Annotated in this window: 109 protein-coding genes, 2 tRNA genes and 1 pseudogene (2 of these 112 only partly in view); 55 read left to right on the plus strand and 57 right to left on the minus strand. The window is 66.2% G+C overall.

Going from position 1 to position 109,162, the window contains the following annotated elements; genetic code table 11:
• The 6 genes and pseudogenes from OMP44_RS24985 to OMP44_RS11570 form a co-directional block, all read right to left on the minus strand.
• Window positions 1-168 carry the 5' end (the start) of a methyl-accepting chemotaxis protein gene (locus OMP44_RS24985; RefSeq protein ID WP_372241648.1) on the minus strand. The gene continues 378 nt to the left of window position 1, outside the view, so only the first 168 of its 546 coding nucleotides appear in the window; its start codon is at window positions 166-168; the stop codon falls past the left edge of the window.
• A gap of 153 nt (window positions 169-321) precedes the next feature.
• Window positions 322-1,584 (minus strand): annotated as a pseudogene (locus tag OMP44_RS24990) (HAMP domain-containing methyl-accepting chemotaxis protein); the annotation flags it as partial.
• Between the two features lie 100 nt (window positions 1,585-1,684).
• Window positions 1,685-2,014, minus strand: coding sequence for an Arc family DNA-binding protein (locus OMP44_RS11555; RefSeq protein ID WP_158893856.1), 330 nt, complete (start codon window positions 2,012-2,014; stop codon window positions 1,685-1,687).
• Between the two features lie 29 nt (window positions 2,015-2,043).
• On the minus strand, window positions 2,044-2,685 hold the full coding sequence (locus tag OMP44_RS11560; RefSeq protein ID WP_158893854.1) for a LysE family translocator: 642 nt from the start codon (window positions 2,683-2,685) through the stop codon (window positions 2,044-2,046).
• A gap of 1 nt (window position 2,686) precedes the next feature.
• Complete coding sequence (locus OMP44_RS11565) at window positions 2,687-3,457, minus strand: 2OG-Fe(II) oxygenase (RefSeq protein WP_280308245.1); 771 nt, start codon at window positions 3,455-3,457, stop codon at window positions 2,687-2,689.
• A gap of 35 nt (window positions 3,458-3,492) precedes the next feature.
• Window positions 3,493-4,131, minus strand: a complete 639-nt coding sequence (locus OMP44_RS11570; protein ID WP_187980563.1) for an alanyl-tRNA editing protein — start codon at window positions 4,129-4,131, stop codon at window positions 3,493-3,495.
• Between the two features lie 92 nt (window positions 4,132-4,223).
• Between OMP44_RS11570 and OMP44_RS11575 the strand changes: the two genes are divergently transcribed.
• From OMP44_RS11575 to OMP44_RS11585, 3 genes are all read left to right on the plus strand, one after another.
• The gene (locus OMP44_RS11575; RefSeq protein WP_187980562.1) at window positions 4,224-5,207 is read left to right on the plus strand and encodes a LysR family transcriptional regulator; all 984 of its coding nucleotides are present in this window, start codon (window positions 4,224-4,226) and stop codon (window positions 5,205-5,207) included.
• Window positions 5,208-5,409: 202 nt separating this feature from the next.
• The gene (locus OMP44_RS11580) at window positions 5,410-6,810 is read left to right on the plus strand and encodes a sugar porter family MFS transporter (RefSeq protein ID WP_133862027.1); all 1,401 of its coding nucleotides are present in this window, start codon (window positions 5,410-5,412) and stop codon (window positions 6,808-6,810) included.
• A 78-nt stretch (window positions 6,811-6,888) separates the two neighbouring features.
• Complete coding sequence (locus tag OMP44_RS11585) at window positions 6,889-7,377, plus strand: UPF0158 family protein (protein WP_208693544.1); 489 nt, start codon at window positions 6,889-6,891, stop codon at window positions 7,375-7,377.
• Window positions 7,378-7,408: 31 nt separating this feature from the next.
• On the opposite strand, the gene OMP44_RS11590 is transcribed toward OMP44_RS11585, so the two are convergent.
• The 6 genes from OMP44_RS11590 to OMP44_RS11615 form a co-directional block, all read right to left on the minus strand.
• Window positions 7,409-8,566: an ATP-binding protein gene (locus tag OMP44_RS11590; RefSeq protein WP_280308251.1), complete on the minus strand. Its 1,158-nt coding sequence runs from the start codon at window positions 8,564-8,566 to the stop codon at window positions 7,409-7,411.
• A gap of 80 nt (window positions 8,567-8,646) precedes the next feature.
• Entirely contained in the window at window positions 8,647-9,177 is a 531-nt protein-coding gene (locus OMP44_RS11595; protein WP_187980559.1) for a glycine cleavage system transcriptional repressor, read from the minus strand.
• A 59-nt stretch (window positions 9,178-9,236) separates the two neighbouring features.
• Window positions 9,237-10,295: an HAD family hydrolase gene (locus OMP44_RS11600; RefSeq protein ID WP_273862415.1), complete on the minus strand. Its 1,059-nt coding sequence runs from the start codon at window positions 10,293-10,295 to the stop codon at window positions 9,237-9,239.
• A 136-nt stretch (window positions 10,296-10,431) separates the two neighbouring features.
• Window positions 10,432-11,712 carry an MFS transporter gene (locus tag OMP44_RS11605; protein WP_133862022.1) on the minus strand — a complete coding sequence of 427 codons (1,281 nt, stop codon included), beginning with the start codon at window positions 11,710-11,712 and terminating at the stop codon, window positions 10,432-10,434.
• Between the two features lie 220 nt (window positions 11,713-11,932).
• A complete protein-coding gene (locus OMP44_RS11610) occupies window positions 11,933-13,666 on the minus strand; it encodes an OPT/YSL family transporter (protein WP_280308255.1) in 1,734 nt (577 codons plus the stop codon).
• 70 nt (window positions 13,667-13,736) lie between these two features.
• Complete coding sequence (locus tag OMP44_RS11615; RefSeq protein ID WP_273862413.1) at window positions 13,737-14,651, minus strand: LysR family transcriptional regulator; 915 nt, start codon at window positions 14,649-14,651, stop codon at window positions 13,737-13,739.
• Window positions 14,652-14,939: 288 nt separating this feature from the next.
• On the opposite strand from OMP44_RS11615, the gene OMP44_RS11620 reads away from it, so the two are divergent.
• Together OMP44_RS11620 and OMP44_RS11625 are read left to right on the plus strand one after the other, a co-directional pair.
• Window positions 14,940-15,920: an aldo/keto reductase gene (locus OMP44_RS11620; protein ID WP_273862412.1), complete on the plus strand. Its 981-nt coding sequence runs from the start codon at window positions 14,940-14,942 to the stop codon at window positions 15,918-15,920.
• Between the two features lie 69 nt (window positions 15,921-15,989).
• Complete coding sequence (locus tag OMP44_RS11625) at window positions 15,990-16,142, plus strand: hypothetical protein (protein WP_017639863.1); 153 nt, start codon at window positions 15,990-15,992, stop codon at window positions 16,140-16,142.
• A 94-nt stretch (window positions 16,143-16,236) separates the two neighbouring features.
• Here OMP44_RS11625 and OMP44_RS11630 read toward each other — a convergent pair whose 3' ends face one another.
• The 3 genes from OMP44_RS11630 to OMP44_RS11640 are packed head-to-tail and all read right to left on the minus strand — an operon-like array spanning window position 16,237 to window position 18,331.
• Window positions 16,237-17,211 (minus strand): DUF3618 domain-containing protein, encoded by a 975-nt coding sequence (locus OMP44_RS11630; protein ID WP_273862411.1) that lies wholly within the window; start codon window positions 17,209-17,211, stop codon window positions 16,237-16,239.
• Complete coding sequence (locus OMP44_RS11635) at window positions 17,208-17,621, minus strand: phage holin family protein (protein ID WP_133862017.1); 414 nt, start codon at window positions 17,619-17,621, stop codon at window positions 17,208-17,210. Before OMP44_RS11635 ends, OMP44_RS11630 begins: the two co-directional genes overlap by 4 nt.
• Window positions 17,618-18,331 (minus strand): hypothetical protein, encoded by a 714-nt coding sequence (locus OMP44_RS11640; protein WP_280308263.1) that lies wholly within the window; start codon window positions 18,329-18,331, stop codon window positions 17,618-17,620. The genes OMP44_RS11635 and OMP44_RS11640 overlap by 4 nt, the downstream gene beginning before the upstream one ends.
• Before the next feature lie 373 nt (window positions 18,332-18,704).
• On the opposite strand from OMP44_RS11640, the gene OMP44_RS11645 reads away from it, so the two are divergent.
• Window positions 18,705-19,235, plus strand: a complete 531-nt coding sequence (locus tag OMP44_RS11645) for a Dps family protein (protein WP_059228999.1) — start codon at window positions 18,705-18,707, stop codon at window positions 19,233-19,235.
• Here OMP44_RS11645 and OMP44_RS11650 read toward each other — a convergent pair.
• Window positions 19,217-20,470, minus strand: a complete 1,254-nt coding sequence (locus tag OMP44_RS11650) for a XylR family transcriptional regulator (RefSeq protein WP_187980553.1) — start codon at window positions 20,468-20,470, stop codon at window positions 19,217-19,219. The genes OMP44_RS11645 and OMP44_RS11650 overlap by 19 nt on opposite strands.
• Window positions 20,471-20,654: 184 nt before the next feature.
• On the opposite strand from OMP44_RS11650, the gene xylA reads away from it, so the two are divergent.
• From xylA to OMP44_RS11670, 4 genes are all read left to right on the plus strand, one after another.
• Complete coding sequence (xylA, locus tag OMP44_RS11655; protein ID WP_187980552.1) at window positions 20,655-21,971, plus strand: xylose isomerase; 1,317 nt, start codon at window positions 20,655-20,657, stop codon at window positions 21,969-21,971.
• A 115-nt stretch (window positions 21,972-22,086) separates the two neighbouring features.
• Window positions 22,087-23,088 carry a D-xylose ABC transporter substrate-binding protein gene (gene xylF / locus OMP44_RS11660; RefSeq protein WP_059229005.1) on the plus strand — a complete coding sequence of 334 codons (1,002 nt, stop codon included), beginning with the start codon at window positions 22,087-22,089 and terminating at the stop codon, window positions 23,086-23,088.
• A 63-nt stretch (window positions 23,089-23,151) separates the two neighbouring features.
• A complete protein-coding gene (gene xylG / locus OMP44_RS11665) occupies window positions 23,152-24,708 on the plus strand; it encodes a D-xylose ABC transporter ATP-binding protein (RefSeq protein ID WP_133862014.1) in 1,557 nt (518 codons plus the stop codon).
• A complete protein-coding gene (locus OMP44_RS11670) occupies window positions 24,708-25,844 on the plus strand; it encodes a sugar ABC transporter permease (protein ID WP_059313241.1) in 1,137 nt (378 codons plus the stop codon). Before xylG ends, OMP44_RS11670 begins: the two co-directional genes overlap by 1 nt.
• A 515-nt stretch (window positions 25,845-26,359) precedes the next feature.
• Here OMP44_RS11670 and OMP44_RS11675 read toward each other — a convergent pair.
• On the minus strand, window positions 26,360-26,644 hold the full coding sequence (locus OMP44_RS11675) for a hypothetical protein (protein ID WP_133862013.1): 285 nt from the start codon (window positions 26,642-26,644) through the stop codon (window positions 26,360-26,362).
• A 301-nt stretch (window positions 26,645-26,945) separates the two neighbouring features.
• Between OMP44_RS11675 and OMP44_RS11680 the strand changes: the two genes are divergently transcribed.
• The 4 genes from OMP44_RS11680 (at window position 26,946) to OMP44_RS11695 (ending at window position 30,718) form a co-directional block, all read left to right on the plus strand.
• Window positions 26,946-28,265, plus strand: a complete 1,320-nt coding sequence (locus tag OMP44_RS11680) for a Na+/H+ antiporter family protein (RefSeq protein WP_187981269.1) — start codon at window positions 26,946-26,948, stop codon at window positions 28,263-28,265.
• 70 nt (window positions 28,266-28,335) lie between these two features.
• Entirely contained in the window at window positions 28,336-29,277 is a 942-nt protein-coding gene (locus tag OMP44_RS11685; RefSeq protein ID WP_187980550.1) for a GNAT family N-acetyltransferase, read from the plus strand.
• 128 nt (window positions 29,278-29,405) lie between these two features.
• Window positions 29,406-29,528 (plus strand): hypothetical protein, encoded by a 123-nt coding sequence (locus OMP44_RS11690; protein WP_273862407.1) that lies wholly within the window; start codon window positions 29,406-29,408, stop codon window positions 29,526-29,528.
• A 92-nt stretch (window positions 29,529-29,620) separates the two neighbouring features.
• Window positions 29,621-30,718 (plus strand): methyl-accepting chemotaxis protein, encoded by a 1,098-nt coding sequence (locus tag OMP44_RS11695; RefSeq protein WP_431312639.1) that lies wholly within the window; start codon window positions 29,621-29,623, stop codon window positions 30,716-30,718.
• A gap of 12 nt (window positions 30,719-30,730) precedes the next feature.
• Here OMP44_RS11695 and OMP44_RS11700 read toward each other — a convergent pair whose 3' ends face one another.
• The 5 genes from OMP44_RS11700 to OMP44_RS11720 form a co-directional block, all read right to left on the minus strand.
• Complete coding sequence (locus tag OMP44_RS11700; protein WP_007159825.1) at window positions 30,731-30,955, minus strand: DUF2934 domain-containing protein; 225 nt, start codon at window positions 30,953-30,955, stop codon at window positions 30,731-30,733.
• Window positions 30,956-31,129: 174 nt separating this feature from the next.
• Window positions 31,130-31,957: an AraC family transcriptional regulator gene (locus OMP44_RS11705; RefSeq protein ID WP_133862010.1), complete on the minus strand. Its 828-nt coding sequence runs from the start codon at window positions 31,955-31,957 to the stop codon at window positions 31,130-31,132.
• Window positions 31,958-31,993: 36 nt separating this feature from the next.
• A complete protein-coding gene (locus OMP44_RS11710; protein ID WP_133862009.1) occupies window positions 31,994-32,305 on the minus strand; it encodes an AzlD domain-containing protein in 312 nt (103 codons plus the stop codon).
• Window positions 32,302-32,994 (minus strand): AzlC family ABC transporter permease, encoded by a 693-nt coding sequence (locus tag OMP44_RS11715; protein ID WP_273862405.1) that lies wholly within the window; start codon window positions 32,992-32,994, stop codon window positions 32,302-32,304. Before OMP44_RS11715 ends, OMP44_RS11710 begins: the two co-directional genes overlap by 4 nt.
• 83 nt (window positions 32,995-33,077) lie before the next feature.
• A complete protein-coding gene (locus tag OMP44_RS11720) occupies window positions 33,078-33,836 on the minus strand; it encodes a ParA family protein (protein WP_187981268.1) in 759 nt (252 codons plus the stop codon).
• A gap of 231 nt (window positions 33,837-34,067) precedes the next feature.
• On the opposite strand from OMP44_RS11720, the gene OMP44_RS11725 reads away from it, so the two are divergent.
• On the plus strand, window positions 34,068-34,862 hold the full coding sequence (locus tag OMP44_RS11725; RefSeq protein ID WP_187980546.1) for an OBAP family protein: 795 nt from the start codon (window positions 34,068-34,070) through the stop codon (window positions 34,860-34,862).
• Window positions 34,863-34,871: 9 nt separating this feature from the next.
• On the opposite strand, the gene OMP44_RS11730 is transcribed toward OMP44_RS11725, so the two are convergent.
• Window positions 34,872-35,933, minus strand: coding sequence for a serine endopeptidase (locus tag OMP44_RS11730; RefSeq protein ID WP_187980545.1), 1,062 nt, complete (start codon window positions 35,931-35,933; stop codon window positions 34,872-34,874).
• 54 nt (window positions 35,934-35,987) lie between these two features.
• Window positions 35,988-36,833 (minus strand): EamA family transporter, encoded by an 846-nt coding sequence (locus OMP44_RS11735; protein WP_273862401.1) that lies wholly within the window; start codon window positions 36,831-36,833, stop codon window positions 35,988-35,990.
• 127 nt (window positions 36,834-36,960) lie between these two features.
• On the opposite strand from OMP44_RS11735, the gene OMP44_RS11740 reads away from it, so the two are divergent.
• Both OMP44_RS11740 and OMP44_RS11745 read left to right on the plus strand, forming a co-directional pair.
• Entirely contained in the window at window positions 36,961-37,638 is a 678-nt protein-coding gene (locus OMP44_RS11740; protein ID WP_187980543.1) for a YoaK family protein, read from the plus strand.
• Window positions 37,635-39,266, plus strand: a complete 1,632-nt coding sequence (locus OMP44_RS11745; RefSeq protein WP_280308280.1) for an ATP-binding response regulator — start codon at window positions 37,635-37,637, stop codon at window positions 39,264-39,266. The genes OMP44_RS11740 and OMP44_RS11745 overlap by 4 nt, the downstream gene beginning before the upstream one ends.
• Here OMP44_RS11745 and OMP44_RS11750 read toward each other — a convergent pair.
• Window positions 39,259-39,900, minus strand: a complete 642-nt coding sequence (locus OMP44_RS11750; protein WP_187980541.1) for a LuxR C-terminal-related transcriptional regulator — start codon at window positions 39,898-39,900, stop codon at window positions 39,259-39,261. The two genes, OMP44_RS11745 and OMP44_RS11750, sit on opposite strands and share 8 nt — an antisense overlap.
• A 118-nt stretch (window positions 39,901-40,018) precedes the next feature.
• Window positions 40,019-41,422, minus strand: coding sequence for a NorM family multidrug efflux MATE transporter (locus OMP44_RS11755; protein WP_187980540.1), 1,404 nt, complete (start codon window positions 41,420-41,422; stop codon window positions 40,019-40,021).
• A gap of 108 nt (window positions 41,423-41,530) precedes the next feature.
• Between OMP44_RS11755 and OMP44_RS11760 the strand changes: the two genes are divergently transcribed.
• The 3 genes from OMP44_RS11760 (at window position 41,531) to OMP44_RS11770 (ending at window position 44,910) form a co-directional block, all read left to right on the plus strand.
• Complete coding sequence (locus tag OMP44_RS11760) at window positions 41,531-42,460, plus strand: LysR substrate-binding domain-containing protein (RefSeq protein WP_280308286.1); 930 nt, start codon at window positions 41,531-41,533, stop codon at window positions 42,458-42,460.
• A gap of 160 nt (window positions 42,461-42,620) precedes the next feature.
• Window positions 42,621-44,591 (plus strand): methyl-accepting chemotaxis protein, encoded by a 1,971-nt coding sequence (locus OMP44_RS11765; RefSeq protein WP_187980539.1) that lies wholly within the window; start codon window positions 42,621-42,623, stop codon window positions 44,589-44,591.
• Window positions 44,592-44,718: 127 nt separating this feature from the next.
• Window positions 44,719-44,910: a hypothetical protein gene (locus tag OMP44_RS11770; protein ID WP_027597468.1), complete on the plus strand. Its 192-nt coding sequence runs from the start codon at window positions 44,719-44,721 to the stop codon at window positions 44,908-44,910.
• Here the strand turns inward: OMP44_RS11770 and OMP44_RS11775 are convergent.
• Entirely contained in the window at window positions 44,907-46,397 is a 1,491-nt protein-coding gene (locus OMP44_RS11775) for a YifB family Mg chelatase-like AAA ATPase (protein WP_273862396.1), read from the minus strand. The two genes, OMP44_RS11770 and OMP44_RS11775, sit on opposite strands and share 4 nt — an antisense overlap.
• 63 nt (window positions 46,398-46,460) lie before the next feature.
• Window positions 46,461-46,760: an accessory factor UbiK family protein gene (locus OMP44_RS11780; protein ID WP_187980537.1), complete on the minus strand. Its 300-nt coding sequence runs from the start codon at window positions 46,758-46,760 to the stop codon at window positions 46,461-46,463.
• Between the two features lie 393 nt (window positions 46,761-47,153).
• On the opposite strand from OMP44_RS11780, the gene glnK reads away from it, so the two are divergent.
• From glnK to sutA, 4 genes are all read left to right on the plus strand, one after another.
• Window positions 47,154-47,492, plus strand: a complete 339-nt coding sequence (glnK, locus tag OMP44_RS11785) for a P-II family nitrogen regulator (protein WP_003096476.1) — start codon at window positions 47,154-47,156, stop codon at window positions 47,490-47,492.
• A gap of 48 nt (window positions 47,493-47,540) precedes the next feature.
• Window positions 47,541-48,881, plus strand: coding sequence for an ammonium transporter (locus tag OMP44_RS11790; protein WP_133861998.1), 1,341 nt, complete (start codon window positions 47,541-47,543; stop codon window positions 48,879-48,881).
• Between the two features lie 172 nt (window positions 48,882-49,053).
• Window positions 49,054-49,473 (plus strand): secondary thiamine-phosphate synthase enzyme YjbQ, encoded by a 420-nt coding sequence (locus OMP44_RS11795; protein WP_007159806.1) that lies wholly within the window; start codon window positions 49,054-49,056, stop codon window positions 49,471-49,473.
• A gap of 71 nt (window positions 49,474-49,544) precedes the next feature.
• A complete protein-coding gene (sutA, locus tag OMP44_RS11800) occupies window positions 49,545-49,877 on the plus strand; it encodes a transcriptional regulator SutA (protein ID WP_133861997.1) in 333 nt (110 codons plus the stop codon).
• A 263-nt stretch (window positions 49,878-50,140) separates the two neighbouring features.
• Here sutA and OMP44_RS11805 read toward each other — a convergent pair whose 3' ends face one another.
• On the minus strand, window positions 50,141-50,476 hold the full coding sequence (locus OMP44_RS11805; protein ID WP_273862394.1) for a hypothetical protein: 336 nt from the start codon (window positions 50,474-50,476) through the stop codon (window positions 50,141-50,143).
• 211 nt (window positions 50,477-50,687) lie between these two features.
• Entirely contained in the window at window positions 50,688-50,900 is a 213-nt protein-coding gene (locus tag OMP44_RS11810; RefSeq protein WP_133861995.1) for a hypothetical protein, read from the minus strand.
• A gap of 307 nt (window positions 50,901-51,207) precedes the next feature.
• Between OMP44_RS11810 and OMP44_RS11815 the strand changes: the two genes are divergently transcribed.
• Window positions 51,208-51,546, plus strand: a complete 339-nt coding sequence (locus OMP44_RS11815; protein WP_280308298.1) for a cupin domain-containing protein — start codon at window positions 51,208-51,210, stop codon at window positions 51,544-51,546.
• 183 nt (window positions 51,547-51,729) lie between these two features.
• On the opposite strand, the gene OMP44_RS11820 is transcribed toward OMP44_RS11815, so the two are convergent.
• From OMP44_RS11820 to OMP44_RS11835, 4 genes are all read right to left on the minus strand, one after another.
• Window positions 51,730-51,805 (minus strand) — tRNA-Phe (locus OMP44_RS11820).
• 87 nt (window positions 51,806-51,892) lie between these two features.
• Window positions 51,893-52,165: an oxidative damage protection protein gene (locus OMP44_RS11825; RefSeq protein ID WP_017639567.1), complete on the minus strand. Its 273-nt coding sequence runs from the start codon at window positions 52,163-52,165 to the stop codon at window positions 51,893-51,895.
• Complete coding sequence (mutY, locus tag OMP44_RS11830; RefSeq protein WP_280308302.1) at window positions 52,162-53,226, minus strand: A/G-specific adenine glycosylase; 1,065 nt, start codon at window positions 53,224-53,226, stop codon at window positions 52,162-52,164. The genes OMP44_RS11825 and mutY overlap by 4 nt, the downstream gene beginning before the upstream one ends.
• Window positions 53,223-55,442, minus strand: coding sequence for an AsmA family protein (locus tag OMP44_RS11835; RefSeq protein ID WP_280308304.1), 2,220 nt, complete (start codon window positions 55,440-55,442; stop codon window positions 53,223-53,225). Before OMP44_RS11835 ends, mutY begins: the two co-directional genes overlap by 4 nt.
• Window positions 55,443-55,737: 295 nt before the next feature.
• On the opposite strand from OMP44_RS11835, the gene OMP44_RS11840 reads away from it, so the two are divergent.
• From OMP44_RS11840 to OMP44_RS11880, 9 genes are all read left to right on the plus strand, one after another.
• On the plus strand, window positions 55,738-57,402 hold the full coding sequence (locus OMP44_RS11840; RefSeq protein ID WP_133861991.1) for an OFA family MFS transporter: 1,665 nt from the start codon (window positions 55,738-55,740) through the stop codon (window positions 57,400-57,402).
• Between the two features lie 144 nt (window positions 57,403-57,546).
• The gene (gene hisB, locus OMP44_RS11845; protein ID WP_058768514.1) at window positions 57,547-58,140 is read left to right on the plus strand and encodes an imidazoleglycerol-phosphate dehydratase HisB; all 594 of its coding nucleotides are present in this window, start codon (window positions 57,547-57,549) and stop codon (window positions 58,138-58,140) included.
• Entirely contained in the window at window positions 58,140-58,778 is a 639-nt protein-coding gene (gene hisH, locus OMP44_RS11850) for an imidazole glycerol phosphate synthase subunit HisH (RefSeq protein WP_183632598.1), read from the plus strand. Before hisB ends, hisH begins: the two co-directional genes overlap by 1 nt.
• On the plus strand, window positions 58,778-59,035 hold the full coding sequence (locus OMP44_RS11855) for a DUF2164 domain-containing protein (protein ID WP_007159788.1): 258 nt from the start codon (window positions 58,778-58,780) through the stop codon (window positions 59,033-59,035). The genes hisH and OMP44_RS11855 overlap by 1 nt, the downstream gene beginning before the upstream one ends.
• Window positions 59,036-59,066: 31 nt before the next feature.
• Window positions 59,067-59,804, plus strand: a complete 738-nt coding sequence (gene hisA / locus OMP44_RS11860) for a 1-(5-phosphoribosyl)-5-[(5-phosphoribosylamino)methylideneamino]imidazole-4-carboxamide isomerase (protein ID WP_007159787.1) — start codon at window positions 59,067-59,069, stop codon at window positions 59,802-59,804.
• 10 nt (window positions 59,805-59,814) lie between these two features.
• Window positions 59,815-60,597, plus strand: coding sequence for an imidazole glycerol phosphate synthase subunit HisF (gene hisF, locus OMP44_RS11865; protein WP_280308318.1), 783 nt, complete (start codon window positions 59,815-59,817; stop codon window positions 60,595-60,597).
• Between the two features lie 29 nt (window positions 60,598-60,626).
• Entirely contained in the window at window positions 60,627-61,385 is a 759-nt protein-coding gene (locus OMP44_RS11870) for a substrate-binding periplasmic protein (protein ID WP_280308320.1), read from the plus strand.
• 49 nt (window positions 61,386-61,434) lie between these two features.
• Window positions 61,435-62,196, plus strand: coding sequence for a substrate-binding periplasmic protein (locus OMP44_RS11875; RefSeq protein ID WP_064306835.1), 762 nt, complete (start codon window positions 61,435-61,437; stop codon window positions 62,194-62,196).
• Window positions 62,197-62,421: 225 nt separating this feature from the next.
• Window positions 62,422-63,183: a substrate-binding periplasmic protein gene (locus tag OMP44_RS11880; RefSeq protein WP_133861985.1), complete on the plus strand. Its 762-nt coding sequence runs from the start codon at window positions 62,422-62,424 to the stop codon at window positions 63,181-63,183.
• Between the two features lie 24 nt (window positions 63,184-63,207).
• Here the strand turns inward: OMP44_RS11880 and OMP44_RS11885 are convergent, their stop codons facing one another.
• The 4 genes from OMP44_RS11885 to OMP44_RS11900 form a co-directional block, all read right to left on the minus strand.
• Window positions 63,208-63,969 (minus strand): divergent polysaccharide deacetylase family protein, encoded by a 762-nt coding sequence (locus OMP44_RS11885; protein ID WP_133861984.1) that lies wholly within the window; start codon window positions 63,967-63,969, stop codon window positions 63,208-63,210.
• Window positions 63,966-65,309 (minus strand): S41 family peptidase, encoded by a 1,344-nt coding sequence (locus OMP44_RS11890; protein WP_007159780.1) that lies wholly within the window; start codon window positions 65,307-65,309, stop codon window positions 63,966-63,968. The genes OMP44_RS11885 and OMP44_RS11890 overlap by 4 nt, the downstream gene beginning before the upstream one ends.
• Before the next feature lie 29 nt (window positions 65,310-65,338).
• Window positions 65,339-66,622 carry a murein hydrolase activator EnvC family protein gene (locus OMP44_RS11895; RefSeq protein WP_133861982.1) on the minus strand — a complete coding sequence of 428 codons (1,284 nt, stop codon included), beginning with the start codon at window positions 66,620-66,622 and terminating at the stop codon, window positions 65,339-65,341.
• Between the two features lie 133 nt (window positions 66,623-66,755).
• Window positions 66,756-67,367 carry an NAD(P)-dependent oxidoreductase gene (locus tag OMP44_RS11900; protein WP_280308327.1) on the minus strand — a complete coding sequence of 204 codons (612 nt, stop codon included), beginning with the start codon at window positions 67,365-67,367 and terminating at the stop codon, window positions 66,756-66,758.
• Between the two features lie 182 nt (window positions 67,368-67,549).
• Between OMP44_RS11900 and OMP44_RS11905 the strand changes: the two genes are divergently transcribed.
• The 3 genes from OMP44_RS11905 to secB are packed head-to-tail and all read left to right on the plus strand — an operon-like array spanning window position 67,550 to window position 68,757.
• On the plus strand, window positions 67,550-67,969 hold the full coding sequence (locus OMP44_RS11905; RefSeq protein WP_133861980.1) for a rhodanese-like domain-containing protein: 420 nt from the start codon (window positions 67,550-67,552) through the stop codon (window positions 67,967-67,969).
• Window positions 67,970-68,010: 41 nt separating this feature from the next.
• Window positions 68,011-68,265 (plus strand): glutaredoxin 3, encoded by a 255-nt coding sequence (gene grxC / locus OMP44_RS11910; protein WP_133861979.1) that lies wholly within the window; start codon window positions 68,011-68,013, stop codon window positions 68,263-68,265.
• Window positions 68,266-68,292: 27 nt separating this feature from the next.
• Entirely contained in the window at window positions 68,293-68,757 is a 465-nt protein-coding gene (gene secB, locus OMP44_RS11915) for a protein-export chaperone SecB (protein WP_007159775.1), read from the plus strand.
• Window positions 68,758-68,833: 76 nt separating this feature from the next.
• On the opposite strand, the gene rarD is transcribed toward secB, so the two are convergent.
• The 5 genes from rarD to OMP44_RS11940 all read right to left on the minus strand — a co-directional run bounded on the left by rarD (window position 68,834) and on the right by OMP44_RS11940 (window position 74,287).
• Window positions 68,834-69,754 carry an EamA family transporter RarD gene (rarD, locus tag OMP44_RS11920; protein WP_187980531.1) on the minus strand — a complete coding sequence of 307 codons (921 nt, stop codon included), beginning with the start codon at window positions 69,752-69,754 and terminating at the stop codon, window positions 68,834-68,836.
• A gap of 399 nt (window positions 69,755-70,153) precedes the next feature.
• Window positions 70,154-71,128 (minus strand): serine/threonine protein kinase, encoded by a 975-nt coding sequence (locus OMP44_RS11925; protein WP_133861977.1) that lies wholly within the window; start codon window positions 71,126-71,128, stop codon window positions 70,154-70,156.
• Between the two features lie 110 nt (window positions 71,129-71,238).
• A complete protein-coding gene (locus OMP44_RS11930; RefSeq protein WP_280308334.1) occupies window positions 71,239-73,128 on the minus strand; it encodes a PhoX family protein in 1,890 nt (629 codons plus the stop codon).
• A 66-nt stretch (window positions 73,129-73,194) separates the two neighbouring features.
• Window positions 73,195-73,932 (minus strand): ComFC family protein, encoded by a 738-nt coding sequence (locus OMP44_RS11935; RefSeq protein WP_280308337.1) that lies wholly within the window; start codon window positions 73,930-73,932, stop codon window positions 73,195-73,197.
• A 58-nt stretch (window positions 73,933-73,990) separates the two neighbouring features.
• Window positions 73,991-74,287, minus strand: coding sequence for a hypothetical protein (locus OMP44_RS11940; RefSeq protein ID WP_133861974.1), 297 nt, complete (start codon window positions 74,285-74,287; stop codon window positions 73,991-73,993).
• Window positions 74,288-74,399: 112 nt separating this feature from the next.
• Here OMP44_RS11940 and OMP44_RS11945 point away from each other — a divergent pair, with 112 nt between their 5' ends.
• Both OMP44_RS11945 and OMP44_RS11950 read left to right on the plus strand, forming a co-directional pair.
• Window positions 74,400-75,101, plus strand: a complete 702-nt coding sequence (locus tag OMP44_RS11945) for an alpha/beta fold hydrolase (protein ID WP_187980528.1) — start codon at window positions 74,400-74,402, stop codon at window positions 75,099-75,101.
• Between the two features lie 69 nt (window positions 75,102-75,170).
• Window positions 75,171-75,758 carry a cupin domain-containing protein gene (locus OMP44_RS11950; protein WP_280308341.1) on the plus strand — a complete coding sequence of 196 codons (588 nt, stop codon included), beginning with the start codon at window positions 75,171-75,173 and terminating at the stop codon, window positions 75,756-75,758.
• Here OMP44_RS11950 and OMP44_RS11955 read toward each other — a convergent pair.
• Both OMP44_RS11955 and OMP44_RS11960 read right to left on the minus strand, forming a co-directional pair.
• The gene (locus OMP44_RS11955) at window positions 75,755-76,177 is read right to left on the minus strand and encodes a DUF1810 domain-containing protein (RefSeq protein ID WP_280308343.1); all 423 of its coding nucleotides are present in this window, start codon (window positions 76,175-76,177) and stop codon (window positions 75,755-75,757) included. The genes OMP44_RS11950 and OMP44_RS11955 overlap by 4 nt on opposite strands.
• Window positions 76,178-76,248: 71 nt before the next feature.
• The gene (locus OMP44_RS11960; RefSeq protein WP_280308346.1) at window positions 76,249-77,583 is read right to left on the minus strand and encodes an MFS transporter; all 1,335 of its coding nucleotides are present in this window, start codon (window positions 77,581-77,583) and stop codon (window positions 76,249-76,251) included.
• A 170-nt stretch (window positions 77,584-77,753) separates the two neighbouring features.
• Between OMP44_RS11960 and OMP44_RS11965 the strand changes: the two genes are divergently transcribed.
• The 13 genes from OMP44_RS11965 to OMP44_RS12025 all read left to right on the plus strand — a co-directional run bounded on the left by OMP44_RS11965 (window position 77,754) and on the right by OMP44_RS12025 (window position 94,026).
• Complete coding sequence (locus OMP44_RS11965; RefSeq protein ID WP_280308505.1) at window positions 77,754-78,077, plus strand: thioredoxin family protein; 324 nt, start codon at window positions 77,754-77,756, stop codon at window positions 78,075-78,077.
• A 145-nt stretch (window positions 78,078-78,222) separates the two neighbouring features.
• The gene (locus tag OMP44_RS11970) at window positions 78,223-80,028 is read left to right on the plus strand and encodes a phenylacyl-CoA dehydrogenase (RefSeq protein WP_280308348.1); all 1,806 of its coding nucleotides are present in this window, start codon (window positions 78,223-78,225) and stop codon (window positions 80,026-80,028) included.
• A 186-nt stretch (window positions 80,029-80,214) separates the two neighbouring features.
• Complete coding sequence (locus OMP44_RS11975; RefSeq protein ID WP_280308350.1) at window positions 80,215-81,984, plus strand: acyl-CoA dehydrogenase C-terminal domain-containing protein; 1,770 nt, start codon at window positions 80,215-80,217, stop codon at window positions 81,982-81,984.
• Between the two features lie 359 nt (window positions 81,985-82,343).
• The gene (locus tag OMP44_RS11980; protein ID WP_007159763.1) at window positions 82,344-82,502 is read left to right on the plus strand and encodes a YqaE/Pmp3 family membrane protein; all 159 of its coding nucleotides are present in this window, start codon (window positions 82,344-82,346) and stop codon (window positions 82,500-82,502) included.
• Between the two features lie 263 nt (window positions 82,503-82,765).
• Window positions 82,766-86,302, plus strand: a complete 3,537-nt coding sequence (locus OMP44_RS11985; RefSeq protein WP_280308362.1) for a response regulator — start codon at window positions 82,766-82,768, stop codon at window positions 86,300-86,302.
• A gap of 3 nt (window positions 86,303-86,305) precedes the next feature.
• Complete coding sequence (locus OMP44_RS11990; RefSeq protein ID WP_133861965.1) at window positions 86,306-87,124, plus strand: CheR family methyltransferase; 819 nt, start codon at window positions 86,306-86,308, stop codon at window positions 87,122-87,124.
• 1 nt (window position 87,125) lies between these two features.
• The gene (locus OMP44_RS11995; protein ID WP_187980521.1) at window positions 87,126-87,713 is read left to right on the plus strand and encodes a chemotaxis protein CheB; all 588 of its coding nucleotides are present in this window, start codon (window positions 87,126-87,128) and stop codon (window positions 87,711-87,713) included.
• Window positions 87,706-88,902 carry a hybrid sensor histidine kinase/response regulator gene (locus OMP44_RS12000; RefSeq protein ID WP_133861963.1) on the plus strand — a complete coding sequence of 399 codons (1,197 nt, stop codon included), beginning with the start codon at window positions 87,706-87,708 and terminating at the stop codon, window positions 88,900-88,902. Before OMP44_RS11995 ends, OMP44_RS12000 begins: the two co-directional genes overlap by 8 nt.
• 96 nt (window positions 88,903-88,998) lie before the next feature.
• On the plus strand, window positions 88,999-89,817 hold the full coding sequence (locus OMP44_RS12005) for an NAD-dependent epimerase/dehydratase family protein (RefSeq protein WP_273862380.1): 819 nt from the start codon (window positions 88,999-89,001) through the stop codon (window positions 89,815-89,817).
• Window positions 89,818-89,828: 11 nt separating this feature from the next.
• Entirely contained in the window at window positions 89,829-90,707 is an 879-nt protein-coding gene (locus OMP44_RS12010; protein WP_280308368.1) for an SMP-30/gluconolactonase/LRE family protein, read from the plus strand.
• Between the two features lie 161 nt (window positions 90,708-90,868).
• Window positions 90,869-92,128: an acyltransferase family protein gene (locus OMP44_RS12015; protein ID WP_280308370.1), complete on the plus strand. Its 1,260-nt coding sequence runs from the start codon at window positions 90,869-90,871 to the stop codon at window positions 92,126-92,128.
• 209 nt (window positions 92,129-92,337) lie between these two features.
• Entirely contained in the window at window positions 92,338-93,378 is a 1,041-nt protein-coding gene (locus tag OMP44_RS12020; protein WP_280308372.1) for a Fic family protein, read from the plus strand.
• A gap of 66 nt (window positions 93,379-93,444) precedes the next feature.
• Window positions 93,445-94,026 (plus strand): DUF4337 domain-containing protein, encoded by a 582-nt coding sequence (locus OMP44_RS12025; RefSeq protein ID WP_187980516.1) that lies wholly within the window; start codon window positions 93,445-93,447, stop codon window positions 94,024-94,026.
• A gap of 66 nt (window positions 94,027-94,092) precedes the next feature.
• Here the strand turns inward: OMP44_RS12025 and OMP44_RS12030 are convergent.
• The 4 genes from OMP44_RS12030 to rpsU form a co-directional block, all read right to left on the minus strand.
• A tRNA-Ile gene (locus OMP44_RS12030) sits at window positions 94,093-94,169 on the minus strand.
• 105 nt (window positions 94,170-94,274) lie between these two features.
• A complete protein-coding gene (gene rpoD, locus OMP44_RS12035; protein ID WP_187980515.1) occupies window positions 94,275-96,128 on the minus strand; it encodes an RNA polymerase sigma factor RpoD in 1,854 nt (617 codons plus the stop codon).
• 76 nt (window positions 96,129-96,204) lie between these two features.
• Window positions 96,205-98,112: a DNA primase gene (gene dnaG / locus OMP44_RS12040; protein WP_187980514.1), complete on the minus strand. Its 1,908-nt coding sequence runs from the start codon at window positions 98,110-98,112 to the stop codon at window positions 96,205-96,207.
• Window positions 98,113-98,425: 313 nt separating this feature from the next.
• On the minus strand, window positions 98,426-98,641 hold the full coding sequence (gene rpsU / locus OMP44_RS12045) for a 30S ribosomal protein S21 (RefSeq protein ID WP_007159750.1): 216 nt from the start codon (window positions 98,639-98,641) through the stop codon (window positions 98,426-98,428).
• A gap of 205 nt (window positions 98,642-98,846) precedes the next feature.
• Between rpsU and tsaD the strand changes: the two genes are divergently transcribed.
• Window positions 98,847-99,872, plus strand: coding sequence for a tRNA (adenosine(37)-N6)-threonylcarbamoyltransferase complex transferase subunit TsaD (gene tsaD / locus OMP44_RS12050; protein ID WP_187980513.1), 1,026 nt, complete (start codon window positions 98,847-98,849; stop codon window positions 99,870-99,872).
• 45 nt (window positions 99,873-99,917) lie between these two features.
• Here the strand turns inward: tsaD and plsY are convergent, their stop codons facing one another.
• Window positions 99,918-100,487, minus strand: a complete 570-nt coding sequence (gene plsY, locus OMP44_RS12055) for a glycerol-3-phosphate 1-O-acyltransferase PlsY (protein WP_187980512.1) — start codon at window positions 100,485-100,487, stop codon at window positions 99,918-99,920.
• A gap of 110 nt (window positions 100,488-100,597) precedes the next feature.
• On the opposite strand from plsY, the gene folB reads away from it, so the two are divergent.
• Both folB and folK read left to right on the plus strand, forming a co-directional pair.
• Complete coding sequence (gene folB, locus OMP44_RS12060; protein WP_187980511.1) at window positions 100,598-100,951, plus strand: dihydroneopterin aldolase; 354 nt, start codon at window positions 100,598-100,600, stop codon at window positions 100,949-100,951.
• Window positions 100,948-101,481, plus strand: a complete 534-nt coding sequence (gene folK / locus OMP44_RS12065) for a 2-amino-4-hydroxy-6-hydroxymethyldihydropteridine diphosphokinase (RefSeq protein WP_187980510.1) — start codon at window positions 100,948-100,950, stop codon at window positions 101,479-101,481. The genes folB and folK overlap by 4 nt, the downstream gene beginning before the upstream one ends.
• Before the next feature lie 136 nt (window positions 101,482-101,617).
• On the opposite strand, the gene OMP44_RS12070 is transcribed toward folK, so the two are convergent.
• The 7 genes from OMP44_RS12070 to apaG all read right to left on the minus strand — a co-directional run.
• Window positions 101,618-102,745, minus strand: a complete 1,128-nt coding sequence (locus OMP44_RS12070; protein WP_280308385.1) for a multifunctional CCA addition/repair protein — start codon at window positions 102,743-102,745, stop codon at window positions 101,618-101,620.
• 52 nt (window positions 102,746-102,797) lie between these two features.
• Entirely contained in the window at window positions 102,798-104,339 is a 1,542-nt protein-coding gene (locus tag OMP44_RS12075; RefSeq protein WP_133861952.1) for a SpoVR family protein, read from the minus strand.
• Window positions 104,336-105,607 carry a YeaH/YhbH family protein gene (locus OMP44_RS12080; protein ID WP_273862371.1) on the minus strand — a complete coding sequence of 424 codons (1,272 nt, stop codon included), beginning with the start codon at window positions 105,605-105,607 and terminating at the stop codon, window positions 104,336-104,338. The genes OMP44_RS12075 and OMP44_RS12080 overlap by 4 nt, the downstream gene beginning before the upstream one ends.
• Before the next feature lie 76 nt (window positions 105,608-105,683).
• Window positions 105,684-107,606, minus strand: a complete 1,923-nt coding sequence (locus tag OMP44_RS12085) for a PrkA family serine protein kinase (protein WP_133861950.1) — start codon at window positions 107,604-107,606, stop codon at window positions 105,684-105,686.
• Window positions 107,607-107,966: 360 nt separating this feature from the next.
• Window positions 107,967-108,296 (minus strand): thiosulfate sulfurtransferase GlpE, encoded by a 330-nt coding sequence (gene glpE / locus OMP44_RS12090; protein WP_133861949.1) that lies wholly within the window; start codon window positions 108,294-108,296, stop codon window positions 107,967-107,969.
• Window positions 108,293-109,114, minus strand: a complete 822-nt coding sequence (locus tag OMP44_RS12095) for a symmetrical bis(5'-nucleosyl)-tetraphosphatase (RefSeq protein WP_280308393.1) — start codon at window positions 109,112-109,114, stop codon at window positions 108,293-108,295. Before OMP44_RS12095 ends, glpE begins: the two co-directional genes overlap by 4 nt.
• Window positions 109,115-109,122: 8 nt before the next feature.
• On the minus strand, window positions 109,123-109,162 hold the final stretch of the coding sequence (gene apaG / locus OMP44_RS12100; protein WP_280308395.1) for a Co2+/Mg2+ efflux protein ApaG. It continues 347 nt past the right edge of the window; only the last 40 of its 387 coding nucleotides appear in the window; its start codon lies beyond the right edge, outside the window; its stop codon occupies window positions 109,123-109,125.

The raw sequence follows: 109,162 nt of genomic DNA on the forward strand, positions 1-109,162 counted from the left end.
CAGGGAGCGGACCTCGTCGGCCACCACGGCGAAGCCGCGGCCCTGTTCGCCGGCGCGGGCGGCTTCGATGGCGGCGTTGAGCGCCAGCAGGTTGGTCTGCTCGGCGATCGCCTTGATCACGTCGATGACGCTGCCGATGCGACCGCTGGCGGCGTCCAGGCGCTCCATGGCATCGCCCAGACCCTGCACCTCCTCGGCGGCCAGGGTGATTTCCTGGGCCGCGCGCTTGACCGTGCGACTGCCTTCGCGGGCCATGCCGTCGGCGTTCTGCGCGGCGCTGGAGGCGTTGGCGGTGTTTTGCGCGACATTGTGCACCGTGGCCGCCATCTCGTTCATGGCGGTGGCCACCTGATGCATCTCGTCGCGCTGCTGGGTGGCGCCGCGGCTGGTCTGGACGCCAAAGGCCGAGAGTTCGTCGGCCGCGCTGCTGAGTTGCCCCACGCCACTGGCGATGCCACCGACCAACTGACGCAGGTCATCGGCCATGGCCTGGGTGGTGCGTTGCAGTTCGCCCAGCTCGTCGCGGCGGCTCACCTCGCTGCGCTGGGTGAGATCGCCGGCGGCGACGCGCTTGAGCATGGCCATGGCGGTCGCCAGCGGCTGGGTGATCTGGCGGGTGATCAGCCAGGCGGCGGCGATGCCGATCAGCAGGGCGATCAGGCTGCTCAGCAGCAGCTTGAGCAGGGCGGCCTGGCGCTCGGCCGCGGCGGACTTCAGCTGGCCTTCGCCCAGCTGATCCAGCAACTGCACCAGCTTGTTGCCCTGCTCCTGCAGACTGGCAACGGCGGCCTGGGCCTGGCGATTCTGGGCGACGATGGATTCGAAAAAGGCGCGATAGCGGGTCACGTCCTGGGTGGCGCTGTAGAGGCGTGCGGCGGTATCGCCATCGATCTGCTTCTGGGCGCTGGCCAGGGTCTTGAGCAACTCGTCAATGACCTTGAGGGTCGCCTGGGATTTGCTGTCATCGGGAGTGCCGAGGAAGCGACGGATGGCCAGGCGCACACCGACCATCTGCGCCTTCATCTCGGCCAGGGCCTTGAGGTCGGCGGTGCTGTAGCTGCCACCTGGAGCAAAGACCAGTTCGAACAGCTGGTCGAGGGTCTCGGTAACGGTGTCGGAGACCCGGGTCAGTTCCTTCTGCGCCTCGGCGCTGGTCTGGTTGGCCTGCTGCAGGGCAGCGAAGCGCTCCTGGTAGGTCTTCATCTCCTGCTGGATGCTGCCCAGGATGGCGACGTTGGCCGGGTTGGTCAGCAGGGTGAGGCCCTGGCCGATGTCTTCCGTCACCCTGGCCAGAGTGGCCTGTTGCCGGGTGGCACTGGCCGCGCTGGGATCGAGCAGGTAGGCCTTTTCGTCGATCCTGACGTTGAGCACGTCGGCCTTGAGCTGACCGCTGTAGCGCGTCTTGGTGATGCGGTCGAGCAGGGTGTTGGCGGTGAGGTAACCGAACAGCGCCACCACCGTCACCATGACCAGCAGGGCACCGAAACCCAGCGCCAGCTTCTTGGAAATGCCGAGATTGCTCAGCCAGGAGGCTTTGGATACAGACATGGGAATTCCGGAAGAGAGAACGAAGACCCCCTTCATCGGCCGTCCCGATCGATACTTGAAAGCCGCACGTCAGGGCCGCCTGGTGGGCGGCCCTGCTGCCGACGGCCGGTTCCGTCCGCGGCGGTGCCGGCCGGACTCAGGCGGTTTCGCGGCTGTGCACGGGAACGGGCAACTCCAGCTCCAGCACCGAGATCAGCGCATTCTGCTGACGCTCGTTGAGCTGGCGAAAGCGCTGCAGCAGCAGTTGCTCGCTGGCATTGAGCAGCTCGTCGTCCGCTTCGACCTGCGGCTGCTCCAGCACCCCGTCCTGTACCAGGCTACGCTCCAGCCAGGCGACGATCTCGGTGTTCATGCTGTGCCGATGGGAGCGGGCCACGGCGGCGATGCGTTCACGCATCCCGTCGGGCAGGCGGACGACGAACTTTTCCGTGGGAATACCAGCGGGAGCGCGGTGGACGTAGGGCATGGAGGACCTCCAATACGAATGGACTGACGTCAAAGCGCCGACAACAGCAGTCGACCGGCGAAGAAAACCAGCACCAGGCCCATGGTTCGCTCGAACCAGTGGCCCAGGCGCAGAAAGGTCTGGCGAACGCGCGGACTGGAAAACAGCAGGCTGACCAGGGCGAACCAGCCGGCGTTGACCGCGCACATCCACAGGCCATAGAGGCCCTGGACGGTCAGCGGCGTACTGCCGCTGACCACGGTGGTGAAGATGGCCAGGAAGAACAGGGTGGCCTTGGGGTTGGTGGCGTTGGTCAGGAAGCCGGTGAGGAAGGCCTTGCCGGGCGACTGCCGCTGCAGGTCGGCCTGCTGCCACTGGCTGTCGTCCAGCGGCGCGGCGGTGGGCTTGCTGCGGATCAGGTTGAAGCCCAGCCAGAGGATGTAGGCGCCGCCGACGACCTTGGCGACCCCCAGCAGCCAGGGCGTGGCGTGCATCAGGGCGCCGATGCCGAGCAGGGTGTAGAGCACGTGGACCGAGATCCCGGCGCCGATGCCCAGGGCGGTGCACAGGCCGATCAGCCGCCCGTATCTCACGCTCTGCCGCACGGTCACGGCGAAATCCGGGCCGGGCGCGAGCACGGCGAGGAAGTGGATGGTCGCCAGGGCGAGGAATTCGCTCAGGTAGGGGGACATGTCAGCTCCAGTACGTGAGGGGTTCGGCCGCCCCGCGATAGCCCACGAAGCACGACAGCGACAGCCGTGGCTGGTCGTTGCCTGGCGTCACGGCGTGCATGCGGCGGGAATTGAAGAGAATCAGGTCGCCCGGTTCCGGGCGGATGGTCAGGCAGGGCGGACCGAGCCGGTCGGGCTCGATGCCGTAGCTGTCGCCGCGCAGGGCGTCGAAGTCCTCCGGCGCCAGCTCGCGTGACCAGAGCTGCAGTTCGCCGCCCCGGCTGGGCATGGTCAGGTAGACGTTGCAGGCCAGCTGGGTGACCAGGCTTTCGGCTTCCTCGCTGCCCGGCGCGTCCTTGGCGAAGATGTCGTGGTGGGCGAGAAAGCGCACCCCGGGCTTCACCACCCGCGACAGGCCGACGTACATCTTGCGACCCCAGAGGGTCTGCAGGCGGGCGCCGGCGGGCCAGACCTCGTCGAGGGTGCAGCGCACCAGGTCGATGGGATTGAGATAGGGGCGGCAGCGCCGGCGCAATTCTTCCAGGTTGCTGGCGACGCTGGCGAAATAGTCGTCCATCTGCGCGCGCTGGTGTTCCGCCTCGTAGAAGGCCATGCCGATGCGGCCGATGCTGGGGGCATTGGTGTAGGTGGCGAAGCCGTTGCCGAGGATCTGCTGGCCGAGGTCGTCGGCCAGCGGGCGCGGCACGAAGCGGCGCACCCGCACCGCCAGCAGGCGTTCTTCGGTGAGACGGAGCAGGCTCTCGGTGTCGAGAGCGTCGAGTTCGAGCAGCATGGCGCTTCCTTTCTGCGGGTGAGGTGAGCGGTTGATCAGGCGCCAGCCATGTCGTAGCTCACCAGCAGGCGTCCCTTCTTTTCCTTGACGCCCAGGGCGCTCAGGGCGCCGACCGCGCGCAGGGAGCGCACGTGGGTCCCGCCGCAGGCATAGCGCGCCACGTCCTCGCCAAAGCGCACCTGGCGCTGGCCACCGGCCTGCACCTCGACGTGCAGCGGCAGGTCTTCTTCCACCAGGGCGTCGAAGAAGCCCTGCCAGGATTCAACGTCCAAGGCTACGGTATCCTCGCCGGGGACGAATTCGATGCGGCCTTCGCCCGGCCAGTGATGGGCCTTGACCGGTATCCAGCCATGGATCTCGCCGATGTGGCCGAGCAGATGCCCGGCCGAATGCAGCCGCGAATGCAGCTGGCGCCGATCTTCGTCGACCCGGGCCAGCACGCGACCGGGCGCCAGGGGGCGGGTGGTGTGGTGCAGGATGCGGTCGCCGTCCTGGACCACCCGGGTCACCTCGGCGGTACCGATCCAGCCGGTGTCGCTGGGCTGCCCACCGCCCTGGGGATGGAAGGGCGTGGCCAGCAGTTCGACGATATAACCGTCCTCGGCGGCGCTACAGGCGTGGACCTCGACCTCGGCGATCAGGCTGTCGCTCAGAAAATACAGGCGCTCGGTCATACGTCTACTACCTAGAAAACGAGAAACATCCTCATTCTAAAGATCGCACGCAAGGGTGATAATCCACCCTCTCTCCAAAGGAATTTTGCGCTGTGAGCATAAATCTTCCCCTGCCGCTGCTCAGCGAGATGGCCATTTTCGTGCGGGTGGTGGAGAGCGGCAGCTTCTCTGCGGCGGCCCGTCAGCTCGGTCTGACCCCGTCTTCCACCAGTCGCAGCGTGGCACGCCTGGAGAAGGCCCTGGGCACACGCTTGCTCAATCGCAGTACGCGCAAGCTGCGGCTGTCGGAGGCGGGGGAGGAGGTCTTTCGGCGCTGCAGCGACATGGTCGGCGCCGCGCGGGCGGTGCTGGAGGTCAGTGGCCAGTTCAACCAGGCGCCGGCCGGCATCGTCCGGCTGTCGGTGCCCAAGGCGGTAGGCAGCACGGTGATCCATCCGCACATGGCCGATTTCCTGCGGCGCTACCCGGCGGTGGACGTGCAGTTGCTGCTGGAGGACCGCTATGTCGATCTGATCGACGAGAACGTCGACCTGGCCATCCGCATCACCGATCGGCCACCGCCCGGACTGGTGGGCCGCCAGTTGCTGACCATCGAGCACCTGCTCTGCGCCACGCCGCAGTACCTGGCCGCGCACGGTCAGCCCGCCCATCCCCGCGATCTGGCCGGGCACAGCTGCATCTACCTGGCGGAAGAGCCGGCCGATTCGCGCTGGAAATTCCGCCAGGGCGCCAAGGTGGTCCACGTCAACGTGCGCGGGCGCTATGCCGCCAACCACACCGGGGTGCGGCTGGACGCGGTGCTCAACCACATCGGCATCGGCAGCCTGCCACTGTTCACCGCCCAGGCGGCCCTGGCCCGCGGCGAGATCGTCCAGGTGCTGCCGGAGTGGTCCTTTCTGCCGCATTACCACGGCGGCGCCTGGCTGCTCTATCCGGCGACGCGCCACCTGCCACCCAAGCTCAAGGTGTTCATCGACTTTCTGGTCGAGCGCCTGGGCGACCAGGCGCTGCGTCCCGGCCAGGGTGCCGCCGCGCTGCCCGAGCAGCGCTTCCAGGAACTGACCATTGGCAGCTAGGCCACTGCCAATGCGTCTTTCGTGATGCTTTTCACAAGTCCTGTTACAACTGGCAGCATTAGGTGAAACGATTCACCTAACGTTTCTCTGCCTGCCGCATCACGCTTTTCTCTGGGCCATGCTCCCCCACGGCCCGCCTGCGCGGGTGGATCGGGTTGCCACCGCGATCCTTGCCCTGGCAAAACAAGAAAGGATTTCCCCCATGCTCGCTTCTTCACCCTCGCTCGCCGCACCCGTGGCGGCCACCCCGCGCAAGGGGCTGGTCGTGCTCATCGCCGTGATCGCCGCCCTCGGTGGCCTGCTGTTCGGCTACGACACCGGCATCATCGGCGTCGCCCTGCTCGGCCTCGGCCGCGAATTCGCCATGGACGACACCGTCAAGCAGCTGGTGACCGGCGCCATCATCTTTGGTGCTCTGTTCGGCTGCCTCGGTACCGGCCCGATCTCCGACCGCCTCGGCCGGCGCAAGACCATCATCGGCGTGGCCCTGGTGTTCGCCCTGGGCTCGGTGCTTTCGGCACTGTCGCCCAACGTCACCCTGCTGATCCTGTCGCGTTTCCTGCTCGGCCTGTCGGCCGGCAGCTCCACCCAGATCATTCCGGTGTACATCGCCGAGGTGGCGCCGCCGGAGCACCGCGGCAAGCTGGTGGTGCTGTTCCAGTTCATGGTGGTGTTCGGCATCACAGTGGCCTACTTCACCGGCTTCGCCCTGGACGAGCACTGGCGCTGGATGTTCGGCCTCGGCCTGGTGCCGGCGCTGATCCTGCTGGCCGGCATGACGGTGCTGCCGGAAAGCCCGCGCTGGCTGCTGGTCAAGGGCCGCGAGGCTGACGCCCTGGCGGTGCTGGAGCGGGTCCGCGGCGGCAAGGCCGCGGCCGAGGCCGAACTGGCCGAGATCAAGACCGTGAGCAACGCGCCGGAAGGCAACTGGAGTGACCTGTTCTCGCCGTGGGTCCGACCGGCCCTGCTGGTGGGCGCCGGCATCGCCATGTTCTCGCAGATCACCGGCAACAACGCGCTGATCTACTATGCGCCGACCATCCTCACCCAGGCCGGCTTCTCCGATCAGACCGCGGTGCTGGCCACCGGCTGCAGCACCATCCTGGTGGTGATCATGACCGTGGTCGGCAGCTTCCTGGTGGATCGCATCGGTCGCCGCCGCTATCTGCTGACGCTGATTCCCGGCTCCATCGTCGCCCTGGCGATCATGGGCTACCTGTTCCAGGGCGCCGGTCCCCAGACCGATGTCGAGCGCTGGACGGTGGTGGCCTGCCTGGCCGCCTACCTGATGCTCAACTGCGGCGGCTTCGGCGTCTGCATCTGGCTGATCAACGCCGAGGTCTATCCGCTGTTCGTGCGCGGCAAGGGCGCCAGCGTCGGTGCCTTCAGCCACTGGGGCTTCGACCTGCTGGTGACCCTCACCACCCTGAGCCTGGTGACCAAGCTGGGCGCCGCCCACACCTTCTGGCTCTATGCCGGGATTTCCCTGGTGGCGCTGCTGTTCATCTGGCGCCTGGTGCCGGAGACCAAGGGCAAGAGCCTGGAGCAGATCGAGCACGACCTGCGCGAGCGGCGCTTCTTTCCCTATCAGCGGAAGGGCTGAACGCGAGCTCCGGTGCCAGGGTCGCAACAGGAGCGGAGATAGAACTCCGCTCCTGTTCGCCTGTGCCGGAGTCCTGCCATGCGCCCCCTCACCCTCGACCTCGATCTGCTGGCTGCCGCCCTCGACAGCCGGGAGCGAGGCACCCACTTCCTCGACCTTGCCAGCGGCGCCCTGCGCCTGCTCGATCCGGACGACCTCAGTCTGGAAGAGCGCGAGGAACTGGAAGATCCCGAACGCTACCTGCCACTGCCGCGCCTGACCCAGGACGATCGCCTGGAACTGCGCGAAGCCTTTCTGCACCAGTTGCGCCACCCCCACGCCCAGCCGCTCTTGCGGGCCGCTCTGGAGAGCCGGCGGCCGATCCGGACCTTCGACTATGAACTGGACCTCTTCCCCTCGGTACGCGAGGCCTGGCAGGCCTTTGCCCTGAGTCGTCTCAAGGAGGAAGTGCTGGTGCTGCTGGACGAAGCCGGCCTGGAAGCCCTGCCGGCGGATGGGCGTATGCCGCTGCCGGACGATGTCCCCGAGGGCATCCGACGGCGGCTGGAGAAAGGGCGGGAGCGATAGGGCGCGCCACCCCGATGGTCAACTGAGCACCTTAGTTTGCCGAAGCGTCCGGGAGCATGCCGGCGTTACGCATGAGGTCCGGCAGTCCTTGTTCCTCGATGGCATAGACGCCGCGCTCAGCTTTCCAGATCAATGCCTTCTCCTGCAAGGCAGCCAATGCCTGCTGTACATTTTGCGCATAGGCGGCCTCTTGGGCCTGGGCCTCATTCATGCCGGCGAGCCGCAGCATGTCTGCATACTTGCCGAGGGTGGCCAGCTCGAAAGGCGCATAGTCCTTGCCCTGGACCGCCATCACCTTCAGTACGGCCGCTTGAATCGGTGTGAGGCTGCGAATCACGGCGAGCGCGCTCTCGGACATCTCTCGCACATGCTCGTCGACGGCGTCAGCGAAAGCGGCATTGCCCACTGCAGAATCAACGATCATCGAGTATTCGAGTACCTCACGGGCTGCTTGCATCGCCTCGGGGCGATAGCCCGCTTCGACGAATTTGCTCCAGACCACTTCTGGATCGAGGGCGAAATCGAGCCTGGACTGCGCGCAGAACCAGTCCACATAGCCTCTGTCGAGATGAGGAAAGTTTACCAGCGGCGCATTGAAGAAGGCTTGATCGCGGCTGTTTCTGAGCATCGCCAGCTTGTCCCGGCTGGAACCGGTGCAGATAAGTCTCAAACCATGATGGTGTGAGCCGTTCAATTCGTCGCGAGCCGCCTTGAGGGCGAAGAGCGTATTGCTGCCAGCCGTGGTGGTCACGGCATGCTGAGCTTCGTCGATAATGAGCGCTATCGGCTTGCCGAGACTATCCGACAGCGCGGCTAGCGCAGCGGCCAGGGTTATGCCCTTGGCTTTGCCGATGCTGCCGGTATCTATCTCGACCCCACCCACCTTGAGTTTCACCACACCACTTTGCTTGGTCAGCTTGGCGATCAGACCAAGATTGCGCTCGATGGACACCTGTACCGCCTGGTTGATTAACTCGGCCGGATCAGTCTGTCGATTCGACCAGAGATCGACGTAGATCACCTCAGCGCCCGCGAGTTGGAGGGCAGGCGCCAAGTCTTCACGCATGAAGGTGGTCTTGCCGGTTCGCCGGGGCGCTGCCAAAAACAGACCGGGATGCAGCGGGTCTGCCATGATCTTGGCGGCATAGGTAGTAGCCATGGCATGGCGGTGATAGAAGCGCTCAGGCATCGACAATTCCCTGTTTAAAGGCGATTAAAGTCGATTATAGATCTTTATAGACCTTTATAGATCGTCGCTCTGAAGTCTACTTAGTGCTGGTCATGCCCGTGCCGATAGAGCTTGAGCTCCACCATCAGGTCGTCGGTGAGGGTTTCCAGGTGGGCTTGCAGGGCTTCGAGTTCGAGGTCTGCCGGAAGCGCCAGCAGGGCGGTGGCGTGGAACAGCGCCTCGCTGCTCATGGGTGCCGGGCGGGTCTCGGTGGACAGGCGCTCGACGTTGACGCCCACCTGATGCAGCGCTCGGGTGATGTCGCGGACGATGCCGACGCGGTCGTTGCCCAGCAGGTCGAGCTGCACCAGCGGCGCACCCACCGCAGCCGGCTGGCCGGGTTCGCCGACCAGGATGCGCAGGCCGGGAATGGCCAGCTGCTGCAACGTCTCCACCAGGCCGTTGCGCAATTCCGGCTCCACTTCCACCGAGAGGATGCCGGCGAACTGGCCGGCCAGGTGGGCCATGCGGCTCTCCAGCCAGTTGCCGCCCTGGGCGGCCACGCAGTCGGCCAGGGCTTCCACCAGACCGGGGCGATCGGGGGCGATGACGGTCAGGACCAGGTGTTCCATGGCGGGCTCCAGGGCGGGCAGAAGGAGTCTCCAGTCTAGCCCGCCCGATCGCCGCCGGCCTACTGGATGTCTTCGGGTTTGACGATCACCCAGTGCTGGTCCGCGTTCACCGCCACGCCGGCCTTGGCCTGGCCCTCGGCGTTGCTCTTCATCATCGCCTCGATCTGGGTGCGGTACTTGGACTTGCGGTCGATCCACAGATGGATGCCGTTCTTGGCGGCGTCCACGCCCTGGAACAGCATGGGGCCGTCGCTGACCGGGGTGTCGCCGCCGACCAGGATGGGTTTCTTCCAGGGATCTATGTAGGTGAGGATGGCCGCGTACTTGCCGGCGAACCAGGTGGCCGGAGTCCAGAGATAGGGCGTGACCTGCAGCTTCAGGTTGGCCTGGGGATCGTACTTGCCTTCGGCGATCTGCTTGCGGGCGGTGGTCAGGGCGCCGGTGGCCGGGTCCTTGAGCAGGGTGGTGACGCCGATGACGTTTTCCGGTTTCACGCCATAGCCATAGCGCGGGTCGGCGGCCACCATGCGCACCAGCTCCTCGTGGGCGGCGCTGATCACATAGACCTCGATGCCGTTCTCCATCAGCTTGTGATAGAGCTCCTGCTGGCCGGTGAAGGGCTTGGGCGGGTTGATCTCCACCGTCTCGATCTTGTCGTCCTTGCCGTAGTAGGTGGCGGGGATCGGCTTGCCGTAGGCCATCAGCTCGTCGACGTAGCCCTTGAGCTGCTGCAGGGTGAAGCCGGAGAACACCTGGGCGACCCAGGGGTAGCAGACCAGGTCGTCGACCTCGCACAGCCGGTAGTAGTAGCTGTTGAGGCTCTCCTTGTGGCCACCGACGTCCTTGAAGGGGATCAGCTTGAGCGAGGGATCCAGGGTGTCGCGGGTCAGCACGCCCTTCATCTCCAGGAAGGGCAGCAGGGCCTCTTCCAGGTCGTAGCGATAGCTGGTGTTGTCCATGTCGAACACCGCATAGTTGCCCTTATTGGCATTGGCGGCGATCAGGGCGTCGAGCTGGCGGGCGGCATCGGCCGGCCAGTGGGTCAGCTCGGTGGCGGCAGCGGTGAGGCTGAGCAGACCGCCGGCCAGGCCGGCGAGAAGGCGGGGGAGGGTGGGCATCGGCGGGCTCCGGCACGGCGACCGCGGTATGCGGTCGTCTGGTCTAGACCATAGCAAAAGGTCATGACAGTTCGATGCGCGGAGCGACCTGGGTGGGCGCGAGAGCGGCAGGGCCTGCCGCTCTGCGACAGCCCTGTCAGGCGGTTACGGTCTTGAAGCGCGGCTGGGCGTTGCCCTTGAACAGGGTCAGGGTCGCGACCAGGCCGAGCACGGCGGCCAGGGTCAGCCACATGCCGGGGGCGGCCTTGTTGCCGGTCTCCTGGATCAGCCAAGTGCAGACCATCGGCGTGAAACCGCCGAAGGTCGCGGTGGCCAGGCTGTAGGCCAGGGAGAAGCCGGTGGTGCGCACATGGGCCGGCATCACCTCGGTCAGGGCCACCACCATGCCACCGTTGTAGGTGCCATAGAGGAAGGACAGCCACAGCTCGACCATCAGCAGGCGCGAGAAGCCCGGGGCATGGGTCAGCCAGATCATCGCCGGGTAGGCGGTGAGGATGGCCAGCACGGTGGCGAAGATCAGCAGCGGACGACGGCCGACGCGATCGCTCAGGGCGCCCATCACCGGCAGCCAGATGAAGTTGGAGATGCCCACGCAGGCCGTGACGATCAGGCTGTCCAGATCGGTCAGGTGCAGCTCGTGACGGCCGAAGGTCGGGGTGTAGGCAGTGATCAGGTAGAAGGAGGCGGTGGTCATGGAGACCATGGCCACGCCCGCCAGCACCACGCCGAAGTTCTGGCCGATGGAGGTCATGGTCTCGCCGAAGGTCGGCCGATGCTTGCGCGCCTCGAACTCGGGGCTTTCTTCCAGGGAACGACGGATGATGAACAGGAAGGGCACGATCAGGCAGCCGATCAGGAAGGGAATGCGCCAGCCCCACTCACCCATTTCGGCGGGCGACAGCCAATGGTTCAGCAGAGCGCCCAGCACGCCGGCGAAGACCACCGCGACCTGCTGACTGGCGGACTGCCAGGAAACGAAGAAACCCTTGCGCCCGGGGGTGGCGATTTCCGACAGGTAGACGGACACGCCGCCCAGTTCGACGCCGGCGGAGAAGCCCTGCAGCAGGCGGCCGAGCAGCACCAGCAGCGGCGCGGCGACGCCCAGGGTGGCGTAGCCCGGCACCACGGCGATCAGCAGGGTACCCAGGGCCATCAGCGCCAGGGTGACGATCAGGCCGTGGCGACGGCCGTGGCGATCGATGTAGGCGCCGAGGAAGATGGCTCCCAGGGGGCGCATCAGGAAGCCGGCGCCGAAGGTGGCCAGCGACAGCATCAGGGAGGCGAGTTCGTTGTCGCCGGGGAAGAACGTCTTGGCGATGGCCGTGGCATAGAAGCCATAGACCATGAAGTCGTACATTTCGAGGAAGTTTCCGCTGACGACGCGGAAGACGGATTTGGCTTTCGAGGTGGTGGCCATGACTGCTAGCTCGGATTGAGTTTGTTATAGGAGACAGCTCGCGCAGGGCGCCCAGACCTCTCGCGGGTGGGTCGCGCTATTTGTAACCTTATGTGTTGCAAAAGCGCGCTGGCAAGCTGAATCGGACCGGAACCCCCGAATTTCATGGGTTTGAAAGGTTATTGAAAGGTTCGCGACATTACGTCTGGAAATTATTGTCCAGTTGACACGTTGTCGCAGTTCAGGTGGCAAGCATTTGCCAGAACGCCGCCCCGACGCCTGCCAGACTTTCCCCGGCGATGAGGCCGGCCGCGGCGGCCAGGGCGAAGCGCTCGGCCAGGCCCGGCGCTCGCCAGCGCACCAGGGCGGTGAGCAGGGCGCCCAGGGTCATCATCAGCGCCACCGAGGCCGGCAGGATGAAGGCCAGCCCCAGGGCCGCCGAGCTGGGCAGCCAGTGCGCGCGGCGGTCGGGCAGCAGGGTCTCGGCCAAGCCCAGCAGCAAGCCGACCAGGGCGCCCAGGACGATACCCAGGCGCATGGCGCCATCGAGGGCACCCAGGCCCTGGGTCAGGGTCTCCGCGACCGCCTTCCACTGCGCCACCGCCGGTGCCGGCCAGGCGGCGCTGAGCAGCAGTGCCTGGGGATCGGGAATCAGCAGGCGGTAGGTGAGCACCCCGGTCACCGCGCCTAGGGCGATGCCCAGGCACTGGGCGACCACCTGCTTGGCCGGGGTGGCGCCGATGGCCTGGCCGACCTTGAAGTCGTTCATCAGGTCGGTGCTCTGACCCGCCGCGCCGCCGGCGGTGTTGGCACCCATGAGGTTGATGTTGACCTGCCCGGGAGCGGCCAGGCCGAAGGTCAGCTGCGACAGCTGACCGATGGCGCCGATGGGCGGGATGCCGGTGGCGCCGACCACCCGCGCGGCCATGGCGGCGAGAAACAGCGCCAGGGGCAGGGCCAGCAGCGCCAGCCAGGGATCGATGCCGAACAGCCGCACCTGGAGCACCACCACCAGCAGAGCCGCCACCAGCAGCAGCGCCAGCGGCCAGACGCGGGGCCGCCGCCAGCCCTGGCGACGGCGTTCGGCGCGGGGCAGGGTGATCAGCCGCACGGCCAGCGCAGCCAGGGTGGCGCTGACCATCAGGCTTACCCCGGGCCAGAGCAGCCATTGCACCAGAAAGGCGTATTGCGGACCGCTGGCGCCGGCCGGCAAGGCGGCGATACCGCTGGCCAGCAGCCAGGGCGCCACCGCGCCCCAGGCCAGCAGGGTGCCGAGCAGCAGCGACAGTCCGACCCTCAGGCCGATGATGCCGCCGAAGCCGAGCAGCAGCAGCGAGGGATCGAAGCTGAAGGTCAGGCGTTCCAGGGCCGGCGAGGGCGCGACCCGTGGCAGCGTCCAGGCGAAGCTGTCCACCAGCTTGACCGCCGCCGACAGCGCCAGGGCGCCCAGCAGCACCCGCAGGCGGCTCAGGGCTTCGGCACCGCTGGCATAGACCTGGCGCAGCGCTTCCAGGGTGGCCAGGCCCTCGGGGAATTTCAGGCTGGCATCGGCCAGCAGCAGGGGCCGCAGATACCAGGCCACCCAGATGCCGAGAAAGCTCACCGCGAACACCCAGCCCATCAGCGGCAGGGTTGGCAATTGCTGGCCGGTCAGCAGGGTGTAGGCCGGGATGGGCGCGACCAGACCGCCGGAGACGATGCTGGCCGCCGCCGAGGCCACGGTCTGGTTGATGTTGCTCTCGTGCAGCGTCCAGCCCGGTTGCTGCAGGCGGCGACCCAGGCGATGCCAGAGGCCGTAGCTCACCAGCAGGGCGATGATCGACATGTTGAACGACCAGCCGATCTTGAGGCCGGCATAGACATTGGCCGGGGTCAGCAGGATGCCCAGCAACGCCCCGGTGAGCAGCGCCCGGGGGCTGAGTTCGCGCTCCACGGGCAGCGGCAGGTCGATTGCGGCGGCGTTGGCAGTGGGCAAAAGGGCCTCCTCGGTCAGGCGATCATGGCGTGGTCAGGGGACCCCCGGGCTTGGCGGTTGGTTCGCGTCCTCAGGGGTGGCGCCCGGTCCAGGTCTGGCGCAGGGCCTCGATCAACTGGCGCAGGCCGGGTGGCGGCTGGCGCCGACTCGGGTAGTAGATGCACAGCGGCGCGCCGGGCGAGGTCCAGTCGGGCAGCACCTGCTCCAGGCGACCGTCGCGCAATTCGTCGGCCACTCGCCACTCCAGGCAATAGGCCAGGGCCAGGCCGTCGAGGGCGACCTGGATCGAGGTCTCGGTCTCGTTGACCGTGAGCGGGCCGGGCACGTCGATCGTCCGCGTGGTGGCGCCGCTGCCCAGCTCCCAGCGATAGAGGGCGCCGTTGCCCAGCCGCAGCCGCACGCAGCGATGCTCGGCAAGCTCCTCCGGCTGCTGCGGTCGGCCGTGACGGTCGAGGTAGGCGGGGGCGCCCACCACGATCCAGCGCAACTCGTCGGTGAGCGGCAGGGCGACCATGTCCTGGGGCACGGTGTCGCCATAGCGGATGCCGGCGTCGAGGCCGTCGGCGACGATGTCCACCGGCCGGTCTTCGACGCTGATGTCCAGTTGCAACTGCGGATAGGCCGCCAGCAGCCGGGGCAGGGTCGGGGTCAGCAGCAGCCGCGCCGCATCGCGCGGCACACTCAGGCGCAGGCGCCCGACGGGGGCGTCGCGGTGCTGGTCCAGCTCGCCCAGGGCCTCGCCGATGAGGGCGAAACCCTGTTCGAGCTTTTCCGCCAGCGCCGCGCCGGCCAGGGTCGGCACCACCGAGCGGCTGGTGCGATTGAGCAGCTTGACCCCCAGCCGGGTCTCCAGTTGGCGCAGGGCATGGCTCAGCGCCGAGGTGGTGACGCCCAGTTCGATGGCGGCCTGGCGAAAGCTGCGCCGCCGGACCAGGGCGACGAAGACATTGAGATCGGCCAGTTCGCCGCGATTCAGGGTAGGCATGCACAATCCTCGCGCGATAAGAGCCTGTTCAAAGTCTGCTGCGCGTCGGCCAAACAGCGTTGAAAATGCCCTGGAAGGCCAGCCCTGTCGGAATGCTCATTTACCATTCGTAAACTCGAACGCGAGTCCGATCCGCTTCCTCAGGCATTTTCGCCTTGTTTGTCTCTAGCTCGCGAGCCTTCGAACAGGCTCTAAGGGTCAAGCGTTCGTTGAGCCCTATTCAACGCCTTTTGAATTAGCCTCACAAGGTTGATCCTTTCGACTTGGCGTTCCCGCCTGGAGCTTTCCATGACTGAAACCCTACGCATCCCGGGTATCGATACCCCCGTTTCCCGCATCGCCCTCGGCACCTGGGCCATCGGTGGCTGGATGTGGGGCGGTACCGACGAAGCCCGCTCCATCGAGACCATCCGTGGCGCCGTGCAGGGCGGCATCAACCTAATCGACACCGCGCCGGTGTACGGCTTTGGCCGTTCCGAGGAAATCGTCGGCAAGGCCCTGGAGGGCATCCGTGACCAGGCGGTGATCGCCACCAAGGTGGCCCTGGAGTGGCCCAACGAAGAGGTGCGCCGCAATGCCAGCGCTGCGCGCATTCGCCAGGAGGTGGAAGACTCCCTGCGGCGTCTGCGTACCGATCGCATCGACCTCTATCAGGTGCACTGGCCCGATCCCCAGGTTCCCCACGAGGAAACCGCGCACGAACTGGAGCGTCTGCGGCAGGCGGGCAAGATCCTCGCCATCGGTGTGAGCAATTATTCGCCCGAGCAACTGGAGGCCTTCCGCCAGTTCGCCAACCCCTCCACGGTGCAGCCGCCCTACAACCTCTTCGAACGCGCCATCGAGGCCGACGTGCTGCCCTACGCCCAGCGCCATGGCCTGGTGGTGCTGGCCTATGGCGCGCTGTGCCGCGGCCTGCTGTCCGGGCGCATGAATGCCCAGACGCAATTCGATGGCGACGACCTGCGCCAGGGCGATCCCAAGTTCCAGGCCCCGCGCTTCGCCCAGTATCTGGCCGCGGTGGAGGCCCTGACCGCCTTTGCTCGCGAGCGCCATGGCAAGTCTATGCTGGCCCTGGCGGTGCGCTGGATCCTCGACCAGGGGCCGACCATCGCCCTCTGGGGCGCGCGCAAGCCTGAGCAACTGCAGGGCCTTGACGAAGCCTTCGGTTGGCAGCTGTCCGCCGAGGACCTGACCGCCATCGACGCCATCCTCGCCGAGCACGTCAAGGACCCGGTGGGTCCGGAGTTCATGGCGCCCCCCTTACGTTGATCTGCCGGGAGCGGGGCACCCTGGCCCCGCCTCGTTGCCCAATGTACTCAGCCACAAGAGGTGAGCATCATGGCCAAGCGCGACGATCTCGACCACAAGCCGGAAAACGCCGGCAAGGTCGGCGAGACCCACAAGGAACTCAATCAGGGCGGTGAAGAACAGCGCCCGCAGAACGACAAGCGCCCCGAGCAGCCCAAGGAAAACCCGGATCCGGGTTACTGACAGGGGCACAAAAAGCAAAGGCGCCCGGGTGCAGACCCGGGCGCCTTTGCTGTCTATGGCCGGGGTCATCGGATGACCCCGGCAGTCTTGCCGGTCAGAAGCTGCGTGGTGGGGTGGCCATGCCGCTCTCATCACCTACCGCTCCAGGGGTGCTGCCTGTGGCCGCGGTACGGCCGACATTCATGCCCGCGGTCGCCTGGGTGGCCCCGAGAGTGCTGCCGGTGCCTGCCCTTGGCGAGCCCGCCATGGACTCGACCCCGGCGTCGGAATCATTGCCTAGGTTGCTGGACGAAACCCCTGCACCGCCTTGCTGGCGCCTGTCAGGACTGGCCTGGCGCGCTTCCTTCGCCACGTCCTGTCCCGCCGCCTTGACCTGCTCGTAGCCACTGCTGGCCGCCTGCTTGGCCTTGGTGGTGAGCTTGTCGCTGTGCTTGCCCAGGGCGCGATCCTCGGTCTCAGTACGCGGCAGCGAGGCCCCCAGCAGGGCGCCAAGGGCGATGCCCAGCGCACCGACCACCAGTGGCTGTTCGCGTAGCAGGGTCTCGAAGGTACCCTTGAGCTGTTGCGCCTGGTCGGCCAGGGCGTCCTTGGCGTGAGCCGCGCTATCGCTCAGCCGCTCCCCGGTCTCGGACGCCTTGACCGATACGCTCTCGCCCAGCCCGGTGACCTTGTCGCGCACGTCGTGACTGCCACGGTTCAGGGAATCACGGGTATGGCCTGCGCTGTCGGCGACCGAGTCCAGCGCACCGGACAACCTGTCCTTGAGCGGGGTGCCCGTGGTGGCTGGCGCCGGCGTGCGATTCTGCCCCAGCGCCAGCCACAGCAGACCCACCGAGGTCAGTACGGCCGGCACCGGATTGGCCTTGAGGGTGTTGCCCAGGTTATGGGCGAATTCACCGCCATGGCCCTTGGTGTAGGACAGCGCCTGGTCGAACAGCTGGCCTGGGGACAGGCGGCTTTCCAACGCGCCCACCAGGTCCTCGATGTGCCCGCGCTTCTGGTCGATTTCGCGCTCGAGTTCCTCGGGATTCTTTCTTGATTCCTGATCGATCTGGTCGGTGATGCTCATTGTGCGGCCCTCCGTACGGCGTCCTTGTCCTTCTGCAGGCTGTTGACGGTGCGATCAGGGGTGAAGTGGGACGGCTCGAACTGCTTCTTGCCCGACTGCAGCATGATGAAACCGATCACCATGACCACGGCGCCCACCAGCAGGGCAGCGGCCCAGGGCGTGAGGTACTGGGAGAGAAAGTAGACGATGCCCATGAGCAGCACGATGAAGCCGGCCAGCAGCACGATGGCGCCGGCCGCGACCCCGGCCACACCGGCCTTGGTGGTGCGCAGCGACTCGCCCAGCTCGGCCTTGGCCAGTGCCAGTTCCTTGGTGAACAGCGCCGGTACCTCGTGGACCAGCTGCTTGACCAGGCCGACGACCGAGGTATCGCCTTCGGTGGAACGCGGAGTGGGATTCTCGTTGATCATGGCTGCTTGTCTCCGCTCAGGGTGGGACGATCCAGGTGGCTGGATGAGGTGCCGCTGTTCAGGCTGCTACCGGTACGCGCCGGATTGATCGCCGCACTGCCAAGGGGGTCGCCGCTGCCGGTGGTGGTCGGCGCATGGAGGTCGGGACCCTTGGGAATGTTGTTGGTGTGGATGACATCGGCACCGGCCGCTGGCTCCACCAGTTCGTTTTCTGCGGCGACCGCGGGCGTGGTCAGCGAGGGCACCTCGTCCGGCCCGCTGACGCGCGAACTGCTGCCGGTGTCCCGCTGGCTGGAGGCCTTGAGAAAACGCGACAGGCCGAAGCCGATGGCGATGCTGCTGGTCAGGAACAGTGCCGGATTGTCGCGCGCCAGGGTTCCGGCCTGGTGCAGCAACTGCTCGGCGCTCTTGCCACGCAGATCCTCGGCCAGGCCGGTCAGGCTCTGCGCCATGTCGCTGACATAGTGCGCCAGGCCCAGGGTGTCCTTGTCTTCAAGTTCGTCAGCGGCCGCCTGGGCGCTTTGTGCAAGGGCACCGAGCTGGTCGGCAGCGGTGTCCCGATAGTGTTCGTACTGGGCAGCACCTTCCTGTTTGGCATCCTGCACCGTGTCTCGGGCGACCTCTTTGAGGTCGTGCAGATGGGCCTCTGCCGTAGCACCGTCCTTGGTCTGCGAGGGTTGTCCCTGAGCGGGATTGAGGGGCGTCGTCATGCGCGGGTACCTGTGTGCAGAACCTTGTCGTGGCCGGCAGAGAGTTCTCGGCGACCGTTCGTGTGCCTTGCCTTTTAGGTGACCGGGCGCAATGAGCAGCAGTTCTCACGCGGCGTCGGTTTGGCGGCAAAGTAGACAAACGGTTTTACCTACAGGAGTAGCTACAAGCGCAGCGGCCGCGGCAGGAGAAGGCCTCTGGGGCGGGCAATGAAACGCAGTCGCAACAGGGGCAACCATTCGTCATGCCCAGGGTGGCGATATGCAAATTCGATGAACGATTTTTCGTCTGCTGCGGTCGATTTCTGCAGACGTTGATGTTCGCGCCAACCAGGCGAACCCCTTTTTCTCTTCACGTCCTGACAGGAGATCTCTCATGGCCGTTGCCAATGCCAAGCAAGAACTCAAGACCGTTTCCAGCGTCAAGCAGAAGGCCCATCAGGGCGAAGACGCCACCCTGCAGAACCAGCAGGCCGTAGGTGAAGCCCTGGCCGTGCTGCTGTCCGATGTCTTCGCGCTGTACATCAAGACCAAGAACTACCACTGGCACATGAAGGGCTCGCACTTCCGCGACTACCACCTGCTGCTGGACGAGCAGGCTACCCAGCTGTACGGCATCACCGACCTGATCGCCGAGCGCGCTCGCAAGATCGGCCAGCCCACCGTGCGCTCCCTGGAGCAGATGGTGCAACTCAAGCGCCTGGCCAGCAGCGATGCCACCGATCTGTCGGCGGACCAGATGCTGACCGAGCTGCACGACGACAACCAGTCGCTGGCCGCCTACATGCGTACCACCCACACCCTGACCGACGACGCCAATGACGTCTCCACCACCAGCCTGCTGGAAGAGTGGATCGACCAGGCCGAAGAACGCGCCTGGTTCCTGGGTCAGACCGTCGGCAAATAAGCCGCGGCAGCTACCTGAAAGCCCGTCTCCGGACGGGCTTTTTCATGGGCGCTCGCCAGGGGTTTGGGATTCGACTGGTACTGCCGCGGGGTACAGCCGAACTCCCGGCGAAACACCGCGTGCAGGTACTGCGCCGAGGTGAAACCGCAACGCCGGGCGACCTCGGCCAGACTCGGGGCCTCTTCCTGCAGCGCCACGGCCGCAGCGGCCAGCTTGAAGCCGAGAATCTCGTCGTGGACGCTGCGTCCCAGTTCGCGGCGAAAGGACGTCTCCAGGGCCGAGCGGGAGATGCCAACATAGCTGGCCACCTGCTCGGTCTTGATGCCCTGGCAGGCGTACTGGCGGATGAAGTGCAGGGCGCGCATCACCTGGGGATGCCGCACCGGCTGGTGGCGACTGGAGGCCTGGACGTTGATGCCCTCCGGCGGGATCAGCACCCTTGGCGCCCCCAGTTCGACGCCGTGCAGGCGCTGGTGCAGGAGTCGCGCCGCTTCCCGGCCGATGGCCTCGGTCCCCTGGATCACCGAGGTCAGGGGCACGCGGGTCAGGGTGCGCGCCAGCGGATCGTTGTCGATGCCCACCAGCGCCACCTGTTCCGGCACCGGGATGCCGGCCGTGAAACAGGCCTGCAGGAGTTGCCGCGCCCGGGCGTCGGTGACGGCGAGGATGCCCACCGGCTTGGGCAGGGCTTCCAGCCAAGCGATCAGCTGTTCCACCGCCGTATCCCACAGCGGGGCGCTGGTCTCCAGGCCCCGATAGATCTCCACCGGCAGGCCGTCGCGGCGGAGCAGGGCGGCAAAGGCTGCCTCGCGCTCGCCGGCCCAGCGATTGGTGTCGGCGGCGGGCAGGCTGAAGCAGGCGAAGCGGGTCAGCCCGGATTCGATCAGGTGGTCATAGGCCAGGCGCACCAGGGCGGCATTGTCGGTGGCCACGTAGGGGATGCCGGGCGGGTAGTCGGTCGGGGCCGCGTAGGAGCCGCCGACGGCCACCACCGGCAGCGCGCTGTGGGCCAGGGCGGCGCTCACCGCCGGGTCGTCGAAGTCGGCGATGATGCCGTCGCCCTGCCAGCGCTCGATGCCCTTGAGCCGGCAGAGGAAGTCCTCTTCGAGGAACAGATCCCAGCGCGCCCGGGTGCCGCTCAGGTAGTTGCCGATGCCGGTGAGGATGCCTCTGTCGTAGATCTTGCTGCCGTTGAACAGCAGGGCGACGCGGTGGACGGGCGGCTGGCTGGGCATGGCGGGGTTCCGGCAGGAGGCGCGGGCGGGGCTCCAGACTACGACCGGCGAGCCCACCTCTCAAGCGGCAAAATCGCACCTGGCTCTGGTGATTTTCACAATAGGCAGCCCGGGTGGCGGCGCTACCATCGACGCAAACCGGTACGCCGTATCGGGTGCGACAGATAAGAACAAGGACAACGCCATGGCTTATTTCCCCAATGTCGAGAAAGTCCGCTACGCCGGGCCCGACAGCGATTCTCCGCTTGCCTTCCGCCACTACGAAGCCGACCGCCTGGTCATGGGCAAGCCCATGCGCGAGCACCTGCGCATGGCGGTCTGCTACTGGCACACCTTTGTCTGGCCGGGTAGCGATGTCTTCGGTCAGGGCACCTTCCAGCGGCCCTGGCAGGCAGCAGGTTCGCCCCTGGAGCAGGCCCGCGCCAAGGCCACCGCCGCCTTCGAATTCTTCAGCAAGCTGGGCGTGGACTACTACTGCTTCCACGACACCGACGTCGCCCCCGAAGGCGCCAATTTCACCGAGTACCGCGAGAACTTCGCCCGCCTGGTGGACGATTTGGAGCGCCACCAGAGCGAGTCCGGCCTCAAGCTGCTGTGGGGCACCGCCAACTGCTTCAGCCACCCGCGCTATGCCGCCGGCGCCGCCAGCAACCCCGATCCGGAAGTCTTCGCCTGCGCCGCCACCCAGGTCTGCACGGCGATGAACGCCACCCACCGCCTGGGCGGCGAGAACTATGTGCTGTGGGGCGGCCGCGAAGGCTACGAGACCCTGCTCAACACCGACCTTAAGCGCGAGCGCGAGCAACTCGGCCGCTTCATGCGCATGGTGGTGGAGCACAAGCACCGCATCGGCTTCCAGGGCGATCTGCTGATCGAGCCCAAGCCCCAGGAGCCCACCAAGCACCAGTACGACTATGACGTGGCCACCGTCTTCGGCTTCCTGCAGCAGTTCGGGCTGGAGAAGGAGATCAAGGTCAACATCGAGGCCAACCACGCGACCCTCGCCGGGCACAGCTTCCAGCACGAGATCGCCAGCGCCGTGGCCCTCGGCGTGTTCGGCAGCATCGACGCCAACCGCGGCGATCCGCAGAACGGCTGGGACACCGACCAGTTCCCCAACAGCGTCGAGGAAATGACCCTGGCGATCTACGAGATCCTCAAGGGCGGCGGCTTCACCCGCGGCGGCTTCAACTTCGACGCCAAGGTGCGGCGCCAGAGCCTGGACGACGTCGACCTGTTCCATGGCCACGTGGCGGCCATGGACACCCTGGCGCTGTCGCTGGAGCGCGCCGCGGCGCTCCTGCAGGACGATCCCCTGGGCAAGTTCAAGGCCGAGCGTTATGCCGGCTGGGATCAGACCCTCGGTCAGCGCATCCTCGGTGGCCAGCTGAGCCTGGAACAACTGGCCGAGCACACCTTCAGCCAGGGCCTCGCGCCCCAGCCGGTGAGCGGTCGCCAGGAGCTGCTCGAAGGCGTGGTCAACCGTTACCTGTACCGCTAGCGATCGCGAGCGGGTCGGCAGAAAAGCCTGCCTGACCCGCTTGTGCAAGTGCGCTGAATCGTTACACTCAAATCCGTTCTCTCGCTCCACAACAACAATAACCAAGGACGCCACCATGAATTTCAAGACGACCCTGCTCGCTGGTCTGCTCGCGCTGTGCACCACCGGTTTCGCCCAGGCCGACGCCCAGCATCCCAAGATCGGTTTCTCCATCGACGACCTGCGCCTGGAGCGCTGGGCCCGTGACCGCGACTACTTTGTCGCCGCCGCCGAGCAACTCGGCGCCAAGGTCTATGTGCAATCCGCCGACGCCAACGAGCAGCGCCAGCTGTCGCAGATCGAGAACCTGATCTCCCGCGGCGTGGATGCCATCGTCATCGTGCCGTTCAACGCCACGGTGCTGAACAACGTGGTGGCCGAGGCCAAGAAGGCCGGGGTCAAGGTGATCTCCTATGATCGTCTGATCCTCAACGCCGACATCGACGCCTACATCTCCTTCGATAACGAGAAGGTCGGCGAGATGCAGGCCGGTGGCGTGCTCAAGGCCCAGCCCAAGGGCAACTTCTTCCTGCTCGGCGGCGCGCCCACCGACAACAACGCCAAGATCCTCCGCCAGGGCCAGATGAAGGTCCTGCAGCCGGCCATCGACAAGGGCGACGTCAAGATCGTCGGCCAGCAGTGGGTCAAGGAGTGGAACCCGACCGAGGCCCTGGCCATCGTCGAGAACGCCCTGACCGCCAACGACAACAAGATCGACGGCATCGTCGCCTCCAACGACGCCACCGCCGGCGGTGCCATCCAGGCCCTGGCCGCGCAGAAGCTGGCCGGCAAGGTCGCCGTGTCCGGTCAGGACGCCGACCTCGCCGCCATCAAGCGGGTGATCGCCGGGACCCAGACCATGACCGTCTACAAGCCGCTCAAGCTGATCGCCTCCGAGGCGGCCAAGCTGTCGGTGCAACTGGTGCGCAACGAGAAGCCGGCCTTCAACTCCAGCTACGACAACGGCACCAAGAAGGTCGACACCCTGCTGCTCACCCCCACCGAGCTGACCAAGGCCAACGTCGACCTGCTGGTCAAGGACGGCTTCTACACCCAGGCCCAGATCGACGGCAAATAACCACTGGCCACCGGCTGGCCGTCTGACGCCTGGCGTCGGACGGCCCCTGGGCAAGGAGCGGCCATGGCCGACTATCTGCTGGAAATGCACGGCATCGCCAAGAGCTTTGGCGGGGTGCGGGCGCTGGACGGCATCGATCTCAAGGTGCGTCCGGGCGAATGCGTAGGGCTGTGCGGCGAGAACGGCGCCGGCAAGTCCACCCTGATGAAGGTCCTGTCGGCGGTCTATCCCCACGGCACCTGGGAAGGCGAGATCCGCTGGGACGGGCGTCCGCTGGAAGCCCAGTCCATCGCCGAATCCGAGGCGGCCGGCATCGTCATCATCCACCAGGAACTGACCCTGGTACCCGATCTGTCCGTGGCCGAGAACATCTTCATGGGCCACGAGCCGCGTCGCTTCGGCGGGCGGCTGGACTACCCGACCATGCTGCAGCGCTCGGCCGAGCTGATGCGCCGGCTCAAGGTGCCGGACATGAACGTGGCCCTGCCGGTGTCCCAGTACGGCGGCGGTCTGCAGCAACTGGTGGAGATCGCCAAGGCGCTGAACAAGAACGCCCGGCTGTTGATCCTCGACGAGCCGACCTCGGCGCTCACCACCTCCGAGATCGCCGTGCTGCTGGACATCATCCGCGACCTCAAGGCCCAGGGCGTGGCCTGCGTCTACATCTCGCACAAGCTCGACGAGGTGGCGGCCATCTGCGACACCATCACGGTGATCCGCGACGGCAAGCACATCGCCACCACGCCCATGGCCGAGATGGACATCGACCGCATCATCACCCAGATGGTCGGCCGCGCCATGACCAACCTCTATCCACAGATCCCCCACCAGATCGGCGAGGTGATCTTCGAGGCGCGTCACTTCACCTGCCTGGACGTCGACAATCCCCAGCGCAAGCGCGTCGACGACGTCTCCTTCGCCGTGCGCGCCGGCGAGATCCTCGGCATCGCCGGGCTGGTGGGCGCCGGGCGCACCGAACTGGTCTCGGCCATCTTCGGTGCCTACGACGGCCGTTACGAAGGCGAGGTCTGGCTCAATGGCCAGCGCATCGATACCCGCACCCCGCTGAAATCCATCCGCGCCGGCCTCTGCCTGGTACCGGAGGATCGCAAGCGCCAGGGCATCATTCCCGACCTGGGCGTGGGCTCGAACATCACCCTCACGGTGCTGGACAGATTCGCCCACCTGAGTCGCATCGACAGCGAGGCGGAACTGTCCTGCATCGACACCGAGATCGCCCGGCTACAGCTAAAGACCAGCAGCCCCTTCCTGCCCATCACCGGCCTCTCCGGCGGCAACCAGCAGAAGGCGGTGCTCGCCAAGATGCTGCTGGCGCGGCCCAAGGTGCTGATCCTCGACGAGCCCACCCGCGGCGTCGACGTCGGCGCCAAGTTCGAGATCTACCGGCTGATCGGCCTGCTCGCGGCGGAGGGCGTGGCCATCGTCATGGTCTCCTCGGAGTTGGCCGAGGTGCTCGGCGTCTCCGACCGGGTACTGGTGCTCGGCGAAGGCCGGCTGCGCGGCGATTTCCCCAATGAGAATCTGACCCAGGAGCGGGTACTGGCCGCGGCCCTGGGTACCACCGAACGGGCGGTCGCCCAAGCCCGGGAGCACTTCTGATGCACGCCGTGAAACAGCTGTTCACCCGTTACAAGATGCTCGCCCTGCTGATCGCCGTGGCCCTGATCTGGCTGTTCTTCAGCTGGCAGACCGAAGGCGGCTTCGTTACCCCGCGCAACCTCTCCAACCTGCTGCGGCAGATGTCCATCACCGGCATCCTCGCCTGCGGCATGGTGCTGGTGATCATCGCCGGCGAGATCGACCTGTCGGTGGGCTCGCAACTCGGCCTGCTCGGCGGGGTGGCGGCGATACTCGACGTCACCTACCACGTGCCCCTGCCGATCACCCTGCTGGCGGTGGCCGCCGGCGGTCTGCTGATCGGCCTGATCAACGGCTACCTGAGCGCCTATCGGGGGATACCGTCGTTCATCGTCGGCCTCGGCGGCATGCTGGCCTTTCGCGGGGTGCTGCTCGGTCTCACCGGCGGCGTCACCGTCGCCCCGGTGTCGCCGGAACTGGTCTACCTCGGCCAGGGCTATCTGCCGCCGGTGGTGGGCAGCGTCCTGGGCGTGCTGCTGTTCGCGGTGGCCGTGGTGCTGACCTGGCGCCAGCGCAGCAAGCGCAAGACCCTCGGCCTCGCCCTCGCGCCGCTGTGGCGCGACGTGCTGCGGGTGGTGGTGATCGGCGTGGTGCTGGTGGCCTTCATCCAGACCCTCAACCGCTATGACGGCATCCCGGTGCCGGTGCTGATCCTGCTGGTGCTGCTCGGGGTGTTCAGCTACATCACCAGCCAGACGGTATTTGGCCGGCGCATCTATGCGGTGGGCAGCAACCTGGAAGCCACGCGGCTGTCGGGCATCAACGTCCAGGCGATCAAGCTCGGCATCTTCGGCCTGATGGGCGTGATGTGCGCCCTGGCCGGTCTGGTCAACACCGCCCGCCTGGCTGCCGGCTCGCCCTCGGCCGGTACCATGGGCGAACTGGACGCCATCGCCGCCTGCTTCATCGGCGGCACCTCCATGCGCGGCGGCTCGGGCACCGTCTACGGCGCCCTGCTCGGCGCCCTGGTGATCGCCAGTCTGGACAATGGTATGTCCATGCTCGATGTGGACAGCTACTGGCAGATGATCGTCAAGGGCAGCATCCTGGTCCTGGCGGTCTGGGTCGACGTCAGCACCCGCACCAGCCGGCGCTGAGCGGCATGGCCAGGGGTGGATGAGGCTGCGCCGTCATCCACCCTACGGCAGTGCTACCCCTTCACTCCAGGTGACCCCCTCTCCCTCAGGGAGAGGGCCGGGGTGAGGGCACGCAGCCAACACTCACGCTTTCCGGCAAGCTCCGTCCGTAGCGTGGAAAACCGCGAAGCCTTTTCCACTGGCTGGCTCGGGATCTGCGGTGGATGAGGCTGCGCCGTCATCCACCCTACGGTAGAGCTACCTCTCACGCCGTAGCGCCCCCTCTCCCTCAGGGAGAGGGCTGGGGTGAGGGTATGCAGCCGACACTCACGCTCTCCGGCAAGCTCCGTCCGTAGCGTGGAAAACCGCAAAGCCTTTTCCACTGGCTGGCTCTCGGGATCTGCGGTGGATGAGGCTGCGCCGTCATCCACCCTACGGTAGAGCTACCTCTCACGCCGTAGCGCCCCCTCCCCCTCAGGGAGAGGGCTGGGGTGAGGGCGACTCAGCCAACGCTCAATCCCCCCGGCCAACTCCTCTCAGCTCTCGAACCGCTGCACCCGCGGACCACGCTGGCGCAGGTCGGCGAGGCTTGCCGGGCTCAGGGTGCCGAGCGCCCGGTCGAGATCGCGCTGCAGATCCTTGATCACCGTGGCCAGGGTGGCCGTGCATTCCAGGCTGCACAGGGGAATCGCCTTGGTGACCGTGACCGCGCGGGCCGTGTCGGTGACGGTGAACAGCAGGGTGCGATCGGCGCGCCGCGGGACGGCCAGGCAGGAGTGCGGACTGAAGGCGGTGATCAACATGTCGATGGCGTCTTGCATGGGCCGTTCATCCTTGGCGTGACCGGGGAAGCGTCCGCGTCAGACGCCCCCAGGCGCTGAAAGGTTCATTCCAGAGCGCTGGCGTGGGTAGGAAGCTTTCCTGCGCGCAGGATCGCTCGGCGGCGGAACGCCTGCCGGCTGTCCTTCGGCCGCGACCGGCAGTCCCCACCGGGAGGGTTCCATGCGCAGCCCGGCCCGGCTGCTGTGGACACGCGGGACGCCGCGCCATCCATCCCGCGCCTTTGACGCCCGCGCCGGGCTGCGGCAGAGTGCGCGCCCTTTTGGTGGTGCGGAGTCGGCGATGAATGCGGTGGTGGTGGCGGTAGGACTCATGCTGATGCTGAGTCTGGCCCGGGTGCATGTGGTGGTGGCGATGATCGCCGGGGCGGTGGCCGGTGGTCTGGTCGGCGGCCTGGGCCTGGAAGGCACCCTGCTGGCCTTCAACGCCGGCCTGGGCAATGGCGCCAAGGTGGCGCTCTCCTATGCGCTGCTGGGCGCCTTCGCCGTGGCCATCAGCCAGTCCGGGCTGGCGCACATGCTGGCCGATCGCGCCCTGGCGCTGATGGAGCGGCAGGCCAGCCAGGGCGGACGTTCGCTGCGCTGGGCGCTGCTCGGTCTGCTGCTGGCGGTATCCATCGCCTCGCAGAACATCCTGCCCATCCACATCGCCTTCATCCCGCTGCTGGTGCCGCCGCTGCTCTATGTGCTGACGCGCCTGGAGCTGGATCGCCGGCGGCTGTCCTGCGTCATGACCTTCGGCCTGATCGCCCCCTACATGTTCCTGCCGGTGGGCTTCGGCAGCCTCTATCTGCACGACATCCTGCTGGCCAGCGTGGCCCGCGCCGGCGTCGACGTCAGCGGCGTGGACCCCAGTCGCGCCATGCTGCTGCCGGCCCTGGGCATGGTGGTCGGCCTGCTGCTGGCGGTTTTCGTCAGCTATCGCCGGCCGCGACAGTACGACCTCAACCTGGTGGCGCGCACCGAGCGGGCCGACCGCCCCTACAACGGCCGCACCCTGCTGGTGGCGCTGGTCGCCGTGATCGCCGCCTTTGGCGTGCAGCTCTGGCTGGACTCCATGATCCTCGGTGCCCTGGTCGGCTTCGTGGTCTTCACCGCCACCGGCGTGGTGCGCTGGCGCGAGGCGGACGACCTGTTCAGCGAGGGCGCGAAGATGATGGCGGTGATCGGCTTCATCATGCTCACCGCCGGCGGCTTCGCCGAGGTGCTGACCGCCACCGGCCAGATCAAGGACCTGGCCGCCACCGCTGCCGGCCTGATCGGTGACAACCGCGCCCTGGGCGCGCTGCTGCTCCTGCTGCTGGGCATGCTGGTGACCCTGGGCATCGGCTCGTCCTTTTCCAGCGTGCCCATCCTCGCCGCCATCCTGGGGCCGCTGTGCCTGCACCTGGGCTTTTCGCCGCTGGCCATCGTCTGCCTGATCGGCACCGCCGGCGCCCTGGGCGACTCGGGTTCGCCAGCCTCGGATTCCACCCTGGGCCCCACCTCGGGTCTCAATGTGGACGGCCAGCACAGCCATATCTGGGACACCGTGGTGCCGTCCTTCCTGCATTTCAGCCTGCCGATGCTGCTGTTCGGCTGGGCGGCGGTGCTGCTGCTGTAACCGGCGATTGCCGGCCGGGCGCAAAGCCCCGGCTGGGCGGGTCCAAGGCCTACAGCCCAGGAGCCGCCCCATGTCCAGCCCTACCTTCAGTGTCGAACCCCTCACCGCCGCCGACCTGCCGGCCACCACCGAAGTGGTGCGCCTGGCGTTCGCCACCTGGATGGGCGCCGCCGAGCCGGGCGAATTCTGGAATGACCGCGACTATGTGCGCAGTCGCTTCGCCGCGCCCCACACCGCTTGGTTCAAGGCCCTCGACGGCGAGCGCCTGGTCGGCGCCGTCTGCGTCACCCGCTGGGGGCGCCACGGCATCCTCGGCCCGCTGGCGGTGCACCCGGACTACTGGGACGCCAAGGTGGCCAAGGCGCTGATGGGCGCCGCGGTCGAGCAGCTCGACGCCTGGCAGCTGGTGCATGCCGGACTCTTCACCTTTCCCGACAGTCCGCGGCACCTGGGGCTCTACCAGGGCTTCGGCTTCTGGCCGCGTACCCTGACCGCGGTGATGGCGCGTCCGTTGCAAACACAGGCGGCGCCGCCGGCGCTGCGCTTTTCCCTGGCGGCCGAGCCCGACCGGCTGCTGGCGTCCTGCGCCGAACTGGGCCGGGCCAATGCGCCAGGGCTGGACGTCTCCGCCGAGATGGCCGCGGTACGTGAACAGCAACTCGGCGAGAGTCTGCTGCTGCAGGACGCGCAGGGCCGGGCGGAGGGCTTCGCCGTCTGCCATTTCGGGCCCCACAGCGAGGCGGGCACCGGGGTCTGCTATGTGAAGTGCGCGGCGGTCCTGCCCGGTACGGGGGCCGAGGCGCGCTTCGCCCGGCTGATCGCCGCCTGCGATGGCCTGGCCCGGGACCATGGCCAGCAGCGCCTGCTGGCCGGCGTCAACACCGCCCGCCTGGGGGCCTACCGCTGGCTGCTGGCGGAAGGGTTTCGCAGCGAGATCCTGGGCATCACCCTGCACCGGGGCGAAGCCCATTACGATCATCCCGAGGTCTGGCTGCTGGACGACTGGCGCTAGCCGACCGGCAGAGCAGCGACAGGGAAAAAAGGCTCTGGAACGGGCTAAAGAGCGAAGCGGCGAGGCCGATACAGGGACTCGGATCGCGCGCAGCGCTTGCCGCGGCTGCTCCCTCTAAGGATTCGATCATGGCCTTGCTCAAGCACTACTCGATCATGCGCGCGCTGGATATCCTGGCCGCGGCGACGGAGACCGTCACCCCCTGGCCGAGAGCGGCAGCTTCCAGGGCGATCCTGCCCTGGCACGCCTGACCAAGGGGCTGCAGGCGCTGCTGGTACAGCAGCGGGAATTGCAGCAGCAGGTGCAGACGCTGAGTCAGGACAATGCCACCCTGACGGCGCGCATGGCCGAAAGCGAGACGCTGGCCAGGCGCCTGGGGACCCGCTTCGAGCTGGTCAGCCAGGGTTCCAGCGAAGGCCTCTGGGACATGGAGGTGGTGGCCGGCGATCCGGTCAATCCGCGCAACGCCTTCTGGTGGTCTGATCAGTTCCGCGCCATGCTCGGCTTTCGCGATGAACGCGATTTTCCCAGCGAACTCGGCAGCTGGGCCAAGCGCCTGCATCCGGAAGACAGCGCCTGGGTGCTGGACGCCTTCGCCGCCCACATGAAGGATCGCAGCGGTCAGACCCCCTTCGATGTCCAGTATCGCATCGCCCTGAAGTCCGGCGAATACCGCTGGATGCGCGCCACCGGCGCCACCCTGCGTGACGAGCGCGGCGTACCGCTGCGGGTGGCTGGCTCCCTGCGCGACATCCATGACCAGCGCCTGCGCGATCAGGAACTGGACGTCACCCTGACCCGTTTCGAGTTGGCGCGGGAGATGCTCAACGACGGCCTCTGGGACATGGAGGTGATCGCCGGCGATCCGCTCAATCCCAGGAATCCCTTCTGGTGGTCGCCGCAATTTCGCCACCTGCTCGGTTACGAGACCGTCCAGGAGTTTCCCGATGTGCTGGACAGCTGGGCCTCGCGCCTCTACCCGGACGATCGCGAGCGGGTACTGGAGGCCTTCGGTGCGCACATCAATGACCGCAGCGGCCGCACCGGCTTCGACATCACCTATCGCCTGGTGCTGAAGAACAACGAGGTGCGCTGGTTCCGCGCCCGTGGTCAGACCCGGCGCACCGCCGATGGCACGCCGTTGCGGGTGGTGGGCGCGCTGGCCGATGTCCATGCCCTGCACGAGCAGGAATCCTTGCGCGGTAACCAGGAAGACCAGCACCGCACCCTGGAAGAGAACCTGCAGAAGGTGACCGAGATCGTCGGCTCCATCCAGGGCATCGCTGCCCAGACCAACCTGCTGGCGCTCAATGCCGCCATCGAGGCCGCCCGCGCCGGTGAAGCCGGCCGTGGCTTCGCCGTGGTGGCGGACGAGGTACGCAAGCTGGCCACGCGAACCTCGGAGGCCACCCAGCGGGCGGCCGACATGATCCGCAAGTAAGGGCGCCTGGCTTCAGGCGTCGCCCGCGGTCGCCTTCTTTCGCGACCGGCTGCGCGGCTTGGGTGCCGGCGGGGCGACGCTGCTCTGGATGCCGCCGACCTGAGTCAGGTTGTCGTCGGGCTGGTCTTCCAGTTCGCGGTTGGCCTGAAACCAGTGCTCGAAATCCTGGCCATGGGGACGACCTTCGCGTTCCCAGATTTCATAGGCGCGCTGGCGGATGCGTTCTTCCAGTGTCATACCGGTAACTCTAAAGGGGCAGGGGAGAACGGCCGGCAGCTCCGGCGCTCTTCCTGACTAGGCCCGAGGCGACCGCGAAAAGTTTCTCCGGCGCTCCGGTCAGCCAGGCCTCGTTACCGCTTGCAGGGCTCTGGCACGCCGCTTCAGCGGCCAGGACCGTTCGTCGGTGTCCGGCTAGCCGTGCCAGGCGCGGCGATAGGCGCCCGGTGCCACCCCGTAGGCCTGCTTGAACTGGCGAGTGAGATGACTCTGGTCGGCGAAGCCCAGTTGCAGGGCCACGTCCAGGGGCGCCCAACCGGCCCGCAGCAGGCCCTGGGCGCGGGTCAGGCGCTGCTGCTTGAGCCAGGCGTGGGGCGGCAGGCCCGTCGCCCGGCGGAACACCCGCAGGAAATGAAAGGGCGACAGCCCCACGGCCTGGGCCAGCTCTTCGAGGCTGGGCGGTTGCTGCAACCGCTGGCCGAGCAATTCGCGGGCGCGCTGCACCGCCAGAGGTTCTCGACCCGGCTGCGGGATAGTGCCCAGGCAGGCGTGGCGGCCGAACAGCAACAGCAGCGCCTCACGCCAGGCGGTCTGCTGCTCCAGCGCCTCGGCGCCATGGTCGGCCAACCGATGCAGCTGGCTGAAGGCCGCACTCACCTGGGGATCGTGCAGCACGCTGGTGGCGAAGGCCGGGGTGGCGTCCAGCGGGCATCCCAGTTCGGCGAAGACCGGCATCAGCTGCGCCAGCGTCGGATAGAAGCCGCGGTACTGCCAGCCTTCCTCGACCGCTGTCGCACCGGTGTGCAACTCGTCCGGGTTGATCAGCACCATGCTGCCGGCCGCGGCCAGGTGCTCGGCACCGCGGTGGCTAAAGCGCTGGGCGCCGCGCTCGATCACGGTGAGCACATAGCCTTCGTGCACATGGGGGGCGAAGCGCTGGCGGCGATAGCGGGCGTGCAGCAGCTCGACGCCGCCCAGCCCGCGGGCCGACCAGAGGCGGGCGTTTTCCTGTTGTCCGTTCATGGCTCTCTCGTGGCACCGATCGGTTCCATCCTGGCGCTAGAGGAGCCAGCGTAGCAGGTAGAACACGCCCATGCTGAGGATCACCGTGGTCAGCACCCGCCGCGTCCAGAGCATCAGCCCCACCGCGGTCAGGGCCGCCAGCAGGTAAGGGTCGACCAGGGTCGCGGCCAGCGTCCTTTCGCCGGAGAACAGGATGGGGCCGCAGATGGCGGTGAGCATCCCGGGCACGGCGAATTCCAGGAAGGTGCGCAGATTGCGTCCCAGGCGCAGCGGCAGGCGCGGTTCGAGAAAGAGATAGCGATTGCAGAAGACCAGGACGGCCATGCCGAGCACGGTGGCAAGGATCATTGCAGGCGCTCCCGCAGGCGGCGCACCCCGAAGCCCGCGCTCATCCCCGCCAGGCCGCCCAGCACCAGGGCGCCCTGCCATTGCAGGTGATGCAGCCACACCGACACCAGCAGCGCGGTGAGCACGCAGGCCACGGTGGCCAGGTCGCGTACCAGGGGCACCACCAGGGCGATGAAGGTGGCGGCGATGGAAAAGTCCAGGCCCAGGGCGCCCAGATTGGGCAGCACCCGCCCCAGCAGCAGCCCGGCCAGGGTGAAGAGATTCCACAGCAGATAGAAACTCAGACCCATGCCCAGGGCGCGCCAGCGGTCGAAGCCGGCCGGTTGCTCGGCATGGTTCAGGGCGAAGAATTCGTCGGTGAGCAGAAAGCCGAAACCCAGCCGCCAGGGCAGCGGCTGGGGCGCCAGGACGCGTCTCATGTGCAGGCCATAGAGCAGGTGCTGGGAGGTCAGCAGCAAAGTGGTCAGCAGGATGGCGGCGAGGCCCGCGCCGGCCTTGAGCATGCCCAGGGCCACCAGTTGCGCCGCCCCGGCGAACACCAGCAGGGAAAAGGCCTGGCCTTCCAGCACGCTGAGGCCGGTCTCGATGGCCAGGGCGCCGACCAGGATGCCCCAGGGCGCGCAGGCCAGCGACAGCGGCATGATCTGCCAGGCGCCCTGGAGGAAGGCGCGGCGGCGGGAAGCGGTCATCGGCAGGGCTCCGGAAGGCAGGGGATGCCCAGGGTGCCGCACCGCGTCGCCGCCGTCTTGAACGTTCTTGCGCTGTGGCGCCCTCAGCCTTCCAGCAGGGCGAACAGCTCCAGGTACTGCCGGGTCAGCTTGTGGCCTGGGTCCAGGTGGATCAGCGGACGATGCTGCTGGTGGGATTCGCGCATCTTCACCGACGACATCAGCGGCGCCGCCAGTACCGGCAGATCACGCGCCTGGAGTTCCTCGATCAGCTGGCGCGGGGTGCTGGCCTGGGCGTGGTACTGGTTGATGATGATGCCCTCGACCACGAGCTTCTCGTTGTAGTCCTCGCGGATCTCCTCCAGCTCTTCGATCAGGTCGTACAGCGCCTGCTGGGCGAAGACATCGCAGTCGAAGGGGATCAGGCAGCGGTCGGCGGCGATCAGCGCCGAGATGCTGTAGAAGTTCAGCGCCGGCGGGGTATCCAGGTAGATGCGGTCATAGTCTTCGCCAAGCTTGTCGAGGTACTTGGCGAGCTTCTGGATCTTGTACTTGGCTTCGAGCTTGAACTGCAGCTCGCTCAGCTCGCCGGAGGCGGCGATCAGATCCAGATTCGGCCAGGCGGTGGCATGGATGTTGGCCTGGGCCTTCTTGCCGCCGCTCAGGGTCTGCTTGAAGAAGTCGGCGATGCCGTGGGGCAGGTCGTCGCCCACCTGGCCGGTGAGGTACTGGCTGGAGTTGGCCTGGGGATCGAGATCCACCAGCAGGGTGCGATAGCCTTCGTGGGCGCTGATGGCCGCCAGGTTGCAGGCGATGCTGGACTTGCCGACACCGCCCTTCTTGTTGAAGACCACGCGGCGCAGGGCATGACCAGAGGGAGAGCTGTGTGCGTTCATTGAGTCGTCCCGACAGAGAGAAGAGGCCAGAGGTGCAAAGGTGTGGCGGTGGCGTTTCGCTTATACCGAAAGGCCAGGCGCAGACGATGACGAATTTATGGCCGTTGCATGACATTCATATGACGAGCCTAGCGCAGCGGTGGAACCTTGGCGTCTGCCCGGCCTTCGAACTCGGCAAGCTCCCGTCGAGAATCCGCCATGAATACCCGCCGACTCCCTGCCTTGCTGCTGCTCGCCTGCGCCCCTCTGACCCAGGCCGCCAATGATACCCAGTCGCCGGTACCGGTGCCGGGTACCCCCGCCCAGACCGATACCCGAGTGCTCGAAGCCGGCGCCGACGTGCTGCAGCGCAAGCCGCCCATCGCCGCCCTCAACACCTATCTGGACGGCTTCCATTTCTACAACGGCCACCCCGCTAGCCAGATGGAAGCTCACCACTATTGCAGCGTCCTGGGCGAAGAGATGTTCCAGTGCGTGATCTACGACGGCAATGTCGCCGATGCCAAGCTGATGGGCGTCGAGTACATCATCAGCGAGCGGCTGTTCAAGACCCTGCCCGCGGCCGAGCAGGCGCTCTGGCACAGCCATGTGCACGAGGTGAAGTCGGGTCAGCTGGTCGCGCCCGGCGTGCCCCAGGTGGCCGAGCACCGGCTGATGGACAAGCTGGTGCATACCTACGGCAAGACCTGGCACACCTGGCATACCGATCAGGACCTGCAGCTGCCGCTGGGCGTGCCCCAGCTGATGATGGGCTTCACCGCCGATGGCCAGCTCGATCCCAAGCTGCTCGCCGAGCGTGACCGCCGCCTGGGCGTCTCCTCCACCGAGACCAAGGCCGCCCGCGCCGATCTGCCCACGCCCACGGTCGTCCCCGGCGCCGATGCCTGGCAGCAGGGCAGGGTCATCCAGCTGCAGGACCCCACCGGCCAGCTGCACAAGCACGCCGGCGAGCACACCGAGAAGGGCATCAACGCCAGTTCGAACAAGCCCTGAGGCCCGCCATCAGGGCGCGCCCGCTAGACGCTCGGGCCCACGCGCCGCCGTCCCACAGGCGTGGCAGAAATGTGCGAAGGCGCTCTTGCGGGTCTGGCAGGCGCCGCAGTGGTCGTGCAGGCCGATGCCGCAATGGGGGCAGAAGTCGATCCCCGGGTCCTTGAGGTCCACCGGTCGCTCGCAACCCGGGCAGACGCCCTTGGCAAGGCGCGCCAGGGCGGTGTCGTAGTGCAGCTCTTCACGCCTCACGGTGTCTGGCTGGGCTTCCTTGAGCGCCAGACGGGCACGATAGTCCTGCAGGGCACGGATGGCGTAGCGCCCGCCCAGGACGGTCAGCAGGATGCCCACCAGATAGCGCACATAGCCGCCATAGCTGGGTAGATAGGGCACCAGCTCGACGAAGAAGGCGAACAGCGCGAAGAAGATGAAGCCCCAGACGAAGGGCCACCAGGTGCTCTTGCGTTGCCGGACGAACAGCCAGGCCGCCACCGCCAGCAGGGGCAGGGTCAACGCCAGGCGATAGAGAAAGACCCGCAGCTCGGCCTGCTGGCGCGCCTCCAGCCAGGCCGACTGCGCCGACTCACCGAAGGTGGCCAGGCTGCGCTGCGCATTGTCGGCGCGCTGCTCGGCATCCAGCAGCGCCTGCTGCTGGCGTTCCACCTCCTGCTCCGCCACCCGCTCGCCGGCCTTGAGTTCGTCCAGGGCGCGGCTGCGGGCGATCAGTTCGGCATCCTGTTCGGGGCGCTGGGTGGTCTGGCGGGTCGCCAGCCAGTTGTCGAAGGTCTCGCGATTGGCCTGGTAGCTGCTCGCGGCCGCGGTCTGCCGCAATTGCGCCTGTTCCAGGGCGTCGCTGGCCTGACGGCTGGCCAGCTGGGCCTGGCGCTGGTCTTCCCGGGCCGCGGCGGTGGCGGCGGGGTCCATGAAGTCTTCCAGACGCTGCTGCTGCTCCACCTGGGGCAGATCGCCGACCAGGGTGCCGCCCAGGCCGATGAGAAAGCCGGCGAATACCAGCGCCAGCAGCCAGAGGCCGCGGTTGAACCATTTTTCCGAGAGTCGCAGCGATTTGCCCATGGGTCCATCCTGGTCGAAAGAAGGCTCAGCTTAGCCGCTCCCGCGGCGCTCCGTTCAGGCCAGCTTGATCGCCACCACCCCGGCGACGATGGCCAGGCCGGCGCAGATGCGGCCCAGTGGCAGGCTTTCATGCAGCCAGAAGACCCCGATCAGCAGGGCGAACAGCACGCTGGTCTCGCGCAGTGCCGAGACCAGGCCGATGGGCGCCTGGGTGGTGGCGACGATCACCAGGCTGTAGGCCAGCATCGACATGACCCCGCCTGCCAGCCCGGCGCGCCAGTGCGGACCGAGCCCGGCGAAGGCCGCGGCGCCGCGGCTCAGCCGCAGGACCAGCGCCGCCACCACGCCGTTGACCGCGAACAGCCAGAGGGCATAGGCCACGGCATTGCCGCTGGCGCGGGCGCCGAGGGCATCGGCCAGGGTATAGGCGGCGATGAAGCTGCCGGTGGTGAAGGCGCAGACCAGCAGCGCCAGGCTGGGTGGCGTGCCGCGCCGAGCGCCGAGTAGCGCCATCAGGGCGAGCCCGGTCACCAGCAGGCCGAGGCCGAGCAGGGCGGGTGGCGAGAGCCGTTCGCCGAGGGCGAGAAAGGCCACCAGACTGACCAGCAACGGCGCGCTGCCGCGGGAGAGGGGATAGACCTGGCCTAGATCGCCATAGCGATAGGCCCGGGCGAGAAAAGCGTTGTAGCCGATGTGCAGCAGGGCGGAGAGGGCGATCCAGGGCCAGGCCGCGGCAGGCGGCAGGGCGACGAAGGGCAGCGCCAGCAGGGCGGCAAGACCGGCGCCGATCTGGATCAGACTGGCGGTGAGAAAGCGATCGAGGCCGATCTTGAGCAGGGCGTTCCAGCCGGCGTGCAACAGGGCGGCGAGCAGTACCAGGGCGAACAGGGGCGTGGTCACGAGGCCTCCGGCCAGGCGGGTCCATCAGTCTAGCCCAGGGCGCCTTCCAGGAGGCCGCCCATGGCGCCGGAACCCTGGACGTTCCACACTGGCAGCCGTGTTTCGCTGCCGCGCCAGGATGGCTGCCATGAATCCCTCTGCTTCTCTTCCGCCCGTGACACCACGGCATGGCGCGGTCGGCCTGGCGCTGGTCGCCGGCCTGTCGCTGCTGGCCGGCATGACCGATGCCATCGGCTTTCTCGCCACCGGCGATTTCGTTTCCTTCATGAGCGGCAATACCACCCGTCTCGCTGCCGATGTGGCGGCAGGCCGCTGGGCCGCCGCGGGGCACCTGGCGCTGGCCATCGGCACCTTCGTGCTGGGCAATGCCGGCGGTGTGCTGCTGCAGCGGCTGACCCGCCAGCGCGCCTGCCTGTTGCTCGGCCTGCTGGCCCTGCTGCTTGGGCTGGCGGCCAGCCTGTCCCTGGGCCACCTGGCGCTGCTGACCGGGGTGTTCGCCATGGGCATGGTCAATGCGGTGGTGGAGCAGGTCTATGGCCAGCCCATCGGCCTCACCTATGTCACCGGCGCCCTGTCGCGTTTCGGACGCGGCCTGGGTCACTGGCTGCTGGGCGAACGCCGCCGCGGCTGGCGCATCCAGCTGGTGCCCTGGCTGGGCATGCTGCTCGGCGGGGTGCTGGGCGCTGCGCTGGAGGCGGGACTGGGCCTGGCGGCCTGGTACGCCAGCGCGGCCCTGGCCGCCATCCTGGCGGTGATCTTTCGCCTGATCCCGCGAGCCTGGCAACTGGGTTATCTGGCCTCATGAACGCAGCGACCCAGACCCTGGGCGTCCGCCCCCGCGATCCCGAACTTGGTCAGGCCAAGGTCCGTTTGGCCTTCATCCTGCCGGCCTCGGCCTACATCATCGGCGCCTGGGCCTGGGGGCTGTTCGACACGTCCATCCTGCTGGCCAACCTGCTGTGCTACGCCCTGTTCGCCGTGGCGGCCGTCGGCCTGTTCCTCGAGATCCGCCGGCGGCCGGGAGTGAAGCCCTGGCGGCGCCTGCTGGCCATGAGCCTGGACTTCAGCGCCATCACCTTTTCCTCCATCACCAGCGGCGAGGCCCTGCTGCCACTGTTCGGCGTGCTGCTCTGGGTCACGGTGGGCAACGGCCTGCGCTATGGGCGCGGCTACCTGCTGCTGGCCACCGGGCTGTCGCTGACCGCCCTGACCGCCATCATCGCCGGGATGCCCTTCCTGCAGCGCTATCCCACGGTGGCCCTGATGATGCTGGTGACCGCGCTGCTGGTGCCCGGCTACGTGTATTTTCTGCTGACCCGCATCCAGGATTCGCTGCACGAGACCCAGGCGGCCAACCTGGCCAAGGCGCGCTTCCTGGCCCAGGCCAGCCACGACCTGCGCCAGCCGATCCACTCCATCGGCCTGTTCACCGCCTGCTTGCGCGATGGCCAGCTGAGCGCCGATCAGGAGCGGCTGGTCGACAACATCGACCGCTCGCTGCTCGGCGTCGAGCAGCTGTTCCGTTCGCTGCTGGACATCTACACCCTCGATCAGAAGCAGGTCAGTCCGCGGCGCACGGTGGTCGATCTGGATACCCTGTTCGGCGACCTGGTGCGGCAGAACGCCGAGGCGGCGCGCTGGGCCGGGGTGGAGATTCGCTGGCGTGCCTGTGGCCTGCAGGTCTACAGCGACCCGGCGCTGCTGCTCACCTCGCTGCAGAATCTGCTGTCCAACGCCCTCAAGTACGCGCCCGGCAAGCCCTTGCTGCTGGCGGTGCGCCGCCGCCAGGGCCAGCTCGCCCTGGTGGTCTACGACCAGGGGCCGGGCATCGCCGCCGAGCACCTGCCGCACCTGTGCGAGGAATTCTATCGGGTGCGGGAAACGCGCGATCGCGACATCGAGGGCGTCGGCCTGGGGTTGTCCATCGTGCAACGCATCGCCACCCTGCTCGAGTTGCGGCTGACCATCCGTTCGCACCCCGGCTGCGGTACCGCGGTCGCGCTCCAGGGCCTGCCGCTGGCCACCCTGCCGCTGGAGGTGCGCCCACGGCCGGTGAGCGGCCCCCAGCACCTGCTCGCCGGCTGGCGGATCCTGCTCATCGAAGACGACGCCAACGTGCTGCTGGCCACCGCGACCCTGCTGCGCAGCTGGGGCTGCGAGGTCACCACTGCCACCAGCATCCCCTCCGGCGCCGTGAGTTGCGACCTGGTGATCACCGATTTCGATCTGGATCGCAGCGCCTCGGGTGCCGATTGCATCGCCTATCTCAATCGGCTGCAGGGTCGGCGCATCCCGGCCATCGTGGTGACCGGCCATGACATTCCCCAGGTCCAGCAGGCGCTGGGCGACGCCGAGATCCCGGTGCTGGCCAAGCCGGTGCGACCGGCGGAATTGCGCGCCCTGCTGCTGGCCTTTCGTGTCGCGGCTAGCTGAGTGAGCGCTGGGAGCCAAGGCCGGCCTTGGCGCCGAAGGCGGCCGCCGCTGCGCGGCTGCTGACGCCCAGGGTACGCAGCAGGGCGGAGACATGGATGCGCACGGTAAAGGGCGAGATGGCCAGGATCCGGGCGATCTCCTTGTTGCTCAGGCCCTGGGTGATCAGGCCGAGCACCTCCAGTTGCCGCGGCGTCAGCGCCTGCACCCGGTTATCGGGCGTCAGGTTGACCGGGGCCAGGCTCGGCATGGCATAGCGCACCACAGGTTGTCCGGCGAGGCAGTCGGCGATCGCCTCGGCCATGGCAGCCGGCGGTAGCGCCTTGCCGATGAAGCCGTCCACACCGGCTGCCAGGATATGTTCGATCACCGTGGCGTCTTCCAGCATCGAGACCACGATCAGGGTGCTGCGCTTGAATTCCTGGCGCAGGGCGCGCAGCGAAAAGCTCAGGTCCTGGCCAGGATAGAGCAGGTCCAGCAGCAGCCCGCTGGGCGGCTCACCCTGGCGCGCCAGTTCCAGGACCTGTTGCAGGCTGTCGGCCTGATCCACCCGCGCCTGTGGCTGCAGCTGGCGCAGAATGCGCACCAGGCCTTCACGAAACAGCGGATGGTCGTCGGCGACGATGAAACGTTGCATCTCTGGCTATCCTGGGGCCCGGAACACCGGTCGCAACGCCGGGGTGGCCCAAAGCCTTTAGTCTAGCGCAGCGGTCAGAAGTGGACCACTTGGTAAAACGCTTGGGCCGCCGCGGCGCTCAGCCGTTTTGCGCCAGGCCGCGCGGCGCGGCCAGCGGCTCCGGCGCAGCCTCCGCAGCGCCCGCGCCCAGCTGCCGCCGCATCAGCCACTCGAAGGCACCGGTCAGCAGCAGCGCCGCACAGGCCAGTCCGAATGCCAGACCCCACCAGACGCCATGGGGGCCGATACCCAGCTGGACGCCCAGCAGCCAGGCACCGCTGGCGCCGATCAGGCAGTAGCAGAGCAATCCGCCGTAGAAGCCCAGGCGTGCCTGGCGAATACCCCGCAGCGCACCCTGGGCGATGCTCTGGGTACCGTCGAAGATGACGAACACCGCCGCGATCAGCACCAGCTGGCGTGCCAGCTCCGCCACCGGGCTCTGCGCATCCGCCAGGAACAGCCTCACCAGCCAGCCGGGAAAGCTCCAGAACAGCAGGGCGATGCCCAGCATCACCAGGGCGCCGCCGCCGATGGCCAGTCGCCCCACCAGCAGGGCCTCGCGCGGCCGCCCGGCGCCCTGGTGCTGGCCGATGCGGATGCTGGTGGCATAGGAGAGTCCGGCGGGCAACATGAACACCAGGTACACCAGCTGATTGGCGATCTGATGGGCCGCCAGCGCCGTGGCGCCCAGGGCGCCCATGCACAGCGCCGCCGACAGGAACAGGCAGGCCTCCACCGCATAGGTGCCACTGATCGCCAGGCCCTGGCCGAGGGTGTCGGCGAGGGCACGGCGATCCGGACGGCGCAGATAGCGACCCAGAGGATAGGCGGCATAGGCCGGATGGCGGGCGATATACAACGCCAGGCCCAGAGCCGCGCCATTCATCACCACCGCAGTCACCGCGCCGATGCCCGGCAGCCCGGGTTGCGGCAGGCCGCCCCAGCCGTGCAGCAGCGCCAGGTTGAACAGGGCATTGAGCAGCGCCGCGCCGAGCACGATGGTCAGCACCGGTCCGGGGCGGTCCAGAGCACTGGTGAAGCCGCGCAGGGTCATGAACAGCAGATGGCCGGGCAGGGCGAAGGCCAGGCAGCGCAGGAAGACGCCGGCCGCCTGACGACTCTCTTCGGGCTGGCCGGCCAGGGCCAGCAGGGGTTCGATATGCCACAGCAGGGTACCGGCCAGCAGCGCCAGCACCCCGGCGATCCAGATCCCGGCCGCAGTGACCGCCGCCACCCCTTCGGTATCCCCCGCACCCCGGCGCAGTGCCGCCAGATTGGCCACCGCGGTGATCACGCCCACGCAGATCACCGAGACGAAGGAGTAGACCGCCGCTCCCAGGCCGCCACCGGCCAGGGCTGCCGGGCCCAGGCGGCCCATCATCAGGGTGTCGGTGAAGACCATGGCCACATAGGCCAGCTGCGCACCGATCAGGGGCAGGGCGAGACGCAACAGCGCGAGCAGTTCGAGACGCGGCAGAGACATGGGTGGATCTCGCTGAGCAGGTGGCCGACGTTTGACAAGAACTCATTGTTGGATGCGGGCGCGCCGCCCACAATCGGAAAATAACCATGCCATCCATGAGTCTGAGTCATGCCCGAGCACCCCTCGCGTCTGCCGCCGCTGTATGCCCTGCGCGCCTTCGAGGCCGCCGCTCGCCACGGCTCCTTCACCCGCGCGGCCCAGGAGCTGTCGCTGACCCAGAGTGCGGTCAGTCGCCATGTGCGGACGCTGGAAGAGACCTTTGGCTGCCGCCTGTTCGAGCGCGCCGGGCGTCAGCTGGCGCTGACCGAGCCCGGCAAGCTGCTCTTGCCGGGGCTGAGCGAGGGCTTCGAGGCGCTGGCGCGGGCCTGTGGCAATCTTGCCGTGGCCGAGGGCACCCTGAGACTCAAGGCGCCCACCACCCTGTCGCTGCGCTGGCTGCTGGCGCGGCTGGCGCGCTTTCGCCAGCTCAGTCCGCAACTGGATATCCAGCTCACCAGCGTCTGGATGGCCAGCGACCGGGTCGACTTCGTCCATGAGCCCTTCGATTGCGCGGTACTGCTCGGCGACGGCCGCTTCCCGGTGGACTGGGAGGTGGTGCCGCTGTTCGAGGAGTGGCTGGTGCCGGTCTGCTCGCCGGCTGCCGCCCGGGAGGGCGCCTGGGACCTGGCGCGGCTGCAGGGGGAAGAACTGCTGCATCCCACCTTCGACCGCCGCGACTGGCGCCGCTGGCTGCAGGCCATGGGCCTGACCCAGGCGGTGCCCCTGAGTGGTGGCCAGGTGTTCGACACCCTGGAGCTGGGCATGGCCGCTGCCGCGCGTGGCTACGGGGTTTCCATCGGCGATCTGGTGATGCTCGCCGAAGACGTGGCGGCCGGACTCATTGCCTTGCCCTGGCCCGAGGCGGTGGCCAGCGGTGATGCCTATTACCTGGTCTGGCCGCGCAATCGCCGGGGGCAGGCGCGCCTTCGCCAGCTGGCTGATTTCCTGCAGCGGGAAGTGGCATCCCAAAGCCTTCCAGAGGTCGTTCGCCATAAATAAGGCGCCAGACTGCTGTCATTCGCTTTAGTTCATCGTACCTCTGCCGATAAAATAAAAGTTAACCGCCAAGAAGACCGCCCTAGAGCGGTCGGTCCCTGATACCGCCCTTGCCCTCAAATTCGTACTGCCCTACAGGGATGTAGGCGCTTTGGAGCCCCCTATGGTCATTTCCCCGCGTCGTAGTATCGCCCGACAACTTGCCTTGGCCCTCAGTCTGGTACTGATTGTCGTGATCGCCGGCAGCTGTCTGTTCGCCCTGCATGCCTTGAGCGTGTCCATCGAAGGCACCCAGCGCAAGCACCTGGGTAGCGAGGCCCGGCTGCTCTCCGATCAGCAGCAGACCTTTCTCAGCACCCTGAAGATCAGCACCCAACGGCTGGCCAACCTGTTCGAGCGCCGCTTCGATGGCGGCCTGAGCCTGGCCGGCGAGCGACTGCCCCTGGGCAGCGCCACGGCCCCCGCCCTGCTGTTCGCCGGTCAGGCGCTGAACAGCGACTTCAGCCAGGTCGACGACTTCACCCGGCTGACCGGTGGCGTCGCCACCATCTTCGTCCGCGATGGCGACGACTTTACCCGTATCACCACCTCGCTGAAGAAGCAGGACGGCAGCCGCGCCATCGGTACCCAGCTCGATCGCAAGCACCCGGCCTATGCCGGATTGCTGCAGGGTCAGAACTACGTCGGGCGCGCCCAGCTGTTCGGACGCTCCTACATGACCCAGTACACCCCGGTCCGCGACGGCGGCGGCAAGGTCATCGCCGTGCTCTTCGTCGGCTTCGACTACACCGACGCCCAGGCCCAGCAGCTGGCCCAGCTGACCCAGCTGCGCATCGGCGAGACCGGCTCCCTGGCCCTGCTCGACGAGCAGGGCAACTGGCTGGTGCCGCCGGCCAATGCGAAAAAGAATGACGAACTGCTCGCCGCGCTCAAGAGCGACCCCAAGCAGCGCGAACACACCTGGCAGGACGGCAATGAAGACTTCCTCAGCGTCAGCGCGCCGGTCGCCGGCGAAGGCTGGACCGTGGTCGCCACCCTGCCCAAGGCCGAGCTGGACGCCCCGGTGCACGCCGTCGGCCTGCGCCTGGCCATCGGCAGCCTGATCGCCCTGGTGCTGGCGGTGGTCGCCTCGGTCGTCCTGCTGCGCCACAAGCTGAAGCCGCTGGGCCAACTGGTGGAGCGGGCCCAGGCCCTGGGTCGCGGTCAGCTCAGCGTGCGCGTCGAGGCGCGCAGCCAGGACGAGATCGGCGAACTCGCCCAGAGCTTCAACCAGATGGCCGATGCCCTGGCCTCCACCGTTGAGCAGGTCCGTGGCTCTTCGCGCGCGGTCACCGAGCGTTCCCAGCAACTGAGCCAGCTTTCCGACCAGACCCTGAGACGCTCTGCCGAGCAGTCCAGCCAGATCGACAGCATGGCCAGCGCCGTGGAGGAATTCAGCGCCACCGCCCAGAACATCGCCGACGGCATGCAGCGCACCGAACGCCTGGTGCAGGAAAACGCCCAGCAGACCCGCACCGGGACTCAGGCCATGCAGGGCGCCTCGGGTGCCCTGGAGCAGATCGCCGATTCCCTGGCCAGCACCGCCGAACTCATCAAGGGCCTGGACGGCCGCTCCCAGCAGATTGGCGGCATCATCGGCGTCATCAGCGGGATCGCCGAGCAGACCAACCTGCTGGCGCTCAACGCCGCCATCGAAGCGGCCCGGGCCGGCGAGCAGGGCCGCGGCTTCGCCGTGGTCGCCGATGAAGTCCGGCAATTGGCCGGTCGCACCAGCGAGGCCACCCGCGAGATCTCGCAGATGATCGGCGCGGTGCAGGGCGAGACCCAGCGTGCCATGGGCGCCATCGACGAAGGCAATCGCCTGATGGAACAGGGCCTGGCGCGCAACGCCGACGTGGCCCAGGCGCTGCGCAGCATCGACCAGCAGGTCGCCGAGGCGGTGGAGCAATTCTCCGGCATCGCCCAGGCCACCGCCGAGCAGAGCACCACCGCCACCGCCCTGAGTCGCAACATCCAGGCGATCGCCGTGGACAACGCCGCCCAGCGCGATGCCGCCGAGGTGCTGGCCGGTACCGCTGGCGAGCTGCGTCATCTGGCGGAAGACCTGAGTGCCGAGGTCGGTCGGTTCAACTGACCGGCGCGTTCCGGCAGCAGCGAAAGGGAGGCTCAGGCCTCCCTTTTTCATTCCTGCGTACCTTGGCCCTTGCCTGGCTGCAATACTCTGACTACTGTATACAAATACAGTACAAGAGGAGGGTGTCATGGGCGTATCCAACGAGGCAGTGCAGGCCGTCGAACGCATGCTGACCACGCTGCGGGCGGAGCGGGACGATTATCGCGAGCTGGCCCACCAGTGGCGGGCCATGTGCTTCGAGCTGGCCCAGGAAAATCAGGCGCTGCGAGATCGCCTGCAGGAGCCGCCGCGACACTACGGCCCGCCTGCCGGCGCCTAGTGACTCGCCCGATACTGCAGCGCTTCCGCCAGCTGTGGCCGCTGGATTTCGGCCTGGCCGGCGAGATCGGCCAGGGTGCGGGCCACCTTGACCACCCGGTGCAGGGCGCGCAGGGACAGATTCAGGCGTTCGCCCGCGCCCTCCAGCCAACGCTGATCGGCCTCGCTCAGGGCGCAGACCTGGTGCAGTTGATCGAGACCGAGCAGGGCGTTGGGTCGCCCCTGGCGCGCCAGCTGAATGGTCCGGGCGTCGGCCACCTGGCGCGCGGCCTCCGCCGTGGTGAGCTCACTGGCCGCTGAGGCGCCCAGCCGCAGGTGCTCGCGGGCTACCGTCAGGTGCAGGTCGATACGGTCCAGCAGCGGACCGGACAGCTTGCCGCGATAGCGCTGAATGTGCTCCGGGCTGCAGCGGCAGCGGCCGCTGGGGTCACCCAGGTAGCCGCAGGGACAGGGATTCATCGCCGCCACCAGCTGGAAGCGGGCCGGAAAGCGTACCCGTTCCCGCGCCCGGGCGATGACGATTTCGCCGCTCTCCAGGGGCTCGCGCAGCACCTCCAGCACCTTGCGATCGAATTCCGGCAATTCGTCGAGAAACAGCACGCCGCGGTGGGCCAGGGTGATCTCGCCGGGACCGGGTCGGCTGCCGCCGCCCACCAGCGCCGGACCGGACGCCGAATGATGCGGCTGGCGAAAGGGTCGCTGCGGCCAGTGTTCCAGCGGCTCGGGGCCGGCCACCGAATGGATGGCGGCCACCTGCAGCGCCTCTTCTTCATCCAGGGGCGGCAGCAGCCCTGGCAGGCGACTGGCGAGCAGGGTCTTGCCGGTTCCCGGTGGACCGGCCAGCAGGAGATTGTGGGCACCCGCCGCGGCCACCACCAGGGCGCGCTTGGCCGCCTGCTGGCCCTGCACCTCGGCGAGATCGGGATAGGGCAATGGGGTGCGCAGCAGGCCGCTGGGCTGATAGGGGGCCAGCACGGCCTGGCCACTCAGGTGACCGGCGAACTCCAGCAGGTGATCGACCGCCAGCACCCTGAGGCCACTGGCCAGGCAGGCTTCCTCGGCGTTGGCGCGGGGCACCACCAGGATGCGGCCGGCGGCTCGGGCCGCCAGCGCCGCAGGCAGCACGCCGCGCACCGCCCGCACCGCGCCCGACAGGGCCAGCTCACCCAGGCATTCATAGCCGTCGAGGCCCGGCGTCGGTAGCTGTCCGCTGGCGGCGAGGATGCCGATGGCCAGGGCGAGGTCGAAGCGACCACCGTCCTTGGGCAGGTCGGCGGGCGCGAGATTGAGGGTGATGCGACGACTGGGGAATTCGAAGCCGGCATTGAGGATGGCGCTGCGCACCCGATCCTTGGCTTCGCGGACGGCGGTTTCCGGCAGGCCGACCAGGGTGAGGGCGGGCAGGCCATTGGCCAGGTGCGCCTCGACCAATACCGGCGGCGCTTCCACGCCCACCTGGGCGCGGGTATGAACGAGGGCAAGCGACATGATCTCTCCTTGATCGTGATTCGCCAGACTCAGGGCTGCACCATCCTGGCGCGCCCTTGGGGATCAATCGGCGGGCGCGACGTCCGTGGCCGGGGTGATCGGCGGCTTGACCTCGGCGGTCTGCGGCTTTTCCAGCTCGGTCAGGCGTGCCTCGAGGGCCTCCAGGCGCGCACGGGTGCGGGCCAGCACGGCCATCTGGGCATCGAATTCGTCACGGCTGACCACATCGAGCTTGCTCAGAGCACCTTGCAGCAGGGCCTTGAACTGGCTCTCGATCTCGGCCTTGGGTAGCGGCGAGTCCTGACCGAACAGCCGGCTGGCCTGCTGAGTCAGGGAATCGAACAGCGAACGGGTCGTGGACATGGTTTATCCCCTGCAATGGATCAAGGCGCGAGTGTAGCACAGCGGGGTGTGCCACCCCGGGCAGCGCCTCTGCACCGCTTTGGTGCCAGTCCCGTGCCAGAGCTGTTCGCTGTTGGTGCAAAGTCCTGCCCGCCGGGCCGAGCGTTGCCCCTTCAGGAGGCGCGCCAGGCGGGCTGGCGCCCGAAATCCGTACGCCTTCACAAACCTGGCAAGCTTTCTGCTACTGCCGATGCAGAGACGGGCGTCAGAGGCGCCTGGGGTAGAGGCGCCCTCTGGCCGCTTCTGCCGTAACCACGGCGATTACCACGTCAACGGTTAAACAGACGGTCACTGCGCTAGACTTGGGCCGGGGTTTGTTTTCCTGGGGCCAGTCAACTCAATCGGGAGAAGTTCATGAAACTAGTCACCGCCATCATCAAGCCGTTCAAGCTCGACGACGTGCGTGAGTCGCTGTCCGAGATCGGTGTGCAAGGCATCACCGTTACCGAGGTCAAGGGCTTTGGCCGTCAGAAGGGCCACACCGAGCTCTATCGCGGCGCCGAATACGTCGTCGACTTCCTGCCCAAGGTCAAGATCGACGTCGCCATCGCCGACGATCAGCTTGACCGCGTCATCGAGGCCATCACCAAGGCCGCCAACACCGGCAAGATCGGTGACGGCAAGATCTTCGTGGTGAATCTCGAGCAGGCAATCCGCATCCGCACCGGCGAAACCGACACAGACGCCATCTGACGCGCTAACCGACCGCCCAACCCCACACGAGCCCCAGGAGAAACAACGATGACTCTGCGCACCTACGCAGGGCTAGGAGCCCTCATGTCTTTCGTAGCGCTGCCGGGCCTGGCCATGGCCCAGGAAGCGGCTGCGGCACCAGCCATCAACAGCGGGGATACGGCCTGGATGCTGGTCTCGACAGCCCTGGTGCTGTTCATGACCATCCCGGGTCTCGCGCTGTTCTATGGCGGCATGGTGCGTGCCAAGAACGTCCTCTCGGTGATGATGCAGTGCTTCGCCATCACCGGTCTCATCAGCATCCTGTGGATGGTCTACGGCTACAGCCTGGCCTTCGACACCACCGGCATGGAGAAAGGCGTCACCAACTTCAATTCCTTCATCGGCGGTCTGGGCAAGGCCTTCCTGTCCAGTCTGCAACATGATGCCGTGACCTCGGCCACCGCCCTGTTCCCGGAAAGCGTCTTCGTCACCTTCCAGATGACCTTCGCCATCATCACCCCGGCGCTGATCGTCGGTGCCTTCGCCGAGCGCATGAAGTTCTCCGCCATGCTGGTCTTCACCGGCCTGTGGTTCACCTTCGTCTACGCGCCCATCGCCCACATGGTCTGGAGCGGTGACGGCGGCCTGATGTGGGACTGGGGCGTACTGGACTTCGCTGGCGGCACCGTGGTGCACATCAACGCCGGTGTGGCCGGTCTGGTCGCGGCCCTGGTCCTGGGCAAGCGCAAGGGCTATCCCACCACTCCCATGGCTCCGCACAACCTGGGCTATACCCTGGTCGGTGCCGCCATGCTGTGGGTCGGCTGGTTCGGCTTCAATGCCGGTTCCGCCGCCGCTGCCAACGGCACGGCCGGCATGGCCATGCTGACCACCCAGATCGCCACCGCCGCTGCCGCCCTGGGCTGGATGTTCGCTGAGTGGATCACCCACGGTAAGCCGAGCGCCCTGGGCATCGCCTCCGGCGTGGTCGCCGGTCTGGTCGCCATCACCCCGGCCGCCGGTACCGCCGGTCCCATGGGCGCCCTGATCATCGGCCTGGCCGCTGGCGTGATCTGCTTCTTCACCGCCACCAGCCTCAAGCGCAAGCTTGGCTACGACGACTCCCTGGACGCCTTCGGCGTGCACGGCATCGGCGGCATCGTCGGCGCCCTGCTGACCGGTGTCTTCGCCGCCCCGTCCCTGGGTGGCTTCGGCACCGTCACCGATATCGGCGCCCAGCTGTTCATCCAGTTCAAGGGCGTGGCCTTCACCATCGTCTACACCGGTATCGTCACCTTCGTGATCCTCAAGGTGCTGGACGTGGTCATGGGTCTGAGAGTCAACGAGGAAGAGGAAACCGTGGGTCTGGACCTCACCCTGCACAACGAGCGTGGCTACAACCTGTAAGCCGCCGCTCTGGAAAAAGGCGCCGCGAGGCGCCTTTTTCATGTCCGCCATACGGCTGGAACAACCGCCATCCTGCTGTGTCTAGACTGCACGCCAGCGGTGTGCAATCACCGCTTTGCTTTTCCGATCGTCGCGCTAGAATGCGCGCCCAGTCAGTCGGCGGGGGTTGTTCATGTGGCTGCAGCGGAGCTTTTCCCTGCGCGCGCGCGCGCGTGGTTTCCATCTCGTCACCGCTGAGGTGCTGGAGCAACTGCCCGAGCTTGGCGAGTGCCGGATCGGCCTGCTGCACCTCTGGCTGCAGCACACCTCGGCCTCGCTGACCATCAATGAGAATGCCGATGGAGCGGTGCGGCGCGACTTCGAGCGGTTCTTCAATCAGCTGGTGCCCCAGGGGCAGGCCGGTTATGAACACGACTACGAAGGGCCGGACGACCTGCCCGCGCATTTCAAGAGCAGTCTGCTCGGCTGCAGCCTGAGTCTACCGGTCCAGGCAGGGCGCCTGGCCTTGGGAACCTGGCAGGGCATCTATCTGGGCGAGCATCGCGACCAGGGTGGCGCACGGCGCCTGATCGCGACACTGCAAGGCGAATAGCCAGGAATTTTTTTTAGGAGGCCGCGTCAAAACGCGCGGTCCGATTTTGCCAAAGTCTGTGGAGGCGGTTTATGAGCGACGAAGATATGGAGCAGGACGACCTGGAGACAGGCGCGGAAGAAGAGGGCGATAACGAAGACTTCGCTGCCGCAACCGACGACGCCGAGCAAGAGGAGAGCGGGGAAAGCGAAGCGCCCGCGTCCGGGAGCAAGGCCAAGAAGAAGCGTGAAGTCGAGCCCGAGGAACTGCCTTCGGTGGAAGCCAAGCAGCGCGAGCGGGATGCGTTGGAAAAGGCCATGCAGGACTTCCTGGCCCGTGGTGGCAGGGTTCAGGAGATCGACGCCAATGTAGTCGCCGATCCGCCCAAGAAGCCTGACAGCAAATATGGCAGTCGTCCTATCTAGGACCTTGCCATACCGCCTTCGAAACCCCGCCTCGGCGGGGTTTCGTCTATCTGACGATTACAGCAGGACCATCACCATGATGAAGCCGGTGAAGGCCGCAGCCATGGTCGCAAGGCAAGCCATGCAGATTACATCATCTCTCTCATACATGTTGGCAGCGCCCTAAAGCCTAATGGGTGATGGCATTCTGCTCCTATGGCAAACATCTCCCTGTGTGGCTCATCGCAAAAGGCCATCATCTCGCCGCCGTGATGCCAAGCAGTTCACCAATGGCGGGGCGGACCGTAATAGGGTCGGGGTTCATAGGCCGGCTGGTAGGGGTAGTAGCCCCGCGGTACCGGTCGCCAGTGGGGGGCGCCATAACCCGGTTGTGGGTAGGGCTGGTAATAGCTGTAGGGATAGCGATCCCTGCGGTAATAGGGGTGATGCCGGTGATGCCGTCGAAATTCGCCTGCCGGCAGGAATTCGCCGCCCTCGGCGACCACCGCGGGGTGGTTTGCCCAGGGTTGCCCCTGGTCAGGACCCTCGTAGGCGGCAGCCAGGCTGCTGGCGGTCAGGGTGGCGGTCAACAGCAGAATCAGCGACGCTCGCGATGCCATGGTGCTCTCCTCGCGGCGCTCGATAGGCCGCGTCACCATGAAACACCTTTGGCGGTCAGCGGACGTCAGGCCAGGTAAAGGTCCGGTAAGGCCGCCCCGCCGGCTCAGGCCCAGTCCAGGCCCTGCATGCCCACGGCGACGATGAGTGCCATGGCCAAGAGACCGATGCCGCACATCAGGATGGTCAGCTCCAGCTGATCCAGACGCCGCTTCATCCCTGCCACCAGTGCCATAAGGTAAAACCGATGAGCGCCATGACCAGGCCGAGAAACAACCGGTTCAGCCAGAGGCTGACGCCGTTCAGGAGTCTGAGCCAGAAGGGTGCGGTGGGCTCGACGGCAAGCGGACCGGGCTGAGCGACGGCTTCCTGAGCGAGAACGCCGGGCAGGGTGGGAGCGACAAGGGGAATCGAGGGGATGGGCATGCAGTGAGCGCCTCCGTGCGCCTTATGCGAGGTCTGGCTGCGCCCGATGGCCAGCCAAGGTCGAGCGGCGTCCTGAACAGGCTGCCACTTCTGCGCTCGATCATCGCCGAAATCCTCTACCGCCGGGGGACGACCTCGTGAAAAGGTCGGGCGGATCGCACTCTTTACCGCAAATGGCAGAGCACCTGAGGCCACGATGGCGACTCCTGGGGGACGCAGATCCCTGCGAGACTTGAGCGCCTGATCGGACCGGCGCAGTCTGGACGACCTTAGCGCGCCCTGGCGCGAGGCCCAGCGAGAAAACTTCATGCTCAATCTGTTTCGCGACCTGCCCGATGCCTCCGCGGCGGAGGTGTTCACCTCCCTGCTGGAGCGACCTGGCTGCCGCATCGAGCGGATCGTCTCCCAGGGCCAGACGACGCCGGCGGAGGCGCCCTGGCGGCAGGCCCATGAGGAATGGGTGCTGCTGCTGAAGGGCGCTGCACGGATCGCCCTGGAGGGGCGGGAGGTGGTGCTCGAACCGGGCAGTACGTTGTTTATCCCGGCTGATACCGAGCACTGGGTGACCTACACCGATCCCGCGATCGCTACGGTGTGGCTGGCGATCCATTTCGGTGCGGTGGACGGGGCTCCAGCACCCACCTGAAGCGACACTCGGACTCTTCCGGCCAGGCACCAACGGCTCGGGTCACTGCAAAGGCGTCCTGAGCGGCAGGTGAAGGGCGCGCTCGGCCTTGGATGCGAGCGGGTAAGAATCGCAGGCACAAAAAAACCGGCGCTAGGCCGGTTTCTCTGATTTCCGGATCCCGCAGGATCCGGAAGCTTGTCTTGGTGCCCAGGGACGGAATCGAACCGCCGACACGGGGATTTTCAATCCCCTGCTCTACCAACTGAGCTACCTGGGCAACGGGGCGCATTAAAAGCGTTTCTCGACCTTGTGTCAACAGTGAGCCCAAAAAATATTTAGATTTTTCGGGCGCTTAGCCGTCGACTCAGGCGCTGGGAGGTACGTAACCCTCGGCCTGGGCGTAGTCTTCACCGGACAGGAACTTGTCCATCTCGGCCTGCAGGAACTTGCGATCCTCGGCGTTCATCATGTTCAGCCGGCGCTCGTTGATGAGCATGGTCTGGTGCTTCTGCCACTCTTCCCAGGCCTGCTTGGAGACGTGCTGATAGATGTCTTCGCCCTTGGCGCCGGGATAGGGCGGGCGATCGAGGGCGGGCAGCTCCTGCTTGTGCTTGCGGCACATCACGGTGCGGGTCATGCGGGTTCTCCTTTGAGCGCCTGCTCGGCGCGCTTGAGCAGTTTCTGCACCGGGGCGGCAAGGCCCAGGCGCGGCGGGGAGGCGAGGTTATACCAAAGCCAGTCGCCCTCGGCCACGCGGTGCTGGCGGTGGTCCACCTGTACCAGCCAGGGTTCGATGGCCAGCTGGAAGTGGCTGAAGGTGTGCACCAGGCCGGGCAGCGCCTGACGTTCGTCGATGACCAGGCCCTGGCGTTCGGCGAGGGCTTCGAGCTCGGCCGCATCGGCCACTTCCGGCGGCCCCCAGAGACCGCCCCAGAGACCGGTCGAGGGGCGACGCTGCAGGAGTACGGCATTGGCGTCGTTGACGAACAGCGGCATCAGCGTCTGTCGTTGTGGCAGGGTCTTGCGCGGCTTGGGCGTGAGAAAGGCGGTTTCCTGGCCCTGCAGATGGGCGCGGCAGCCCGGCTTGACCGGACACAGCAGGCAGCTGGGCTTGCTGCGGGTGCAGAGGGTGGCGCCCAGGTCCATCATCGCCTGGGTGTAGGGGCCGACCCGCTCGTGGGGCATCAGGCGATCGGCCACTTCCCACAGGCGGCGGGCCACGGCGGGTTCGCCGGGATAGCCGGCGGTGGCGGTGTAGCGGGCCAGGACGCGTTTGACGTTGCCGTCGAGGATCGGGGCGCGGATGTCCATGCTCAGACTGGCGATGGCGCCGGCGGTGGAGCGGCCGATGCCGGGCAATTCGGCCAGGGCTTCGACGCTGCGGGGGAATTCGCCGCCATGACGCTCCACCACGGTCTTGGCGGCCTTGTGCAGGTTGCGCGCGCGGCTGTAGTAGCCGAGGCCTGTCCAGAGGTGCAGGACCTCGTCTTCCGGAGCCGCGGCCAGCGCCTCGACGGTAGGGAGCGCCTGCATGAAGCGATCGAAATAACCCAGGACGGTGGCGACCTGGGTCTGCTGGAGCATGATCTCCGAGACCCAGACGCGATAGGGCGTCACGCCCTGTTGCCAGGGCAGGTCCTTGCGACCGTGCAGGTCATACCAGGCCAGCACGGCGGTACCAAAGTCGTCATCAGTCATCGACGTTGCAGCAGCCCTCGGATGGCATTCTGGATGTCGGGGCTGATCTTATCACCGAGCTTCTCTTCGATTTTTTCGTTCAGACGATTGCCGGCGGCGCGGGCGACGATCTGGCCCATGGCCTCGCGATCCAGGCGGCAGGCCTTGGCGCCCAGCTCCAGGGGGCCGCGGCACTGCAGGGGCCACTCGATATCCGCATAGCGCTCGCCGACCTGGCAGCCAGGGTCGGAAGCGGCGTTGGTGTCGCCCTGCACGGTGATGCCCAGCCGGTAGTCCAGGCCGAGGGTGCGCAGGTCGATGTCGCCCGCGCCCTTCACCGCAAGGCCGGGCACGCTGACGCTGAGGTCCTGGTTGCGGGCCACGCCGTTGACGATGCTGAGGCTGCCGCTCAACTGGCGGAAGGGGGTGTTCTGGCCGCCATGGGGCAGCTCCAGCGGCTTGCGGTTGAGCAGGGCGATGCCCTGGCACAGCTGGCTTTCGACATTGGCGTCGATCAGCTGGCCGTTGCGCAGGGCGAAGCGCGCGGTACCGCCCAGGTTGTCGATCAGGGTGCGCTGGCTGGCGCCCGAGCTGCGCAGGTCGGCGTCCAGATCGAGCTGGCCTTCCACCGGCGGCTTCTGGCCTTGGGCCTGGAGGATGCGCTCCACCGGTACGCCCTTGATGCGCTCGCGGGCGGTCAGTTGCGGCTGGGCGCCGCGCACGTCGAGGGCGCCGTTGGCTTCGAAGCGACCACCGAAAAGCTCGCCTTCCAGGGCACTGAGCTGCAGTTGGCCGTCAGCGGCCCTGGCCTTGAGGCTGGCGCCCTCGAAGGGCAGGCGATTGAGGGTCAGGTGCTGCAGGCCGAGGTCGACCTCGGCGTCCAGGCTGCGCAGGCGCTCCACCGGCAGCAGGGTTTCCTGACTCCAGGCGTGCTGGGTCGGCGCCTCGGGCAGCGGCGAGTTGCCCTGGGCGGCGATGGCGTCGACCTGGGCGACCTCTTCCTGGCGCGCGCCATTGGCCTGGCGCGCCGCGGCGGCCTTGGCCGGCAGGTAGCGATCCAGGTCCAGGCGATCGCCGCTGAGCTGGATGCGCAAGGCGCGGCGGGCGATGTCGGCGATGGCGACGCGGCCCTTGAGGGTGCTGTCGTCCAGCTGGAAGTTGAAGTCGTCCAGCGCCAGGGCGTTGCGGCTGGCCTGCACCTGGGCATTCATCTCGAAGCGCTGCAGGGTCTTGGTATCGGCCATGGCCGGCAATTCGACGCCGATACTGTCGAGGAAGGCGCGCAAGTCCAGGCGGGCGATGGAGACACGCCCGGCCAGCTGCGGATCGCTCTCCAGGCCGGTCAGCTCGAGATCACCGAGGGCCTTGAGGTCGTTGGCGGTGAGCTTGAGGCTGGTCCACTCGGCGGTCTGGGCGCGGCGGTCGACGGCCAACTGGCCGCTGGCGGAATAGTTGACCAGCTTGCCGTTGAAGGGCTCGCCACTGGCGTCGCCGGTCAGCTGGAGATCATCCAGGGCGTACTGCTGGCTGGCCGGATCGAAGCGGAATTTGCCATTGAGCAGCACGGTGGCGTTGACCGGCGGCTGGGTGGTGTTGGCGGTGCCGGCCAGCTTGATGGGAATGGGCGTGCCGGCGTAGATGGCCCCGGTCTCCAGGTCGATACCCTCGAAGGCATAGCGGGCGCCGTTGCGGGCATCGCTGTATTCGACCCGGGAATTGCGCACGGTCAGGCTCTCGACATTGAGCTTGAGCGGCTGGCGTCCCGTGGTCGACTCGCCCGAGGTACCCGTGGCGGTATCAGCCGGCGCGGCGCCCGGGTCCGCCTTGGGCGCCGGGCGGCCGATCTCGGCCCAGTTGGTGCGACCCTGGTCATCGCGGCTGGCGGTGAGGTCCAGACCGTCGATCTTGATGTCGCTCATCTCCAGGTCGCGGCGCAGCAGCAGCGGCAGCAGGCGGACCGAGAGGATCAGCCGCTGCACCTGCGCCAGCTGTCGATCGGGGGTGGCGGCGCTGGCCAGGGTGGCATCGTGCAGTTCGACGCCCAGCCAGGGGAACAGACTCCAGCCGATATCCCCCTTGAGCTGCAGGTCGACGTTGGCCTTGTCGCGCGCCAGCTGGCGGATCTCGTCCTTGTAGTCGTTGGGATCGACCAGGTGGGTGAGGGCGAAGCCTACGGCGACCAGCAGGAGCAGCAGGCCGACGAGGACGATACCCAGCACTTTGGCGAAAGCTTTCATGACGAGGAAATTCCTGTTCCGACGGGCGATGGCGCGACTGGCCAGTATAGGGGCTCGGTCGCGCCCGATGACATCGAGGTGTCGGCGCTGTGACAGCCGTGGTACTCGCCCGTTTCGTCGGATGGCTGATGCCGCCCGTACCCTGGCAAATGAGCAGGGCTGGCAGTTGGCTAGGGTGCGCTTTAATGTCGCGCACCTCTGGTCGGTTGGCGCCGTTTCTTTGACTCGTTTACGGGGAAGCGTGCAGGGAATGTCCACCGGCCTGGACGCAATACACTAGAAAAGGGCTGAACCCATGAGCACTACTCTCACTGCTGGCGGTGTCGCTTCGGCACGTCCGGCTTTCCTTTCCAAGGAGCGCATCGTCGCCCGGCCCGGTTTCAACCGCTGGCTGGTCCCGCCGGCCGCCCTGGCCATCCACCTGTGCATCGGCATGGCCTACGGCTTCTCGGTCTTCTGGCTGCCGCTGTCCAAGGCGATCGGCATCACCGCCGCCGTGGCCTGCCCGGTGGAAATGGGCTTCTTCGAGCAGATCTTCAGTGCCACCTGTGACTGGAAGATCTCCCAGCTCGGCTGGATCTATACCCTGTTCTTCATCTTCCTCGGCTGCTCGGCCGCCCTGTTCGGTGGCTGGCTGGAACACGCCGGTCCGCGCAAGGCCGGGGTCGTCTCGGCCCTGTGCTGGTGCGGTGGTCTGCTGATCTCCGCACTGGGCATCTATACCCACCAGATCTGGATGCTGTGGCTGGGTTCGGGCGTGATCGGCGGTATCGGTCTGGGCCTTGGCTACATCTCGCCAGTGTCGACCCTGATCAAGTGGTTCCCGGACAAGCGCGGCATGGCGACCGGCATGGCCATCATGGGCTTCGGTGGCGGCGCCATGGTGGGTGCCCCCCTGGCCGACGCCCTGATGCGTCACTTCGCGTCGGCCACCGAAATCGGTGTCTGGCAGACCTTCCTGGTCATGGCGGTGATCTACTTCGTGTTCATGCTGAGCGGTGCCCTGGGCTACCGCGTACCGCCGACCGGCTGGAAGCCCGCGGGCTGGACGCCGTCCACCAAGAAGGCCGGCAGCAACATGATCACCAATCGCCACGTCCACGTGAGCAAGATCTGGGGCATCCCGCAATTCTGGCTGGTCTGGGCCGTGCTCTGCCTGAACGTGACCGCCGGCATCGGCATCATCGGCATGGCCTCGCCGCTGCTGCAGGAAGTCTTCGGTGGCCGTCTGCTGGGCAATGGCCTGGCCTACGGTGAACTCAGCGCCGATCAGCTCAAGCAGATCGCCGCCATCGCCGCCGGCTTCACCGGCCTGCTGAGCCTGTTCAACATCGGCGGTCGTTTCTTCTGGGCGTCCTTCTCCGATTACATCGGCCGCAAGATGACCTATTTCGTCTTCTTCACCCTGGGCTTCGTGCTCTACGCCATCGTGCCCTGGACCGGTCACCTGGGCAGCGTGGCGCTGTTCGTCTTCGCCTTCTGCCTGATCCTGTCCATGTACGGCGGCGGTTTCGCCACCGTGCCGGCCTACCTGGCCGACCTGTTCGGTACCCAGATGGTCGGCGCCATTCACGGTCGCCTGCTCACCGCCTGGGCTGCCGCCGGCGTCTTCGGTCCGGTGCTGGTCAACTACCTGCGCGAGTACCAACTGAGCATGGGCATCCCCCGCGCCCAGGTGTACGACATCACCCTGTACATCCTGGCCGGTCTGCTGGTGCTGGGCTTCATCTGCAACCTGCTGGTGCGTCCGGTCGCCGACAAGCACTTCATGACCGAGGCCGAACTCGCCGTCGAGCGCGCCAATGGCCATGACAGCAACGCCGGCAGCGCTCAGGTGCTGGAGTGGAGCGCCGATCCCAAGACCAAGCCGCTGGCCATCGCCGCCTGGCTGGCCGTGGGCATCCCGCTGGCCTGGGGCATCTGGATCACCCTGCAAAAGACCGCCGCCCTGTTCAGCTGAGTCGCAGCCGAACCGGACGGTAACCGGGCGTCCCCAGGCGGGCGCCCCTCGCGGCGGGACGCCTCGTCCCGCCGCGCTTTCGATCCAGCCCCCGCGCCCCTATAATATCGGCCCTTTCGCCCACCGATTTTCGCGGAGCAGGCTATGGCCGAACGCAAGGCAACCGTCGAGCGCAACACCCTGGAAACCCAGGTCAAGGTATCCCTGGATCTGGACGGCACGGGCGCAGCGCGCTTCGACACCGGGGTCCCCTTCCTCGAGCACATGCTCGACCAGATCGCCCGCCATGGGCTGATCGACCTCGATATCCACTGCCGCGGCGACCTGCACATCGACGACCATCACACGGTTGAAGACATCGGCATCACCCTCGGCCAGGCCTTCGCCAAGGCCGTCGGCGACAAGAAGGGCATCCAGCGCTACGGCCATGCCTATGTGCCCCTGGACGAGGCCCTGTCGCGGGTGGTCATCGACTTCTCCGGCCGGCCCGGACTGCACTGGAACGTGCCCTTCACCCGCGCCACCGTGGGGCGCATGGACGTCGACCTGTTCCTCGAATTCTTCCAGGGCTTCACCAATCACGCCCAGGTGACCCTGCACGTCGACAACCTGCGCGGTGTCAACAGCCACCACCAGATCGAGACAGTGTTCAAGGCCTTTGGCCGCGCCCTGCGCATGGCCCTCAGTGAAGATCCGCGCATGGCCGGTGTCATGCCCTCCACCAAGGGGTGCCTGTGATGCAGACGGTAGCCGTCATCGACTATGGCATGGGCAACCTGCACTCCGTGGCCAAGGCCCTGGAGCACGCCGGTAGCCACCAGGTGCTGGTGACCGGCGATCCCGCGGTGATCCGCGAGGCGGACCGCATCGTGCTGCCCGGCGTCGGCGCCATCCGCGACTGCATGGCCGAGATCCGCCGCCAGGGCATCGATGAACTGGTGCGCGAAGTCAGCCAGGACCGTCCCTTCCTCGGCGTCTGCGTCGGCATGCAGGCGCTGATGCAGCGCAGCGAAGAGAATGGCGGCGTGGACTGCATCGGCCTGTTCCCCGGCGCCGTACGCCGCTTCCCGGGCGGCATGCAGGAAGAGGGCGAGACCCTCAAGGTGCCGCACATGGGCTGGAACGAGGTCAGTCACGTGCTCGACCATCCGCTCTGGCACAGCATCCCTGATCGCGCCCGCTTCTATTTTGTGCACAGCTTCTATGTCGAGGCCGGCAATCCGCGCCAGGTGGTCGGTCGCGGCCATTACGGCCTGGACTTCGCCGCGGCGCTGGCCGACGGCTCGCGCTTCGCCACCCAGTTTCACCCCGAGAAGAGCGCCGACTGCGGTCTGCAGCTCTATGCCAACTTCCTCGCCTGGGACGGCCGCTGGTAATGGCGCGCAAGCCGCCCGCGCCGCTGGTGACGCTCGAGCCCGAGCAGAGCCAGCGCCTGGTCACGGCCTTGCAGACCCTGCTGGACGATCGCTTCGAGGTCCGCCTGGGACGGTTCGAAGTCGAGGAATTGCTGGATTTCTTCGCCCGCGAGTGCGGGCCGCTGTACTACAACAAGGCGGTTGCCGACGTGCAGACCCTGCTCAGGGAGCGTGTCGACAGCCTGGAAAGCGACATCTGGGCGCTGGAAAAGCCCTAGATCGCCCTCACCCCCGAGCCAAGGTATTGCCATGCTGATCATCCCCGCCATCGACCTCAAGGACGGTGCCTGTGTCCGCCTGCGCCAGGGGCGCATGGAAGATTCCACCGTGTTCTCCGACGATCCCGTGGCCATGGCCGCCCAGTGGGTCGACGGCGGCTGCCGCCGGCTGCACCTGGTGGATCTCAACGGCGCCTTCGAAGGCCAGCCGGTCAATGGCGAGGTGGTCACCGCCATCGCCAGGCGCTATCCCGGCCTGCCGATCCAGATCGGCGGCGGCATCCGCTCGCTGGAGACCATCGAGCACTATGTGCGTGCCGGCGTCAGCTACGTGATCATCGGCACCAAGGCGGTCAAGCAGCCGGAATTCGTCGCTGAGGCCTGCCGCGCCTTCCCCGGCAAGGTCATCGTCGGCCTGGATGCCAAGGACGGCTTCGTCGCCACCGACGGCTGGGCCGAGGTCAGCGAGCTGCAGGTCACCGACCTGGCCCGTCGCTTCGAAGCCGACGGCGTCAGCGCCATCGTCTACACCGACATCGCCCGCGACGGCATGATGCAGGGCTGCAACGTGCCGGCCACCCGCGCCCTGGCCGAAGCCACCAGCATCCCGGTGATCGCCTCCGGCGGCATCCACAACCTGGGTGACATCCAGAACCTGCTCGACGCCCGCAGCCCGGGCATCATCGGTGCCATCACCGGCCGCGCGATCTACGAGGGCACCCTCGACGTCGCCGAAGCCCAGGCGCTGTGCGACAACTTCAAGGTCTGAGGACTCAGTCATGGCGCTGGCCAAACGCATCATCCCCTGCCTGGACGTGGACAATGGCCGCGTGGTCAAGGGCGTCAAGTTCGAGAATATCCGCGATGCCGGTGATCCGGTGGAGATCGCCCGCCGCTACAACGAGCAGGGCGCCGACGAGATCACCTTTCTCGACATCACCGCCAGCCACCAGGGCCGCGATACCACCCTGCACACGGTGGAGCGCATGGCCAGCCAGGTGTTCATCCCGCTGACCGTGGGCGGTGGCGTGCGCACCGTGCAGGACATCCGCAACCTGCTCAACGCCGGTGCCGACAAGGTCTCGATCAACACCGCGGCGGTCTTCACCCCGGAGTTCGTCGGTGAAGCCGCGGCACGCTTCGGTTCCCAGTGCATCGTGGTGGCCATCGACGCCAAGTGGGTCAGCGGCCCCGGCGAAACCCCGCGCTGGGAGATCTTCACCCATGGCGGGCGCAAGCCCACCGGCCTCGACGCCGTGGCCTGGGCGCAGAAGATGGAAGGCCTGGGCGCCGGCGAGATCCTGCTCACCAGCATGGACCAGGACGGCATGAAGAACGGCTTCGACCTGGGGGTGACCCGCGCCGTCAGCGAGGCGGTGGGCATCCCGGTGATCGCCTCCGGCGGCGTCGGCAATCTGCAGCACCTGGCCGACGGCATTCTCGAAGGCAAGGCCTCTGCGGTGCTGGCCGCGAGCATCTTCCATTTCGGCGAATGCACCATTCCCGAGGCTAAACGGTACCTGGCCGAAAAAGGGATTGTGATACGCTCCACAAAATCTTAAGCACCGGCGGTGCCGGCAGGGAGAGGGGCGTGCGCAAGGGAATCTGGGCCTGCTTGGCCGGTTTGCTGCTGGTATCCACCGCGGTCAGGGCGGAGCTTCCGGCGGGTTATCAGCTGACGCTGCTGACGGAAAACTTCCCGCCCTACAACTTCTCCGTCGATGGCAAGAACTTCGCCCGCGAGGGCGAGCTCAAGGGCATCGCCGTCGACATGGTCCGCGAGATGTGCAAGCGGGCCGGCATCTCCTACAACCTCACCCTGAGATTTCCCTGGGAGCGGATCTACGGCATGGCCTTGGATCAGCCCGACCACGGCGTCTTCGTCACCGCCCGGCTGCCGGAGCGCGAGGGCCTGTTCAAATGGGTCGGTCCCATCGGCCCGGACGACTGGGTCCTGCTCGGTCGCGCCGACAGCCACCTGCAGCTGCGCAGCCTCGACGACGTCCGCAAGCAGCAGCTCAAGATCGGCGCCTACAAGGGCGACGCCATAGCCGAAAGTCTCGTCCAGCAGGGCTTCCAGCCGGATCTTGCACTGCGCGATCAGGAAAACGTGCAGCGCCTGGTCAAGGGACAGATCGATGTCTGGGCCACTGGAGATCCCGCCGGTCGCTACCTGGCCCGCCAGGAAGACGTGACCGGACTCAAGATGCTGCTGCGCTTCAACAGCGGCGAGCTGTTCCTGGCGCTGAACAAGCAGACCCCCGACGAGGTGGTACAGAAGCTGCAGAAGGCCCTCGACGAGATGCGCCAGAGCGGCGCGGTTCAGACCATCTTCAATCGTTATCTGTGATCCCGGCGGGCCGAGCGATCGGCGCGGACGGTCGCCTGAGGAGAGAGCTATGCGCAAGTCCTGGTTGGCCATCGCCGCCGTGCTGTTGAGTTGCACCCTCGGCCTGGGGACAGCCCGGGCGGAATTGCCAGCGGGCTATCGCGTGGTGCTGCTGACCGAGAACTTCCCGCCCTTCAACATGGCGGTGGACGACAAGAACTTCGCGCGTGACGATGCCATCGACGGCATCAGCGCCGATCTGGTGCGCGAGATGTTCAAGCGCGCCGGGATCGACTACAACCTCTCGCTGCGCTTTCCCTGGGATCGCATCTACAACCTGACCCTGGAAAGCCCCAACTACGCGCTGTTCTCCGTGTCGCGCACCGAGTCCAGGCTGCCGCTGTTCAAGTGGGTCGGCCCGCTGGGCAAGACCCGCAAGGTGTTCATGGCGCTGTCCGGCAGCACCCTCAAGGTGCCGGACCTGGCCACGGCAGCCCGGCTGCGCGTCGGTGCCTACAAGAATTCCGCCGTGAGCCTGATGATTCAGGAAAAGGGCATCGTCCCCATCGACGCCCTGCGTGATCAGGAGAACATCGCCAAGTTGCAGAAGGGCGAGATCGACGTCTGGGCCACCACCGACGTGGTCGCCCGCTACCTGGCCAAGCAGCAGGGCGTCAGCAACCTGCAGACCCTGCTCAGCTTCCAGGAATCCGACCTCTACCTGGCCCTGAACAAGGACACCCCCGACGAGGTGGTGACCCGCCTGCAGCAGGCCCTGGATGCCATGCGCCGCGAAGGCCTGGTCGACAGCATCACCAACAACTATCTCTAGTGCGGCGCCGCGTGGCGGGCGCCTGGCGAGTTGCGCTGGAGGTAAGCATTCGCCAGCGTCCTGTCTGGACGCGAGGTACCAGGGATTCCGCATGGCCCCGGCAGCTGGATGGGGCCGCGAAGCCTTGAGGATCGCGGTGAGGTCAGCCGCAGTGAGCGCTGAACGTTGTAAAGGGATACTCGACGAAACCTCGGAAATGCGGCCTTGCGTCGCCAGGGAGTTGTAATGCAAAAGCTGTGGTTGCGTCTTGCAGGGGTACTGCTGGGTTGCACGCTGGGCTTGACCCAGGCCCGTGCCGAGCTGCCGGATTACTATCAGGTCGTGCTCCTGACCGAGAATTACCCTCCCTTCAACATGTCGGTCGATGACAAGAACTTCGCCCGCGATGACGCCATCGACGGTATCGCCACCGATGTCGTCCGCGAGATGTTCAGGCGTGCGGGCATCAAGTACAGCCTTTCGCTGCGCTTCCCCTGGGATCGCATCTATCGGCTGACCCAGGAGACGCCCAACTACGGACTCTTCTCCGTCGCCTACACCGAGGCGCGCAAGGATCAGTTCAAATGGGTGGGACCCTTCGGCCGTTCGAGCTGGACCCTGCAGGCGCTGCCGGGCAGCAAGCTGGACATCAAGACGCTCAAGGACGCCGCCCGCTATCGCATCGGTGCCTATCGCAACGATGTGATCAGCAAGACGCTGACCGCCCAGGGCATTCCGGTCATCGACGCCCTGCGTGATCAGGAAAACGTCGACAAACTGGTGAAAGGCCAGATCGATATCTGGGCTACCGCCGATCCCGTCGGCCGCTATCTCGCCAAGCAGCAGGGGGTGACCGGCTTGCAGACGCTGCTTCGCTTCAACGAGGTGGATCAGTATCTGGCGCTGAACAAGGACACGCCTGACGAAGTGGTGACACGCCTGAAGGCGGCCCTGGAACAGATGCGCAGGGAAGGGGTGATCGACAGCATCACCAACAACTACCTCTGATGCCTGGAAGCCGTCCGCCGGTCGCTAGCGATAGCGACCGCTGCGGCCGTGCCCGGGCATGGCCTGGTTGGCGCGCAGGGCGATCATCTGCGGCAGGTCGATGACTTCCACGCCCTGGGCCTTGAGCAGGGGCAACTGCTGGGCCAGCACCGCCAGGGTTGCCGGGTGCGGATGGCCGATCAGCACCGCGCTGCCCTGGCGCTGGGCCAGCCGCACGCCTTCGGCCAGCTGGGCCGCCACCGCCGCCGGAGTGGCGTCGTTGTCGAGAAAGACATCGCGCGAGACGCTGGCCAAGCCGATCTTCTGGGCTTCCGCCGCGGCCACGGTGGCAGCGCTGGTGCGGCTGTCGAGAAACAGCAGGTGACGCTCCTGCAGGACCTGCATCAACTCGGCCATGGCCGGTCGGTCCGCGGTCATGCGACTGCCTTCGTGATTGTTTACCCCATCCGCCTCGGGTACCCGCTCCAGCGCCCGGTCCAGGCGTTGCAGGCGTTCGGCCGAAGACATCTCCGGATGCCATGCATAGGGACCGCCGGCCGGGTCCATGGGCAGGTGCAGCAGCACGGTGCGTCCGGCACGGTGGGCCGCGGCGGCCAGTTCGGCGGCGTAGCGGGTCTCGGGGATGATCGCCAGGACCACCGGCGCGGGCAGCGCCAGGACCTGTCGGTCCCGGGCCGGATTCTGCCCGAGGTCGTCGATGACGATGGTCAGCTGCGCGGTGGCGGCCTGGGCAAGCGTGCCGACCAGGGCGAGCGCCCCGGCCAGTAGCCAGCGTCCAGCCCTCACGGGGTATGGGTGACGTTGAGTCCCTTGAGCAGCGACAGCGCCTGGGAGAGCTGGAAGTCGTCATCCTGCGGCCGTGGACTCTGGTTCGGCGCCTTGCTGCCGGTAGGCCGATCGGCGCCGCCATTGCCATTGCCCAGGTGACCGGCCAGATCGGCTTCGCGGAAGTATTCGTCGCCACCGCTCTGCGGGGTGACCTTGGCCGGCGCCACGGCGATGTCCGGAGTGATGCCCTGGGCCTGGATGGAGCGGCCGCTCGGCGTGTAGTAGAGCGCCGTGGTGAGCTTGAGCGCCCGGTCGTTGTTGAGCGGCAGCACCGTCTGCACCGAACCCTTGCCGAAGCTGTCGGTGCCCATGAGGATGCCGCGCTTGGAATCCTGCAGGGCGCCGGCGACGATCTCGGCGGCCGAGGCGCTGCCGCCGTTGATCAGCACCACCAGGGGCACCTTCTCGCTGGGATCGGCGGCATCGGCCGAGAAGCGCAATTCGGAATTGGGCAGGCGGCCCTTGGTGTAGACGATCAGGCCGTGGGTCATGAAGGCATCGGCCACCTCGACCGCCGACTGCAGCACCCCGCCCGGGTTGTTTCTCAGGTCGAGGATCAGGCCCTTGAGCTTGCCCTTGTTTTCCTGACGCAGCTTGGCGAGAGCCTTGACCGTCTCTTCGCCGGTATTCACCTGGAACTGTGAGATGCGCAGCAGGCCGTAGCCGGATTCGAGCAGCTGGCTCTTGACGCTGTTGACCTTGATCACCGCCCGCGCCAGCTTGACGTCGAATGGCTGGCCGCCACCGCGGACGATGGTCAGCACGATGGGGCTGCCCGGCTTGCCGCGCATCTTATCGACCGCTTCGTTGATGGCCTGGCCCTTGGTCGGCTGGCCGTCGATCTTGACGATCAGATCGCCCGGTTGCAGGCGCGCCTTGGCCGCCGGGGTGTCGTCGATGGGCGAGACCACCTTGATGAAGCCGTTCTCCTGGCCGACTTCCAGGCCCAGACCGCCGAATTCACCGCTGGTAGTTTCCTGCAGTTCGGCGAAGTCTTTGGGTTCCAGGTAGGCGGAATGCGGATCCAGGTTGCTGAGCATGCCCTTGATGGCGTTTTCCAGCAGGACCTTGTCCGACACCGGCTCCACATAGGCCGCCTTGATGCGGTCGAACACCTCGGCAAAGGTGCGCAGCTCGTCCAGCGGCAGCGGAGCGCTGGCCGGGGCCGCGGGCGCGGCGCCCGGTGCGACCGGCGTCACCGCAGCCGGCGTGCTCTGCGGCGATTGCGCCTGGACGACTCCGACGCCGCTGAACAGCAGGGCGAGGACCAGGACGGTGGGACGAAAGCGATGCGGCATGTGCAGCTCCTAAACCGAGGTGTGTCGCACTATCCCTGAGCACGGCACCAGATGACCGGGTCCGTCGGGCGGCCCTGTTGGCGGATGGCGAAGTACAAGGCGGAGGCTTCCTGACCGCCGCTGGCGCCGACGGTCGCGATGGCATCCCCGGCCTTGACCACGTCACCCGCAGACTTGAGCAGGCTCTGATTATGTCCGTACAGGCTGAGATAGCCATTCCCATGATCGATGATAACCAGCTGGCCGGCGCCTCTTAGCCAGTCGGCGAAGACCACTCGGCCGTCGTGCACTGCCTTGACCCGGGTGCCGGCCCCGGCCGCGATCAGGACACCGTCCCATTTCGCGCGGGGGTCGTCACCGCGGGCACTGCCGAAGCGGGCCACCAGACGGCCATCGACCGGCCAGGGCAGCTTGCCGCGGGCATTGGCGAAGGCGCCGCCATAGGCAGGTGCTGCACTAGACACCGCCAGCTCCGGGGCGTTCGAGGGGCGCGGGGCTTTCGGCTCGCTTTGCGCCTGGCGCCGTGCCGCTTCCCGCGCCTGGGCGGCGCGGGCTTCGGCCAGTTGTCGCTGCCGGGCTTCCTCGGCTTCGCGGGCCTGGCGCGCGAGGGTTTCCTCGATGGTCTTGAGCACCTTGTTCAGCGCTGCCTGATCCTGCTCGCGGTTCTCGATCTCGCGACTCTTGTCGCGGTAGTCCGCGTTGATCTTGGCCAACGCCGCCTGGCGCTCCTTGCGCACCTCGGCGAGCTCCGCCTGCCGCTTTTCCAGGTCTTCGCGGCGGGCGACCAGGTCGCCCTGTTCCTGCTGGATGCCCTGTTCCACCTCGCGCAACTCGCGCAGGGTGTCGTTGAAGCTGGCGAGCTGATCCAGGCGGGTGCGATTCAGGTAGTTGTAGTAGGTGAGGGTGCGGCTGACCTTTTCCGGATGCTCCTGGTTGAGCAGCAGCTTGAGGTATTCCTGGCGGCCGCTCTGGTAGGCGGCGCGCACCTGCACGGCGATCAGCTGTTGTTGCTCAGCGCGAGACTGGTCGAGCTTCTTCTTGCGCCCGTCCAGCTCTTGCAGCTTTTTTTCGCCGTTCTCCAGCTGCTTCTGCAGCGAGTCGACCTGCTTTTCCAGCTCGCCCATCTGGGTCTCGGTGCCCTGCAGCTGCTTCTGCACGCCGGACTTTTCGGCCTGCACCTGCTTGAGGACCTTCTGCATCTCCTGGATTTCCCGGCGGGTCTGCTCGATCTGCCGCTGGGTATCGGCGCGGTCGTCGGCCAGGGCGGGAGCGAGAACGCTGGCAAGCAGGAGAAGGGCGAGAACACGGCGCATGCGAGGTCGTACGTTTCTAGGGCGAAGCGCCTAGTATGCCCGTCACATCCGGCAAAAAAAACGGCAAGGTACGCCGTTCAGCGTTCACAGCCCGACCAGGCGGCCAGGCTGCGAACGAGAGGGCATTTCTACTTCAATAGCCGACGGTGAAGCGGGTGCGGTGATGAGCGGGCCGTTCGACCTCGTCCAGCAGGGCCACGGCGAAGTCCTCGTAGGAGATATGACTGTCGCCGGCCGCGTCGAACAGCAGGGCATCGTCGTCCAGGCGGAACCGCCCGGTACGGGTGCCGGGCGCGAAGACCATCTGCGGGCTGACGAAGACCCAGTCGAGGTCGCTCACCGTGCGCAAGATGTCCAGGGTAGCGATGCCGGCTCCGGCTTCGCTGCGGTATTCAGCGGGAAAGGCTGGCGCATCGAACAGCCGCGAGCCGTCCGGCAGATTCAGGCTGGCGGCGCCGCCAACGATCAGCAGCCGCGGAATGCCGGTGGCGCGGGCGAAGTCGACCAGGGCGCTCGGCGCGAGGTCGGCGAATCTCAGGCTGCTGATCAGCACCTCATGACCGGCCAGGGCCGGGGCGGCCTGCAGATCGGTGACATCACCGGCGACCACCGTCAGGTCGGGCCGCGCCGCCAGGCGCGCGGGATTCCGTACCAGGGCGGTGACCCGGTGGCCGCGGGAGAGGGCTTCGTCGAGCAGGCGGCTGCCGACGTTGCCGGTGGCGCCGAGCAGGGCGATGGAGGTCATGGCTGGATTCCTCGGAAGTGAAGGGAAGCCAAGCCTAGGCAGAGCCGCGGAAGCCGCCAAGGAGGCAGTTCGAGATGAGCTGGTTACCTGCGGATAACCCGGGGCCGGCGAGGGTATGGCGCCATCGGGGGGCTGTGTATACTGGCCAGCATTTTTAGCCCTCCTTGGATAGCTCTTTCATTATGGAATTTATCGGTCGGGCGGTTGAATTCGCCACCCATCATCCGCTTCTCGTCGCCGCCTTCCTCGCCATCGTCGCCCTGATGCTGTTCAACGAGACCCGTCGTGGCGGGCGCAGCCTGTCCACCGGCGAACTCACCAACCTGCTCAACCGCGAGCAGGGCGTGGTCCTCGATATCCGTCCGAGCAAGGACTTCGCCGCCGGGCATATCGTCGGCGCGCTGAACATCGCTCAGGAGAAAGTCGCCAGCAGCCTGTCTCTACTGGAGAAGCACAAGGCCAAGACCCTGATCGTGGTGGACAGCGCCGGCCAGCAAGCCGGCGCCGTGTGCGGCGATCTGCAGAAGGCCGGCTTCACCGCCGCCCGGCTGAACGGCGGCATCGCCACCTGGCGTGCAGAGAATCTGCCCCTGGTGAAGTGAACCCCTAGCGTGGCCGCCCCATCGGCCACTGGAGACCGCGCATGTCTGACGTCGTCATCTATACCAGTGCCTGGTGTCCCTATTGCCATCGAGCCAAGCACCTGCTCGATCGCAAGAACGTGGCCTACCGGGAAGTCTCCGTCGACGGCCAGCCGGCGCTGCGCAGCGAGATGGCCCGCAAGGCCGGTCGCACCAGCGTGCCGCAGATCTGGGTCGGCAGCACCCACGTCGGCGGTTGCGACGAGCTCTATGCCCTAGACCGAAGCGGACGTCTCGATCCGCTGCTGTCCGCCTGACCAACACTCACAACTCAAGGCCCTACCATGACCGACCAAGCCAATGGCGCCCAGGAAGACGGCGCTCAGTTCTCCCTGCAGCGCATCTACATCCGCGACCTGTCCTTCGAGGCGCCCAAGAGCCCCGAGATCTTCCGTCAGGACTGGCAGCCCAACGTCAACCTGGACCTGGCCACCCGCCAGAAGACCCTGGGCGACGACTTCCACGAAGTGGTGCTGACCCTGACCGTGACCGTCAAGAACAACGAAGAGACCGCCTTCATCGCCGAAGTGCAGCAGGGTGGCATCTTCCTGATCAAGGGCCTGGACGCCGCCTCCATGGCCCATGCCCTGGGCGCCTTCTGCCCCAACATCCTGTTCCCCTACGCCCGTGAGGCGCTGGACAACATGGTGGTGCGTGGCTCCTTCCCCGCGCTGATGCTGCAGCCGGTGAATTTCGACGCCCTCTACGCCCAGGAACTGGCGCGTATGCAGACCGCCGGCGAAGCCTGATCGGCGCCGCGCGGTACCGGACGCCCCTTGCGAGGGGCGTTCTGCTGTCTGGTCCCAGGTCTTTTTTGGGGAGTGCCTAGGCCCTGTCTGCCTCTGGCTCGCGCGCCTTTGCGCCCGCTCTGAGCTTGCGGCTGGCGCGCCAGAGATCGAAGCTGAACACGGCCAGGCCCGTCCAGATGCAGATGAAGGCGAACAGCCGCTCACGGGGGAAGGGCTCGCCATAGAGCCAGACCGCCTGGATCAGCACCAGGGTCGGTGCCAGGTACTGCAGGAAGCCCAGCGTCGAATAGGGCAGCTTGCGCGCCGCGGCGTTGAAGCACAGCAGGGGAATCAGGGTGACCGGACCGGCCAGCACGATCAGCAGGCCCAGCGAGGACTGCCAGGTCTCGGCCTCCAGGCTCACCCCCGGGGTCAGCAGTGGCAGCGCGACCAGGGCGATCGGCACCAGCATCCAGCTCTCCACCACCATGCCCGGCAGCGCGGCCACCGGCGTCTGCCGCCGCACCAGGCCATAGAAGGCGAAGCTCAGCGCCAGCGCCAGGGAGACCCAGGGCAGTTGCCCCAGGGTCCACAGCTGCTGGGCCACGCCCAGCACCGCCAGGCCCACGGCGATCCACTGCAGCGGGCGCAGGCGCTCACCGAGAATCACCAGGGCGAGCAGGATGTTGACCAGCGGGTTGATGTAGTAGCCCAGGCTGGCCTCGACCACGTGGGCGTTGTTGACCGCCCAGATATAGACCAGCCAGTTGCAGGCCACCAGCGCGCCGGACACCGCCAGCCAGAGCAGCCGTCGCGGGTGGGCGCGCAACTCCGCCCACCAGCCGCGATGGCGCCAGACGAGCAGCAGGAGGGCGCTGAACAGGGCGGACCAGAGGATGCGCTGGAACAGGATCTCGGTCGCCGGCAGGGCCGCCAGCAGTTTGAAGAACAGCGGAAACAAGCCCCACAGCCCGTAGGCGGTAAGGCCCAGGGCGTAACCCTGGCGCAAGGCAGACATGAGGGATCCTTAGGCAGGCAACTTTCTTGTCCGGGCAGGATAGCTCAAGGGGCTGCGGGATGTCGGAATGGGTGGGGCTTCCTGTCGTCAGCCCTGGCAGGCTGGCATCTCGCACGCGCGGCCATGGTAGTGCGCCGCTGCCACCGCTGCGTAGGCCGCAGGCATTGTCTGATCGCGGCCATGGTGGTCCGCCAATGCGGCCGCTCCTGGGGGTCAGGTTCCGGTAGGAGCGGCCCATGGCCGCGATCAGTGCTGTAGCCTGGAAAACGGCACAGTCTTTTCCATTGAAGAGTTCATCGCAGGGCCTACCCTCACCCGGCCCTCTCCCAAGGGGAGAGGGAGCATTGGCGCCTGTAGCGTGGAAAACGGCGCAGCCTTTTCCACTGAGTCGCACAAAGGCTAGAACAGTCGCAACGGCGCCTCGTCCAGCGCAGCGCGCTGTTCGCGCAGGGTGAGGATCTGGTCGCCCCAGTAGCGTTCGCTGCCAAACCAGGGAAAGCTCTTGGGAAAGGCCGGATCGTCCCAGCGACGCGCCAGCCAGGCGCTGTAGTGCATTAGCCGCAGGGTACGCAGTCCCTCTATCAGGGCCAGCTCGCGCGGCTGGAAGTCGTGGAATTCCTCGTAGCCGTCCATCAGCTCGGACAACTGCGTCAGCCGCTCCTGGCGATCGCCGGCCAGCAGCATCCAGAGATCCTGCATGGCCGGGCCGTGGCGGCAATCGTCGAGGTCGACCATATGGTAGGCGTCATCGCGACAGAGCAGGTTGCCCGGATGGCAGTCGCCGTGCAGGCGGATGACGTCGTAGCTGACACTCTCGAAGAGTTCGTCGAGACGCAGGAGCAAATCGCGCGCCACGGATTCATAGGCGGGCAGCAGGCTCTTGGGAATGAAATTGCCGGTGAGCAGGGTGTCCAGAGAGGCGTGGCCGTAGCCCTGGACGTCCAGCGTCTCGCGGTGCTGGAAGGGTCGGCTGGCGCCCACCGCATGCAGGCGACCGAGCAACTGGCCGAGGCGATGCAGCTGGTTGAGATCGCCTGGCTCCGGCGCGCGACCGCCACGGCGAGGAAAGAGCGCGAAGCGAAAGCCGGCATGGGTGAACAGCGTCTGGCCGTCGCGCTGCAAGGGCGCGACCACGGGCACCTCACGTTCTTCCAGCTCGGCGGAAAAGGCGTGCTCTTCCAGAATGGCCGCATCGGTCCAGCGATCCGGCCGATAGAACTTGGCGATCAGCGGGGTCTCGGCTTCGATGCCGATCTGATAGACGCGATTCTCGTAGCTGTTGAGCGCCAGTACCCGGGCATCGCTGAGATAGCCCAGGCTTTCGATGGCGTCGATGACCAGGTCGGGACTCAGATTTTCGAACGGATGAGACATGGCGCGCTCCTCGGTCACGGGGGACGATGGCGATTGCCACCCTGCATCCGGGAGATGCTAGCGCATGCCCGAGCCCCATGGCGAAGGCTCGAGCGCTATCCGCTCGCCGGTCAGGCGCCGATCACACCGCCGTCTTCGCGGCTGATGACCATCACCGAGGAACGGGGCTGACCATCCGCACGTTGCTCCGGGAATTGGGAGCCGCCTTCCTCGCCGGGGTGCTGGATGCCGACGAACATCGTCCGGTAGTCCGGCGAGAAGGCCAGGCCGGTGACCTCGCAACCGACCGGGCCGACCAGGAAGCGGCGCATCTCGCCGCTGCGCGGATCGGCGCAGAGCATCTGGTTGTTGCCCATGCCCTCGTAGTCGCCTTTGTTGCTGTACTTGCCGTCGGTGAGCACCCACAAACGGCCGGCAGCGTCGAAGCCCAGGCCGTCGGGACTGTTGAACATGTTCTCGGCATTGATCTGCTGCGAGCCTGCTTCCGGCTTGCCCGGGTGTACCTTGGGATTGCCGGCGATGACGAACAGATCCCAGTCGAAGCTCAGGGCCGCGGCATCGTCGTCGCTCTCGCGCCAGCGCACGATCTGGCCGTAGAGGTTGTTGGCGCGGGGATTGGGGCCGCCCACTGGCATGCCGTCTTCACCGCGCTTGGTGTTGTTGGTCAGGGTGCAATAGACCTGGCCGTCCTTGGGGCTGACGGCTATCCACTCCGGACGGTCCATGCGCGTGGCGCCGACCTGGGTGCCGGCCTGGCGGGCGTGGATGAGCACCTCGGCCTGGCTGGCGAAGCCGTTGGCGGCGGTGAGGCCGTTCTCGCCATGCACCAGCGGCAGCCACTGGCCGCGGCCCTTGGGGCGGTTCGGATCACGGTCGCCTTCGTCGAAGCGGGCGACATAGAGGGTGCCATGATCGAGCAGCTCGCGATTGGCCTTGGGATCGTCCTGCAGGCGATCGCGGCTGACGAACTTGTAGATGAATTCGCCGCGCTCGTCGTCACCCATGTAGACCACTACGCGGCCATCGCGGGTGCGGGTAAGGGCGGCGTTCTCGTGTTTGAAACGACCCAGGGCGGTGCGCTTGACCGGCTTGGCCTGGGGATCGAAGGGATCGATCTCGGTGATCCAGCCGTGGCGATTGAGCTCGTTGGGATTCTGCGCCAGGTCGAAACGGTCGTCGTGCAGGTGCCAGTCGTTCTCCACGCTGGCGTGCTTGACGCTGTAGCGCTTCTGGGCCGCATCGAACTTCAGGTTGGCATCGCGACTGCCGAAGACGTCGGTGAAGTTCTCTTCGCAGGTCAGATAGGTATGCCAGGGCGTGGCGCCGCTGGAGCAATTCTGGAAGGTACCCAGCACCTCGCGTCCGGCCGGGTCGGCGGCGGTCTTGAGCAGGTCGTGGCCGGCAGCCGGACCGCTGACGGCGATGGGCGTGTTGCCGTGCACCCGGCGGTTATAGGGCGAGCCCTGGACGAAGTGCCATTGGCCGTCCACGCGCTTCACCTCGATCACCGAGACGCCCTCGGCGGCCTGAGCCTTGCGGGTGTCTTCCAGGGACTTGGGCGGCGTGCCGTGGCTGAGCAGGTAGCGGTAGTTGGTGTATTCGTTGTTGATCGCCATCAGTGCCCGATCCTGATCGTCCGGGAAGGGGTAGAAGGCCATGCCGTCGTTGTTGTCGCCGAATTGCACCGCCTGGTCGGCGGCGCTGGGGCTGCCATCGGGGCGGAAGGCCGGACCATCGGTGTGCAGCGGCTGGCCCCAGCTGATGAGCACGCTGGCGCGATAGCCGGGCGGCACCACTAGGGTGTCGGCGGTGGAGGCCGGGATGTTGGCGAAGCCGATCAGGGGATTGCCCGTGGCCTCGCTGACGGCGTCGGCCAGGGCGCTGCGCCCAAGCAGGCCACCGCCCAGGAACAGGGCCGCGCTGGCCAGGGCGCCGGCGCCGATGAAGCGGCGGCGGCTGAAGTGGACGAGGCGTTCGAGATCGGTCTGGTCGTTGTGCATGCTCATGGCTCCCTCACGGTGTGCAGGCGAGGCTAGTCAGACTAAATGACGTTTTGGTGACAGCGGCTAGTCGCCGGGTGGTGCCGTCCGCGCCAGGCAATAGACGTCGACCCGCCCGGCGCCGGCGCGCTTGAGCAAGCGCGCCAGGCTGTCGGCGGTGGCGCCGGTGGTGAGGACATCGTCCACCAGGGCCAGGTGGCGACCTTGCAGCTGGGCGTCCTTCACCAGGGCGAAGGCCTGCTTGAGATTGCGCCGCCGCTGGTTGGCGCTCAGACCCTGCTGGCTCTGTCGCTCCTGTACCCGCTGCAATAACCTGCCATCCACCGGCAGTTGCAGCGTCTTGCCGAGCCAGCTGGCCAGCAGGGCGGCCTGGTTGAAGCCGCGTTGGCGCAGGCGCAAGGGTGAGAGGGGAACCGGCAGCAGCAGGTCCGGGCGTGGCTGGCCTTCGTCGAACAGATGCTGCAGATGCCGCGCCAGCAGCGCCCCGGCCAGGCGACCGAGACTGCCCTGGTCGCGGTGCTTGAATCTGTTGATCAGGGTGTCGACCGGAAAGGCATAGCGCCAGGGCGCCAGTACCTGGTCGAAGGCCGGCGGCCTGACCAGGCAGCTGCCACAGAGGAGGCCGTCTACCGGTAGGGGCAAGGCGCAGCATTGGCAGTGTGGCCCGAGCCAGGGCAGTTCGTTGTCGCAGCCTTCGCACAGCGGCATTCCGGGCGGAAGCCAGGTGGCGCAGAGGGCGCAGTGGGTCCCGGGCCGCAGGCGTTGCCAGTGGCGCTTTAATACAGAGGAGAACGGTAGGGTCATGACGGCATCCGTGCCGAGCGAGAGCCCTACTGTGCCAGGCCGCCGGCCTGGCCACCAGTCAGCCGCGAATCAGCCAGCCCATCACCATCAGGCCCAGGATCAGCCAGATGACGCCGCCCACTATCGAGCGGGCCATGAAGGCCCGTACCGCGGCGTAGAGCAGCAGCAGGCCGATGGCCAGGACCACGAAGCTGATATAGGAGTCGTCCATGCCGATGGAGCGCGCCATGCCATGGAGAAAGTCGTGCACGGCATCGGCGATGCCGCCCAGGACCGAGCCGAACAGGTCGATGATAAAACGGATGACTTGGCCGAGCGCCGCGCCGAGCCAGTCGAAGAAGCCTTCAGTACGCATGGATGTTTCCAGATCCTTGGCAATGTCCCTTGGAACCCGCGAAGCCCGCCGGGTTCGCTGGTGATCCGCGCTACACTGCGCGTTTTCCGCAGTGTCTCTCAAGTTCTTAGTGATGACAGCTACCGACGCGCTACCCCTGATCCTGCTTCCCGGCCTGCTCTGTGACCAGCGCCTCTGGGCCACCCAGGCTGCCGACCTGGCCGACACCTGCCCGGTGTCCATCCCCGACCTCACACGCGACGTTGGCATCGCCGCGCTGGCCCGCCGGGTCCTGGCCGAGGCTCCACCGCGTTTCGCCCTGGGCGCCCTGTCCATGGGCGGCTATGTGGCCTTCGAGATCCTGCGCCAGGCGCCGGAGCGGGTAGTGCGACTGGCGTTGTTCGACACCATGGCCAGCCCGGATACCCCCGAGCGTGCCACCCAGCGTCGCGCCATGCTCGACCTGGCTGAGCGCGGTCGCTTTCTCGGCATCAGTCCGCAACTGCTGCCACGCCTGATCCATGCCTCGCGCCTGGGCACGCCGGTGGCCGATACCGTGCTGGCCATGGGCAAGGCGGTGGGCAAGGAGGCCTTCCTGCGCCAGCAGCAGTCGATCATCGACCGCCCCGATTCGCGGCCGACCCTGGCCCAGGTCCAAGTGCCCACCCTCATCGTGGTCGGCGCCCAGGATCAACTCACCCCGCCTGCCGAAGCCGAACTCATGGCGGCCGGCATCCAGGGCTCGCATCTGGTGGTGCTGGACGACTGCGGCCACCTGCCGCCACTGGAGCTGCCGGAACGGACCACGGCACTGTTGCGGGAGTGGCTGGCCTGACCCCTTGTCGCGGACGCTGAACCCCGGCGGCAGGCGGGCCTCCATTGGCAAAGCCCCCTGGAGTCCCGCATGGCGCATCGCCCATCACTGTCCATCCTCTCCCTGGTGCTGGGGCTCGCCCCCACCACCGTGGCCCTGGCCGCGCCAGTGGGGGCCGGTCAGCCCGAGCAGCTGCATTTCGCCGACGACGGCGTCATTCCCAATAGCCGCCTGCCCGTGCTGCTCTATCGCCAGGTTCCTCTGGAAGGGACCGACCGCGCGGCGGCGCTGGAGCGACTGTTCGCCGACAACGCCTGGCCGCCGCAATGGCGCTACGGCGTCTATAGCTACCATCACTATCATCCCAATGCCCATGAAGTGCTGGGCGTGGCGCGCGGTCGGGCTATCCTGCGCCTGGGTGGCGAGCAGGGGCAGGATGTGGAGGTGAGCGCGGGCGATGTGGTGGTGCTACCGGCGGGCACCGGCCACCGCAACCTGCAGTCCAGTGCAAATTTCCTGGTGGTGGGCGCCTATCCGCCCGATCAGCAGGACTTCATCACCCAGCGCGCCGATCCGGCCGCCCACGCCCACTCGGTCGGACTGATCGCCGGGGTGTCCTTGCCGGCAAGCGATCCGGTGACCGGGCGCGAGGGCGCACTGCCGGCGTTCTGGCGCTAGCAGAGGCGGGTCAGGGTGGCCTCGTCGGGCCGGCCGGCGAAAAAGGTCTTCAGCGCCTGGCGAAAGGGTTCGGGATCTTCGGCTACGGCGGCGAAGAGGGTGAGGCTGGAGTGGAACTTGAGATCGTCCGGTTGCCCGAACAGCGCGGTCGCGGACAGCTCCGGATGCTTCAGTGCCGCCGCAGTGATCTCCCGCAGGCGCGATCCCAGCAGCGGATGTGCGAGGTAGGCACTGGCCTCGTCGCGGGAGGCAATGGCGTAGTGGCGTGCCGTTTCGCTACGACCCAGTCCCTGGATCTGCGGAAAGATGAACCATATCCAGTGGCTGCGCTTGCGCCCGGCGCGGATCTCCGCCAGGGCGGTGGCATAGGTGTCGGCCTGGGCGTCGAGGAAGCGTTGCAGATCGTGAGTGGCGGGCATGGGGGAAACTCCGGGCCTTTTGCCTATCGGCAGACGGACCCGGAGGAAGTGCCGGTCACGAGACGAGCGGTCTAGCTGCGCACCGCGCGATAGCTGACCTCGCCGCCTGCGCTGACGTCGTCCAAATCGATCCGGGAGGTCTCCGGCAGGCTCAGGCCACCGACCAGGCCCAGCAGGGCGATCAGGATCAGGTAGAGCGCTGGCGAGAGGTTGCTGCCGGTGGCGCCGATCAGCCAGGTCGCCATCAGCGGGGCGGTGCCGCCGAAGATGGTGTAGGCCAGGTTGTAGGTGATGGCGCCGGCGGTGTAGCGCGTGCGGGTCGGGAAGACCTCGCTGAGCAGCGGCGCCGTCACCACGTTGCACAGTACCGCTCCGGCGCCCAGCAGCAGCGAACCCAGCAGGGCGCTGCCGAACTGGCCGCTACTGGCCAGCAGCAGCGCCGGATAGACGCCCACCGCCAGGACCAGGCTGGCCAACACCGTGGTCATGCGCCGACCGATGCGGTCGGTGACACGTCCCAGCACCGGGCAGGCGGCTGCGGCGGCGAACAGGGTGATCAGGCTGATGGCCAGCGCCGCGGCCCGGTCGAAGCCGCCAGCCAGCTGCAGGTAGGTGGAGAAGTAGGTGGTGAACATATAGAAGGACAGCGCCGTCAGCGAAATGAAGGCGCCCAGGCGCAGGATGGAACGGCCCTGCAGCCTGAGCGTCTCGCCCAGCGGCGAATGGCTGACCTCATGGTCGGCTTCCAGGGCCTGGAAGGCCGGGGTCTCGTCCAGCTTCAGCCGCAGGTAGAGGCCGATCAGACCCAGCGGCGCGGCGGCCAGGAAGGGAATGCGCCAGCCCCAGTCGGCCATGGTGGCGGCGCCCAGCAGCCGCTCCAGGCCCCAGGCGGTCAGGGCCGCGCTGGCGAAGGCGAGAAAGGTCGAGACCGGCACGAAGCTGCCATAGCGCCCGCGTCTATCGCGCGGCGAATGCTCCATCACGTAGGCGCAGGCACCCGCGTATTCGCCGCCGGCGGAAAATCCCTGAGCGCAACGGATCAGCGTCAGCAGGATGGGTGCCCAGATGCCGATGGTGGCGTAGCTGGGCAGGATGCCGATCAGGGCCGTGGCGCCGGCCATGATCAGGATGGTCAGCGCCAGGACCCGTTTACGGCCGATACGGTCACCCAGCAGGCCGAAGACGATACCGCCCAGCGGCCGGAAGGCGAAGGCCACGGCGAAGACGGCAAAGGTCTTGAGCAGCCCGGCGGTGGCATCGCCACTGGGGAAGAAGTGCGCGGCGATCAGGGTGGCGAGAAAGCCATAAAGGGCGAAATCGAACCATTCGACGAAATTGCCGATGGACGCGGCGGAGATGACCTTGCGCAGGGTGGCGGGTGAAACGGAAGTCGCTGTCTGGCTCATGGCGGGCCTCGGGAAAGGGCGGAGACGGAGGCAGAAATGGAGCGCCTTGTTTTATTGTCGAGAGATCGGGGCGTACCGCAGCTTCGACCCTAATCCTTTTCCCGTGACCGAGCAGTCCCGCCAGCGACTTGTCCACCGTTGGAACCGACTTCAGGAGCCCCACCATGACCATGACCATGACGACCACCTATGCGGAAAAGGAGCCCGCCCGCACCGATGTCGACGCCCTGCCCGGTGTCTCCCTGCTGGAGTTCGGCGCACCCTGGTGCGGCCACTGTCGTGCCGCCCAGCCGCTGCTGGCCACGGCGCTCGCGGACTACCCCGGCGTGCGTCATCTCAAGGTCGAGGACGGCCCCGGCCGCCGCCTGGGACGCTCCTTTCGCGTCAAGCTCTGGCCTACGCTGATCCTCTTCAAGGACGGCCAGGAACTGGCGCGGCTGGTGCGCCCGACGGCGGCGGCCGCCCTGCGCGAAGCCCTGGCCGAAGCGGACTGACCGGTCGTTCCACTCGTCCTCGCCACGCTTGACAGGGCAGGCCTGGAACATTAGTTTCAAACAACTGTTTAAACGCCCTGGCGGAAGGTCTGCAGCGACGCTGCCGCCACCCTCGACAACAAGCATTCGCAAAGAGGTAACAGTCATGCCCGATTACAAAGCCCCCCTGCGGGACATCCGCTTCGTTCGCGACGAACTCCTGGGCTATGACGCGCACTACCAGAGCCTGCCCGGTTGCGGCGACGCCACTCCCGACATGGTCTCCGCCATCCTCGAAGAAGGTGCCAAGTTCTGCGAACAGGTGCTGGCGCCGCTCAATCGCATCGGCGACCAGCAGGGCTGCACCTGGAGCGAAGAGGGGGTGAAGACCCCCGATGGCTTCAAGGAAGCCTATGCCCAGTTCGTCGAGGGCGGCTGGCCGAGCCTGGCGCACAACCCGGCCCACGGTGGCCAGGGCCTGCCCGAGTCACTCGGCATCTCCCTGTCGGAAATGGTCGGCCAGGCCAACTGGTCCTGGGGCATGTACCCCGGCCTGTCCCACGGCGCCATGAACACCCTGGAGCAGCACGGCACCGACGAGCAGAAGCACACCTACCTGGAAAAGCTGGTGACCGGCGAATGGACCGGCACCATGTGCCTGACCGAACCCCACTGCGGTTCCGACCTGGGCATGCTGCGCACCAAGGCCGAGCCGCGCGCGGACGGCAGCTACGCCATCACCGGCACCAAGATCTTCATCTCCGCCGGTGAACACGACATGGCCGAGAACATCGTCCACATCGTGCTGGCCCGTCTGCCCGACGCCCCCGCCGGCACCAAGGGCATCTCGCTGTTCATCGTGCCCAAGCGCCTGCCCGACGCGAGCGGCGCGGCCGGCGAGCGCAACGCCGTGCACTGTGGTTCCCTCGAACACAAGATGGGCATCCACGGCAACGCCACCTGCGTGATGAACTTCGATGGCGCTACCGGCTTCCTGATCGGCCCGCCGAATCGCGGTCTGAACTGCATGTTCACCTTCATGAACTTCGCTCGCATCGGCACCGCCCTGCAGGGCCTGGCCCACGCCGAGGTGGCCTTCCAGGGCGGTCTGAAGTACGCCCGCGAGCGGCTGCAGATGAGATCCCTGACCGGTCCCAAGGCCCCCGAAAAGCCCGCCGATCCCATCATCGTGCACCCCGACGTGCGCCGCATGCTGCTGACCATGAAGGCCTTCGCCGAGGGCAGCCGGGCGATGATCTACTACACCGCCAAGCTGGTGGATATCCTCAAGTACAGCCAGGACGAGGAGCAGAAGCAGCAGGTCGAGACCCAGATGGCCTTCCTCACCCCCATCGCCAAGGCCTTCATGACTGAGGTGGGTTTCGAGGCGGCCAGCCACGGCGTGCAGATCTATGGCGGCCACGGCTACATCGCCGAGTGGGGCATGGAGCAGAACCTGCGCGATGCGCGTATCGCCATGCTCTACGAGGGCACCACCGGCATCCAGGCCATCGACCTGCTGGGTCGCAAGGTGCTGATGACCCAGGGTGAATCGCTCAAGGCCTTCACCAAGGTGGTGCACAAGTTCTGTCAGGCCAACGCCGAAAACGCCGAACTCAAGACCTTCGTCGAGCCGCTGGCCAAGCTGAACAAGGAGTGGGGCGAGCTCACCCTCAAGGTCGGCATGGCCGCCATGAAGGATCGCGAGGAGGTGGGTGCCGCCGCTGTCGACTACCTGATGTACTCCGGCTATGTCTGCCTGGCCTACTTCTGGGCCGACATGGCCCGGGTCGCGGCCGAGAAGCTGGCCGCCGGCACCGACGAGGCCGCCTTCTACCAGGCCAAGCTGGCCACCGCGCGCTTCTACTACGAGCGCCTGCTGCCCCGTACCCGCGCCCACGCCGAGGCGCTGCTGGCCGGCGCCGGCAGCCTGATGGCCCTGGCCGAGGAAGACTTCGCCCTCGGCTACTAAGCCGTCGCCGCTCTACTGAAAACCCCGCTCCGGCGGGGTTTTCGCTTTTTCACGCATGCGAAGAAGCCAGCAGCGCGAACCTCCGATCGGCTGACCGCCAGGTCAGATCATGAACCTATGTCTCCCTTCCGGTTCGGTCTTACACTCGGGTCATACCGACAAGAACACCTTCCGAGGAGACTCGACATGGCTGACTACACCCCGCCGCTTCGCGATATCCGTTTCGTGCTGGATGCCGTCCTCAAGGTCAGGGACCGCTGGAGTCAGTGGCCTGCCCTGGCCGAAGTGGTGGACGGCGAGACCGCCGATGCCATCCTCGAAGAAGCCGGCAAGCTGTGCGCCCAGGAACTGGCGCCCCTCAATCGCAATTCCGATGAGGAAGGCTGCCACTGGCAAAACGGCGAAGTGACCACGCCCCAGGGCTTCCGCCAGGCTTACCAGGCCTTTGCCGAAGGCGGCTGGGTCGGGGTCGGTGGCGATCCCGAATACGGCGGCATGGGCATGCCCAAGGTGCTCACTGCCCAGGTCGAGGAAATGATGCACGCCAGCTGCCTGGCCTTCGGCCTCTATCCGATGCTCAGCGCCGGTGCCTGCCTGGCCCTGCACGCCCATGGCAGCGCAGAACTGAAGCAGGCCTATCTGCCCAACCTCTACAGCGGCCAGTGGGCCGGCTCCATGTGCCTGACCGAGCCCCATGCCGGTACCGACCTGGGGCTGATCCGCACCCGCGCCGAGCCCCAGTTCGACGGCAGCTACCGGGTCACCGGCACCAAGATCTTCATCACCGCCGGCGAGCACGACCTCACCGAGAACATCATCCATCTGGTGCTGGCCAAGCTGCCCGATGCTCCGGCCGGCTCCCGGGGCATCTCGCTGTTCCTGGTGCCCAAGATCCTGGTGGACGAGGCGGGTGCCCTGGGCGCGCGCAACGCCGTGGCCTGTGGCTCGCTGGAACACAAGATGGGCATCAAGGGCGCCGCCACCTGCGTGATGAACTTCGACGGCGCGGTCGGCTACCTGGTGGGCGAGGTCAACAAGGGCCTGGCCGCCATGTTCACCATGATGAACTACGAGCGCCTGGGCGTCGGCATCCAGGGCCTGGGTTCGAGCGAGCGCTCTTACCAGAATGCCCTGGCCTATGCCCGCGAGCGCCTGCAGAGTCGTTCGCCGACCGGCATCCAGCAGGCCGCCAAGAACGCCGATCCCATTATCGTCCATCCCGATGTGCGGCGCATGCTGCTGACCATGAAGGCTTTGAACGAAGGCGGCCGGTTGTTCTCCAGCTATGTCGCCCTGCAGCTCGACACCGCCAAGTACAGCCCTGAGCCCGTCGAGCGCGAACGCGCCGAGGCCCTGGTGGCGCTGCTCACCCCGGTGGCCAAGGGCTTCCTCACCGATATCGGCCTGGAACTCTGCGTCGCCGGTCAGCAGGTGTTCGGCGGTCATGGCTACATCCGTGAATGGGGCCAGGAGCAGTTGGTGCGCGACGTGCGCATCACCCAGATCTACGAAGGCACCAACGGCATCCAGGCCCTCGACCTGGTCGGCCGCAAGCTGGCCGGCAGCCGCGGTGCTCTCTACCGGCCCTTCAGTGAAGAGGTCCATGGCTATCTGAGCGGTCTGCCGGCGGACAATGAATTCGCCGCACCCCTGCGCCAGGCGCTGGATCAGCTGGACGGGGCGACCGAATGGCTGCTGCAGGCCGGCGCCAGCGATCCCCACGAACTGGGGGCAGCCTCGGTGGACTACCTGCACCTGTTCGGCTATGTCGCCTATGGCTACCTCTGGGCCCGGGCGGCGGCCGCTGCGGCGGATCAGGAGGCGACCTTCGCCGAAGCCAAGCTGGCCACTGCGCGTTTCTATTTCGCTCGTCTGCTACCGCGCACCCTGAGCCTGGCTGCGGCCGTGCGCAGTGGCGCCCAACCGCTCTACGCCCTGGCCGAGGAGGCGTTCTAAGCTGTTGACCAGCAAGGTAAAAAGCCATGTCGTGTAAGCTTTGGCTTACACCACGTCGCCGCGATAAGCCATCGCCTAGTCTCTGATAGCTGCGTAATCTACACCCATCGGATCGCGGTACAGGATGTACCCAGCGCTCCAGATGATTTCAAGGAAATATGGCCAGGATGGCCCCCCGGCACGGATGTCGGGCAGAGACTTACAGGGATAGATGGCCAAGGATTGGCGGCCTGACAGGGATGTCGGGTTAAGTCTGCGAAACCCCGCTTCGGCGGGGTTTTTTATTGCCTGCCGGAACCTGATTCAGGCCCTGCCAGTCTTAGAGGCATCTTCTTGCCTGCCCACTACTGGAGCCTGAAATGGACCTCATCCGCCTCATCTTCGCCATCATCCTGCCGCCCGTGGGCGTCTTCCTTCAGGTCGGCTTCGGCGGCGCCTTCTGGCTGAACATCCTGCTGACGCTGCTGGGTTACATTCCGGGTATCATCCATGCCGTCTGGGTGATTGCCCGTCGCTGAACCAGCGGTCTGATCGCGGCCCGAATGCCGCGATCGCCTGGCTGACCCGAGGGTCAGCGCCGACCGGAGCGAAAGGGGCCGGAGGGCAAGCGTCCGTGCTAGGCGGATGCGCCTTCCATGGTCCTGTTCGAGGCCTTTCGGCCAACCCGTGTCGATATCCTTGATCGACCGTCGGTTGCGCCACGGTCAGTGACGACACCCCCCCGCAGGCCGAGGCTTTGCCGTCGCCGACCGTTTTGTCCCGTACAAGGCTTTCAGACCCCATGAATCGCGAGTCGCCCCTCGATCAGAAGCACTTCAGCCAGATCCTCAAGCGCAATCTTTCCCTGCCGCTGAGTATCGGTGTCTTCAGCGCGATCTTCTTCATCGCCATCATCTATTACCTGCTGAAGGTCACCCAGTGGGTCGAGCACACCGACCGTGTCATCAGCGAGGCCAACGCCAACTTCCGCCTGGTGGTCGATCTGGAAACCGGGATGCGCGGCTATCTGCTGAGCGGCAACACCGCGTTCCTGCAGCCCTATGAGCGCGCCCTGCCCAATGTCGAGCCGCAACTGGATGAGTTGAAGAACCTGGTCAGCGACAGCGCCGTGCAGATCCGCCGACTGGAGCGGATCGAAGCGGTACACCGAGAGTGGCGCCAATACGCCAGCCAGGTGATCGAGGCGCGCCGCACCGGGGGGGATTTCCAGACCCCCCTGAGCGATGGCCAGGGCAAGAATCGTATCGACAGCATCCGCCGCGACTACACCGACTTCATCGCCTACGAAGAGCAGATGCGCGCTGAGCGTACCGCGACGGCCAGCCGCATGACGGTGGTGTTCGTGGCGGCCTTCCTCGTCGTCAGCCTGCTGCTGTCGGGCATCATGGCCTTCTTTGGTCGCCGCGAACTCATGCGGCTTTCCGCGACCTACACCCGGCTGCTCGATCAACAGGCCGAGCACACCGATAATCTTGAGCGACAGAGCTGGTTCCGCTCCGGCCAGAATCAGCTGTCGGAAGCGGTCATCGGTCAGGCGACGCTGGCGCCGCTGGGGCAAAGCATCCTGCAATTCCTGGCGCGCTATCTCGGTGCCGCGGCCGGTGCCCTCTATGTACGGCTCGACGACGGCAGCCTGGAGCGCGTCGCCGACTACGCCCTCGACGACGAGGGTCGTCGCCGTCGCCAGCGCCTGGCGCCGGGCGAAGGTCTGGCCGGGCAAGCCGTGCTGGACGGTCGCCTAATGGCGCTCGACCAGTTGCCCCTCGACTACCTCAAGGTCAATTCGGCGCTGGGCGAGCGCCAGGCCAGCGCGGCGCTCATCGTGCCCATCGAGAACGATGGCCGGGTGAATGGTGTGGTCGAACTGGGCTTCCTGCGCGCCCTGCGTCCGCAGGACGAAGAATTGCTGACCCTGATCGCCGATTCCATCGGCTCTTCGGTGGAAGCCGCGCGCTATCGCCAGCGGCTGCAGCAGGTGCTGGCGGAAACCCAGCAACTCAACGAAGAACTCCAGGTACAGCAGGAAGAACTGCGCACCGCCAACGAAGAGCTGGAAGAACAGTCCCAGGCGCTCAAGGAATCCCAGGTTCATCTGGAGCAGCAGCAGGCCGAGCTGGAGCAGACCAACGAGCAACTCTCCGAGCAGGCCCAGGAACTGCTGCAGCAGCGCGACGTGCTGGACGACCGCAACAATCGCCTCAACGAAGCCCAGCAACTGCTGGAAGACCGGGCGCGCGAGCTGGAACGGGCCAGCCAGTACAAGTCCGAATTCCTGGCGAACATGTCCCACGAATTGCGTACGCCGCTGAACAGCTCGCTGATCCTGTCCAAGCTGCTGGCGGACAACCCGGTGGGCAACCTGAGTGCCGAGCAGGTGCGCTACGCCGAATCCATCTATTCGGCGGGCAACGACCTGCTCACCCTGATCAACGACATCCTCGACATCTCCAAGGTCGAGGCCGGCATGCTGGAGATCCGCCCGGAGCAGATGTCCGTGCGCCGCCTGGTGGAAGCCCTGAAGACCGCCTTCGAGCCGGTGGCCCAGAACAAGGGCGTCGCCTTCGTGGTGGAGCTGGACGAGCGGATGCCGCCGACCTTCTTCAGCGATCGCCAGCGGGTCGAGCAGATCCTCAAGAACCTGCTGTCCAACGCCTTCAAGTTCACCGAGCACGGCCAGGTGACCCTGCGCCTGTCGCTGGAAGACGGCCAGCCCAGCTTCGCCGTGAGCGATACCGGCATCGGCATCGCCGCCGAGCAGCAGGAGCTGATCTTCGAGGCCTTCCGCCAGGCGGACGGCGCCATTACCCGTCGCTACGGCGGCACCGGCCTGGGGCTGTCGATCTCCCGCGACCTGGCGCTGCTGCTGGGTGGCGCCCTGGGCGTCACCAGCCAGCCGGGCGAGGGCAGTACCTTCACCCTGCGCCTGCCGCTGGAGTATCAGGAAGCCGCCGCGTCCGGTCTGCCGGTGACGCCGGTCATGGCCCCGGCACAGGCCGCCACGCCGGTTGCAGCACCTGCGCCTTTCGCCACCCTGGCCGCTACCCCGCGTCCGCCCGCAGCGCCGCCGGTCACCGAGGCAGCGGCGCCGGTGGAGTCGGCCTTTGCCGACGACCGGGACAGCTGGCCCTATCCGGATCGTCGAGTGCTGGTGATCGAGGACGAGGTGCCCTTCGCGCAAATCCTCTTCGATCTGGCCCACGAGCTGAAGTACAGCTGCCTGATCGCCCACCGCGCCGAGGAAGGCTTCGCCGCGGCGCTGGAGTACCGCCCCGACGCCATCCTGCTGGACATGGGACTGCCGGATCATTCCGGCCTCACGGTGCTGGAGCGCCTCAAGGAAAATCCCCTGACCCGGCACATCCCGGTGCACGTGGTCTCAGCCTCGGATCGCATCGAGACGGCCATGCACATGGGCGCGGTCGGCTACGCCATCAAGCCCACCACTCGCGACGAATTGCGTGAGGCCTTCACCCGGCTGGAAGCCAAGTTCGCCGCCGGCATCAAGCGGGTGCTGCTGGTGGAAGACGATGCCCTGCAGCGCGACAGCATCGCCAAGCTGATCGGCGACGTGGATGTGGAGATCACCGCCGTGGAGATGGGCAGCCAGGCCCTGGAACTGCTGCGCGACGAGGTCTACGACTGCATGGTCATCGACCTCAAGCTGCCCGACATGGAAGGGGGTGAGCTGCTGCAGCGCATGGCCAGCGAAGACATCTGCTCCTTCCCACCGGTGATCGTCTACACCGGTCGCAGCCTGACCCGCGACGAAGAAGCGGCGCTGCTCAAGTATTCGCGTTCCATCATCATCAAGGGTGCGCGCTCGCCGGAGCGACTGCTCGACGAGGTGACCCTGTTCCTGCACAAGATCGAGGCCGACATGCCGCTCGATCGCCAGCGCATGCTGGAAAGCGCCCGCAGCCGCGAAAAGGCCTTCGACGGCCGCACCCTGCTGCTGGTGGATGACGATGTGCGCAACATCTTCGCCCTCACCAGTGCCCTGGAGCAGAAGGGCGCCAAGGTGGAAATCGCCCGCAACGGCCTGGAAGCGCTGGAGAAGCTCGACAACAGCGACACCATCGACCTGGTGCTGATGGACATCATGATGCCGATGATGGACGGCTACGAAGCCATGCGCGAGATCCGCAAGCGGCCGCACATGAAGAAGCTGCCGATCATCGCCATCACCGCCAAGGCCATGAAGGATGATCAGGAGCGCTGCCTCGCCGCCGGTGCCAGCGACTACCTGGCCAAGCCCATCGACCTGGACCGGCTGTTCTCGCTGATCCGTGTCTGGATGCCGTCGCTGGAGCGGCTGTAGGTCATGAGCGAACGGCTGCAGGACATCGAGCTGAGGTTGCTGCTGGAAGGCATCTTCCTGAGATACAGCCACGACTTCCGCAATTACTCCAAGGCCTCGCTCAAGCGGCGGGTGCTGCAGGCGCTGACGCGCTTCGACTGCCCGAGCATCTCTATGCTGCAGGAGCGGGTCCTGCGTGATCCGGCGCTGTTCGCCGAGCTGCTGCAATTCATCACCATCCCGGTGAGCGAGATGTTTCGCGATCCGGGCTACTTCCTCGCCCTGCGCCAGCAGGTGGTGCCGGTCTTGCGTACCTATCCCTCGCTCAAGGTGTGGATCGCCGGCTGCAGCACCGGCGAGGAAGTCTTCTCCATGGCCATCCTGTTCCAGGAGGAAGGGCTGCTCGACCGTACGCTCTTCTATGCCACCGACATCAATCCGCGCTCCATGGAAAAGGCCCGCCAGGGCATCTTTCCGCTGGAGCGGATGCGCGCCTACACCGCCAGCTACCAGAAGGCCGGCGGCACCCGAGCGTTTTCCGACTATTACACCGCGGCCTACGACGGCGCCCTGTTCGACAAGTCGCTGATCGCCAACGTGACCTTCGCCGACCACAGCCTGGCCACCGACAGCGTCTTTTCCGAGACGCAGCTGGTGTCCTGCCGCAACGTGCTCATCTACTTCAACAAGAATCTGCAGAATCGGGCGCTCGGCCTGTTTCACGAGTCCCTGAGCCACCGCGGCTTTCTCGGCCTGGGCAGCAAGGAGTCGCTGGACTTCTCCGCCTACGCCAGCCACTTCGAGCCGGTGGTGAAGCAGGAACGGCTGTTCCGCAGGCTCTAGCATGTTCCCGCCCCTGAAGCCGTTGCGCCTCATCGTCATCGGAGCCTCTGCCGGCGGGCTGCAGGTGCTGCTGCGCCTGCTTTCGACCCTGCCGGCCAGTTTTCGCCTGCCGCTGGCGGTGGTGCTCCATCTGCCGGACGATCGCAATTCGCGCCTGGCCGAGCTGTTTCAGCAGCGACTGGCCTTGCGGGTACGCGAAGCCGAGGACAAGGACGCTATACTGCCGGGCAGCCTGTATTTCGCGCCGCCGGGCTATCACCTGCTGGTGGAGGACGACTTCACCCTGTCGCTGTCACGCGACGAGCCGGTGCAGTTTTCCCGGCCGTCCATCGATGTCTTGTTCGAAAGCGCGGCCGATGCCCTGGGCGAGCAGGTCTGCGGCATCCTGCTCACCGGCGCCAACCAAGACGGCGCCAGCGGCCTGCACGCCCTGGCTCAGAATGGAGCGGTCACCGTCGTCCAGTCGCCGCAGTCGGCCGAGGTACCGACCATGCCCGAGGCGGCGCTGAAGAGATTCCACCCGGATTTCGTGCTGGATGTGCCGGGCATCCATCTATTGCTCATCGAGCTGGAACGCGACCATGGCTGAAGTACCCGTCGAACAGGCGAAGCTCCTGCTCGTAGACGACCTGCCGGAAAATCTCCTGGCACTGGAAGCCCTGCTGCGCAGCGAGGCGCTGGAGATCTTCCAGGCCAGCTCCGCCGAGGCCGCGCTGGAGCTCCTGCTGATGCACGAATTCGCCCTGGCGATCCTCGATGTGCAGATGCCGGGCATGAACGGCTTCGAACTGGCGGAGATGATGCGCGGCCTGGAAAAGACCCGGCACATCCCCATCGTCTTCGTCAGCGCCGCCGGCCGCGACCTCAACTACGCCTTCAAGGGCTACGAGAGCGGTGCGGTGGACTTCCTGCACAAGCCCCTCGATGTCCATGCGGTCAAGAGCAAGACCCGGGTCTTCGTCGACCTCTACTGGCACCGCAAGCGCTTGGCCGAGCAATTGGTGGCCCTGGAGCAGAGTCGCCAGGAGCAGGAGATCCTGCTCGCCGAATTGCGCCAGACCCAGGTCGAGCTGCAGCAGGCGGTGCGCACCCGTGACGACTTCATGTCCATGGTCTCCCACGAACTCAAGACGCCGCTCAACACCCTGATGCTCGAAGCCCAGCTGCGCCGCATGTACCTGGACAAGGGCAAGCTGGAGGCCTTCACCCCCGACAAGCTGGCCGGCATGGCCGAGCGCGACGAGCGGCAGATCCAGCGCCTGGTGCACCTGATCGACGACATGCTCGACATCTCGCGGATCCGCACCGGCAAGTTGTCCATCCGCCCCTCGCAATGCGATCTCGCCGCCCTGGTCAACACCGTGGTCGACAGCTTCGCCTCGCAATTCGCCGCCGCCGGTTGCCCGGTTGAGCTGCACGCGGAAGGCCCGGCGCCCGGCTACTGGGATGAATTCCGCATCGAGCAGGTGATCACCAACCTGCTGACCAACGCCATGAGATACGGCGCCGGGCGTCCGGTGGAGATTTCCCTGCGCAGCGATGGTGCCGACGTGGAGTTGAGCGTCAAGGACCATGGCATCGGCATCCCGGTGGAGCACCAGGCGCTGATCTTCCGCCAGTTCGAGCGCGCCAGCGGCACCGAGAACATCGCCGGCCTGGGCCTGGGCCTCTATATCGCCGACCAGATCGTCAAGGCGCACCATGGCAGCCTGCACGTGGAAAGCATCGCCGGGCAGGGCGCGACCTTCCGCCTGCGGCTGCCCTGCCTGCCGACCTAGGCAGCATTGACAGGACCCCAGGCGCCCGCGAGAATCGCGAAAAGAGGTGGGATGTCGTACCTCTTGCCAAATAACTCCATAAGAAGGCGCCCGCTCATGTCCGAAGTCTCCTCGTCACCTTTCCACCGTCTGTTGCTGACCGGCGCTGCCGGCGGCCTGGGCAAGGAGCTGCGCCAGCGGCTCAAGCCCCATGCCGAGATCCTGCGGCTGTCCGACATCGCGCCGATGGATGCGGCCCAGGGACCAGCGGAAGAGGTGGTGACCTGCGACCTGGCGGACAAGGCTGGCGTCCATGACCTGGTGGAAGGCGTCGATGCCATCCTGCATTTCGGCGGCATCTCCACCGAGCACGCCTTCGAGCCCATCCTCGAAGCCAATATCCGCGGCACCTTCAATCTCTATGAGGCCGCGCGGCGCCATGGGGTGAGGCGCATCGTCTTCGCCAGCTCCAACCATGTCATCGGCTTCTATCGCCAGGACCAGCGCATCGACGCCAACGTGCCCCAGCGTCCGGACAGCTACTACGGCCTGTCCAAGGCCTTCGGCGAAGACCTGGCGACCTTCTATTTCGATCGCTATGGCATCGAGACGGTGAGCATCCGCATCGGCTCCTCCTTCCCCGAGGCGCAGAATCGCCGCATGCTCGCCACCTGGCTGAGCTACGAAGACCTGACCGATCTCATCCTGCGCAGCCTGACCACCCCCGACGTCGGCCACACCATAGTCTATGGCGCCTCCGACAACCGCGACAGCTGGTGGGACAACCGCCTGGCCGCGCACCTGGGCTTCCAGCCCAAGGACAACTCCGAGCAATTCCGCGCCAAGGTCGAGGCCCAGCCCATGCCGGCGGCCGACGATCCGTCGATGGTCTACCAGGGTGGTGCCTTCGTCGCCACCGGTCCCTTCGACGACTGAGGAGGGCCGCCATGACTGCCGAATTGCTCGTCGATGCCCGCAACGCCACAGGGGAGTGCCCGGTCTGGCACGTTGCCGAACAGGCGCTCTACTGGGTCGATATCCCGGCCAAACGGCTGCATCGCTGGACCCCGACAGATGTGCTGGACAGCTGGAGCGCGCAGGAAATGCTCGCCTGCATCGCCGCCCGTGCAGGCGGCGGCTGGCTCGCCGGCCTGGAAAGCGGCCTCTTCGCCCTACAGGCCGAAGTTTCCGGCCAACTCAGCGGCGAGCGCCTGATCGCTCTCGACCATGCCCAGCCGGCGATGCGATGCAACGACGGTCGCTGCGATCGCCAGGGCCGCTTCCTGGTGGGCACCATGGTGCAGGACATGGCGCAGGGCGCCCCGGCTGGGCGCCTCTACAGCCATACGGCCGGCGACGGCGCCCGGCTGCTATTGGACGACCTCATCGTGCCCAACGGCCTGGCCCTGAGCCCCGATGGTCGCACCCTCTACCTGTCCGACTCCCATCCCAGCCGCCAGCTGATCTGGGCGTTCGACTACGATCCCGACTCGGGCACACCCAGCAACCAGCGGCTGTTCGTCGACATGAACGCCCATCCCGGCCGGCCCGACGGCGCCGCGGTGGATGTCGACGGCTGCTACTGGATCTGCGGCAACGATGCCGGCCTGATACATCGCTTCACGCCCGACGGCCGCCTCGATCGCTCCCTGGCCGTGCCCGTCAGGAAGCCGGCCATGTGCGCCTTTGGCGGACGCAACCTGGACACCCTGTTCGTGACCTCCATCCGTCCGGGTGGCGATCTGAGCGATCAGCCGCTGGCGGGTGGTCTGTTCGCCTTGGACCCCGGCGTGCAGGGGTTGCCGGAGCCTGCCTTCGCCGGCTGAAGCGGTCCCGGTTTAAGACACGGCAGGACTTTCGGACTGCGGCGTCCTGAGCGGTGCATGGCAACCTTGGGAAATCGGTTGTCATGCTTTTGTCATGAACATCGGCAAGGCTCACGCCCAGGCGGCTTATAATCAGATCTTATCCGCCGTAAACCGCCGCCATGACCTCTTCAACCGCAAGCCGCCCCACTGCCCGTTACTACGGCCTGGAATGGCTGAGATTCCTCATGGCGCTGTACATGGTCGTCTACCACCTGGGCGGGCTCTACAGCGATCTGCCGGATGCCTTCCGCCGCCTGGCCGGCATGGGCTTCTTCGCCACCAGCACCTTCTTCCTGCTCTCCGGTTTCCTGCTGGCCCACGTCAGCCTGGATCGCCAGGGCGCGCTCAAGGGCAGTTCCCGTGGCTTCGTCCTGCGGCGGCTGTGCAACCTCTATCCCATCCACCTGCTGACCCTGCTGGTCGCGCTAGGGCTGTCCTACTGGCTGTCCCAGGATTCCTGGCTGGAACACGGGGTGCCGGTCTACTACAACCAGCACCCCTATCTGCAGCTGGAGGAGGGCAGCACGCTGGACGAGATGCTGCCGCTGTCCTGGCTGGCCGCCACTACCCACGTGCTCCTGCAACTGCTCCTGCTGCAATCCTGGGAACCGCGCTTTCTCTGGCTCAACGGCGCCGCCTGGTCGATCTCGGCGCTGCTGTTCTTCTACCTGCTGTTCCCGTTGCTCGGCCCGCGACTGATGCGCCTGCGTCGCTGGGCGCTGGCTGCCGCCGTGCTCTGGGGGCTTTATCTGCTCGGCCCGCTGGTGGCCACCTGGGCCCAGGCCTTCGATACCGTCACCGTGGGCGTCATCCACCGCAATCCGCTGATCCGCCTGCCGGAATTCCTGCTCGGCATCCTGCTCTATCGCGCCGTGCAAGAGCCCTGGGTGGCCGAGACGACCCAGCGCCTGCGCGTGCCGCTGCTGCTGTTCGGTCTGACCGGCCTGTGGCTGGGCGCCCTGCTGCTGGAAGGCGATGGCCGCCGCTGGTTCTACCTGGTCCACAATGGCCTGCTGACGCCCTTCCAGGCCGCGGTGCTGCTGGCCTGCGCCACCTTCGGCGAACCCGGCCGCGCCGGCGTGCGCCGCCTGGCCCAGCGCCTCGGCGAGGCCTCGCTGTGCATCTTCGCCGTCCACACCCCGCTGATCGGCGTGCTCGAACCCTGGACCCGCACCCTGCTGGGCTGGATGCACTTGGCCGGCGACAGCCTCGAAGACCTGGCCGAAGACGTTGGCGAGGTGCTGGCGCTGCCTATCCCTATTCCCGGCTGGATGCTGCCGCTGCACCTGGTGCTCATCGTCCTGCTCGGCCTGGCCATGCAGCGCTGGGTGGCCGGTCCGCTGCGCCGCTGGCTGCAGGCGCGGCTGCCCAGGCTTTAACTTACATAAGTCGGGCGCTTATTAAGGTTTGATCCGGTATCCTTTAATAAGGCTGCTGCTTATTAAGGGATAATGCGATGCGAAGGCAGGATCTAAGCCCCGAGCGTCAAGCGTGTCTGGTCCGCTGCCCAGACTATCCCCATTGCCACGCGCTAGTGCCGCCACCTGCGCCACGTCGGTTGCCCAGCGGGGCCAAACTGGACCGCGCCTTGCAGGACGCCAAAGAGGCTCTGGGCATGCTCAAGATGTCCAGCCAACTGCTGCCCAACCACGACCTGATCACCCGTACCCTGGCACGGCGGGAAGCGGTACACAGCTCGCAGATCGAGGGTACCCGCACGCAGCTTCCTGAACTGTTCGAGTATGAAGTGACGGGTGGCGAGGGCTTGCCCGCCGATGCGGGCATTACCCAGCGCTACGTGCAGGCATTGGAATTCGGCCTTGCCAGCTATCGTCAACAGGGCAGCCGAGCGGCCTTGGATGAACGTCTGGTCAAGCAGCTGCACGCAGAACTGATGCGGGACGCTGTGGAGGTCTATCGACCGGGTGAATACCGTCTCATGCAAGTCTGGATCGGTCAGGGCAGACGGATCGAGGACGCTACCTTCGTACCGCCACCACCTGAATACCTGGCGGAATGCATGTCTGCCTTCGTGCGGGATTTGCTGCAGTACACGCCCGTTGAGGAGGAGCAGGGCGAACTGTCCATCGTTGCACAACTGGCCCTGGCGCATGCCCAGTTCGAGACCATCCATCCCTTTGTCGATGGCAACGGGCGTGTTGGTCGTCTCCTGTTACCGCTGATGCTGGCTGCCGAGGGTTATCCACCGCTTTACATCTCCGGCTTCCTGCTACGCAATCGGCGGGATTACTACGATACCCTGTCGGCAACCCAGCTCCGCGGTGACTGGGCGCCTTGGTGCACCTTCCTGGCGGAGGCCGTTACCCAGGCCTGCCGTTCCGCCATAGCCATCGCCCAGGATATGACAGCGCTGGAGCAGCGCTGGCAAAGACAACTCGAAGTGCTTGGGTTACGCCGTGACGCCGCGGCCCTCAAGCTGCCCCGTCTGTTGCTTGCTCAGCCGGTCGTCACCGTGCGCCAGGTGGAGCAAGAGCTTGGTATTTCCTTTCCAACGGCCAACAAGGCGCTGGATGTGTTGGTCAGGTGCGGCATCCTCAGCGAGCCGGCGCAGCGTCGCCATCGGGTCTACCATGCGCGCGAATTGCTCGACCGGTTGAGCCAGGACTAACACCTTAAGAAGGCCTTAAGCCAGCCCGGCTAGCCTCGCCGCAGGAATCCGCAGCGGAGCTGAGCCTTGTCCAGCGAATACGAAGTCCACGGCCCCCACGACCACGAGGTGGAACACGTTACCCACGGCGCCCATCGCCGCGACAGCCTCACCGGCCGCATCGCCGTCACCACCGCCATCCTGGCGACGCTAGGCGCCCTCTGCGCCTACCAGGGCGGCAACGCCGAGAGCCTGGCGCTCTACTACAAGAACGAAGAAGCCATCGCCAAGACCGAAGCCGCCAACCAGTGGGGCTACTACCAGGCCAAGGGCGAAAAGCAGAATCTTGCCGACCTGGGCGCTGCCCTCGCGACCAACCCCGACACCGCCCAGCGCTTCACCCAGGACAGCCAGCGCTATGCCCAGCAAAAAGCCGAGATCCGCACCAAGGCCGAAGCCTTGGAGGAAAAGGTCATGGCCAACGAAGCCCTGAGCGAAACCCAACTTCACCGCCACCACCGCTGGGCCCAGGCCACCATGCTGATGCAGGTCGCCATCTCCCTGGCCGCCATCACCCTGCTGACGCGGAGGCGCTGGCTGCAGGCCGCGGTCTATGGGGTGGCAGGGGGAGGAGTGGTGGTTGGGATACTGGCGCTTTTGCACGTCTGAGTGCCAAAAGCGTGAAGAGCGATTTGCAGACACAAAAAAGCCGCGCAACGCGCGGCTCCTGAAAGATGGTGGGCCCACACGGACTTGAACCGTGGACCAAAGGATTATGAGTCCTCTGCTCTAACCAACTGAGCTATAGGCCCTATAGCGCGGTGGAGTATACCGAGGGTGGCGGGGATCGCCAAACCCTTGTCGGGCATAAAAAAACCGGAGCCTGGGCTCCGGTTTTCTAGTGCAGCGGCTACGTCTTACTCGTCGAGGAAGGAGCGCAGGTGCTCGCTGCGGGACGGGTGGCGCAGCTTGCGCAGGGCCTTGGCTTCGATCTGGCGGATACGCTCGCGGGTGACGTCGAACTGCTTGCCCACTTCCTCGAGGGTGTGGTCGGTGTTCATGTCGATGCCGAAACGCATGCGCAGGACCTTAGCTTCACGGGCGGTGAGACCGGAGAGCACGTCGCGGGTGGCTTCCTTGAGGCTTTCGCTGGTAGCCACTTCGATCGGGGACTGCATGGAGCTGTCCTCGATGAAATCGCCCAGGTGCGAATCCTCGTCGTCGCCGATGGGCGTCTCCATGGAGATCGGCTCCTTGGCGATCTTGAGCACCTTGCGGATCTTGTCCTCGGGCATCTCCATGCGCTCGCCCAGCTCTTCCGGGGTCGGCTCACGCCCCATCTCCTGCAGCATCTGGCGGGAGATCCGGTTCAGCTTGTTGATCGTCTCGATCATGTGCACCGGAATCCGGATGGTGCGCGCCTGGTCGGCGATGGAGCGGGTGATGGCCTGGCGAATCCACCAGGTGGCATAAGTGGAGAACTTGTAGCCACGGCGGTATTCGAACTTGTCCACCGCCTTCATCAGGCCGATGTTGCCTTCCTGGATCAGATCGAGGAATTGCAGACCACGGTTGGTGTACTTCTTGGCGATGGAGATCACCAGGCGCAGGTTCGCCTCGACCATTTCCTTCTTGGCGCGGCGGGCCTTGGCCTCGCCGATGGACATGGCGCGGTTGATGTCCTTGATCTGCGAGACTTTCAGCTCGTAGTCACGCTCCAGCTCGGCCAGCTGGGCCTGCTTGGCCTTGATGTCGGCCTGGAAGCGCTCGAGACCTTCGGCGTACTTGGGCTTGCCCTTGAGCAGGCCGGCGGTCCATTCGGTGTTGGTCTCGTTGCCGGGGAAGTGGCGCAGGAAATCGGCACGCGGCATGCGCGCATCGCGCACTGCGAGCTGCATGATGGCGCGCTCGAGGCCACGTACCCGCTCCAGGGATTCGCGCACGCGGATCACCAGGGCTTCGTACTGCTTGGGCACCAGCTTGATCGGCGAGAACAGCAGGGCCAGGGCGACGAATTCTTCCACAGCGTGGTCGTTGTCGCGGCCGTGCTTCTTCAGCACCTTCTTGGTCTTTTCCAGCTGCTCGGCGACTGCGCCGAAGCGCAGGCGAGCCTCTTCCGGATCCGGACCGCCGTCGCCTTCTTCCTCGTCGGCGTCGTCGCTCTCTTCCTCGTCGTCCTTCTCGTCGTCCACGGCCTTGGCATCGGTGGCCTTGTTCGGGACGGGCAGGACCTCGCTCTCGTTCGGCAGGCTGCCGTCGTCGGGATCGATGTAGCCGGCGAGGACGTCGGACAGGCGACCGCCTTCGGTGGTGACTCGAGTGTATTCGCTGAGGATGTAGTCGACGGTGCCCGGGAACTGGGCGATGGCGCCCATGACTTCGCGGATGCCTTCCTCGATGCGCTTGGCGATCTCGATCTCGCCTTCGCGGGTCAGCAGTTCCACGGTACCCATTTCACGCATGTACATGCGCACCGGGTCGGTGGTGCGGCCGACATCGCTTTCCACTGCGGCCAGGGCGGCGGCGGCTTCTTCGGCGGCGGCTTCGTCGGTATCGGTTTCCGCCAGCAGCAGGGCATCAGCGTCCGGCGCGGTCTCGAATACGTTGATCCCCATGTCATTGATCATGCGGATGATGTCTTCCACCTGTTCCGGATCTGAAATATCCTCCGGTAGGTGGTCATTGACCTCCGCGTAAGTCAGGTAACCCTGCTCACGACCGCGGGCGATCAATTCTTTCAGACGGGATTGCTGTTGCGCTTTTCCGGACATAGGTACCCTTCCACTGAAGGCTTAGGCGGGCAAAAATAGCTGAACATTATAGCCGGTTAGACGGTGGTCGTGCCAGTTAGGTCACGGACCCCGCCGGACGGCTGAGGAGTTCGCGTAGGCGGTCCTTGTCTTCGGAGCTCAGTTCGCTCTGTCGCGCCTTGCGTAGGAGTTGCTCCAGCGAGCGATCACGCTGGCTGGCGGCTAACCTCGTTATGGTGTCGAAAAACTGTTGTTCAAGGTTGTCGCCGGCAATCAGCCACTCTTTTTCCGCCAGGGCGCGCAGCAGTCGGCCCTGTTCGGTGCCGTGCCAGCGGGCGATGAGCGCCAGGGTGCTCTGCCCCGGCTTCTTCTGCAGCGCCTCGACCAGGGCGACCAGCAGCTGGGCGTACTGATCGCTTTCCTCGGCCAGGTCGCGGGCGTCCTGCACCGCCTGGGCCAGCGTCGGGTGATGCAGCAGGCTGCGTAGCGCGGCCAGCACCGGGGTCTCCACCTTGACCGGTGGCTGGCGCGGGATGCGCTCGCCGCCGCCCTTGCCGTTGAAATCCTTTTTCCAGCCCTTGCCGTCGCGCCCGCCCTTTCCCTCGCGGCGTGGCGTCCACTGCTGCTGCGCCGGCGCTTCCTCGGCATGGGCGTAGGCGTAGTCGCCATAGTCCATGGGTGGCGCATCCTGCGCCGGTGCGGACGGTGCCAGCTGGCTCAGGGCGTCGTTGCCGAGACCGGTGAGTTCGCTCAGGCGCTGGCGCATCAGCAGGCGCAGGTTGTTGCCGGGAATCTTCTCGATCAGCGGCGCCGCCAGGGTGGCCAGGTGCGCCTTGCCTTCCAGGGTGGCCGGGTCCGCTTCGATCATCAGTTGCTGGAAGAAATACTCGGCCAGGGGCTGGGCCTGCTGGACGAAGCGCGCCTGGAAGGCATCCGCCCCCTCGGCGCGCACCAGGGTGTCGGGGTCCTCGCCTTCGGGCAGGAACAGGAAGCGCACCCGGAAGCCGTCCTTGAGCACTGGCAGGGCCGATTCCAGGGCGCGCCAGGCGGCGCTGCGGCCGGCCTGGTCGCCGTCGAAGCAGAACAGGATGCTCGGCACGATGCGGAACAGCCGCTTGATGTGCTCTTCGCTGGTGGCGGTGCCCAGGGTGGCCACGGCATTGCGGATGCCCTGCTGGGCCAGGGCGATGACGTCCATGTAGCCTTCCACGACGAGGATCTCGTCCAGGTCGCGGTTGTGCTTGCGTGCCTCGAACAGGCCGTAGAGTTCCTGGCCCTTGTGGAACACCGGGGTTTCCGGCGAGTTGAGGTACTTGGGCTTGTCGTCGCCCAGCACCCGACCACCAAAGGCGATCACCCGGCCACGGCTGTCGCGGATCGGGAAGATCACCCGGTCGCGAAAACGATCGTAGCGCTTGCCGCTCTCGGCGTTCTCCACCAGCAGGCCGGCGTCGAGCATGGCCTTCTGCTGCAGGTCGTCGCCACCCAGGTGCTTGCCCAGGTTGTCCCAGCCCGGCGGGGCGAAGCCCAGGCCGAAGTCCCGGGCGATCTCGCCGGTGAGGCCGCGCTTCTTCAGGTAGTCCACCGCCGCCTGGCGCTTGGGATGGTTGCGCAGCGCCAGGCGATAGAATTCGGCGGCCGCGGCCAGCAGCGGATAGAGCGGCGAGTCGGTGGGCTGCCGCGGCTTGCGCCGCCCGCCGCTCTCTTCGCGTGGCACGTCCACGCCGGCCTTCTTGGCCAGTTCCTCGACCGCCTCGGGAAATTCGAGGTTGTCGTGGTCCATGATGAAGCCCAGGGCGTTGCCGCCGGCGCCGCAGCCGAAGCAGTAGTAGAACTGCTTGTCGGGGCTGACGCTGAAGGAGGGTGTCTTCTCGTTATGGAAGGGGCAACAGGCCATCCAGTTCTTGCCGGCCTTCTTGAGCTTCACCCGTGCGCCCACCACCTCGACGATGTCGGTGCGGTTGAGCAGGTCGTCGATGAAGCCTTGCGGGATGAGTCCGGCCATGGTCAGCGTCTGGATAGAGGAGCGAAGAGCGGAGGATGAAGCGAGGAGGGCAGTCTAGTGCGGTGCCTCAGAAGTTATCTACACAATTTTGGCGGCGCTTTTTCGTCCTGGAAGGCGTTGCTACTCCGCGCCATAGCCCTGCTATGACTCGTCGCAGCGCCTTGCCCAGGCCAAAAAATCACTCGCCAAATCTTGCGCGAACTTCTGAGGCACCGCACTGCGCCAGAGAACGCCAGGGCGAAGCGGGAAGGCCAGAAACAGACAACCCGACCAGAGGTCGGGTTGTTTGATGACGCCAGAGAAGCGCTATAACTCAGTACAGACGCTCGCGACGGCGCTGCTCGCGCTGTACTTTCTTGGCGTGGCGCTTGACCGCGGCGGCAGCTTTACGCTTGCGCTCGGCGGTGGGCTTTTCGTAGAACTCGCGGCTACGAACTTCGGCCAGTACACCGGCCTTCTCGCAGGAACGCTTGAAACGACGCAGCGCTACGTCGAAGGGTTCGTTTTCTTTGACTTTGACGTTGGGCATCCAGGTCGTACCTTCAAATTTACCGAGGTTTAATCCAACGCTAGCGGCAAAAGGGCACGGGAAGCGTCGGTTTTTAAGGGTTGCGGATAGTAACGCTTCAACTGCCCCGCTGCCAACCCCCGGCGGACGAAAAGCGCTGGCCGGTGCTGGAAGCGGCGCTTATCATGCGCAGCCTGACATTCTATACCCTCGAAGGCTTATCTCCATGCGTGTTCTGGGACTGGAAACGTCCTGCGATGAAACCGGCGTCGCCCTCTACGACAGCGAGCGCGGCCTGCTGGCCGATGCGCTGTTCAGCCAGATCGATCTGCATCGCGTCTACGGTGGCGTGGTACCGGAGCTGGCCTCGCGCGATCACGTCAAGCGCATGCTGCCGCTGATCCGCGAAGTGCTGGAAGAAGCGGGCAGCCGTCCCGCCGATGTGGACGCCATCGCCTATACCGCCGGCCCCGGCCTGGTCGGCGCCCTGCTGGTGGGTGCGGCCTGCGCCCAGGCGCTGGCGCTGGCCTGGGGCGTGCCTGCCCTGGGCGTCCACCATATGGAAGGTCATCTGCTGGCGCCCATGCTCGAAGAGCAGCCGCCGCAATTCCCCTTCGTCGCCCTGCTGGTGTCCGGTGGCCATACCCAGCTGGTGCGGGTCGATGGCATCGGCCGCTACAGCGTGCTGGGCGAATCCCTGGACGATGCCGCCGGCGAGGCCTTCGACAAGACCGCCAAGCTGCTGGGCCTGAGCTATCCCGGTGGACCGGAGATCGCCCGTCTGGCCGAGCGTGGCGTCGTGGGGCGGTTCGTCTTTCCGCGGCCCATGACCGATCGGCCTGGTCTGGACTTCAGCTTCAGCGGCCTCAAGACCTTTACCCTCACCACCTGGCAGCGCTGCCGGGCGGCCGGTGACGACAGCGAGCAGACCCGGTGCGACATCGCCCTGGCCTTCCAGACGGCGGTGGTCGAGACCCTGGCGATCAAGTGCAAGCGCGCGCTGAAGCAGACCGGGCTCAAGTCGCTGGTGATCGCCGGTGGCGTCAGTGCCAACCGGGCGCTGCGGCAGAACCTGGAGCAGATGCTCGGCGAGCTGGGCGGCCAGGTCTTCTATGCGCGGCCGCGCTTCTGCACCGACAACGGCGCCATGATCGCCTACGCCGGTTGCCAGCGCCTGCTGGCCGGCCAGCAGGAGGGTCCGGCCATCGTCGTCAAGGCACGCTGGCCCATGGAGCAGCTGGCGGCGCTCTGAGACGGGCGGAGGGCGTCGCCGGATAATCCCCGGGCGGCGCCAGGGTCAAAAATGACGCTCGGTGCCCTGGCGCAGGGCGCGCAGATTGTGTCGGTGGCGAATCAGGATGAGCAGGGCGAGCAGCAGCATGGGCGCCAGCAGATCCGCACGTTGCCAGGCGAACAGCGGCAGGATGCCGAGCACGGCGACCAGCGATGCCAGGGAGGCGATCCTCAGGCTGGCGAACACCGCAGCCCAGAGCACCAGCCCCAGCAGGGCCGCCGGCGGATAGAGGCCGAGTAGCAGCCCGGCCGCCGTGGCGACGCCCTTGCCACCGCGGAAATGGAAGTACAGCGGATAGAGATGGCCGACCACGGCGGCCAGCCCGATCCAGGCCTGCTGCAGGGGTGACAGTCCCAGCTGCTGGGCGATGAGCACGGGAATCAGACTTTTGCTCAGGTCTCCGGCCAGGGTCAGCAGCGCCAGTTTGCGCCCGGCCAGGCGCAGCATGTTGCTGGCACCGGGATTGCCGGAGCCGTCGTGACGCGGGTCGCGGGTGCCGAACAGGCGACTGAGCAGCACGGCGAAGGACAGCGAGCCCAGCAGATAGGCCAGCAGGAGCAGCAGCCAGAACATGGTAGGGTTCCGCGCCAGGAGAAGGCTCGATTCTACCGACAGCCCGCCGCCCGACGATAGGCCGGCGGCGACGATCACACAGAGCACGGCAAAGGTGCGAGGCAAAGGCAGTGGACAAGGTTTTCATCGAGGGACTCGAGGTCGACACCGTGATAGGGGTGTATGACTGGGAGCGTGACATCCGCCAGTGCCTGCGCATCGATCTCACCATGGGCTGGGATATCCGCACGGCGGCGGCGAACGACGAACTCGAACACACCCTGAACTATGCGGCGGTGGCCGAGCGCATCACCGCCTTCGCCCACGAGACCACCTTCGAGCTGGTGGAGACCTTTGCCGAGCGTCTGGCTGCCCTGTTGCAGGCGGAATTCAAGCTGCCCTGGCTGCGCCTGCGCATCACCAAGCCCGGCGCGGTGCCGACCGCCCGCGGCGTGGGCGTGGAGATCGAGCGGGGGCAGGCGTGACCCGGGTCTATCTGGGGCTGGGCAGCAATATCCAGCGCGAGCAGCATCTGGGCATGGCCCTGGACGAGCTCGCGACGCTGCTGACCGCCATGCAGTGCTCGCCGGTGTTCGAGAGCGAAGCGGTGGGTATCCGCAGTGCGCCCTTCTTCAATCTGGTGGTGGCGGGTGACACGGCGCTCGACCCGGCGGCCCTGAGTCAGAGACTCAAGGCCATCGAAACCCGCAGCGGTCGCTATGCGCCGGATCGCCAGGGCCTGCCGCTGGACATTGACATCCTGCTGCATGGCGACCTGGCCGGCGAGTTCGCCGGCCAGACCCTGCCGCGCGCCGAGATCCTGCGCAACGCCTTCGTGCTCTGGCCGCTGGCCCTGCTGGCCGGCGAGCGGCGGCATCCGGACAACGGCCGCCGGCTCGATGAGCTGTGGCAAGAAATGCGCGGCCAGACTACCCAGGTGCTGCGGCCGGTGGCTTTCAGCTGGAAGGGGCTGGAGTTGACGCCCGACGCCTTGCTGAGCGCCGATCGGGTATAGCGCAGCGGTCGTTGGGCTTCGCTGTGCTCAACCCAACCTACGAGGACTGCCGTAGGTTGGGTTGAGACAGCCCCATCGTCGAAGCCCAACGGTGCTCCGTGGTTGGGGTGTTGGGCTTCGCTGTGCTCAACCCAACCTACGAAAGCTGGGCCAGGGCGTCGATGCGGGCCTGTTTGAGCGCCTCGCCCAGAGCCGCGCCCTTGAAGCCCTGGGCGACCAGGGGTTGGACCTCGACTCCACGCAACACCTCGGCCGCTTGACGCAGCAAGGCCAGCGGTGGCTCGCCTTCTTCGGTCCTGACTGCCGCCGCACAGGCACAGGCCTGGAGGAATTCCTCGAAGCGCGCCGGGCGGCGCAGCACATCGAAACCCTGCAGCAGCTCGAACCAGGCCTCCGGCGTCAGCTGCCGGGCCCGCAGGGCCGTGGGCCAATGACGTGCCAGCAGCAATGCCAGCTCGGCGGGATCACGCGGGACCTTGAGGCGGGCGTTGATGGCCGCGTGCTTCTCTTCCGGTACGTCCAGCAACAGGCAGGCCCAGCGTACGCTCAGCGAGGCCTGGACCTCGGCGCTTTGGCGCAGGGTGGCAGAGACCCGGGCGCCCGGCTCGGGCTGCTCGCCAGCGAACCCGGCAGCCACCTCCGGCAACAGCGCAGTCAGGGCGCCGCAATCGTGCAGCACCCGGATGAAGACATCGGGCCGCTCTTCGAGCAGGGCGCGCGAAATTTCCTTCCACAACCGCTCGGCGGTCAGGGCATCCAGCTCGCCGCTGGCGACCATCTCCTGCATCAGCAGCAGCGTTTCGGGCGCCACCTGGAAACCCAGGCTGCAATAGCGGGCGGCGAAACGGGCGACGCGCAGCACGCGCAATGGATCTTCGGCGAAGGCAGGCGAGACGTGACGCAACAGGCGCGCCTGAAGATCCGCGCGCCCGCCATAGGGGTCGATGACCTGGCCATCGTCGTCTTCGGCCATGGCATTGACGGTCAGGTCGCGGCGGATCAGATCCTGTTCCAGGGTGACGTCAGGTGCGGCGTGGAAGGTGAAGCCACCATAGCCGCGCCCGCTCTTGCGTTCGGTGCGGGCGAGGGCGTATTCCTCGCCGGTCCGGGGATGCAGGAACACCGGGAAATCGGCGCCCACGGGACGATAACCCTGGGCGGCGAGGGCTTCGGCAGTGGCGCCCACCACGACCCAGTCGACTTCGGTCACCGGTCGGCCGAGCAGGCGATCGCGCACGGCGCCGCCCACCTTGTAGATTTGCATAGAAAAAGACCTCCTTGCGGAGGTCTAGGATAGCCCGAAAGCCTGACTCGGCTCAGATCGGCGAAGCCAGATCCAGACGCCGGTCATGGTCGCGGCTCTCGTGGCGGGGCGGAACCTGGAAGCTATGGGTGACATCTTCGCCCCTCATGCTTTCCAGGCGGATGTCGAACCCCCAGAGCCGGTGCAGGTGCTTGAGCACCTCGTCCGTGGAGTTGCCCAGCGGCTTGCGGTCATGCTGGAAGTGGCGAAGGGTGAGCGAGCGATCGCCACGCCGGTCCACGTTCCAGATCTGCACATTGGGCTCGCGATTGCCCAGGTTGTACTGGGCGGCGAGTTGCTCGCGGATCAGACGATAGCCGCCGTCGTCGTGGATGGCCGCCACCTCCAGTTCGTCGCGCTGGTCGTCATCGAGGATGCTGAACAGCTTGAGGTCGCGGATCACCTTGGGCGAGAGGTACTGCAGGATGAAGCTTTCGTCCTTGAAGCTCTTCATGGCGAAGGTGACGGTTGCCAGCCAGTCGCTGCCGGCGATGTCGGGGAACCAGCGGCGGTCTTCCTCCGTGGGGTCCTCGCAGATGCGCCGGATGTCGCGGAACATGGCGAACCCCAGGGTGTAGGGGTTGATGCCACTGTAGTAGGGACTGTCGAAGCCCGGCTGGTAGATCACCCCTGCGTGGGATTGCAGGAATTCGAACATGAAGCCTTCGGTGACCAGGCCCTCGTCGTAGAGATCGTTGAGCAGGGTGTAGTGCCAGAAGGTGGCCCAGCCTTCGTTCATCACCTGGGTCTGGCGCTGGGGATAGAAGTACTGGGCGATCTTGCGCACGATGCGGATCACCTCGCGCTGCCAGGGCTCCAGCAGCGGCGCGTGCTTTTCCACGAAATAGAGGATGTTTTCCTGGGGTTCGCTGGGGAAGCGCGCCCCTTCGTCATGCGACTCCTTGCCGGCCATCTTGGGAATGGTCCGCCAGAGGTCGTTGACCTGCCGCTGCAACTGCTCTTCGCGCTCCTTCTGCCGCTGGCGTTCTTCGGCGGCGGAGATGGGGTAGGGCCGCTTGTAGCGATCCACCCCGTAGTTCATCAGCGCATGGCAGGAATCCAGCAGTTCTTCCACGGCATCGATGCCATGGCGTTCCTCGCACTGGGTGATGTACTGCTTGGCGAACACCAGGTAGTCGATGATGGAGCTGGCGTCGGTCCAGGTGCGGAACAGGTAGTTGCCCTTGAAGAAGCTGTTGTGACCATAACAGGCATGGGCGATCACCAGCGCCTGCATGGTCATGGTGTTCTCTTCCATGAGGTAGGCGATGCAGGGATCGGAATTGATCACGATCTCGTAGGCCAGGCCCATCTGGCCGCGGCTGTAGTGCTTCTCGGTGTGCAGAAAGTGCTTGCCGTAGGACCAGTGGTTGTAGCCGATGGGCATGCCGACGGAGGCATAGGCATCCATCATCTGCTCGGCGGTGATCACCTCGATCTGGTTGGGGTAGGTGTCCAGCGCATAGCGCTTGGCGATCCGGGCGATCTCCCGGTCGTAGGTCTGGATCAGCTCGAAGGTCCATTCCGAGCCGGTGGAGATGGGCTCACGTTTCATGACACGAGTCTCCGCTGGAACAGTTCGCGGAACACGGGATAGATATCCCCCGCCGAGACGATCTGCTGCTGCGAGAAGGAATCCGGGAAGGCGCCGCGAACGTTCTCGTATTCGTACCACAGCGCCTGGTGCTCGCGCGGGGTGATCTCCACATAGGTGTAGTACTGCATGAACGGCAGGATCTGCTTGGTCAGGATCTCCCGGCAGATGGGCGAGTCGTCGTTCCAGTTGTCGCCGTCGGAGGCCTGGGCGGCATAGAGATTCCACTCGTTGACCGGATAGCGCTCGGCCATGACCTCCTGCATCAGCTTGAGGGCGCTGGAGACGATGGTGCCGCCGGTTTCCCGGGAGTAGAAGAATTCCTCCTCATCCACTTCCTTGGCGCTGGTGTGGTGCCGGATGAACACCACCTCAATGCGTTCGTAGTTCCGCTTGAGAAACAGGTAGAGCAGGATGTAGAAGCGCTTGGCGATGTCCTTGGTGGCCTGGGTCATGGAGCCGGAGACGTCCATCAGGCAGAACATCACCGCTTTGGAGCTGGGGCTGGGCTGCTTGGACAGCAGGTTGTACTTGAGGTCGAAGGTGTCGAGGAAAGGCACCTTGTCGATGCGCGCGCGCAGCCGCTCGATCTCGGCCTCCAGCGCCTGGATGTCGCCCAGGTTGTCGGGTTCCTCCACCCGCAGCCGCGCCAGCTCCGCCCTGGCTTCGCGCAGCTTGTTGCGACTGCCGCCGGAGAGGGCGATGCGCCGCGCATGGGAGGCGCGCAGGGTGCGGATGATGTTGATGCGTGCAGGATTGCCCTCGTTGCTGATGCCCGCGCGGACCGTCTTGAAGGTGTCGGTGCCGGTCAGCTGCTTCTTGACCAGATTGGGCAGTTCAAGGTCCTCGAACATGAAGTCGAGGAATTCATCCTGGGTGATCTGGAAGGCGAATTCGTCCATGCCTTCGCCACTGTTGCTGGCCTTGCCCTGGCCCTGACCGCCGCCGCCGCCCTGGGGGCGCGGGATGCGTTCGCCGCTGACGAATTCCTTGTTGCCCGGGTGGACGATGGTCTGGCGGCCGCCCTTGCCCTGATAGAGGGCGGGTTCGTCGATATCGCGGGCAGGAATGCTGATCTGCTCGCCGTGTTCCATGTCGGTGATGGAGCGCCGGCTCACGGCTTCCTCGACCGCCTTCTTGATGTGCTCACGATAACGCCGCAGGAAACGCGTGCGGTTCACCGTGCTTTTGTTCTTGCCGTTTAGACGCCGGTCGATGACATAGCTCATACAGGCCCTCCGGGCTATTGCAGGACACCACGACGACGCGGCTGGCGCGTCGTCGCGGGCTCAGCCTCAGGCTGCCTTACTGCGACTTGCGTACCCGTGAATACCACTCGGACAACAGTCGTACCTGCTTCTCGGTGTACCCGCGCTCTACCATGCGGGTCACGAAGTCGCTGTGCTTCTGCTGGTCTTCCTTGCTGGCCTTGGCATTGAAGCTGATGACCGGCAGGAGCTCCTCGGTGTTGGAGAACATCTTCTTCTCGATCACCGCGCGCAGCTTCTCGTAGGACAACCAGCTCGGATTCTTGCCGTTATTGTTGGCACGGGCGCGCAACACGAAGTTGACGATTTCGTTGCGGAAATCCTTCGGATTGCTGATGCCGGCCGGTTTCTCGATCTTCTCCAATTCCTCGTTGAGCGAGGCGCGGTTGAGGATCTCGCCGGTTTCCGGATCGCGGTATTCCTGATCCTGGATCCAGAAGTCCGCGTAGAGCACGTAGCGGTCGAAGATGTTCTGGCCGTATTCGCTGTAGGACTCGAGGTAGGCGGTCTGGATCTCCTTGCCGATGAATTCCACGTAGCGCGGCGCCAGGTATTCCTTGATGAATCTCATGTAGCGCTCGCGGGTCTCGGCCGGGAACTGCTCGGCTTCGATCTGCTGCTCCAGCACATAGAGCAGGTGCACCGGGTTGGCCGCGATCTCGTTGGCGTCGAAGTTGAACACCCGCGAGAGGATCTTGAAGGCGAAGCGCGTGGAGAGCCCGTTCATGCCCTCGTCGACGCCGGCGCTGTCGCGGTATTCCTGGATCGACTTGGCCTTGGGATCGGTGTCCTTGAGGTTTTCGCCGTCGTAGACGCGCATCTTCGAATAGATGTTGGAATTTTCCGGTTCCTTGAGGCGCGAGAGCACCGAGAACTGGGCCAGCATCTTCAGGGTGTCCGGCGCGCAATGGGCGTTGGCCAGGGAGCTGTTGACCAGCAGCTTGTCGTAGATGTGGATCTCGTCGGAGACGCGCAGGCAGTAGGGCACCTTGACGATGTAGATCCGGTCGATGAAGGCTTCGTTGTTCTTGTTGTTGCGGAAGGTGTGCCACTCGGATTCGTTGGAGTGGGCCAGGATGATGCCGCTGTAGGGCAGCGCGCCGAGGCCCTCGGTGCTGTTGTAGTTGCCTTCCTGGGTCGCGGTCAGCAGGGGGTGAAGGACCTTGATCGGGGCCTTGAACATCTCCACGAATTCCATCAGGCCCTGGTTGGCGCGGCACAGGGCGCCGGAGTAGCTGTAGGCATCCGCATCGTTCTGCGGGTATTCCTCCAGCTTGCGAATGTCCACCTTGCCCACCAGGGCGGAGATGTCCTGGTTGTTCTCGTCGCCCGGCTCGGTCTTGGCGATGGCGATCTGGTTGAGGATGGAGGGGTAGAGCTTGACCACCCGGAACTTGCTGATGTCGCCGCCAAATTCCTGCAGCCGCTTGGCGGCCCAGGGCGACATGATGCTGCGCAGGTAGTGGCGGGGAATGCCGTAGTCCTCTTCGAGGATCTGGCCGTCCTCGTCGGGATTGAACAGCCCCAGGGGCGATTCGAACACCGGCGAGCCCTTGATGGCGTAAAAGGGGACCTTCTCGATCAGGTGCTTGAGTTTTTCCGCGAGGGACGATTTGCCGCCACCTACCGGGCCGAGCAGATAGAGGATCTGCTTCTTCTCTTCCAGGCCCTGCGCCGCGTGGCGGAAATAGGACACGATCTGCTCGATGCAGTCTTCCATGCCATGGAAGTCGGCAAAGGCAGGGTAGCGGCGGATGACCTTGTTGGAAAAGATGCGGGACAGGCGTGAGTCGCTGGTGGTGTCCACCAGTTCGGGTTCGCCGATGGCCATGAGCATGCGCTCGGCGGCACTGGCAAAGGCGGTACGATCCTTCTTGCAGATCTCAAGGTATTCCTGAAGGGAATACTCTTCCTGGCGAGTCGCTTCAAAACGCCCCTGGAAGTGACTGAAAATGCTCATGACGTCTCCTCGCTGGATACCCTGGACCAGCTTGGAATCGATGCCTGGAGCCTTGCCTTGCTGCCGGTGGGGAGCGGTCATGCCGGGCGACGAAAGATAACGTCCCTAATACCTTCGTTGTCGTCTTGCCTAATCGATCCGCCTGCAGAAGTAGGGTTGGGTTTCGAGAGACGCACGAAGGAGACCGATGGAGACGGTCCCCCTGAAATTCCCCCGAATCTCCAGTGGTTACACCGATGGTCCAAAGCCGGTTATCGAACCCGCCGTTTCCGGAGGGCCTGATTCCAGAATAGTCCTATCTGCGAGATGTGGAAGAGCCAATTCGGTTTATTCTTGTAACCACAGCGTCAAGCCATTGTGTTAAACGGCCTCGCCACTTTCGGTCTGCTCGGGATAGCGGGTGCGCCAGTTTTCGAAGCCGCCGTCGACGCTGTAGACCTGGCTGAAGCCCTGGCCGGCCAGAAAGGCCGCCGCGCTCTGACTGGAGTGACCGTGGTAGCAGAACACCAGCAGCGGCGCGTCGAGATCGGCGGCCGCGATGAAGTCGTGGATGTTCTGGTTGTCGAGACGCTGGGCGCCAGCGACGTGCAGGGTGGCGTAGCTGTGCGGGTCACGGATGTCGACGATCCGCGCGCCCTCGCTGCGCAGTTCCAGCGCCCGTTCCGGGGAGATACAGGTGAATTCGCTCATTTCTTCTCCTTGCAACTGCAGAGATGACGGCGGTTGCCGTCGACGTCGAGCAGGGTCATGTCGCCGCCCCAGACACAGCCGCTGTCGAGCGCCTCGACATTGGGCGCCGCGCAACGACCCTTGAGCGCGGCCCAGTGGCCGAACAGGATGCGCACGTCGCGGGTCAGCCGGTGATCGTGGCTGAACCAGGGGGCGAAACCGGCCGGCGCGCTGTCCAGGCCTTCCTTGCTCTTGAATTCCAGACGACCTTCCGGGCTGCAGAATCTCATGCGCGTCAGGTAGTTGGTGATCAGGCGCAGGCGCTCCTGGCCTTGCAGCTCATCTTGCCAGAGCGCCGGCTCGTTGCCATACATCTGCTCGAGAAAGGGCACATGGGCCTGGTCATCGCGCAATACGGCTTCCACTTCGCCGGCCAGGCTCAGGGCCTGGGCCAGCGTCCATTGCGGCGGCAGACCGGCGTGGACCAGCACGCAGTTGCGCCCGGCATCGTGCTGCATCAGCGGCAGGTGGCGCAGCCAATGCAGCAACTCGTCGCGGTCGGGGGCGGCGAGGATGTCGCTCAGGGTGTCCTGCTTCTTCAGCCTGGCGCCGCCAAGGGCCACCGCCAGCAGGTGCAGGTCGTGATTGCCCAGGACGCTGACCAGCGAATCGCGCATCCCGTACAGGTATCTCAGGGTTTCCAGAGACTGAGTTCCGCGATTGACCAGATCACCCACCAGCCAGAGGCGGTCCTGCGCGGGATCGAAGCGGACCTCGTCGAGGAGGCATTTGAGCGGGTCGAGGCAACCTTGCAGGTCGCCAACGGCGTACAGCGTCATCGGGACTCCTAGTGCAGCGAGCCGGGTACGGCCAGGCGGAAGGTGGGG

Origin of the sequence: Pseudomonas flavocrustae (genome assembly GCF_029872515.1) — a bacterium.
Taxonomy (GTDB): Bacteria; Pseudomonadota; Gammaproteobacteria; order Pseudomonadales; family Pseudomonadaceae; genus Chryseomonas; species Chryseomonas aestiva.

What these genes read in the sequence shown, in the direction of transcription:
- OMP44_RS11555 (WP_158893856.1), bottom strand. Translation starts at nt 2,014, where the DNA reads ATGCCCTACGTCCACCGCGCTCCCGCTGGTATTCCCACGGAAAAGTTC.
- OMP44_RS11560 (WP_158893854.1), bottom strand. Translation starts at nt 2,685, where the DNA reads ATGTCCCCCTACCTGAGCGAATTCCTCGCCCTGGCGACCATCCACTTC.
- OMP44_RS11565 (WP_280308245.1), bottom strand. Translation starts at nt 3,457, where the DNA reads ATGCTGCTCGAACTCGACGCTCTCGACACCGAGAGCCTGCTCCGTCTC.
- OMP44_RS11570 (WP_187980563.1), bottom strand. Translation starts at nt 4,131, where the DNA reads ATGACCGAGCGCCTGTATTTTCTGAGCGACAGCCTGATCGCCGAGGTC.
- OMP44_RS11580 (WP_133862027.1), top strand. Translation starts at nt 5,410, where the DNA reads ATGCTCGCTTCTTCACCCTCGCTCGCCGCACCCGTGGCGGCCACCCCG.
- OMP44_RS11585 (WP_208693544.1), top strand. Translation starts at nt 6,889, where the DNA reads ATGCGCCCCCTCACCCTCGACCTCGATCTGCTGGCTGCCGCCCTCGAC.
- OMP44_RS11590 (WP_280308251.1), bottom strand. Translation starts at nt 8,566, where the DNA reads ATGCCTGAGCGCTTCTATCACCGCCATGCCATGGCTACTACCTATGCC.
- OMP44_RS11595 (WP_187980559.1), bottom strand. Translation starts at nt 9,177, where the DNA reads ATGGAACACCTGGTCCTGACCGTCATCGCCCCCGATCGCCCCGGTCTG.
- OMP44_RS11600 (WP_273862415.1), bottom strand. Translation starts at nt 10,295, where the DNA reads ATGCCCACCCTCCCCCGCCTTCTCGCCGGCCTGGCCGGCGGTCTGCTC.
- OMP44_RS11605 (WP_133862022.1), bottom strand. Translation starts at nt 11,712, where the DNA reads ATGGCCACCACCTCGAAAGCCAAATCCGTCTTCCGCGTCGTCAGCGGA.
- OMP44_RS11615 (WP_273862413.1), bottom strand. Translation starts at nt 14,651, where the DNA reads ATGCCTACCCTGAATCGCGGCGAACTGGCCGATCTCAATGTCTTCGTC.
- OMP44_RS11620 (WP_273862412.1), top strand. Translation starts at nt 14,940, where the DNA reads ATGACTGAAACCCTACGCATCCCGGGTATCGATACCCCCGTTTCCCGC.
- OMP44_RS11625 (WP_017639863.1), top strand. Translation starts at nt 15,990, where the DNA reads ATGGCCAAGCGCGACGATCTCGACCACAAGCCGGAAAACGCCGGCAAG.
- OMP44_RS11630 (WP_273862411.1), bottom strand. Translation starts at nt 17,211, where the DNA reads ATGAGCATCACCGACCAGATCGATCAGGAATCAAGAAAGAATCCCGAG.
- OMP44_RS11635 (WP_133862017.1), bottom strand. Translation starts at nt 17,621, where the DNA reads ATGATCAACGAGAATCCCACTCCGCGTTCCACCGAAGGCGATACCTCG.
- OMP44_RS11640 (WP_280308263.1), bottom strand. Translation starts at nt 18,331, where the DNA reads ATGACGACGCCCCTCAATCCCGCTCAGGGACAACCCTCGCAGACCAAG.
- OMP44_RS11645 (WP_059228999.1), top strand. Translation starts at nt 18,705, where the DNA reads ATGGCCGTTGCCAATGCCAAGCAAGAACTCAAGACCGTTTCCAGCGTC.
- OMP44_RS11650 (WP_187980553.1), bottom strand. Translation starts at nt 20,470, where the DNA reads ATGCCCAGCCAGCCGCCCGTCCACCGCGTCGCCCTGCTGTTCAACGGC.
- xylA (WP_187980552.1), top strand. Translation starts at nt 20,655, where the DNA reads ATGGCTTATTTCCCCAATGTCGAGAAAGTCCGCTACGCCGGGCCCGAC.
- xylF (WP_059229005.1), top strand. Translation starts at nt 22,087, where the DNA reads ATGAATTTCAAGACGACCCTGCTCGCTGGTCTGCTCGCGCTGTGCACC.
- xylG (WP_133862014.1), top strand. Translation starts at nt 23,152, where the DNA reads ATGGCCGACTATCTGCTGGAAATGCACGGCATCGCCAAGAGCTTTGGC.
- OMP44_RS11670 (WP_059313241.1), top strand. Translation starts at nt 24,708, where the DNA reads ATGCACGCCGTGAAACAGCTGTTCACCCGTTACAAGATGCTCGCCCTG.
- OMP44_RS11675 (WP_133862013.1), bottom strand. Translation starts at nt 26,644, where the DNA reads ATGCAAGACGCCATCGACATGTTGATCACCGCCTTCAGTCCGCACTCC.
- OMP44_RS11680 (WP_187981269.1), top strand. Translation starts at nt 26,946, where the DNA reads ATGAATGCGGTGGTGGTGGCGGTAGGACTCATGCTGATGCTGAGTCTG.
- OMP44_RS11685 (WP_187980550.1), top strand. Translation starts at nt 28,336, where the DNA reads ATGTCCAGCCCTACCTTCAGTGTCGAACCCCTCACCGCCGCCGACCTG.
- OMP44_RS11690 (WP_273862407.1), top strand. Translation starts at nt 29,406, where the DNA reads ATGGCCTTGCTCAAGCACTACTCGATCATGCGCGCGCTGGATATCCTG.
- OMP44_RS11695 (WP_431312639.1), top strand. Translation starts at nt 29,621, where the DNA reads ATGGCCGAAAGCGAGACGCTGGCCAGGCGCCTGGGGACCCGCTTCGAG.
- OMP44_RS11700 (WP_007159825.1), bottom strand. Translation starts at nt 30,955, where the DNA reads ATGACACTGGAAGAACGCATCCGCCAGCGCGCCTATGAAATCTGGGAA.
- OMP44_RS11705 (WP_133862010.1), bottom strand. Translation starts at nt 31,957, where the DNA reads ATGAACGGACAACAGGAAAACGCCCGCCTCTGGTCGGCCCGCGGGCTG.
- OMP44_RS11710 (WP_133862009.1), bottom strand. Translation starts at nt 32,305, where the DNA reads ATGATCCTTGCCACCGTGCTCGGCATGGCCGTCCTGGTCTTCTGCAAT.
- OMP44_RS11715 (WP_273862405.1), bottom strand. Translation starts at nt 32,994, where the DNA reads ATGACCGCTTCCCGCCGCCGCGCCTTCCTCCAGGGCGCCTGGCAGATC.
- OMP44_RS11725 (WP_187980546.1), top strand. Translation starts at nt 34,068, where the DNA reads ATGAATACCCGCCGACTCCCTGCCTTGCTGCTGCTCGCCTGCGCCCCT.
- OMP44_RS11730 (WP_187980545.1), bottom strand. Translation starts at nt 35,933, where the DNA reads ATGGGCAAATCGCTGCGACTCTCGGAAAAATGGTTCAACCGCGGCCTC.
- OMP44_RS11740 (WP_187980543.1), top strand. Translation starts at nt 36,961, where the DNA reads ATGAATCCCTCTGCTTCTCTTCCGCCCGTGACACCACGGCATGGCGCG.
- OMP44_RS11745 (WP_280308280.1), top strand. Translation starts at nt 37,635, where the DNA reads ATGAACGCAGCGACCCAGACCCTGGGCGTCCGCCCCCGCGATCCCGAA.
- OMP44_RS11750 (WP_187980541.1), bottom strand. Translation starts at nt 39,900, where the DNA reads ATGCAACGTTTCATCGTCGCCGACGACCATCCGCTGTTTCGTGAAGGC.
- OMP44_RS11755 (WP_187980540.1), bottom strand. Translation starts at nt 41,422, where the DNA reads ATGTCTCTGCCGCGTCTCGAACTGCTCGCGCTGTTGCGTCTCGCCCTG.
- OMP44_RS11760 (WP_280308286.1), top strand. Translation starts at nt 41,531, where the DNA reads ATGCCCGAGCACCCCTCGCGTCTGCCGCCGCTGTATGCCCTGCGCGCC.
- OMP44_RS11765 (WP_187980539.1), top strand. Translation starts at nt 42,621, where the DNA reads ATGGTCATTTCCCCGCGTCGTAGTATCGCCCGACAACTTGCCTTGGCC.
- OMP44_RS11770 (WP_027597468.1), top strand. Translation starts at nt 44,719, where the DNA reads ATGGGCGTATCCAACGAGGCAGTGCAGGCCGTCGAACGCATGCTGACC.
- OMP44_RS11775 (WP_273862396.1), bottom strand. Translation starts at nt 46,397, where the DNA reads ATGTCGCTTGCCCTCGTTCATACCCGCGCCCAGGTGGGCGTGGAAGCG.
- OMP44_RS11780 (WP_187980537.1), bottom strand. Translation starts at nt 46,760, where the DNA reads ATGTCCACGACCCGTTCGCTGTTCGATTCCCTGACTCAGCAGGCCAGC.
- glnK (WP_003096476.1), top strand. Translation starts at nt 47,154, where the DNA reads ATGAAACTAGTCACCGCCATCATCAAGCCGTTCAAGCTCGACGACGTG.
- OMP44_RS11790 (WP_133861998.1), top strand. Translation starts at nt 47,541, where the DNA reads ATGACTCTGCGCACCTACGCAGGGCTAGGAGCCCTCATGTCTTTCGTA.
- OMP44_RS11795 (WP_007159806.1), top strand. Translation starts at nt 49,054, where the DNA reads ATGTGGCTGCAGCGGAGCTTTTCCCTGCGCGCGCGCGCGCGTGGTTTC.
- sutA (WP_133861997.1), top strand. Translation starts at nt 49,545, where the DNA reads ATGAGCGACGAAGATATGGAGCAGGACGACCTGGAGACAGGCGCGGAA.
- OMP44_RS11805 (WP_273862394.1), bottom strand. Translation starts at nt 50,476, where the DNA reads ATGGCATCGCGAGCGTCGCTGATTCTGCTGTTGACCGCCACCCTGACC.
- OMP44_RS11810 (WP_133861995.1), bottom strand. Translation starts at nt 50,900, where the DNA reads ATGCCCATCCCCTCGATTCCCCTTGTCGCTCCCACCCTGCCCGGCGTT.
- OMP44_RS11815 (WP_280308298.1), top strand. Translation starts at nt 51,208, where the DNA reads ATGCTCAATCTGTTTCGCGACCTGCCCGATGCCTCCGCGGCGGAGGTG.
- OMP44_RS11825 (WP_017639567.1), bottom strand. Translation starts at nt 52,165, where the DNA reads ATGACCCGCACCGTGATGTGCCGCAAGCACAAGCAGGAGCTGCCCGCC.
- mutY (WP_280308302.1), bottom strand. Translation starts at nt 53,226, where the DNA reads ATGACTGATGACGACTTTGGTACCGCCGTGCTGGCCTGGTATGACCTG.
- OMP44_RS11835 (WP_280308304.1), bottom strand. Translation starts at nt 55,442, where the DNA reads ATGAAAGCTTTCGCCAAAGTGCTGGGTATCGTCCTCGTCGGCCTGCTG.
- OMP44_RS11840 (WP_133861991.1), top strand. Translation starts at nt 55,738, where the DNA reads ATGAGCACTACTCTCACTGCTGGCGGTGTCGCTTCGGCACGTCCGGCT.
- hisB (WP_058768514.1), top strand. Translation starts at nt 57,547, where the DNA reads ATGGCCGAACGCAAGGCAACCGTCGAGCGCAACACCCTGGAAACCCAG.
- hisH (WP_183632598.1), top strand. Translation starts at nt 58,140, where the DNA reads ATGCAGACGGTAGCCGTCATCGACTATGGCATGGGCAACCTGCACTCC.
- OMP44_RS11855 (WP_007159788.1), top strand. Translation starts at nt 58,778, where the DNA reads ATGGCGCGCAAGCCGCCCGCGCCGCTGGTGACGCTCGAGCCCGAGCAG.
- hisA (WP_007159787.1), top strand. Translation starts at nt 59,067, where the DNA reads ATGCTGATCATCCCCGCCATCGACCTCAAGGACGGTGCCTGTGTCCGC.
- hisF (WP_280308318.1), top strand. Translation starts at nt 59,815, where the DNA reads ATGGCGCTGGCCAAACGCATCATCCCCTGCCTGGACGTGGACAATGGC.
- OMP44_RS11875 (WP_064306835.1), top strand. Translation starts at nt 61,435, where the DNA reads ATGCGCAAGTCCTGGTTGGCCATCGCCGCCGTGCTGTTGAGTTGCACC.
- OMP44_RS11880 (WP_133861985.1), top strand. Translation starts at nt 62,422, where the DNA reads ATGCAAAAGCTGTGGTTGCGTCTTGCAGGGGTACTGCTGGGTTGCACG.
- OMP44_RS11890 (WP_007159780.1), bottom strand. Translation starts at nt 65,309, where the DNA reads ATGCCGCATCGCTTTCGTCCCACCGTCCTGGTCCTCGCCCTGCTGTTC.
- OMP44_RS11895 (WP_133861982.1), bottom strand. Translation starts at nt 66,622, where the DNA reads ATGCGCCGTGTTCTCGCCCTTCTCCTGCTTGCCAGCGTTCTCGCTCCC.
- OMP44_RS11900 (WP_280308327.1), bottom strand. Translation starts at nt 67,367, where the DNA reads ATGACCTCCATCGCCCTGCTCGGCGCCACCGGCAACGTCGGCAGCCGC.
- OMP44_RS11905 (WP_133861980.1), top strand. Translation starts at nt 67,550, where the DNA reads ATGGAATTTATCGGTCGGGCGGTTGAATTCGCCACCCATCATCCGCTT.
- grxC (WP_133861979.1), top strand. Translation starts at nt 68,011, where the DNA reads ATGTCTGACGTCGTCATCTATACCAGTGCCTGGTGTCCCTATTGCCAT.
- secB (WP_007159775.1), top strand. Translation starts at nt 68,293, where the DNA reads ATGACCGACCAAGCCAATGGCGCCCAGGAAGACGGCGCTCAGTTCTCC.
- rarD (WP_187980531.1), bottom strand. Translation starts at nt 69,754, where the DNA reads ATGTCTGCCTTGCGCCAGGGTTACGCCCTGGGCCTTACCGCCTACGGG.
- OMP44_RS11925 (WP_133861977.1), bottom strand. Translation starts at nt 71,128, where the DNA reads ATGTCTCATCCGTTCGAAAATCTGAGTCCCGACCTGGTCATCGACGCC.
- OMP44_RS11930 (WP_280308334.1), bottom strand. Translation starts at nt 73,128, where the DNA reads ATGCACAACGACCAGACCGATCTCGAACGCCTCGTCCACTTCAGCCGC.
- OMP44_RS11935 (WP_280308337.1), bottom strand. Translation starts at nt 73,932, where the DNA reads ATGACCCTACCGTTCTCCTCTGTATTAAAGCGCCACTGGCAACGCCTG.
- OMP44_RS11940 (WP_133861974.1), bottom strand. Translation starts at nt 74,287, where the DNA reads ATGCGTACTGAAGGCTTCTTCGACTGGCTCGGCGCGGCGCTCGGCCAA.
- OMP44_RS11945 (WP_187980528.1), top strand. Translation starts at nt 74,400, where the DNA reads ATGACAGCTACCGACGCGCTACCCCTGATCCTGCTTCCCGGCCTGCTC.
- OMP44_RS11950 (WP_280308341.1), top strand. Translation starts at nt 75,171, where the DNA reads ATGGCGCATCGCCCATCACTGTCCATCCTCTCCCTGGTGCTGGGGCTC.
- OMP44_RS11955 (WP_280308343.1), bottom strand. Translation starts at nt 76,177, where the DNA reads ATGCCCGCCACTCACGATCTGCAACGCTTCCTCGACGCCCAGGCCGAC.
- OMP44_RS11960 (WP_280308346.1), bottom strand. Translation starts at nt 77,583, where the DNA reads ATGAGCCAGACAGCGACTTCCGTTTCACCCGCCACCCTGCGCAAGGTC.
- OMP44_RS11965 (WP_280308505.1), top strand. Translation starts at nt 77,754, where the DNA reads ATGACCATGACGACCACCTATGCGGAAAAGGAGCCCGCCCGCACCGAT.
- OMP44_RS11970 (WP_280308348.1), top strand. Translation starts at nt 78,223, where the DNA reads ATGCCCGATTACAAAGCCCCCCTGCGGGACATCCGCTTCGTTCGCGAC.
- OMP44_RS11975 (WP_280308350.1), top strand. Translation starts at nt 80,215, where the DNA reads ATGGCTGACTACACCCCGCCGCTTCGCGATATCCGTTTCGTGCTGGAT.
- OMP44_RS11980 (WP_007159763.1), top strand. Translation starts at nt 82,344, where the DNA reads ATGGACCTCATCCGCCTCATCTTCGCCATCATCCTGCCGCCCGTGGGC.
- OMP44_RS11985 (WP_280308362.1), top strand. Translation starts at nt 82,766, where the DNA reads ATGAATCGCGAGTCGCCCCTCGATCAGAAGCACTTCAGCCAGATCCTC.
- OMP44_RS11990 (WP_133861965.1), top strand. Translation starts at nt 86,306, where the DNA reads ATGAGCGAACGGCTGCAGGACATCGAGCTGAGGTTGCTGCTGGAAGGC.
- OMP44_RS11995 (WP_187980521.1), top strand. Translation starts at nt 87,126, where the DNA reads ATGTTCCCGCCCCTGAAGCCGTTGCGCCTCATCGTCATCGGAGCCTCT.
- OMP44_RS12000 (WP_133861963.1), top strand. Translation starts at nt 87,706, where the DNA reads ATGGCTGAAGTACCCGTCGAACAGGCGAAGCTCCTGCTCGTAGACGAC.
- OMP44_RS12005 (WP_273862380.1), top strand. Translation starts at nt 88,999, where the DNA reads ATGTCCGAAGTCTCCTCGTCACCTTTCCACCGTCTGTTGCTGACCGGC.
- OMP44_RS12010 (WP_280308368.1), top strand. Translation starts at nt 89,829, where the DNA reads ATGACTGCCGAATTGCTCGTCGATGCCCGCAACGCCACAGGGGAGTGC.
- OMP44_RS12015 (WP_280308370.1), top strand. Translation starts at nt 90,869, where the DNA reads ATGACCTCTTCAACCGCAAGCCGCCCCACTGCCCGTTACTACGGCCTG.
- rpoD (WP_187980515.1), bottom strand. Translation starts at nt 96,128, where the DNA reads ATGTCCGGAAAAGCGCAACAGCAATCCCGTCTGAAAGAATTGATCGCC.
- dnaG (WP_187980514.1), bottom strand. Translation starts at nt 98,112, where the DNA reads ATGGCCGGACTCATCCCGCAAGGCTTCATCGACGACCTGCTCAACCGC.
- rpsU (WP_007159750.1), bottom strand. Translation starts at nt 98,641, where the DNA reads ATGCCCAACGTCAAAGTCAAAGAAAACGAACCCTTCGACGTAGCGCTG.
- tsaD (WP_187980513.1), top strand. Translation starts at nt 98,847, where the DNA reads ATGCGTGTTCTGGGACTGGAAACGTCCTGCGATGAAACCGGCGTCGCC.
- plsY (WP_187980512.1), bottom strand. Translation starts at nt 100,487, where the DNA reads ATGTTCTGGCTGCTGCTCCTGCTGGCCTATCTGCTGGGCTCGCTGTCC.
- OMP44_RS12070 (WP_280308385.1), bottom strand. Translation starts at nt 102,745, where the DNA reads ATGCAAATCTACAAGGTGGGCGGCGCCGTGCGCGATCGCCTGCTCGGC.
- OMP44_RS12075 (WP_133861952.1), bottom strand. Translation starts at nt 104,339, where the DNA reads ATGAAACGTGAGCCCATCTCCACCGGCTCGGAATGGACCTTCGAGCTG.
- OMP44_RS12080 (WP_273862371.1), bottom strand. Translation starts at nt 105,607, where the DNA reads ATGAGCTATGTCATCGACCGGCGTCTAAACGGCAAGAACAAAAGCACG.
- OMP44_RS12085 (WP_133861950.1), bottom strand. Translation starts at nt 107,606, where the DNA reads ATGAGCATTTTCAGTCACTTCCAGGGGCGTTTTGAAGCGACTCGCCAG.
- glpE (WP_133861949.1), bottom strand. Translation starts at nt 108,296, where the DNA reads ATGAGCGAATTCACCTGTATCTCCCCGGAACGGGCGCTGGAACTGCGC.
- OMP44_RS12095 (WP_280308393.1), bottom strand. Translation starts at nt 109,114, where the DNA reads ATGACGCTGTACGCCGTTGGCGACCTGCAAGGTTGCCTCGACCCGCTC.